Raw genomic sequence first — 115343 nt, 5'->3', positions numbered from 1 at the left:
TACCTGATAACCCGGAACGAATGAATTCAATAGTGTCCTCATTTTCTTCATTGGCCTTTGCGTGATCCTTTAGAAAAAGTAATTGATCGATAGGATCAAAAACCACGAACTTAGTACCATGAGCTGTTTTGGAACATAGCGGTTCGATTACTTCAGATAGAAAATAGGCTGGTATCTTAATGCTACTAAGATCATTTAGTATTTCAGCCTTTAAATTAGGCTGTTCTACCCACTTTTCCTGCCTTGGATCCTCATCTTTTGACGGGAAGTTATTCTTGTAGTCCTTCAGTAGTTCTTTCCATGCAGAATCAAATTCGGAAGCATCATTGATGGGAAGTATGGGTATTTCGATGTCATCGATGTAGAGGTGATAGTTTTCAAGGACACGCCAATCAAAAAACAATGCCTGTAGTGGTTCATTGATTTTCTTGGTCAACATTAGCATCTGATTTCCCAAATATGCAACGGATAGCCTCCCTATCCCTTTCTCCCCCGTTGGCATTCGCGGGGTCTTGTTGAGCGTAGCTGAGGATGGCTTTTCGGGAATAGTCTTCCTTGTTTTGGAATCTGTTCCTAAAACAATCCATTTCTCCAAAATATCCTTGTTAGACATACCAATGCCATCATCGCTCAAAACAAAAAAAGGAGAGACTGTATCTTTATAACCTGAGAAAAACAATTGGGCGTTAAGATTATCACCATAGGCATCGTACCCATTCTTCCAAAGCTCAGTGATAGCAGTAGGAAGATCTGCAATTTGCCCCTTTCCTAAAAGTTCTACAGCTCGCGCCTTTGCTCTGAATTTTGCCATTTAATTTTGAATTATGCTTAGAGCTATTCTTCTTGCCATCTCTGGTGGAACGGCATTTCCAATTTGCTTAGCAATACTTACAAGACCACCAACAAACTTATAATCCGTTGGAAACGTTTGTAAGGCTGCTCCCTCTCTTAATGACAATCCTCTATTTTCGTCAGGATGTCCAAACCTACCACAAGAGGTAGCAATAAAGCGAGTGGTAATTGTTGTTGATGGTCTATCCCACCATAATCTTCCATACACACTTCTGTAGTAATGATCTTTTCCTCTATAAGCTTCTATTTGTAGAGACTCGTCATCTTTCCAAGACATCCTATCTCCTCCATTATGGGGTGTAACTTCCAACCTTTTTAAATTTTTTGGACTTAATGATGCTGTTGTATTCATAAAATCTTCCGGGTCTGAGTAACCAGCAGGCAAAACAGGAAACCCTCTTTCCTTGCCTATAAACTTTTTTACAGTCAAATCCTCTCGTAATTCAGGGGAAGGGAATTGGATGTTTGTGGAGACCCTCGATGCAATTAAAACAAATCGATTCCTTTTTTGAGGAACCCCAAAGTGGTCAGTCCTTACTACTTTATATTCATAAGAATAACCATTAAATTTTAAAAAATCCAAAAAATCAAGTAACACATGATTATTTTTGCTTTTAATGATTCCAGGCACATTTTCAACAACAACATAGCCTGGCACAAAAAATTTAATAAACCTCTGGAAATCAGCGATTAAGTTATTTGAAAAAGAAGATTTATGTCGAACATTATTAATTTTACTCCAATACTGGCATGGACTACAGCCAATAAATATTAATTGATCATCAAACTTATTCAGATTAAGCTCTTCTTGTAATTCTTGGGGTTGGTACCTAACGATGTCCCTGTTTATAAATTTTGCTCCTTTGTGATTTGCTAAATAGGTTTCTTTAAATTGTTTCTCAAGATCAATCCCAGCCAAAATCTCAACACCAGCCTGGGAGAACCCACATGACATTCCCCCTGCACCACAAAAAAAGTCTACAGCTTTGAGTTTTTTGTCCATTAAATAAGTCATTCTGGAAGTCAAATATAAAATTAATAAACTATCCTTCAAACCTTTTCAAAAATTCAATCTCCGACTTCTCAAAAGAAATTGAAAGAATATTCGATTAAAAATCTCAGAGTCTTCAACAATCCGAAAAAAATCATTTCCCTACTTTGGGAAACCTAGACCTAGCTATAACAAATTTTTACTTTCAGTAAAATGTATTAGACCCCTGCACCACAATCCCACCAAATCGGTATTCCTCGGCCCGACAGCGAATGCCCTGTACGTAGCAGGTATCTCCATCGAAGGGTTCGCCGGTATCCGGGTACTCGCCCTGACAGCCCTGTCCAAATAGGGTGGTATTGTAGAATGCTACCGGTCTGCCCTCGGCGTCCGTAGTCTGATCACTGCACATTTTACAGAGGTACTTGGGGTAGCGGGAGGAAAAAGATACCTCCTCCTTACAAATCGGACAAAACTGCTGCGCTTCCATGGGATGTTGTTTTTGCGTTCATCTCCAAGTTCGGAAAAAGATCCAGTCTATAAAACCCCAAGCCCCAAAAAAACAACCCCCAAGCCGATTTCCATCCGACTTGGGGGTTGTGTATTTACTAAAAGTTGTTCTTATTAGCGTCGGCTTACCACCACGGGATTTGCGATGCCGTTGAGATCATACACAATGCGACCATCACGGATGGTCATCTGACACTCAAAACGCTTGTCGCCTTCGATTTTATAACCGTTTCGGTCCCAGAAGCCGAAGTCGCCTTCCCGAAGTTGCAGGATGGCTACATCCGCAATGCCGCCCTCACTCAGGTGGCCAAGCATTTCGCGCTTGATTACCTGGGCAGGGGCCCAAGTACTCATTTCGATCACCTTGTCCAGATCCACACCCATGGCAAGGAACTTGGACATAATGTTCAGGATATCTTTCATGGCGGCATTCATGCTGCCCTTGTGCAGGTCGGTACTGATGGTGTTGGGCAGAAAACCGGCTTTCAACGCGGGAATCGCCTGACGGAAGTCAAAGCTGGCCCCTCCATACCCCACGTCGAAGATAATACCTCGATCTTGTGCTTCCTTTACAAACGGTTTAAACTGACGGGTCTCGTATTCTACAATAGGCTCCCTAGCACCACCCAACTCGGCAAAGGTGTGGGTATAGATATCTCCCGGACGCAGGCGCTCAAAGAAAAGTTCCCGTAGCCTCAGGGGTGCAAAGGCCAAGGATCCGCCAAAGTCAATGATCACGGGCATGTCGGCAATGTTCCCAGCCTGCACCGCCCGGTCTATGGGAATCCAGTCCCTACGGGCGTAGTGGGCCACTTTGAAGCCTACCACATGTTCTTTGTACTTCAGTGCCGCCTGTGCGGTAATTTCGGCATCCATATCCGTGGTATCCTGTTCCCAGGCACCGCCACGCATGCCCTCACCCACGATGTTCATAAAGGCAAGCACGCGGGTTTTCGACGGATCGATGATATTTTGCTTAAAGATATCGATGTTCTTCCATCCCGGACCACCACAGTCCACGATGGTAGTCACTCCCACGCGGAAGGTATAGCCGTCTGGATCCACGGCGGTAAGGCCATCGCTCAGGTAGCTGTTTTCACGGGTTCCGGCAAAGTTGTGACCGTGAATGTCGATTAGGCCTGGCACTACCAGCATTCCCTTGGCATTGACGACCTGTTTGGCGCCGTCGCCAGGGATGGATGCTGCAATTCGGGCCACCTTGCCATCTTTGATGGCCACGTCACGTAGTCCATCGGTACCGCTTTTGGCGTCTATTACGTGGCCGCCTTTGATCACGATGTCGTAATCTTGGGCCTGCAAGACTCCTAAGGCAAAAAATGCCATCAAAGCCGCTATAAGTCTGATTTTCTTCATCATTGTGTTTTTGTGTGGGTTTGGGTTATTTATACGCGGGCTGCAGTCAGTTCCTCGGAAATGCGCTTGGCCACAATCTTCTCTTCTCCGGGACGCAACATAAACACGGTAAGGCTGATCGCATGCTCCTTGCCGCCAATCACTTCGATGGAGGGGTTGCCTCCACGCAGTTTTTCCTGAAGCTGGGGTCTGGTGATGCGGATGTAGTTCGGATCCCAAGCTATCTCCAAGAAGGGCGTATGGTTGGCGATAGGGGGTACACTGATATCGGTACTGACGTTACCGACCTTTTTCACAGTTTCAGAAATCATAAAGACTTTGTCCTCCCAAGCCTTCCATTCTTTCGCGTGGTCGGTATTGATGTATTTTTCCAATGCCACATACATACCCAGAATTTCTTCCTTGTTTACCTTCATGCCCCTTCCGATGGTACCGCCTCTAGGAGGTGCGCTAAGGCGGGCAGCTGCAATCAGGTCCTTGCGACCCATGAGGATTCCGGCACTCTGAGGTCCTTTCATAGCCTTGCCACCGGATACGCAGACCAGGTCAAAACCCATGTCGTTGTATTTCCAGAGGTTTTCTACCGGTGGAACGTCAGCCGCCATGTCGATCATGGTCGGGATGCCGTGTTTTTTGCCCAATGCTACGAACTCTTCGTGCTGAATCTTGCCGTCCGGAGCCTGATAGTTCAGAAACCACATCATGGCGGTACGGTCGTTGATGGCCGCCTCCAGTTCCTCCACCGTTTCTACGGGAACGATGGTCACGCCGGTATTGGTCAGTGCGTGCACATAGCCCACGTTATGGCTTTTCTGTACAATCACTTGGTTTTTCATTCCTTCCAGATTGGGAAGTTGGGAAACCTTTTTGCGATCGGTACCTGTGAGCACTCCGGCAAGGCCCAGCACCATGGCTGACCAGCATCCGGCGGTAACGGTTGCCGCTTCGGCATGACATAGCTCTGCGATCTTGGCACCTACCTTGTCTTGCACCTCATCCAGCATGGCAAACTGCGTACTCGTGGTTTGGATGGTCTCTATCACCTCTTTGGGCATGAGAGAGGCCGTCATTGCGGTGTAAGTTCCCGCGGCGTTCACGAAGGTGCGTATGCCCAGTTCTTTCATTACATCCCTTTTGGGGGCTTCCTCCAAGGTCTCGCCCACCGCTGCGTGCAGGGGTAAGCCTGTCCCGATCATTCCACCCACGAGTGGGAGGGCGGACAGCCTTTTCAATAACTTTCTTCTTGATAACATATTTGGGGAATTTAAAGCCCGGCGGGTACCGGGCGGTAAAGGAGGTGGGAGGCTGAATCAGTCTTCCACTTCCACAATCATTTCAATTTCTACAGCCATACCTCCGGGCAGGGAGACCATCCCCACCGCAGAGCGGGCGTGTTTTCCTCGTTCCGGACCAAACACCTCCACCATGAGATCCGTAAATCCATGAATTACCGCGGGAGTCTGCGCAAAGTCTGGGGTACAATTTACCATCCCCAATACCTTCACAATACGCTTGACCTTTTTTAAGTCACCGACCTCGTACTTGAGTGCATTAAGGAGCTGGATACCGGTGAGTCGTGCGGCCTCTCTTCCTTGTTCTACGCTCAGGTTATCTCCCAGCTTGCCGATCACATTGGTACCATTGGCCTGCATGGGTCCGTGTCCGGAGAGAAATACCAAATTGCCGGTACGTACTGCTGGCAGGATGTTTCCGGAACCCGGACCTTTGGGTACCAAGGTTATGCCCATTTCAGCGAGTTTTTTTTCCGGATCGTAGGTACCCTGTGCGTAAAGCATGGTGGTGGTGCCCAAAAATAAGAAGGCGATAGTGGTCAGTGCGGATAATTTCATCTTGTTTAAGTTTTATAAATTTATGGTTGCTATTCGAAGATCAAGGTACCAAAATACTGGGGTAGATGAAAATCCGGACGGGGATTATCTACCAGATTCCAGGTAAAATAATGGGGATTGCCGGTACGACTGCCCGTTTTGTAGAAGTTGGCCTTCCACTTTACACCGGGTGCTGGTGTAGTCACTGTGCCGTGCTGCGCAAGCATGGACAGAGGCACCTTGTATTCAATGGTCCAAAGGGTGTCTTTCACGATCTCCGGATCCACCACCTGGGGCATGGAGTGGGCGATTTCTATCTTGCGGATCTGCTCGGCTTCCAGCACCTGATAGGTTTTCCTCGGCTGGGTGACGTAGTGCAGCAGAGGCACACCGCCGGCGTTTATTTCCAAGTTGAAGTAGGTCAGCGGACTGTCGGTATCTGGCGAAAAGAAAAACTCGACGCAAGAATCCGTGGAAACGGCGCCGTTTATCTCTGTCACCTTACTCTGCACATGGCGATCCTGTACGCGAAAGATGCCGTAGATGTATTTTGAATCATACATCAGCTTGGCATGGGTGACGGGGCTGTAAAGGGGTTTTTCACCCATGTAGTGGGTAAGCTCGACCGCTTCTACGTCTTTCCAAGCAGCCTTATCCCAGTTTGCATCAATGGTGATGGAGCCGGAGAGTGGCCTCACACGGTAGGTGTTTTCCAATTTTGAGTAGTCAGTCATGGTCGGTTGGGTCGTGATGAATAGCATCGCCAAAGCGGTGATCCACCCTGAAAGTACATTATAAGTTATCAGCATCACGTGTTGGATTTTGGATCATTGGGTTTCTTGGTTAGCTGCCAGTTCTTCCCGCACCCGCTGCACCTCAAGGGGGGATATACTGTTGGCATTGTTGCCAAAGCTTTTGCGGATATAGGTCAGTACCGAGGCCATCTGATCATTGCTTAGAAAGTTGTGAGCAGGCATAATCTGATTGTAATTTACGCCATTGACGGTGATTGGGCCCTCCAGGCCGTTCAGGACAATTTCGATAAGCCTTCGTTTACTGCCTGTCACCCAATCGGTTTCTGCCAGGGGAGGAAATCGTGTACCATCGCCCTTACCGTCACGCTGATGGCAGGTAGCGCAGTACTGATTGTAGGCAACAGCTCCTGCCTCTAATAAGCCCACCTCCAAATTGTCCTTTTCCGCATCCGGATTTTTGATATTGGTCCGGGCATTTTTTCGTTCCTCCAACTTGGCGAGGGCCTCTTGGCCAAAATCGCCCTTATCTCCCCTATACATCACCCGCCATACTTTTCCCTTTACACTTTCTGTAATGTATAGGGAACCGTCAGGACCCATGGAAAGCCCCATGGGACGGGCGGCTGCATCGCCGGTATTGACGATGGTGTCGAGCTGGGCAAATCCATCGGCAAATACTTCCCAAGGTCCGGAGGGTTTCCCGTCCTTAAAGGGAACAAAGCCGACAAAGTAACCAGCTTGCGGGTAAGGCCCCCGAATGGTGGAGCCGTGAAAGGCTACAAAGGCACCGTCTTTATACCTATCCGGAAACTGGTTTCCCTGATAAAAGTGTAGATCGTTCGGCGCATAATGTCCGGGAAAACCCAGCAAAGGATAAGTGATCTTGGCAGGATCCGCTTCGATTTTTTTATCTCCTCCGTACTCGGGGTTTAGCAGTTTTTTACCCTGCATATGATCGTAGTAGTAATACGGCCACCCGCCGTCTGTGCCCTCTTCTACGCGGAAAAACTCCTCCGATGGCAAAAGTGCACTCTCCCAGGGAGAATACATCTCCGGCCAGGTACGGTTCATATTGTCCCGTCCGTGCTGCACCACGTAGAGCGCATTTTCCTTTTGGTTCCATTCCATGGCCACCACACTGCGGATTCCGGTAGCGTAGCGGTAGCCATGCTCTTGCTGTGTCTGATTCAGCGTGTTAGCGTCAAAGCGCCAAATACCCCCGTGCCATTCGAGCTGCGGACAGGGATCCATACCAGGTGCGCCCGGCCTTCGATTAAATTCCTGGCAAACGTCGCCGGGCGAACCGAAAGGCACGTACAAATGCCCCTCGTTATCAAAGGCGATTGGCTTGGCGATATGCTCGTAGCCGTGCTCGGCATTCTTATAGTCGTCCTTAACGATTAACTCCGCCTCTCCCGTTGGAATCAAGGAGTCCATATCCATCTTCATGCGGTAAACCTCACCGGCAGTACTAAAATACAAGTAGTCATTGTATATCCGCATGGCTGTGCCGTAATTTCCGGTATCGGGATAGTCTCCGAAATACGTGACTACGTCGGCCTTGCCGTCATTATTGGAATCCCGAAGTGCTACCAGCCCTTGACCTTCGCTATTGGGGACCCGAAGCTTCATATAAATGTCGCCTTTATGGTCTACCGTCAAGTGCCTTGCACGGCCTACGCTATCCACGACGACCACCGCTTCAAAACCATCTGGAAGAAAAAGCCCTCCATTGTCGGGATCACCCGGCGGCAAAGGACTGTCGGTAGAACAGGACACTTGAATCAATAATCCAAGCAACAATACCCATACTTGAGAGCTTACACGGCTCCTACATTTTCGTAAAGTGTACTTAAACATAGATGTAATCTGTTAAGGGAAATACAAGCTGGAAAGGGTGATAGTGACCGACGTAAACGTAACCGGTCTTTAAAGATAACAAAGAAGCCCTACACTTTGCTTAGAAATAGTGACTAGAAATCGAAAAAAGCTTTTGAGCGGAAAATTATCAGGTACCACTACCCAAAATTGGTACCTGGCAAATGCCCATGCACACAAAATTGGCCTAAAAAACGAAGGGCTGAAGCCTCTTTGTTCAGAGGACTAAGAAGCCACGTGTATCTGTGTTGCCAAGTATTCCTTGATGTCTTTGAGGTAATGGAGGACCCGTACGTTATCTGGAAAATTTAGGTCCTGCCCCAGTATCTGATATCCGGATATCAAAATGGTGCTTTCGTTGAAACGAGAGGAAAGGGAGAAGATGTAGTCCTGCAGGTCTTCTGCTGCCGGAGAAGTAGTCACTACGGTAAGCAAATAGTCTGGCTTATGTACCTGGTACACAGCGTTCAGATCCACATCCGGTGTGTTTTGGCCTAGGTAGATGACCTTGTGGCCGTTTGCCTTCAAGATATAGCAAGAAAAAAGCAAGGATATCTCGTGCAGTTCCCCTGCTGGAAGAAACAAAAGGAATTTTTTACCCCCTTCCTGTTGCACCTGACCATCTATGGCAACGATCAGCTTTTGACGGATCAGGTTGCTTATAAAATGTTCCTGTCCCGGATGTATGGAGCCTGTCTGCCAAAGTACGCCGATTTTGGACAGAAATGGATAAATGATGTGTACCATGGTCATTTCAAACCCTATCTTAAGGATATTGGTCGAAATGATCTTGTCAAAGCGTGCCTCGTCCATTTCCACCATGCAAATGGTAAGTGCATGGATCTGATCCTCGTAGGTAAAGGAACGCTCGGTAAGGCGTAGTACTTCCTGTGCTATCTGATCGGCAGACATTTTGGCGATTTTACTGATCTTATAGCCATGCTCGTTTAAGAGGGCCACGTTTAGGATCAGACGAAGATCCGCATCATCGTAATAGCGGATGTTGGTGTCAGTGCGCTTCGGTGATAACAGGCTGTAACGCTGTTCCCAGATTCTCAAAGTGTGGGCCTTGATACCAGAAAGTTGTTCCAAATCCTTGATCGAGTAGTTTCTCACCATTATTCGCTCCGTTTAAAATATCGTTTAGGCACTACAAATAATCCAAATGACACCGAGCCGTCCCTCTTATTGGTCGCATGATGTGCTTGGTGGGCTTTGAAAATCCCCGCCAAGTATCCTTTCTTAGGCCGTTTAAACCACTTCACCCGTCGGTGAATGAGCATGTCATGCAAGAAGAAGTAGCTCATCCCATAGAGACTGATGCCAATCCCCAGCCAAAATCGGTAATCAAATTCAGCCACACCGAGAAAAATCAGTAGGACTGCCACACTGCCAAAAAGTAATGAGAATAGGTCATTCCACTCAAAAGGCCCTTCGGTATGCTGATGATGCGTCTTGTGAATGCCCCAAAGAGGCCCATGCATAAGGTACTTGTGAATAAACCAACCGGCAAATTCCATCAAGGCAAAACCTACCAATGTAAACCCTATTGCGCTCATCATCATATCCTAAACTTTGAACGGTTCTTTTTGTTCCAATAATTTACAAAAGGAACATCAATCCCAAGAAAAACAAGAACAAATTTAGCAAAAGAAACGTTGAAACCGGATTTTGCTTTACAAACGACAATTTTTGATAAAACAGCTGTATCACTAAAGCCACTGCAAACCACCCAAAGTAATTTTCTGCCGGGATGGTGCCTCCCTCCCAAGTCCAAAAATCCAATTTAGTGGCGACTGGCTCAATTACAAAGTCCAAGACGACCATCATTGCAGAAGCCATTACCGCTCCAGCCCAGGCAGAACGGGTCAACCGCGTAGATAGCTGTCCGGCCGCATAGGCAAGGATAAACCAATTGACGCCAATGATCAGTGGTACCCCTGCGAGTTTGAGTCCCAACACTGGCCCGTAGACATAATCGCCAAACAGCAAGCCAGTCTGCACACCGATGATCTCTGCCAGCATTCCTATCCCAAAGGCCGCCAACAGAAATCCCCAAAATGGCTTTTGCCAATCCGTGTGGAAATACAGCAGTATGCCGGCGCACATCAATAGATGAAAAGGGGTGAGGGCTTGAAAATAGGGACGGCTAATATCGAAGTATAAGCCCAATAGGCCTACCAGATGGAAGATGCCTATCCATAGCTTGAAGACCAGTGTCTTTTCAATCGAAAATGACCCGAAAGAGACCGTGGAAGGGGAATGTTGGTGCATAGATATATTCTAGTTGCCTTTTCAATCGAAAAAGGACTGCTTTTGTTTCGCAGGGAAATGAATTAACTTTGTGGCCGATAAATGCCAAAATTAAGAAAATAAAGCCAAAGCGGATGATTGTATACAACATTACCATCAGTGTGGATGCCAAAAGGGAGGATGAATTCATTCAATGGATGAAGGAAACCTATATCCCGCTCGTGCTGAATACCGGCCATTTTTACGAACACCGCTTTTTACGGCTATTGCACCAAGGTGAGGAGGGGGAAGGAACTAACTTTGCCACACAGTTTTTTGCAAAAGATATGGAGGGAATGATGGCATTTGAAAAGGGACATTCCCAGCAGATACAGGAAGTTTTGGATGGGGCGTTTTCTGGTGATTTTGTGTTTTTCCGATCGTTGCTTGAATCCGTGGATTAAGCCAGCTTAAGCAATAGATCGCCCTTTCGCTTCACAATTTTAAGTTGAAAATACTCGTTTATGAACGATTTGCACCGGTTCTCGGCAAAGGTGGCCCTGCTTTCTCCATCATATAGCAAAGTCATCCGAAGCATGGTCTTCACATAGGATTCGTGCATGCCTAGTTCCCGGGTCCACGCCCGAAGCTGATCCAACCAATCTTCCCGGTACTTATCTAAATGAGAGCGGCCGTCAAACAAAATTTCCAACTGATTGGATCCATTTCGATATCGATATATTCCGCAAAGCTGCTGGTAGATTACACGCACACCGTCCAGAGGGTACCCGGTGTAGTTTAGGATCTGCAAATAAGTATCGTCTCGCAGACGTAATGGGTTGTATAGGAGTGTATAAGCAGATTGCAGCTCCGCTATCATCATGGCTATACCCTCCTCTTGGGCGGCGGTCTGGGCCTGCCTGAGGATGTAATTTTTGTCTAAAGGGAATAGTTTTTGAATCATAGGGCAATCGAAACTATGGCAAAAGTAACATTTGTTTGAAATTTAAAAAAATAAAAAAGTCGATAACACCGCATTTAGCAAATAAAAATCCCAGTCCTACACCCTTTTGAATAGAAAAATTTGTGTTTGGGCACTTATTTTTTTCCAATTTGCAAATCTTCAAAAAATACAAGCCCACGATGAAAGCAACCATTCGCTTTCATCGTGGGAAAACCCTGCCCTGCCGATGCCTATCGGCCGGAAGCGGCGTCGATTGTATGTCCAAAAAAGACGGCATTCAGGAACAGCTTGTTGGTACCAAACCAAAATGCCCGGAAATTGGGATCATCCACCATACCGATAATGGAACCACTTCCCAATGTAGCCACCTGAATAACCCCGGTATTTTTCAACTTCTCTAAATTGGAGAGATGAATATATCCGCTGGCCAACGGGCTGTCGGTATATATCAAGGGGTTGGCATAGGGGTTTTTGGATGGATTCAGAAATTGGTTGCCGGTTTTAAATACGTAAAGATCCGGATTGGAGTAGCCGTAACCCAACGGATGGGTGATATCCAAGGTTGCCTTGAAGATCGCTCCACCGGTGACTTTGGCACCACGCTCAGCAGCCAAATCCTCGTAAGCACGCTGCGTAACCGCGCTAGGGGCAGGTTCTGCTGTTAGAAAGGAAAAGGATGCCAATTCCTGCGTATTTAGCCAATTCATCGCAGAACCCCTTGCGATTAGGGTGCCGCCTTTTTGTACCCAAGCCTTAAGCTTATCAGCACCGGATTTACCAAGTACCCCATAGGATCCCGTTGGTAAGATAATGACTGTATACCGGTCCAAATCCGCACCCACAAATCGCTCGGTAGGCATCAGTGTGACAGGTATCTCCATCCGCTGATCAAATAGGTGCCACATTTCCCCTGCATCCGAGGCGGAAACACCCCGGTCAACCAACAGGGCAATCTCCGGTTTTTTCAGCACAGCCATGCTCGGAGAGCCCAGATTGATCCCCGCTGTATAACCGGATGAAAGGGAGTGGATGGTCAGGCCCGAATGTTGTGCCACCTGCTGCAGCTCATTGAAAAATTGCTGATCACTTGCTTCGGCGTTTCCTTTACCCACTAGGATGCTTCCGCGGGCAAAATCCTCCCCTTTTTGACTTCGGAAGGGCTTGTGGGAAACGCGCAGTTGATACCCTTTTTCCATCAATGCATAAGCCGCTTTGGGGGCATAGTATTCGTTCCACTCAAAAGCGTACGCATAGGCACCCGGCGCCCCGACCACACTGCCCTGCGGCAAGGAAATTTCTCCTACTACTTCCTCTACATTGGCCAAGTTGACGATACGGCTGCTCAATGTCTGATGGTTTAGCTGGAAAGCCATCGGCAAATTCCAGGAAGACACATCATAGAAAAGGCTGTCCTGAAATGATGTGCGTACCTCAAACATGGACTTTACCAGCCTGTATTGGGGTTGCTCCAAGGGTACGATAAATGATTTTCCGGCCTCAAACGCCATTCCATTAACCACAATGTCTTCTTCTAGACTGAACAGACGGATATCGTGATGAAGCAGAATATCTGCCAAATGATGGGAGCGCGCCACGTCATCATTTACTCCAAAAATGTAGGCTTTGTCACTGTCACTTATCGATTCCTCTTTGGCTTGCCGATAAAAATCCACCATGTACTGATTCATTTCCACACGCAGTTCCTTCGCTGCCTCAAAAGATGAAAGGGTCGTACGAACTTGGTTGCGGATGGTAAAGGGGAAGCTGATTTTGCCGAACTGATTTTCCTGTAAGTGTCCTCGGGATGAAGCCTGCTCAAAGAGGATGCCCACAGCCCCCTGCACGTCCGGGTAAGTTGATCCCTTTCCATAATAATAATCGTCAAAGCTCTCTTTACTGTAATACAACGATCCGATTTCATCCAAAAAGCGTGCATGATAGCTGGCTATCTTTTCGGTTAGCTCAATATTTTTCCGAGGCGTGAGCGGATTGTTGCGGCTGGGGATTCCGGGCTGAAAAAAGAAGGTATTGTCAGAACCCATTTCGTGGAAATCCAGCACCAGATTGGGCAACCATGCCTGTATTTGGCGAATCCTGCCGCGGGACTCGGGATGCTGTACGGGCAACCAATCCCGGTTCAGGTCAAACCAATAATGATTGGTGCGCCCACCTGGCCAAGCTTCATTTAGCTCCCTATTGTTGCGGTCCCCGTTGAGGTGGTAGCTCTTATGGGAATTTACCCAGGAGGCAAAGCGGTTTACCCCATCAGGATTGATGGCGGGATCAATGAGCAGGACCATATTTTCCAAGTCAGCTTCTACTTCCTCCGCAGACGCAAAATGGTAAGCGCTTACGATGGAGGCTTGAATAGCAGAGGCCTCGTTGCCATGTACCGAGTGCCCTAGGTACATTACAAAGGGAGTATTCTCAGGGTTGGCTTCTTCAGGACGGTGCCTCAACTCCCGTCGCTGCTCTTTGATCTCATCGAGGCGGAGAAGGTTTTTGGGCGATGTCACCACCAACATGACCAACGGGCGCTTTTCGTAGGTTCGCCCGTACTCCACTAAGCTTACCCTTTCAGATGTCTGCGCCAATACACGAAAATAATTTACTACCTGATCGTGGCTAACGTGCCATTCGCCCACTTCAAACCCAAATATGGACTTGGGAGAGGGAATATTGGGATCGTAGGTAAAGCCGCTGGGAAGATAATAATCCATCCCTTCTTCCTGCGGGATTCCCTCCACGGCCAAAAACATGCAGGCTATTAGAAACCCATAAAAGTACTTCATGCTGTATCTGATTTAAGTTTTCATTTTCCGTAAATGGCCTTCAACGCGTCGGTTAACTCACCAAACGTGTAGGAAAATCCGGTTGCTTCGATTTTGGCGCTGCTCACCTTGTTTCCGCCTAAGACCATTTGTGCCATTTCACCCAGCACCAGCTTTAGGGCAAATCCGGGCACGCCTATCGGAACGAAGGGTTTACCTGCGGCCTTCGCAGCGGCCCGCGTGAGCTCGGAATTGGATGCCGGATGAGGTCCTACCGCGTTATACACTCCCTCCATACTGGTGTTCGCCAGGGCATACGAAAACATGCGCGCCAAATCCCCGATGTGTATCCAGCTAAGATACTGCTTACCATCTCCCAACGGAGCCGCAACGGGTGGCTTTAACATCTCTGCTAAGGCACCTCCCTCCTTTGCCAACACAATGCCAATGCGCAAGACCGCCGTACGGATACCTAAGGTAGCTATTTTTTCGGTTTCCGCTTCCCATTTTTTCACCACCGAAGCCAAAAAATCCACGCCCGGAAGACTATCCTCCCGCTGCAGCGCTTCGCCGGTATCAAACCCATAATAGCCGACGGCGCTTGCCGAAACAAAAGCCTGTGGCTTGGCTGCAAGCCTCTCAAGGTTATCATATAATAGCAGCGTAGACAGGATCCGACTTTGTAGAATCTGACGCTTACGTGCGGCCGTCCAGCGTTTCTCGGCCACTCCTTCGCCCGCAAGGTGAATAATGCCCTCGCACCAGGTCAGTGCTTCCTTATCCATCTCCTGCTTTTCGATGTCCCAAAAGAAGGATTTCTGGCGGGTATTTTTCGGACTGCGGCTCAGCCAGGCAACTTCTTTACCTTCCTGTTCGAGCAGGCGGGTGATTTCCCTACCCACGAGGCCGGAACCGCCTGTTATCAATATCCTCTTCATATACTCCTTTATACATCCTTAGTGTAGGTAATGTTCAAAAAGCATTCCACGAAATCCAAAACCTGCCTATTGACAGGCTTTAGTACAGATCTATGGGTTCAAAAATAGGTCAGTTTGCGACTAAACCCTACAAAATTACAGCCCATTTACTATCTTTGGATGCATGGGTGATGGGGTGCCATCCAAAAATCGGTCTAGATTTTGTAGAAAGGCCTGATTCTTTGAACCGCTTCTCACGGAAGCTGATGACTCCTACTTCAACGATCGGAACGTCGGTTCCGGACAAACCATTGGAAAAACTTCGTCAAATCCCATGTTGAAGAGGAACCGAACATTATTTGCGCTCCGCAAATTTCTTGCAAAGGAATTTCAGCCAACCTTAGTTTTCACGCTGAAATGGCTACTCGTAGCCATCGCTGTAGGCCTCTTGGCTGGATCTGCCTCGGCGGCTTTTCTTCTTTCCCTTACTTGGGCCACAGACTACCGGGAAGCAAACTTGTGGATCATTGCGCTGCTGCCCTTGGGCGGATTGCTCATTGGTTGGGTATACCACCGCTACGGCGAATCAGTCGTAAAAGGCAACAATCAATTGCTGGAGGAATTTTACAACCCCCTCAAGGTGATTCCGCTTCGCATGGCCCCATTGGTGTTGTTTGGCACGGTGGTCACGCATTTATTTGGTGGTTCGGCGGGAAGAGAAGGGACAGCCGTACAAATGGGAGGTGCAATCGCTGACCGGTTTACCAAATGGTTTCGACTGGCGAACGAGGATCGGCGCATTGTAATTACCATGGGTGTTGCTGCCGGGTTCGCTTCGGTATTCGGCACCCCGTTGGCTGGAGCGGTATTTGCTTTGGAGTGGCTGATCATAGGAAGGATCCGTTACGAATCCATTCTTCCCGCTTTTTTGGCGGCATACGTCGCCGATTATGCCTGCGCCTCCCTTTGGATGGTACCGCATACCCATTATGAGATTCCAATAGTACCCGACCTTTCCCTGCCATTGCTGCTTTGGATAATTCCGGCGGGCATTTGTTTTGGGTTGGCTGGTAGACTGTTTGCCAAGGCCACCCGTTTTTGGAGTGGATTATTTAGGAAATATCTGCCCTATCCGCCCCTGCGTCCCGTGGTAGGAGGTGTGGTCATTGCGCTGTTTGTCTACCTAACGGGAAGCACCAAATATATTGGACTAGGAGTACCTACCATCGTAGATGCATTTTCGGAAGACCTCCCTTGGTACGATTTCCTGGCCAAGATCGGTACCACATCCCTGACTTTGGGTGCCGGGTTTAAAGGTGGTGAGGTGACTCCGCTTTTTTTCACCGGTGCTACGCTTGGCAATGCGCTTTCCGGCATCATTCCGCTTCCGGTAGCCTTGCTTGCCGCAATGGGTTTTGTGGGAGTTTTTTCAGGGGCTACCAATACGCCGTTGGCATGTACCCTGATGGGCATCGAGTTGTTTGGTGCTGAAAGTGGGGTATATGTAGGACTAGCCTGCGTTCTGGCATACCTTTTCAGTGGGCATGCCGGTATTTACCATTCACAGATCATTGGTTCGCCCAAGCATAGTCCCACCAAGCGGCATAAAGGAAAAAAGTTGGGAAACGTATCCTAAAAACCCGAATTTATTCTAGTAAGCTTCCGCAGGACTTGCAATACTTCGCATCTGCTTCGTGGTCCTGCACCTGACACTGATGACAAATCCGCCTAGATGGCGTATCAAGGCTTCGCTGCTTTGCTGCAGTTAGCTCAGAAGACACAATACCGGTAGGCACCGCAATGATCGCATAGCCGATAAGCATGATCAGGGAGGCAATAAACTGTCCCAAGTCGGTTTCCGGTGCAATGTCCCCATAACCAACCGTAGTCAAGGTGACAATGGCCCAGTACATGGATCTGGGAATGGAGGTAAATCCATGATCAGGCCCCTCCACGATGTACATCAAGGAGCCCATTACCAGTACGATCGTCAATACCGAACCCACAAAAATCTGGATTTTAAGCCGGCTTTGGCGAAGGGCATTTTTGAGAATGGTCGCTTCCTTTACATATTCAGTTAACTTCAAGACCCGAAGGACGCGTAAGAATCGAAGTGCTCGGATAACGGTGAGGTATTGACTGGTAAAGAAAAAGATGCTTAGGTAAGTTGGTAAGATGGCCAGCAAGTCCACCAAACCATAAAATCCAAAAATATAACCTGCCTTTCGGGCGCTGAGCCAAACCCGTAGTCCGTATTCAACGGTAAAGATTAGCGTGAAAAGCCATTCTGCGGCGTACAGAAAGGTTCCGTATCGCGCGCGAATTTCCGACACTGAATCCAAAATCACTACCAGTACGCTAAGCAGGATAAATACCAACAGTAGGAGATCGAAGCCTTTGGAAGCCCGGTCGTCCGACTCAAAAACGATGTGTGCTAGGCGCTTTTTTGAAGGCAGCATGGGAAGATATTTAGGCTAAAATACGACGCTATGATTAACTTATCCAAATAAGAAGGTATCTGACGGATTCGTATGAGAGCAAGCGGGTTAGGGATTGCATACCTACCCCAAAAAAGCCATGGCATGTTGACATGGCTTTCTCAGGAGGTATCCCCAATCTATTGGTTACCAGTAGATTTCAGCCATCACCGGAAAATGATCCGAGGGGTAGCGGTTGTGGTATGTATCTGTGAGAATACCATAGCGCTTCACCTTGATCTTATCGTTTACAAAGATGTGATCTATACGTTTATCAGAGCTGCTGCTATTGTCAAAGCTATTGAAGCTTCCGTTGTTGACATACTTGATCCGGGCCAAATCCAGCGCATCTGCAAATCCCGGTGCATCCCGCATCACTTTGTAGGGATCGGAGTCCTGGTCCACGTTGAAGTCGCCGGTCACAAAGACCGGATTAGAGGGGTCAGAGAGCTCTGCCACCTTTTTAAGAATCAGTTGCGCACTCTGTACACGGGCTTCCCACCCCCGGTGGTCGAAGTGGGTGTTAAAGTGAAAGAATACATCGCCGGTGGTTTTGTCCTTAAATTTGGCCCAGGTCACGATGCGGGGCAGGGCCGCATCCCACCCTTTATTGGGCTTGGCGGTATCTTCTGCCAGCCAAAAGGTGCCGCTGTCCAACACATCGAACTTGCCGGTATGGTAAAATATACAGGAGTATTCTCCCTTCTCGGCACCGTCGTCTCTACCCACCCCTACGTAAGCAAAGCCCGGGAGCATCCGTTCCAGGTCTTTTACCTGAGAATGCAGCCCTTCCTGGATCCCGAAGATATCAAATTCGTGGAAGCGTATCAGATCCGCGGCGGCCTGACGCCGGTTTTCCCAGGTATCTGGAGCATCACCGGGATTGGCATAGCGGATATTGAAGGTAGCGACTTTGAGGCTCACCGATTGGGCATGGGTCCCAAAGGCCAACGCAAACAGCGCCAAAAAAAGCCAAGTGGTTGTTTTTATAAAGTTCATCTGAGTGTTGATTTGTTTGGATTCCAAAGATAAAAGATTCCCTGTAAGAACAAACCCCGTAGCCTTTGGATAAGACTCCGGGAGAATCCCTTTTCAGCCACCTAACTTACAGACAAACAACCGGAATGAAGGCATCTACTTCCTTTTTATAGTTGGTTAAAAAAGGTTTTTTGGAGTCTGACGTAGGCGATTGCAGGATCGATCCTATCGGCCAGCTTGGAGTTCCACCATGCAGGCCATCAGGTAATTCAAATCCTCGTCGGTATGGCCCGCTGACAACACGATGCGGTTTACGGGCGCATCCTGAGGACCGGGGTAGGGAAAGGAGGATACCACCAGCGCCCTGGACGCGAGTGCTTCCACCCAAGCCGGGCTAGCAAAGGAAATAACCGGATACCCGTCTGCAGTATAAAAAGCCGGCAGCTCTGCAATTCCGGCTGCCAACGCCGACACTTTTTTTGCCAGGAGCTCTTTCTGGCGCAGGTAAAGTGCCTGTCCCTGCATAAAGGCCTGCAAAAATGCCGGCGCAGGGGGTGAAGAAGACCGGTAAATAGCGTGCTGCCGAATCATGTCAATCCAATCGGCATTTCCTACCACGATGCCAGCCGGCAGGCAAAGAGCCTTGCCCAATGAACCGCATATACAAAGATTCACAGGTAGTTGGGACCATTGCCGATAGGTTCCAAACAGGGATTCACCGACTACGCCAAAGGCATGGCTATCGTCGATTAGCAGGTAGTATTGGTTGACGGGGGGCAGGTCCCGCACCCATTCAAAATCGTGAATTTTGGGAATCAACGGGTTTACGGCATTGGCCAAAATCCCTATTCGGTGACCCATCAATGAGCTCGCTTTTTGCTTGCAGGCCTCCACCCAGGTCTCATAGCTTTGAGCAGGATCTCCTGCTTTTCCCTCTGGCAATATGGCAGGATGCGCATCGGGCGCAATCCAAAGCAGATCCACTTTTGGTTTCAACGATTGAATGGCAAGGTGTCCGGCCAAAAATCCACTACTTAGCAAACAGGCGTCTTCTGCCCCTGCGCCCGCAGCAAAGAAAGCTTCAAACACATCGAAAACACCCAACTGCACATTGCTGTTCCGGCTGGAGCCGTGATTGGCCCCGTGCCGATTTAGACCCTCATGGATCAAACGCTCAAACTCCGGCAGATTGCCCATACCCAAATAGGATGTTCCCGCAAACTGCAAGTAGCGTTTGCCATCCTGATAAATTACGGGCTGAGCCCGGTCGGTTAATAGGCGAATCTGCATCTCGGATTAAATTAGAAGGGCACCCGTACCCGGTCTGTCGGGAAATTGAACCCCTTCCCGTGAAATTTTCACCCCGGTAGCGATATCCTGTGCCAATAGCATAGCCCCATCCATGTCCACGTAGTCGAGCTGCGGTGCGATATGGGCGATGGCCGATATGCCTACGCTGGATTCCGTCATGCAGCCCACCATGGTCTTCATACCTAATCCTTTCGCATCGTGAATCATCCGAAGTCCGGGCGTAATGCCCCCGGCCTTGGTCAGCTTTACATTGATACCGTGAAAGAGGCCTGCGCATTTCTTCACATCCGCCTCCACGATGCAGCTTTCATCCGCTATCACCGGCAGGGCACTGTGTGCGTACACCTCCTTCATGCCTTCCAAATCATCTTTGGCCAGCGGCTGCTCCATAAATTCCACGTTGAGCTGCTTTAGTTCATGGGAGTAGCGAATGGCCTGCTCCGCCGTCCAGGCGCAGTTGGCATCGATGCGGAAGGTAGCATCGGTGTGCTTTCGCAACTCCCGGACGATGTCCATGTCGTGATCGGTGCCCAGCTTAATTTTGTAGAGGGGCCAGTCAAACTCACGCATCTTTTCCACCATTTTTTCCACCGAAGCAATGCCAATGGTAAAGTTGGTCAGGGGAATGGTGGCGGGTTGGAGGCCTAAGTGTTCGTAAAGCTTTTCACCGCGCTTTTTGGTATACAGATCCCAGGCAGCCATGTCCAGGGCACATTGGGCAAAGGGGTTATTGGCAAAAATCGATTTGGTCTTCTCCCAAAGTAGGGGGGGATGCTGAATGGGCTCGTTTTCCAGGAGCTTTTGAGCCTCCTCCAGGCAGGCCGTCATATTGTCCACGGTGATCCCATAGAATGGATTGGTCGTGGACTCCCCAAGTCCGTAGGTGTCTCCGTCCCAGAGGCGGACGATCAGGGTGGTCTGCACATCGCGGCTTTGGTGGGCGATGGTAAAGGTATGCCTGAGTGGCAACTGCCTGATTAAAATTTCGATCTTCATAAGACAACAAATAACAGATGGGACCATTCCTGCCCAATAGCAGCAGGGGGTTGCGGATATAAAGGTAATTCAGAATCCGCTTTAAAGGAATAAACGGCCGGTATTTGATTGTATGAGGGACACTGCAACCAAAAATGATCCATTCGGGTTATCTTTGCTACTGCCAATTAGACAATTGTTCAATCCCTGAGCTTACAATAAATTGTTGTCCATGGTAATTCAAAAATTAAAGACGTTTCTAAACCTATGAAAAAGCTATTTATCGCATCCGCGGTAGCCGCCTCCCTTTCGGTGGCGTGCAGTCCGGAAAACGAAAAAAAATCAGCCATGAATCCCTTCTTTGAAACATACGATACCCCGTTTGGGGTGCCCCCTTTTGACCGAATAGAACCTGCCCATTTTGCACCCGCCCTGCGGGAAGGCATCAAGCAGCAGGAAGCCGAAGTTGCCGCCATTGTCAACAATGCCGAGGCACCTACCTTTGCCAATACCATCGAGGCCCTGGAATATTCAGGAGAGCTCTTGACCAAGGTGTCGCGGGTTTTTTACAATATCAACTCCGCCAACACCAACGACGAAATTCAAGGTATAGCTACGGAGATGGCACCGGAACTGTCCAAACACAGCGACAACATCAGCCTCAATCAGGCCTTGTTTCAGCGTGTGCAGACCGTGTGGGATGCTAGGGAAAAACTGGAGCTAAGCCCAGAGCAACAAAAGCTGCTCGAAAAAACCTACAAAAGCTTCGTACGAAGCGGTGCCAACGTAGCCGAAGAAAACAAGGACCGGCTCCGTGAGATCAACAGTCGACTTTCTACGCTCACCCTTCAGTTTGGCCAAAACCTGCTCGCAGAAACCAACGCCTTTCAGTTGGTCATCGAGAATGAAGCGGACCTGGCCGGACTGCCCAATGAGCTGATTGCTTCGGCAGCAGACGATGCCAAAGCCGCAGGCAAGGAAGGCAAATGGGTCTTTACCCTGCATAACCCCAGCATCATGCCTTTCCTGCAATATGCCGACAACCGCAACCTGCGCAAGCAAATCTGGGAAGCTTACAAGAACCGCTCCGATCAGGGCAATGAAAACGACAACAAGGCCATTCTGGTAGAAATGGCCAACCTCCGCTTGGAAAAAGCCCGCATGCTCGGATACGAAACCCATGCCGACTATGCCCTGGAAGAGACCATGGCCAAAAATCCGGATAACGTATACAAACTGCTGAATCAGCTTTGGACTCCCGCCCTGGCCAAGGCCAAGGTAGAGCGGGACGAGATGCAGGCCATGATACAAGCTGATGGCAATGACTTTTCTGTACAGCCTTGGGACTGGCGCTACTACGAGGAGAAGCTACGGAAGCAAAAATTTGACTTGGATGAGCAGGAGGTAAAGCCTTATTTCGCCTTGGACAAGGTGCAGGAGGGCGTGTTCCTGGTGGTGAACAAGCTCTTTGGGCTTACCTTTGAATACCGGCCCGAAGTACCGGTGTACCATCCCGATGCCAAGTCCTATGAGGTGAAGGAGGCGGACGGTACCCATGTGGGCATCCTTTACATGGATTTCCATCCCAGGGCCTCCAAGCGGGGCGGAGCCTGGATGACTTCCTACCGATCACAAAAGACCGTGGACGGAAAACGTATGCCGCCGGTAATTTCCATCGTCTGCAACTTCTCCCGGCCCGCTGGCGATGCACCGGCGCTTTTGACCTTTGACGAGGTGACCACTTTCTTCCACGAGTTTGGGCACGCCCTGCATGGTCTGCTCTCCAACGTGCAATACAGCAGCCTCGCAGGAACTTCTGTTCCCAGGGACTTTGTAGAGCTTCCTTCGCAGGTGATGGAAAACTGGGCCACCGAACCGGAGGTGATGAGGCAGTATGCCTTTCACTATCAAACAGGTGAGGTAATACCCGATGCGCTTATTGAAAAACTGACCAGCAGCGGCACCTTTGGGCAGGGATTCGGCACCACGGAATACCTGGCAGCGTCCTTGCTGGACTTGGATTACCATACACGTAAGGAGCCTATCAAAGAGGATGCAACCACCTTTGAGGAGCAGTCGGTAGCCAGAATGGGGCTGATATCCGAGATCATTCCCAGGTACCGAAGCAGTTACTTCCAGCACATTTTTAGCGGAGGGTATTCGGCCGGCTACTACAGCTATATCTGGTCCGGCGTATTGGATACGGATGCTTTCCATGCATTTAAGGAGACGGAACTGTTTAATCCAGACAAAGCACTGGCTTTCCGCAAAGAAATCCTGGAGCGCGGCGGTACCGATGATCCCATGGAGATGTACGTGCGTTTCCGAGGCGCCGAGCCAAAGATCGATGCCTTGCTGAAGAAGCGCGGTTTGGATGAAGCCAGCTTGGCTGTGACCAAGTAGGCCATGCTATTCACCTGAACCAACAAACCCCCAATCTGCTAAGTCCGGTTGGGGGTTTGTTCTATTTACGGGGTAGGTGGAAGCTAAATCAGGTTTCTTTTGCTTTATTCCTGTTTTGCCCGAAGGTCCCACACCAAGGATATCGCTGTAAACAGCAGGGCTACCGTAATCAGGACCACCATGCCGAGGCTTGCCCAGCCATACAGGTAGCCCACCCAGCCTGCAAGCACGAGAAGCAGGATAAAGAGTAGAAGCGATTTTCTAGCAGTCGACAAATCATTCATAGGAAAACGGGTTTTTAGACGATTGTACTACATACATGAGGGTTAATCAACCATCCGGCAAGGAGCCTTCGACAAGCCAACGGATGATGCTGCATGCAGGAAAACAACTCTTTTTTTTATCCGGTGTTGAACTTAACAGATTGAAGGCCAATCCCTAAATGCGGAAGGTAACTCAAATTTAATCGGTCTGACTGAAAAAAAATTTCAGTGGCTCTTCCATTTCTTCTCTCAGCCTACGGACTAATTTGAAAAGGGTTTGCCTTCTCGCATAGTCTGGATAAGGTGGCCATTGTGACTTTTCATACCGACAACACCTTTAGGCATCTGTTATCTTTGGGATTGTTTAACTAACTTATACCAATGGAATTGGATATTCAGGTAGTGATTGTATTGGCCATATTGGTGGCTACAATCGTCATGATGGTTTTTGAGATATTTCGCATCGATGTGGTTGCGATCATCACCATGCTTGCTTTGGGCTGGTCGGGTGTATTGACCCCGGACGAAATGCTCAAGGGCTTTTCTTCCAACGCCGTGATTTCTATGCTGGCGGTGATGATTTTGGGGTATGGGGTTACGACCACCGGGGTGATGGAACGCTTTTCGGAGGCCGTGCTCAAGAAGGTCGGTGCCGATAAAAACAAGATTATCGGATTCCTCGGGCTGTCAGTAGGCACCCTTTCTGCGTTTATGCAAAATATTGGCGCCGCAGCTTTGTTCTTACCAGGTACGCTGGACATTTCCCGAAAAACCAAGATCCCGGCCACCCAATTGATCATGCCGCTGGGTTTTGCCGCGATATTGGGCGGTTCGCTGACCATGGTTGGTTCAGGACATCTGATCTTGATCAATGATCTGCTGAAAAATGCTTCCTTGGAGCCCTATGCCTTATTTGCGGTCACACCGGTCGGTGCTGTTTTGCTGATTGCAGGTATCGTGTACTTTTTTCTATTGGGTAATTATGTACTGCCCAAGGAAGGAAAAGGAGCAAAGAAGAAATCTGCCCAAGAGAAACTTATCGAGACCTTGCGCCTGCCCAACAACCTGTGGTATTTTTCGATACAGGAGGGCAGCAGCCTAATCGGCAAGACCACGGAATCTTCTGGAATCTGGAAAGATTTTCGGCTTAACCTGATCGCCTTGGCCGAAGGAGAGGCTGTTGTATACGCCCCTTGGCGAGAGACCGTGTTTGCGCAAGGGCAGATAATCGCTTTGTTAGGCTCAGAAAACGAAGCCAAAAAACTTGCGGAAATATATGGCCTACAGGAAATCATACAACCCGGAATCTTTAACCGTCTCACCAAACCCGATGAATCTGGATTTGCGGAAGTCATCGTTGGAACGGGGTCGGAACTGATCGGACAGACCCTACGGGACTTTGCCTTTCGGCGAAAATTTGCCCTAGAGCCCCTCATTTTATTCAACAATGGCGAAGAAATCAAAGGTGATTTTTCCGATCATCGGTTTAAGAAGGGCGATACCCTGATTGTGTATGGGTTGTGGGATAATATAAGAAGTCTTAAAAGCCACACGGACTTCGTTCTGGCGACCCCCATAGAAGCCGAACCGAAAAATCAGTCCAAAGCGATTCCTGCATTGGCCAGTTTTGCATTCGGGATTCTGCTGACGTTCTTGGGAGTACCTATTGCTTTGGCCTTTCTGACCGGTGCCATGACCATGATCCTGTCGAGGGTAATCACGATTCAGCAAGCCTACGATGCCATTGACTGGAAAGTGGTATTTCTGTTGGCAGGGTTGATTCCCTTGGGAATTGCCATGCAAAAATCCGGGGCCGCGTATTTCCTTGCCCAATACGTCATGCAGCTAATTGAAGGGCAGTCGGTGTTGGTGCTATTAATTGCCATTACTGTGTTGAGCACGGTGTTCTCGCTCTTTATGTCCAATGTGGGGGCTGTGGTCGTGTTGGCGCCTTTGGTGATCGGGATGGCCGAGATCGCCGGTTTGGATCCCAGACCTTTGGTGCTTTTGGCAGCTGTAGGGGTGTCCAATTCCTTCCTCCTTCCCACCCATCAGGTAAATGCCCTGATGATATCGGCAGGAGGCTATCAAAATAAGGACTATATCAAGGCGGGAAGCGGGCTAACCTTGATTTTTGTGGTGCTTACCGTGGCGGTGTTTTACCTATTCTATATTTGACTTCTTTTTGAGTAGGAAAAAAGGCTAACGCCAAAATAGAGGCCTTATTTCTGTACTCTTTGGGAAGGAATCAAGAAATTCATTTTGCCTAGGGGTACCTGAATACCCCTAGGCTTGAAAATTTAGCCGGTTTCCTTTTTTCGGGAAGGCAAGTACCGGATCAGGCCGATCAGAAAGCTGATGGAGGTGGCAACGAAGGAAGAAAACACCATAAAATCCGGTGATTCGGAGGTGATGTGGTATCCATTTCCCCGCCACAGGATAAACAGGATGGACAGACAAAATCCCAACATCACGCTGTAGAATGCCAACCACCTTTGTCTATTTTGCATCTTTTTAGGGTATTAATTTTTTAAAAAGCGGGTGTACTCCGCAAGATGTTTCCAGTTACAAATCAAAGCGGACTCACTGAAATTTCATTTCAGTCTGGGATTTTTTTTCTGACGTGTGGTCCGGCAAAATTGGGCGCATTAGGTGATGATGGAATTGAAAATGAAATAGGCCGATTTCCCCATCCTAGAGGCAGGGCATTTCTATCACCTCTTCGGGGTTTTGTGGACGTGTATCGCTCGTTTTCTTTAATACTGCCATCCCTTCGGGATTGGGGCAGAGTATGTATCCTAATCCTTTCAAACATTCCGCATCTATCAATTTCCTAAGGCAAATCGAATCGAGATTCCTATCCGGTTCTTAATCCCGAAGGGATGATATGATTATAGCAAAGAGGCATCGGAATTACGGCAAACCCCGAAGGGGTGACAATATTAACGCGTCATTTTTCCAGATACATTTTTTGCTTTGGCTTCCGGATTAGTTTGATAAACTAAAAGGCGATGCTAATCTCTCGAGCTAAATGGCTCTCCTATTATTGTCGGTATCCGGTACGATTATGCCACCCCTTCGGGGTTTTGTGGACGTATTTCGCTCGTTTTCTATAAAACTGCCATCCCTTCGGGATTGGGGTACAGGAGGAATCCTAAAAACATCCAAACCAATCGGTTTTTGTGATACCAGAAACGGGATTGCATCGCGATGCCAAATCCCGAAGGGATGATAAGATTATAGCAAAGAGTCCTAGAAATTTCTCCAAACCCCGAAGGGGTGATGTGATTGGTCCTCCTATTCGGACGGATCCACGCCGAAATCATACCTCGTATGTATACCCACCTGTCGCACACTATACGTTAACGCCCAGCCATTCTTCCAATAGCCACCTACAATTCAAAACCTTCTCCTGTAGATCTGTCGGTACATAAAAATAATGGTTGGTGGCTTCAAAGCCTATCCGGGAATCTTGCTGCTGCAAGGTGAATAAGCGGTTTGCCAATTGGATCTCACTGAGCAGGAGCTCCTGAAGCCGGATTTTGGCCTTTGGGTCTTTTTCCCTCTCCCATTGCTCGCGATGCCGGATAAAATCCGCTTGGTTTGCCACCGAACGATAGAGAATTCCCACAGCCTCGGCAATACGCATCTCTCCTGCCAGTGCTAAACGCGCTTCGTCACCCAAAGCAAGATTCCGAACCCTTTCCTCCAACCGCTCCAGCGATTGTTCAAATCCCTCGGCCACACGATAGAGTTGGCGGATAAAAACGTCTGCGGGGTAAATGTCCCGCCACTTGCTCAGATCATCGTATCCTAGGCCAACCATGGTGGCCGAATAGCCGGTTGGTCTTGCCCACAACAAATTGGCAGGTCCGGAATGTACGGGCGCATTATACACGACGCCAATATGATAGGGAAACTCCCGGAATGCCTCGCTAAAGCCATACCAAGCCGCTACCATGGCCTCTGCGGCTGCTCCATACCGTTTATCGGCAACCTTAACCATGGCCCCCCGAACCGAGATGCCTGGATCACTGCCCACCACCGATACCACCTCCAAATTAGGCGAACCGGGGTAGCCTCCCAAGGTCCAACCCGTCATCAGCCCCTTGATACCCGCATCCCGTAGGTTTACGGCATGTTGGGCCACGTTCTCCAAGGCAGGGACATAGGGCAGGCCTCCACATTCCCAGGTAGTACCCGCCTGTATCTTGGCAAAGGTCTCCAATCCGGGCTGCTGTGCGATCTCCCAATGGCGCTTTGCCCGGGGGCCCGGACCAACGGCTGAGATGGAATACTCTCCCACGCTGGCCTTTACCCCTCCCCGCTCTATGGGCAGGTCCCACTCGCTCACGCTCATCAATGCCGTCTGCTTGGGCAACCGGGGCACAATGCCCGCTGCCCAGCCATCGCGCCAGCCCCAATCCCAGGCGATAAGCCGTGGGCCGGAACCCTCGAAACCTGGGTTAATGTTTTTGCGATGCGCCTCCAAGCCACGCTGTATGCCGGTCGCATAGAGGGTGTTCAGCTCGGCAATGACCGCCTCCGGTCCTCGGGGCCCACAGCGGGGGCATTCCATGCCCTGAAAATGCGACCAACAATGGGTGGGGTTTTCGGAAGCAGTGATGGAAAAAAAGCCGGCTAAACCGGGCACCCGCTCCACCAAGCGGGCAATGGAATCCACCAAATAGGCCTGCACCTCAGGTGCACTGGTACAAAGCGCGGCGCTTTGCCCACGCGTAACGCCTTTAAGGGAAGGATGTTTTTTGTAAAAGGAAAGGGGTTGATACCTGGGCTCGTTTAAGTATAAGTACATACCTATCCCATGCTGCCTGCACTTTTCCACCAGTCGGGCCAGGTTTTCCAATCGTTGCTCCCAGCCTTTGCTCAGCGAGGGATCCCAAGTAAAGGGCGTAACCTTGCTCAGGACAATATGAAGCCAGGTGCCGTCCAGTCCTGCGGCTCCCATACGCTGCAGGTAGCCCTCCGGAAAGGGATCCACTGCCCCATCGGCCAGGGGATCTCCAAAAAGTGTAAAGTAACCATACCCGTAACGGGGCGAAAATCCCGAGGCAAGCGGCTGAGTCTGCAATGCGGGCTTGGCAGAAAGCTGCCTTACAAAATCAAAAAGGGGCTCACCCGGACTGCTATCGGCTACGGCAAAAGCTTCCCCGGAAATGCTCCGGATTTTTTCCAGTTTCTTGGCTACCTCCACATCCATCCCTTTCCAACGAAGGGGCGGGCAATCGGGCTTAATGCTGCCCAATTTGATGTAGAGGAAGTCATCCTCCTGAAGGGTAAATTCCAGGTGCTCGGCTGTCCACCCCAGCAACTCGGTCAACTGATCCTTGGGAAGTAGGTGCCAGTTTCTGCGTATGATGGTGATGTAGCTCCGGTTCCACTGCTCGTCCGAGATGGGGAGAGGTTTGGGAAGGCCCATTGCCTTTGCGCAGTCACGCAAGTCCTGTTCCTTTGCCCCCAGCACCTGTGCCAAGCGTTGCAGAGGCACCAGGTTCCAGTTGCGCCAAATAAAGGCAAACGAAGGATCGGGAAAATGGGGAAAGGGAACGGGTGGGTGGGCAACAGCGGACGGTGCCGATAGGGAAAAGGCCCATGTAGGCATCATCGCTCCAGTCGTCAGCAGCGTGGCAGACCCCAAAAAGGCCCGTCGGGAAAAGGAAAAAGTGGAATCGGAAATCATATCATCTCGGGTTTATCGGCGGTTGAATGGAATATAGCCATGATTAATCCTAGGCAAATAACTTGGCGTACATCTCGTCCAGCTTGGTCAGGGGGACTATTTCTATGTCGTATTTGGCGTTGCTCAAGCCTTTGATGCCGTATTTGGATACCATTATCTTTTTGAAACCCAGCTTGGCTGCTTCGGCGATGCGGCTTTCCACCCGGTTGACCGCCCGGATCTCACCGCCCAGGCCAACTTCCCCGGCAAAGCAAATCGATGGATCCACCGGGGTATCCTCGTAGGAGGAAATGAGCGACGCACATACCGCCAGGTCCAAGCCCGGGTCGTCTACGCGTAGGCCGCCGGCGATGTTTAGGAATACGTCCTGCTGGCCCAGGCGCATGCCTCCCCGTTTTTCCAATACGGCCAGCAGCATGTTGAGCCGTTTGGCATCGTGGCCTGTGGAGCTACGCTGCGGCGTACCATAGGTGGCAGGGCTCACCAAGGACTGGATTTCGATGAGCAAAGGGCGGTTTCCTTCCAACATGGCCCCAATGGCCACGCCGTTTGACTGCTCCTCCCGCTGGGTCATCAGGATCTCCGAGGGATTGGTCACGGTGCGCAGGCCATCGGCATGCATCTCGTAGATTCCCAGCTCGTTGGTAGACCCAAAGCGGTTTTTGGAGGTGCGCAGGATGCGGTAGCTTAGGTGCCGGTCCCCTTCAAACTGCAACACGGTATCCACCATGTGTTCCAATACTTTGGGTCCAGCGATGGTGCCGTCCTTGGTGATATGGCCGATCAGAAATACAGGGGTTCCGGTTTCTTTTGCAAATTTCATGATCTCGGCGGTGCATTCCCGCACCTGACTTACCGAGCCGGCGGCAGATTCCACGTGCTGACTATGGAGGGTTTGAATGGAATCGATGATCAGCAGGTCGGGGTTTAGCGCCTCTACCTGCTGGAAGATCTGCTGTGTATTGGTTTCCGCCAAGAGATAACAAGTGTCCGAATGGGCTTCCATGCGTTCTGCCCGCATTTTAATCTGTGTCTCGCTTTCCTCGCCCGACACATACAGCACCTTAATTTGGTTTAGCATGAGGGCAATCTGAAGCAGGAGCGTGGACTTGCCAATACCCGGCTCCCCGCCGATCAAAATCAGGGAACCCGGCACAATGCCCGATCCCAGCACCCGATCCAGCTCCGTATCCCCGGTCACCAGGCGGGGCTGTTCCTCAAATCGAATATCCTGTAGCTTACGGGGTACCGCGGCCTTTTTGGTAGCAGCCTGCCCCGTCTTCCACGTGCCCCGACCGGTTTCTTCTTTTTGGACGATTTCCTCCACGTAGGTATTCCATTGACCACAGGAAGTGCATTTTCCCAGCCATTTGGGACTTTGCGCACCACAATTTTGACAGAAAAAAGTCGTTTTTACTTTTGCCATAGATTTTGTTGGTTGGAGGTAGCCGGCTCAATCTCAGTGTGCTGGCAAAAATGAAGTTGAAGATAGGTTTAAAGATACAAGGAAAGATTAATATATTGGGTCGAAATTACGCGAAGTGTGGCACTAAGGGGGTAGTGGAAGCTGAACCATGCAAAACGGCTATTTTAAAATGTGACTGAAATGGAATCCATGTTCAAAGACCTATTTGGTTACACGCACAAAGCCAATCAGCTCGTGTTAACCGCCATGTTGGAGCATCGGGAGGCACTTCCGGACAAGGCATTTGGGCTGTTTAATCATATTGTAAACCACTCCACCTACCACCGGGGACAAATCGCCACCCTCTTTCGGGAAAGTGGCCTGCAGCCGGTGGTGACTGATTACATCATGCTAAAAAGAGGCAACTAGAACCATGCAAATAGTAAGCGTTTTATCGACTATTTTCTTTCTCCTAGTACTTGCTGTACCCGCGCAGACACAGACAGTGTGCACACCCGAAAGTCGGGAGCGGCTGGAAACGTTTCTGGAACGCTTGTCCGGGGAAAATGTGCAGGAAAAAAACATAAATGGCCTACTGATGGAGATTGGCAGCTGGTTTTTGGGTACTCCCTATGTGGAAAAGACCCTGGAACTGCCCGGCCCGGAACGCTTGGTAGTCAACCTGACGGGATTGGACTGTACAACCTATTTGGAGACGGTACTGGCCTTAGCCCGAGTGGCGAAGCAGGGCAACTTGCGTATGGAGGCCTATGAAAAAGAACTGGAACGTATCCGCTATCAGCAGGGAAAACTGGGAGAATACCCCTCGCGCCTGCATTACTTTACCGATTGGATCTACCAAAACGAGCAGAAGGGCTTGGTAAGGGATATCACCCAGTTGATCGGGGGTCAACCCTACGAAAACAAACCCACATTTATGTCTTCCAATCCGAAGTACTATGCTCAGTTAAACCGGACGGACTACGTGGAGGCCCTGACCGAAGCAGAAAAAGCCATCGCCAAGCGCAGTTATTTTTACATACCCAAAGCAGAGATACACCGGCACGAGAGACAGATCCAATCCGGCGACCTGATTGCCATCACGACTACCCTACCCAATCTGGACGTGGTACACGTAGGGTTTGCCGTGGAGCAGGGAGGAAGAATCCATCTGATGCATGCCAGTCTAACTTCCAAAGAGGTGGAGATCTCCGCAAAAACGCTGCAGGATTACCTTATGGGCAATAAATCCCAGTCCGGAATTGTGGTTAGTAGAGCTGTTGATTTGGATTAAAAAAAGGCGGGACCTTCAGTTGCCCTCTCCAACAGCGTCGCGAGCGATTCTTCCGCAGTACATAAAGCTTAGCTCGGCATTTTGCCGCGTCGGGCTTTAATCCCCTGATGCACCATAAAGGTACAGGCGAGAAAAGGTAAGCAGCTTAGGAGTAAGCGGAGGTCCTGCCAAACAATGCCGAGGAATAGCGCTACCACAGCCATAACGCCAAAGGCTATTCTCAAAAGATGAAGCGTTTTCATATCGAATACCTACGGTTTGGAACAAAGATATTGGAGCCCATCGGGCAATAAAAATCTTTGAAACTTTTCCCCCCACTGAAATTTTTTTTCAGTGAGGACCGATAATTTTGCTTTGTTAGGTCTCATTGATTTCGTTTTCGTTCCTTTCTTCGGCAGATCACTATGAAAGCTTATCGAATCTTCACCGTCTCCTACTACCTATTGATTAGCTGTGTAGCCTTGTTAACCCTAAACCTACTGCTGGGCCTGCTTGCTGTACCCTCGGCGTTGTTTCCCTCGCTACTTGTTTTGCTTACGATTATGTTTGTAGCGGACGCCTATTTTCAGGGCAAGTTCCGAAAAGGCATGTTCTAGGTGTCTCGCACTTCCCTACCGTTTTTGACTAGACAGCTAATCGACGACCTATCCGCTTCTAAAAAACCCAGGAAGAGTTCTTCAGAATTGGAATTTCTCAGAATGAATAAACCAAAACCCTAAAAAAATAAAAGCCGCCCCAAGGTGACTGAGGCAGCTTTTCAATATATGATTAACCCGGACGACCACCTAAAGGGAAACTCCTTTGGCGGCCGCTGGGGACCGAAATGGAATGGGCAGCAGCTTACAGGATCTGAATCTGTTTTACCTGCTTGTCTTGCTGCAGCCGCTTGGGCAGTACGACATGTAGGATACCATCCTTGTACTGCGCACGGATACCTTCCACGTCAATCATCTCCTCGGGAAGGTAAAAAGATCGTTTGAAAGCCTGATAGCTAAATTCTCTTCGGGTAACCTTTTCTTCGCTCACCGACTCCTCTTTTTTCTCGGAGGATATGGTGAGTTGCTCGTGGTCGTAGTTAATCTTGAAGTCCTCCTTAGAGAAACCTGGTGCGGCTACTTCCAGCTGGAACGATTTTTCATCCTCCTTGATATTTACCGCTGGTAGCGTACTTTTAAAGCCACCAACTCTTCCTGCGCGGTCTATGCTCGCAGGAAAATCGAACAGTTGGTCAAACCAAGTGTCGAAGGTGGGAAATTGGTTCTTCTTTGCGTCGTTTGAAATCTTCATCAGTGTCATGGCTATACGTGAGTTTTAGGTTTTTGAATCGTTTCGTACTATTCCCATCTACCCAAAACCTATGCCAAGCAGCATAAATGGCTATCCAGTTTGTAATCAGGACAATACGTCATATTGTAGGTTGCGATCAGTGTCATTTTGACCTATAAAAAAGTAGAATTATGCCAAAATGGCTATGTGTGACTCAATCGTACAACAGGCCAGGCAGCCATAGAGAGATCCCGGGCACATAGGTAATCAGCGCCAACACCAGCAGGCTTACCAATAAAAACGGCAGACCTGCCCGAGCAATTTTCTCAAGCGATATCTGCCCGATGCTTGAAGCAACAAACAGGCAGACACCTACAGGTGGGGTGGTCAGCCCAATGACCAGGTTGAACACCATAATTATGGCAAACTGAATCGGATCCACGCCCACTTGCACAGCCACCCCCAGTAAAACCGGAAAAAGAATCAACAGTGCGGCAATGGTTTCCATAAAAGCTCCCACGAAGATGAGAAGCAGATTGATCAGAAGGAGTAGAATAAACTTATTTTCCGTAAGGTTAAGCAGAGAATCGGCAATAAGTTGGGGGAGTTCTTCCACCGTCATAATCCAACCGAAAAGGTTGGCAAATCCAACCAACACCATCAAAGAGGCCGTAGTCTTAGCCGAGTCTAGGATAATTTTCGGAATCGCTTTGAGTTTAAGCTCTCGGTAAACGAACAGTCCTACTGCCATCGCATAAATCACCGCTACAATGGAGGCCTCCGTGGGGGTAAAAACGCCTCCAATAATTCCAAATAGGATCACCAAAGTCATCATAATCGCCCAAAAGGCCTGAAAAAAAGACTTGAGCATAAGTAAAATGGGCGTCTTCGGGCTCTTTGGGTATTTTCGTTTTACTGAGATCAGGTAAGTGACCACCATAAAACCCAAACCCAACAATATACCTGGGACGATGCCAGCCACAAAAAGCTTCCCCACGGAAAGGCCGGTCAGTGTAGCGGCGATAATCATGGGAAGACTGGGTGGAATTACCGGGCCAATGGTGGAGGAGGAAGCCGTCACTGCGCAGGAAAATGCCGTATCATAGCCCTCCTTCTTCATGGCAGGTATCATCACTGCACCTATGCTAGCGGTATCGGCGATGGCAGTACCGGAAATCCCGCCAAACAACATGGAAGCACCTACGTTTGCTAGGCCCAATCCACCACGAATATGACCCAGCAATGCATTGCAAAAACGTATGATACGGTCGGTAATCCCACTGGCATTCATCAGGTTACCGGCAAGAATAAATCCAGGGATAGACAGCAGCACAAAAACGTCTATGCCTGCATACATTTTCTGGGGTATCACCATCAGCGGTAAATCACTTAAGAGGATATACGCAAAGGCCGAAAGACCCAAGGCAAAGGCAATGGGCACGCCCAATATCAGCAATACCAAGAATACCACAAATAGCAGGATAGTCATGGGCGCTGTTTTATCCGTTCGACAAGTTGAAAACTACCGTAAAGGCCCACAAAAAAGCCCATAAGGGTCATCGCCGCATACATCCAAGACATGTTAAGCTGCATGGCAGGGGATCGCTGTAAGCTAACGATTTGTACTAAGGGAAGGCTGACAATTGCCATGGTCAACATGAATACCACGATTAATGCCAGAATGCCTATTTCCAATCCTTTGCGTGTAGTGGGCGTCAACTTATCAAGCAGAAAATCCACGCTAACATACAGCCTTTCTTTAATGGCCAGTCCGGCCCCTAGACTTACGAGGTAGATAAAACAAAACCGAGCCATTTCCTCCGTCCACTCGGGAGACCAGGGCAGGGCATAGCGGGCCAGTATTTGCAAGACGACCACCCCGATCATCAGCAGGAAGCTGATGATTACTAAAAAGGACAGAACCCTGTCAAGAAATGTAACTGGGGAACTATTTTTCATTTGACGGCCTGAATTCTACGTAGAAGATCGTTTTGCTGTTCATTGAAATTTTCCATTACCGCATTTGTAGCAGCCTCCCGGAACGCTTCCTTATCTACTTCGATAAATTCCATACCTTGTGCCTTCAGGTGTTCGTAATCTAATTTTTCCTGTTTGAGAAACAATTCATGCTCATACTCCTGCATGACGGCGGCGGACTCATCGATAACCTGCTGCAGCTCCTTTGGTAGGCTTTCGTATTTTTTGTTGTTCATCACCACATAAGACCATCCCTTCACATGTTCGGTCAGCATACAGTACTTTTGGACTTCGTAGAGGCCTGCATCTTTGATGAGCGCAAAGGGGTTTTCCTGACCGTGGATGGTAGACTGTTGCAGCGCTGTAAAAACCTCCGAAAAGGCCATAGGCGTGGGTTTAGCGCCCAAAGCACTCCAGGTTTTTACGTACAGGGATACTGCCGGTACCCGCAATATCATGCCATTCAGCTCGTCGGGGTGACGGATGATCCGATTGGCCGTCAGGTTTCGTGCTCCGCGTTCAAACCAAGCAATGGGTTTAAATCCAGCCCCGTCGATGATATGTTGTTCAATTTCTTTTCCGATGGGTCCACCGGCAATTTTTTTCAAGTGTTCGCTATCCCGGATAGCAAAAGGAGTGGCACATAGGATGGCATTTGGTAGGCTCCAGCTTTGAAGCGATTCGCCGGTGATCATGATATCTGCACTGCCCACTAAAATTCCCGTCAGCACGTCCATTTCCTTTCCCAATTGCTCGCTGGGAAATACCTTGACCTGCATACGTCCATTCGATCTCCGATATACTTCCTCGGCAAAGCGCTCGGCAGCCTGATGCCAGCCATGTTGTCGATTGGCCAAGTGACCAAAACGCAGCAGGTACTCTGGCTTTTGCCTAGAATTAACGGAGCAAGCGGCGAGGAAACCTAGCAGTAGGAATAAAAGGGCTAATCCGGGAATTTTATTTGTCATTTTGGGTCCAATGCGGATTTAATTGGCTTTAGGCACAATCCCGAAAATACAAAAAATCCCTTGACATTGGTAAGAGGCACTAAAATTTAGTCCCTACCACCACGGTTTTCTTGAGCTGATTCACTGTACCATCCGGATGGAACAATTCCACCCAAACCACGTAATAGCCAGACTTCACCCTTGCTCCCCGCTCGTCGGTGCCATCCCAAATATAGAACCCGGACTCGCCCCAAAGCTGATTTTGGCAAAGTTCGCGCACCAACCTGCCGTCCGTGGCGTAAATGCGAAGTGTGGCCACAAACCCAGCCTGATCCAGCCTGTAGGATATGGTCGTGAAAGGGGTCTCGCCCACGCCGTCCGGTACAAAGACCTTGGGCGATATCTGTATTCCCTGCTCCAATGGATTAGGCGATACCACTTGGGAGTTGCGGAAACCCGGCGTGGCATAACCCTCCGTGGCGGAGGCTGATTGCCAGTTTTCGGGATCATCCACTTCACCATTCATACTGAGGCGCTCCAAGCTTACGCCCCGAACCTCCCTCAACAGCGGATGATGATGACGTTCGTGATAACTATATCGTTCTTGGATGGTCTCGTCCGGATTCAACAAGATGACCGTGCCACTACCTATGGGGTAGGACGGCAAACTCATCTCGTGAAACGTATCGACTAGACCTCGGGGATAATGTTGGTGGAGGAGGCCTGCGTCCGTGGTAAATACGCGAAACATACCCGGAAGCAAGATGTCCGTATGGCCGGAAATCACCCTTCTGTTCGCAACTTCCCCATTTGCGACATTTGCTAGTTTCCAATTTTTCAGATCGATGTACTTTTCCGAGGCATTGTAAATTTCGACAAACTTGGGCCCTCCGGTTCGTGGGTTAAAGAGGATTTCATTCAAAACAATATCACCAGGCAAAGCTTCCGTAGGAATCTTAAAGACCAACCGGGAGGCTTGTGGATCCAGTGCATTGCCTGCACAATCGGTCCAGTCTGCGATCGCTACTTCGTAGCGTTGATTGCTTTCAAATGGTGATGCGAAGGTCACATACAGAGCATAGGGATCCTCGGGATCCAAGGCAATGTCCGAGAGAGCTAACTGAGGCTCCAAGAAGAACTGGGCCGATAGATTGCTTTCGGTTACCGGCTTGGAAAACCCAAGTCGAAGTTTGTCCGGACCTAGGGGATCAGCCTGTACCAGACGTGGTGGAATCCGATCTGGTGTTTGGTCAAACACGGAATTTTGCTGACCGGGAGTCCCCCTCTGCGGAGATTGCGATGGGCGAATGTTGGTGGGAGACTCACAAGGGTAGTAGGGGTTTACCAGCTCCAGGCTATATCCGCCTTGGGCGATTGTGCTATTTCCAAAGCTGGAATTATCGTATGCAAATCGGTCTAACACGGAACCTTCAGCCGTTCCGATCCAAACCTCATCCCCGGCATTCAACAAGGTAGGCCAAGGAGAAACGCCCATCACTTCTCCAAAGGCCGTGAATTGACCAACCTGAGACACTGGGCAAAGGATCAGATATTGCCCCGGATCTAAAACGTACCGGGAAAGCGTCGTAAAAGTTCGGTTATTGCCAAAACGCATCCCTCCCAGCTGCACCGGGCGTTGCGAGGCGTTGAACAGCTCCACGTATTCGGCATTGGGCAGCGATCCTCCCTCTCTAGGTGCTGGCATCACCTCGTTGATCAGTATATCACGATACGCCGCCGCCATCGGGGGCTCGTAGGTAAAGGTAAATTGCTGCCGATCAACCGAATTGCCTTGAGGATCTTCAATACCTGTAATAACCAGGGTAAGCAAACCGCTTTCACTAGCGGGTGGCTGATCAAAATACAGCAGCACTTGGTGGGTCTCCGGACCATGCTGTACCTCCAAAGGATGTGTTCCATCAACTTCATAAAAAGAAGTTACCAGCGCAAACACCGGATCCAGCGACTCATCAAAGTGCAACATCCACTCCGTATCCCTAATCACCTCTACATGCTGTAGGGTCGGGGGACGTGTGTCCCATCGTATTTCCCGGTAACTCCCGGACAGCCAGTTTCCCTGTGCGTCTATCCTCGGTGGGAGCCGCAATCTATAAGACCGGTCAGCCTGTAGAGGCTTTGAAAATACCAACTGAATCTGCCTGGGTTGAGACCGATTGACCCATGCATCTACTTCTATATCCTCATCTTCCATTTCAAATCGCCCCTGCAAGGCACTTTCCAAGGGTAGCACTGTTTCATGCACCAGCACCGCGGTTTGGGCATGTGAAACCCAACTATCTACGATACCATCGGAGTAGCTGCCGGATTGCATGACCTGGCTAAGTGCTTTCCCACTTAGGCTTTGCAGGGGACCCAATACCAGTTCCCAGCTGGAACCCAGCTTCAACGGCTCCTTCCAAGTCAACCAAACCAAAAAACCTTCCTGCTCCATCTCCACCTCATCCACCGGTCTCCCATTGATTAGATACCGATCCGGTAAAAGTGCCATCGCTGGATCCAAAAAATCGGTGAAAGCAAGCCGCATCTTTTGTTCATCCACCAACCGTACTTCTTGCAACCGGAGCTTCGTATTGCCCAATAAGTAGTTAATGGGGGCTTCCTCAGGGAGTGTTAGAGTTAGCAGCAGCTCCTCTGAATCGAGTGCGAAATCAACGTCAAGTTCGTACATTCCCGGCGCTAGCTCTCGCTGCGTGCTGACAGGTCTATCCTGGACCAAAAAGGTAAATGGGGCCTGCAGCGCACGGTCTGTTTGAACCTTGAGTTGAAAAGGGGAAGTCACATAAGCCGTATCTATTCGGGGCCGGGCAGCTGATAGGCTAAAGGTGCCGGAGATTTCCCTAGGCATTTCATTTCCAAACAAATCTCGCAGCGAGCGTACCCTAATTTGATACGCCATGTCTTGCTGCCACTCCCCTTCGAAGGCCAAACGCACTGCTTGCCCGTCCATGATTTCGACGACCTGCGGATTTCCAGCCTCAGGTAATACCGTATAATTTTCCCGAATCAAGGCGGTCTTCGGGTCCAGCGCCTTGTTAAATTGAAGTGTCAGCATATTTGGGTGCATAGGCGTGACTGTGCCAAGCGAAATAGCCCGCGTATCCCAGGTGAAGGATCTTCGAAAAGCGATGATCGGATTACCCTCCTTATCCAGCACCCCATCTACCTCCACGGTGATCGCTTGATTGGTGGGAAAGTCACGGTCAAAAATCAACACGACAGTTGTTGGTTCCTCCGCATCCTCTACCACGGCCACCGGGTGACCCAATCCACGGTCCAGCCAATAATTCTCTCTATGGAGCGTAGAAGAACGATCGGTTTCTACCTTAAAACGCACACTTGCGGCATTGGGGCCGGAAAAGAAAACGGTGTCGATCTGATCTATCCAGAAAAAATGCCGTTGGGTAGGTTCCATGCTATTTCCAAAGAGATCGGTTAGGCCGCTAATCTCCAACGCGTACTCCTGCCCCTCTGGGAGATTGGATTGTAGCATCAGGTGCACCCGATTCGGCGCTGCCAATTGCACTTGACTGACCGCTCCCTGAAACGGCGAAAGCTTTACTTCCGAGGCGCTAGGAAGAAAACCGGCATCTATCGGTTCATCCAAGTAAATTACCACCTCATCGGCCGCCCTGCCACCTACCACAGTAATTTTCGGCGGATCCGTATCGTAAATAAATGAAACGTTTTCCTCCTCCAGCAACTGACCAAAGCAGTCGTGGATGCCCTGAAAAGAAAGGGCATAGGTTTCGCCGGAGCTTAATGCAAATGGCAAGCGCAGCCAAAGGACCGCGCCGGCCAAGCTGTCTATTCTCAGGGTTTCACCATGGAGTAGGATCTTGCCCTCGGGGTGTCGATCTGGAAAAAGGGGCTTTGAAAAGTGTACGCGAAGCATATCGTTGGTTAGCGGAATGATATGCTCTACGCTAAATGAGCGGGAATCGGGTTGATCGGTATAGACCGAATTCCGCGCACCAGGAGTACCTCCCATCGGGCTTTCAGATGCAGCCCAGTTGTGCACGTCGCTGCATGCCACATAGGGGTTTTTCCGCTCTAGAGACCAGCCTCCTTGGGACTTTTGCGGATCTCCATACCAAGAGGGATCGTACGTAAGGCTATCGACCACATTCCCCCATCCGTCCCGAAGACGTATCTGTCCAGAACCATTGGGCAGTGCCCGAAATCCGGTTACACCCGCTACAGGTTCCCAAGCCGTAAAATTAGCCTTGCGGGGCATAGGAACCAACAGCAAGTACGCCCCTGGCATAATCACGGCTTCCTCCACCGGACTTTCGTTGTAAGTAAAGCCTCTCAGCCGAATGGGTTTGTCCATGCGGTTATACAGTTCGATGTATTCGTCATTCGCAGCTGTGGGAAGCCGTAGGTTGGAAGGAAGCAAGCCCTTGGGATTGGGATCTGCCATGAATTCATGGATAATGATCGCCCCGGGCGGAGTCGGAGTTTGCAGTTCGAAGGCTACTTGATGCTCCATGTCCTCCGGATCTCCAACAAGGGCAAGAATGAGTTCGTAGGTGTTTGGGTAGAGGCAATCTGAGAAACGCAGGGTAAGCCGATTTTCCGAGACATCCCATTCCTCTGGAGCCCCGTAGCCGGCGGAAAGCAAGGGCGTTTGCATGGAGGTGGGAAGTAGCCTGTCAAAAGTCAGCTCAAGGGTATGCCCATCCAAGGCTTCGGCCTGTAGCAGCGATGGAAATCCTGGCGGATCAATGGCTGGGTCTTCCGGATCCGGGTCATTGGGAGCGGGTTCAGGTTCAGATTGGTCAGAAAGCCTTATGCCAAAATCATCCATGTACCACCTGGCGGCCGTTCCGGTACCTGGACCGTATTGTACGGTTAAGGTTACTGTGACCTCCTCCCGGTTCCACCAGGGCTCCGGAATGGGGATTTCCCAGAGGCGATAATCCGTATCGGCATTCGGAAAACTCTCCAGTGTCCCTAGCGGCTCTTGGTGGGATTGCTGCCCTGCTTCTGAGAAAGTATAGGTCACAATTACTGGCCGGTTGCCGCTGCCGTTTCGTTCAGTGCGCGCAAAAAAGGAAAATATATTGCCTTTCAGCCCAATCGTGCTCGTTTTTATGTAAATTTGCGCGTCAAAACTACCTATGGTCTGAACGCCTAGGGCTATGGAACCGTTAGTACCCTTTGCTGGAGCTTGGAAGACCCTGGAAGTGCCACTCCGCACTTCGTTGGCCGCCCAACCCGGCAAAAATTCTTCAGGATAGTCGACGATTCTAAAATTGCTTTCAAAATCCTGAAGCACAAAGGTTTCGGTTTCGGATGAAAGGGAAAAACCTAGTATGGAAAAAGCAACAAAACCCCATACAAAGTATACAGCTTTCATGTATGAAATTTAAGAATAAAAACGAATAAACCGTAATTCCAATTTATAAAACACTTGGTGTTCCGAATAATCCTCAGAAAAAGCTAAGTAACTGTCTGAAAAAAACAACTGTAATCCTATGAAACTAGCCGTAGTGGGAGCCACCGGATTGGTAGGCTCCGAAATCCTAGAGGTGCTCGACGAGCATCAATTTCCCTTTGATGAACTGCTTTTGGTAGCGAGCGAGCGATCTGCCGGAAAGAAGCTCTCATTTAAGGGCAAGGAGTATACGGTAATTGGGCTCAGTCAGGCTGTGTCTGAGAAGCCGGACATTGCCATTTTTTCGGCCGGTGGCAGTACCTCCTTAGAGTGGGCTCCGAAATTTGCCGAAGTGGGTACCATCGTCATCGACAACTCCTCGGCATGGAGAATGGATCCCAGCAAAAAGCTGGTGGTTCCGGAGATAAACGGGAAAGCCCTCCGCATAGATGACCGGATCATCGCCAACCCCAACTGCTCCACCATCCAAATGGTGCTAGCCTTGGCCCCACTTCGTGAAAAATACGGCATCAAGCGTATAGTCGTGTCTACCTACCAATCGGTAACCGGTACAGGCAAAGCTGCCGTGGACCAAATGATGGCCGAGCGCAAAGGCGAAAAGGCCGACATGGTGTACCCCTATAAAATAGACCTGAACGTGCTGCCCCACATAGACGTGTTTCAGCCCAACGGCTACACCAAGGAGGAGATGAAGATGATCAACGAAACGAAGAAGATCTTCGACGATCCTAGTATTCAGGTTACCGCTACGACCGTACGGATTCCCGTGATGGGCGGACACTCCGAGTCGGTGAATGTGGAGTTCAAGAAAGATTTTGATCTCGACGAGGTTCGCGAATTGTTAGCGAATACACCCGGCGTAGTGGTGCAGGATGATCCTGCCAATAATGTTTATCCCATGCCTCTAAACGCCCATAAGCGGGACGAGGTATTTGTGGGAAGACTCCGGCGCGATGAGAGCCAGCCAAATACGCTCAACATGTGGATCGTGGCGGATAACCTCCGCAAAGGTGCAGCCACCAATGCCGTACAAATCGCGTCCTACCTGGTGGAACACAGCATGGTGTAACGTTGGATCTTTCCGGCTACGATAACGAATCGCTACGACAATTTGTGCAGGATAACCTAGATGGGGATCCTGCACATTTGCTTTTAACCCATCGGGGCAAAACTTCCTTTGACCTGAAGTTGGCCATACAGCAGATACAGGCCCGTCAGCGTCTTCGGAATAAGGTTCCCTCGTGGGCACAGCATGCGGATCTGATCTTTCCGGCCAGCCTCTCCCTAGAGCAGGCCTCCTCAGAAGTGACTGCCCGCTATAAAGCCTCCTTGGTGCGAGGTAATACCCTAATTGATCTTACCGGAGGCTTGGGCGTCGATGCATTTTTCCTTTCCCAATCCTTTGCTAAGACCGATTACGTAGAAAGGCAGCCAGAACTGGCAGAGCTTGCCGCCCATAATTTTTCCCAGCTCGCTCCAGACACTATCCGTGTCCATACCGGTGATGGGTTGGCGCTTTTAGCCAATTCTTCAGAAAAATACGACCTCATCTACCTTGACCCGGCCCGCAGAGGAGGGCATAATCAAAAAATGGTGCGTCTAGAAGATTGCGAGCCTAATCTGATAGCGCATTGGAGCCTACTCACCCAAAAAGGGCATGCGGTACTCGCAAAGGTTTCCCCCATGCTGGATATAAAAGGTGCCTTGGCCTCCCTACCCGATATACAGCAGGTATGGATTGTGGCGCATAAAAACGAGGTCAAGGAACTGTTGTTGTTTTGGGAGGCTGGGAAAAGCGTAAGCAACCCATACATCCACTGTGTAGATATTCGTCCCATGGAGACCCGTACCTTTTCATTCACCTACCCAGAAGAGGAGGAAGCACAAGTCGAATATGGAGATGCCGGAGAGTTTCTGATCGAACCCCAGGCGGCGATCCTAAAAGCGGGGGCCTTTAGGAGTTTTGCGAAGCGTTTCGGTCTTAGGAAGCTCCATCCCAACAGCCATTTGTACTCCGGAACCTCGGTGATCGAAGATTTACCTGGGAGGGTTTTCCGCATCTTGCAGGAGATGCGACAGCCCAAGCGGGAGCTAAGGGAACTGTTTCCTTCGGGCGTGGTGAACGTGATCACCCGCAACTATGCCCTCCATGCCGAAGACCTAAAGAAAAAGTACCGCCTCCAGGACGGTGGCAATCTATTTCTGATCGGCACGCGCAGTGAGGCGGGGTATAGGCTGTTTGTGTGTGAGTTGGTCGCATCTGGAGAGCTTCACCAAGGCGGGTGATGACTTGGTTACTTGCGGATTGAATAGGGTTTGTGTAAAAAAATGGAGTGGATAAACGAATTGACCCAAAGTTCTATTGGCCAAACGCTTGAAACTAAGGCATGATTTCTTTGGACACATTCCTTGGTTTTTTCTCATGGCATCCAAGGTTGTTCAGTGATTTTTTTGCGGTATGAAAAACAAGATACCATTCATATTAAAAAAAATATTATTAAATCGCTGGAAACCTATTATCGAAATTCGGACCATCTTTTTATAACGATCACAAAGGATAAGGTAAGCGTCAGAAAGATCTGACGTGCGACAGGTTATTAACTCCATTTTTTAGGTACGAATCGGCCTTTTCCTTGAGAAATGTTAACTTTAATTCCCCTAGGGTCACCAAATCAATCCCTTTCCAACCCATGCGAAAACTCTGCCTGTTTATTGCCTGCAGCCCGGATGGCTATATTGCCGCGCCGGGTGAAAACCTGGACTTCCTGAAAATCGTGGAGAAAGAAGGCGAGGACTATGGATACCAAGCCTTTACTTCCTCGGTAGAAACAATTATCATCGGCAGAAAGACCTACGATTGGGGACGGCATCTGGTTCTTAAAAGACGGCCGACCTCAGCAGCGATTAGAACTCATCAAAACCAAGGGTTTTGATACCGGATTGGTTCAGGTACATTACAAAAGGGAATAAATATATCCCATTACCTCTGTTTGTTAATAAACAGCAAGTCGGTACTCTGCCTTTTCACTATTTTACAGGAAAACTTTGCGAATAAAGGTACTTTTTTTAATTTCGAAAACGAAAAAAATGAAGGTACCATGTTAAGCGTACAAGAGGCTGCAAATATTCTTCAAGTTACCCCGCAACAAGTTCGGAATTTGTGCCGGGATGGGAAGATAAGATCTGAGAGAGTGGGAAAGTCATGGATTATAGATAGGATTGATTTGGAAGAATATTGTTCGTCTACCAGTGCTGGCGTTGCGGAAGATCGCCTTTTCTATGGATTAGGGATTCCCAAACGAACCAACAAACCAATTGCTCTAAGTTTTTTTAGTGGAGCTATGGGTATGGATATTGGCCTTGAGCAAGCCGGATTTCAAACCTTATTTGCGAGTGAAATCGACAATGCTTGTCGAAAGACAATTGTCAAGAATAGACCTGAAATCGCCCTAGTAGGCGATATACGTGAATTCTGTCCTCAATCAGTTAGAGAGATTTCAGGCCTTAGTTTAACAGACGAAATAGATCTTGTTGTTGGAGGGCCTCCTTGTCAAGCTTTTAGTACTGCTGGAAATAGAAAAGGATTTGAAGATGACCGAGGAAATGTTTTTCTTTCATTTATCGACATGATTATTGGCCTAAGACCAAGATATGCGGTAATAGAGAATGTCCGTGGATTATTGTCAGCTCCGCTAAAACATCGTCCACACAACCAAAGAGGAAAGGATTTTCCAGATCTTACAGTAGACGAACTCCCGGGAGGTGCTCTTCATGCGATACTAAATAAGTTGGAAGTTGCAGGTTATGCCGTAAGTTTTAATCTCTACAACACAGCTAACTTTGGGACTCCTCAACAGAGAGAGCGTGTCGTGTTAATCTGCTCAAGAGATGGCAAAAAGCCTCCTTATTTAGAACCAACTAACTCAGCAGACGGCAGTTTCGGATTACCAATATGGACAACTTTTAAGCAAGCGGTAGACGGCTTAGTCTCTGATAATTCAGAATATATTTCATTTCCCGAGAAAAGGTTGAAATACTACCGACTTTTAAAATCTGGGGAGAATTGGCGAAACCTTCCAGACCAGCTACAAAGAGAAGCAATGGGCAAATCATATTTTTCCGGGGGGGGGAAAACGGGCTTTTTAAGACGGCTTCATTGGAATAGGCCTAGCCCGACTTTAGTTACCCATCCTGCAATGCCCGCCACTGACTTGGCGCATCCTGAAGAAGATAGGCCTTTGAGTGTCCAAGAATATAAGAGAATTCAAGAATTCCCAGATGATTGGGATATACAGGGTAGCATTTTAGATAAATATAAACAAATCGGAAATGCTGTTCCCGTTGGACTTGGTTTTGCAATTGGAAGACTCATAATAAAGCTACTAGAAGGGAAGAAGGTTCAAACTTTTGATGGATTTCCCTATTCTCGTTACAGAAATACGTCTGATACAGAGTGGAAAATGGAGTTTCAAGCAACAATAGAAAGGTTTGAAAAACAAAATATTCTACTATAATATAGCTAAATGTGAATTAAATTGTTCCTTTAGAATTAAATTCTAATAATTTATTCCAATCTATTTCGCCTGTATCAGTGAAAAATTCTTCGGTTAGTTGTTTCGTGAAGATGTTTATTTTCTTTGCATAAGCTATCTCGTAATCATCATTCTTTTTATGAGCAAGATATCCTAAAGGTTCAACAATTTCTTTATATAGCTCGTTATTTCCGGAAATAAATTCCCAAAAGACTTGGCCGCAATACTTAAAGTAATCTCCCTTTTTTTTGTAGTTATTACGTGGAGTTGTTTTTCCGTAGCAACACCCGTTGACTGCTGTAACGTTGACTTTTGAACCTGATGTCTTAAAAACAGCCCGGGCTGAATTAAAATGGTCAACCATTTTCTTTACTTGGCTATCATTTCCCCAATCCGGCCCAGATTTAATCGAAACGATAAATAAATCGTTGCCTTTCATAAACTCTAGATCAATACCTGGAATTCCAGATTTCCTTCCTCCATAAACTAAACTATTGACGTGAATAGCTAATCCTTCTAACCAATTTCCAAAAATTCCTTCTTCGCTTGAAGAAATAAATGCATCCACAATCGCCCGAATTAAATCTTGGGCCGTTAAAATATTCTTTGCTTTAAACAAATAGGGATTCTTTCGCTTGAGAACGTCTTTTAATTTAAGTTCTCCCAATTTATCTACTCTTCTAGAATGAAAGTCTCCAATATTCGCTTCCACATATTTGGTTACATCTGCGATATCTAATTGATTCATAAAATTTACTTTTTGTCCACCCTGCTTCAAAGGTACTCACCTGTTAGAAACTTTTGGCACATCTCCGGTATTGATTCCTATTACCTACAAGATCACTGCTTCCCTTCCCTCGCATATCTTTTGGATTATCTCTCTCAGTAATTCGTTCTGTTCCCGCAGAAGTGTCAGGAATGTGGTTTTTTACCAACGGCGGGCGGTCATCCTGTCGATATTCCTTGCTTCCGTGGATTGATTTGGGTGAATCTTATTCCTACATAAGATCTAGATAATGAAATCTTTAGTAACTTCAAAGCCGTTGAGAAATCAGTCCTTTCGGAAACTTCATGGGATCAATTAAACCCCTCCTCGTCCTCGTCGTCTTCCACGTCACCTCCTGCACCCATGTCAAACATGCTGCTGAACAGGTCTTTGAACTGCATGCCGGTATCCACCAGCTTTTTGCTTAGTTGGCTGTACTCGGCTAAGCCGTGAAGCGCAAATTCCATAAAAAACTCCTTCTCCCGCTCCGGCAGATGCTCTACAAAGTCCGTAACGACTTTTTCCAGTCCAGGAACCCCTTGAAGGGCTGTTTTATACTCTTTGTCAGAATCTGTGGTCAACAGATCTAGCGTGTTTCCTTCCCCAAACCAGGACAGGGGAAGTACATAGGGGTTTCCTTCCTTCGATTTCTTCTTCTGCTCCGGAGACGGAAAATAGGATACGAAAAGGGTACGGATGGCTTTGCCAATAAGGTTATAAGCGACCAGCCCAGCTCCTTCTTGCTCTCCTTCGTATACCAGTTCTACCTTGCCTGTAATGGCAGGAATCACGCCAATCAAATCCACGATGCGTACCACGGTATCTGTTTCCCCGTTTCGGTAGAGCCTTCTTTCAGCTGTGGAAATCAAATTTTCGTAGGCCGATATGGTCAGTCGTGCAGAAACGCCGCTTTTCTCGTCCACATATTCACTGCTGCGTGCCTCTACCGCTATCTGCTCGATAAGGTCTTTCATCAACTCGGGCACATGGATGCGGTCCATCGGCCGCTGTGCCAATCTCGCTTCTTGTTCTGTGATTTTTCTGCCTATCGAGATGGATTTGGGGTAGTGGGTAATAATCTGACTTTCGATCCTATCTTTAAGGGGCGTCACGATACTGCCTCGGTTGGTATAATCCTCAGGGTTCGCCGTAAACACAAACTGGATATCCAATGGCAGCCGGAGCTTAAAACCGCGGATTTGAATGTCCCCTTCCTGGAGGATATTGAAAAGGGCCACCTGAATTCGGGCCTGCAAGTCGGGCAATTCATTGATGACAAAAATGCTGCGGTGGGACCTGGGCACGAGCCCAAAATGAATCACGCGTTCATCATTATAGGAAAGTTTCATGGTAGCGGCCTTGATGGGATCTACGTCACCAATGAGGTCAGCCACCGAAACGTCGGGGGTGGCGAGTTTTTCCGTATACCGATCGCTTCTGTGCCACCAAATAATGGGCGTGTCTTCTCCTTTCTCGCGGATTAGTTGCTTGGCCTGCGTAGAAAGGGGATGAAGGGGGTCGTCGTTTAACTCTGATCCGGCTACCACCGGTACGTACTCATCCAAAAGATGCGTCATCATGCGGGCAATTCGTGTCTTGGCTTGCCCACGAAGCCCCAATAGGTTGATGTTGTGCTTGGATAGAATCGCGCGTTCAATGTCCGGGATTACCGTATCCTCGTATCCCCAAATACCTTCAAACACATTTTCCTTCCTCTTTATTTTCGCTATTAGGTTGTCCCGAAGTTCATCTTTGACACTTTTTGGGGTATATCCGGCAGCTTTTAGCTGGCCTAAATTCTTAATGTGTAACAATTCTTTGCTGGACAATTGGCTGTATTCCATGCTATTTAAAAACGTTTGGTTCTATTTCTACGGTAATCTTCGAAAATCAAGTGGCCCAAACCTTTCAGGCTACTGTAATACGCGTTGCCGTTGTTTACGGCGGTAAATTCTTTTACAAACTCCTTGAGATAGGGGTCAGAGGCAATCATAAAGGTGGTGACGGGTATTCTCAAACGGCGACACTGTGCCGCCAGTTTTAGGGTTTCTTTGAGGATTTTGCTATCTATACCAAAGGCATTCTTATAATACTTGATTCCCACCTTCAGGCAAGTCGGTTTGCCATCTGTGATCATAAATATTTGCTTGTTGGGATTCTTTCTTCGCCGAAGCAGATCCATAGCCAGTTCTAGACCGGCCACCGTATTGGTATGATAGGGCCCCACTTGTAGGTAGGGGAGATCTTTGATTTCAATTTGCCAAGCATCGTTGCCGAAGACAATCACATCCAAGGTATCCTTTGGATAGCGGGTTTTGATAAGCTCTGCAAGGGCCATCGCCACCTTCTTGGCTGGTGTGATCCGGTCCTCTCCATACAGGATCATGGAGTGGGAAATGTCGATCATCAGGACCGTGGAGGTCTGGGTCTTTACCTCCTTGTCCACCACTTCCAGATCATCCTCCGTAAGGAGAAAGTCGCTAGTGAAGCCGTGATTAACCTGTGCGTTTCGGAGGGAATCGGTTAGGGCGATTTGATCCAAGTTGTCCCCAAATTGAAATGGGCGCCGGTCTGAACCCGCTTCTTCCCCCGGCCCGGTATGGGTTGTCTTGTGGTTTCCAGATCTGCCTTTTTTTAGCTTGCCAAAGATTTCCTCCAAGGCACTGCGACGGATCGTCTGCTCAGATTTTCCGGTGATTTTGAATTCTCCCTTGCCGCTTTTTTCCTCCAGGTATCCCTTACTCTTCAGGTCTTCGATAAAATCACCTATGCCATACCCCGGTCGGGTGAGGCCATACCGATTGTCCAAGTTGGTCAGCCAACTCAGCGCTTCGGCCACATCTCCCCCTGTCATGGTAACCAACTGCAAAAAAACATCCAAGAGTTGATCGAAGGTGTTTTTCTCGGGATCCTTTTCAGGTACGTATTTGGTAAATCTAAATCCCTTCATATGCTCTATAACAAGTTTCGCTGCAATTGGGTTTAGCGGATGGCAAAAGGATTTATTTCTTGCCCAACCTCTCTTTTATATCTGCTGCCTGCAAATGGCAGTTGATCCATCCCTCGTCAAATTCACTGTCGTATTTCTTATAGAAATTGATCGCAGGTTCGTTCCAATCCAGTACTTGCCACATCATGCCTGTGCAATTATCGTCGAGGCACTGCTGCATGACCCCTTCAAAAAGTAATTTTCCGGCACCTTTGCCCCGTTCTAATTCGGTTACAATATAATCCTCTAAGTAAAGGCGCCTTCCCTTCCAGGTACTATACCGGTAATAATAGATCGCGGTTCCGATGATCTGACCGGTGTCGGCCTTTTCGGCCACAAAAAAGCCATAAACCGGATGTTTGCCAAAGCCATCCTCCTCCATCATGGCTACCGTATTGGTGACCTGTTCCGGTGCTTTTTCGTAAATCGCCAGCTCTTTGATCAATTCAAATACCGCTGGAATATCCTTTTTTTCTCCTTTTCTGATTGTATACATAGCGTCAAATTAGTAAAAAAGCCCAAATTACGGGAACACTTTTTTATCTTTGAGTCAAATCCCCATCCATATGTTTCTTTCCATTGATGCAGGAAATTCCAATATTGTCATCAGCTTTTATGATGCGACCTCCCAGTTATGGACTCGGGAATTCCGCATGGATACCAAAGCAAGCCTAACCGAACTGGAGTTGGATCAGCGATTTGGGCTGTACTTACTGGAGAACGACCTACAAGCAGAATCAATTGCCCAAGTGGGGATTAGTTCGGTCGTACCGGAGATCAACCGAACCTTGGATGGCTTCAGCAGAAATTTTCTTCGGCGGGACGCTTACTTAATTTCGGGAAGGAGTTACGACCGCCTTCCTGTGCGTACTGAAAAGCCGGATGAAATAGGGGCCGACCTGATGTGTAACGTAATGGCCGCCTATACCCGTTACCGGTCTGCCTGTGTGGTAGTGGATTTTGGAACTGCGCTGACGTTCACTGTAGTGGGTGATCAGGGTGAAGTTCAAGGTGTAAGCATCGTGCCGGGGATCAAAACAGCGGTTAAATCGCTGTTTAACAACACCGCTAAGCTACCCGAGGTGAAGCTCGATGTACCAAAATCAGCGATCGGAAAAGACACCATCCATTCCATTCAGGCGGGAGTTATCTATGGCTATGTAGGATTGGTGAATGGCATGCTCGATGCGATATTCGAAGAGCTAGGCACCGCAATTCCGGTTATAGCTACCGGCGGCCTGTCACACCTATTACCAAAACTTGAACACCGATTTGACCATATCGACCGCCACCTGACCGTGGAGGGAATCCGGCTTATTACCGAGGCAAATGTACCTAAATGACCACCTTTTTAGCCTACTCATCTTCTTCCTCTCCTTTGTCGAGCAAGATCTCGAAAAAGGACTCCCTGAAATCAGCGTCATTGGCAACAATACCCAATACGGCTACCGCTTCCAATGAACACGCAGCCATCAATTCAAGGGCCAACTCTCTCGGCAGATTGTCTTCCAGACCGGTAACAATAAGTTCCTGGTAATAGGCAAATGCCAGCGCGGACTCTCTCACATGCAGGTGATAATTAATCATGACGGTAAAGAACTTCGTTACCTCGCTTTGGTGAAACTCCTTCCGGTTTGGAAATATAGCGGATAGATTCCTAGCTTCTCCGAAAAAATCGGCAAGGTTCGGCGTTTCCCCTGCTTCAATCATTGAATCTATCAGATCTAGTTTGGCAAAAAAATAATCGGGAAACCGCTCTAGGGTGGACTCCACCTCTTTTCGAAATTTACCAAGACCATCAATAAGCCTAGTAGCATGATAGCGAAGATTATATAGGTTTGGAATATGCGGGTATTCCCTGATCAATAGAGACAACCGATCCCGAACTTTAAGCGCCTCTTTTTTGGTAGGATCACCCTTCAAGATAAACGATTGTTCTGCAATTTCATCCTCCAATTCCGGTGGATAAATGACTCCATATTCTGTTTCTATGACTTCATCCGTCCATTCGACCGGGGTACCTATGATTTCAGCTATATCGAGTTCACTTGCTTTTACGGGAAAGTTATATTCGCTGTAAACAAAAAATAATGCTGCTTGCATGCGTCGCTTATCACCAATGTCATCCAGATCCAGGGTTTCCATACTATCTATCCAGCGCTCCCAGTCCTCGCGTTCCCAAAGTTCCACCTCATTGACCTCGGCAAGCAGGTCCTCTTCTTCATCGACTTCTTCGTCAAAATACTCCTCATCGTAATAGTCGTCGTGACGCATCACCCGAAAATTACCCTCGCCTAGGTGAGTCCTTAGTTGCCGAAGGTAGTAGGCCTCCTTGGGATCATCTCCATCAAGGAGCAGAAGCGGCATGCCGAATTCACCAAATGGAATATCATCTATCAGGGGAACATCATCCGAATCAGGACCTATGATCAAGGCTGCCCAGCGGAAGTCTTCGTGGGGACGGATCCCATTATCAGACCCAAATTCCAGCGCCCCGTAAACAATATTATGGGCCAAGTCCCGCGAAACCTCGCTCATCTCATCTTCGATACCTTCCTCCAAGTCTTCTAAAAAACGCTCGAATTCGAACATCGGCATATTCACCCGGTAAATCACGTCCTTGATGCCCGTGCATAGCAGGTCAACCAAAATTCCCGCTAGCGTAATATTCCCGTTGACGTGTTGCCGCGCAAACACCAAATAAAACTTTTGGATCTCTCTCCAGCTTTCGGGAACATAACATTTATATATCGGCAATTTAAGCGCCATTCCGGATTTCAGGTAGGCGTGGGGGGTAAGGGGTTGCTGTTTTTTACTCATAAGTATTTTTTAAAAAACATTACGATTCATTCTCTTGGACGTGATAAAGGTAGAGATAAAAAAAGAAAGTATACTGACTAAAAAGGACAAGGTGTGTTCATATGAATCTCTTTTTGCAGGATTATTGTCAAACCGGGATCCGCATGTTTGGCCCCAAGAATGAATGAAGCAACCATCATCGCTTCGGTGTCGCCTCGGATCGAAATTATAGAAACCGGGTATATTCCACCATTTAACAATAGTCATCTGGCACAAACCTTGCCTTTAGAATAAACATAATAAAGGAAACAGTAAATTACTCCTTTTTTATCATATAAGACATTTTATCTGCCTACCCATCGTCACCATCCGGCCAATGCGCAAGATCCCGTGCGCTTTAAAAATATGATCAAAGAAGCTGAAACGTCCCTGTTAAAACGGTATTCCCAAGATCAGGTGGCTTCCCTTTTAGCTCCGCTGGAAGAAATGCAAGAGAACTACAGGCTCTGGAATTATACACTTGACGGATTAGCGGTATTCCGATCAGGAAACACTTTTGAAGTAGCAAAGCTGCCCGTGGATTTCACCGAACTGACCGTGGTGGCGGACAGTTTTCACACAAAGCCTCTGCGCAAATATTTACAATCTGTGGACAGATTTCACCTATTGGGTCTGAGTCTACACAAAATCGAACTCTACGAAGGAAACCGACACGGACTCAAAGAAATTGACATGGAAGGGGACATTCCCACTACTATCAAAGATGCACTGCGCGAGGAGCTCGCAGATGGACACGTGACGGCATCCTACGGTGCAGTGAGAGAAGGAAAAACCATGTCCCATGGGAACGGCAGCAAAAAAGAGGAAGTTGATGTAGACGCAGCGCGCTTCTTTAGGACGGTTTCTAAATATATTGAGGATCATTACTCAAAGCCTTTCAATATGCCACTGATTCTAGCGGCACTTCCCGAACATCATAAATTGTTTATGGAAGTAAACAAAAATCCCCGTCTGCTGGAGGAGGGAATAAAAATAGATCCATTCTCTTCCAACCCTTTCGATCTCTCCAGAGGTCTGGTGTTTTTTTTGTAGGCACGGCACATAGTAAAAAAATATTTCCCATACTGAAATGAAATTTCAGTGAGCCGTACTTTACTTGCGCCTTAACCATCAAATCATTGACTCGTGTGATCCGCTTCAACGTATTTCCCAATCCCGCCAAGGCCTTAGCTTCCATGATTCCCCTAGCTCTCATGGTCGCTTGGTCAGTATATTCCTTTATACGCTACAAACCACTCCTAGGCACAGCTTAGGCATGGCGGTTTCACTATTCTTTCGCTTCATTTTTACTTTTTTCAGCTGCCCTATTTATAGTGGGCATGGGCTAGATCGGATATTTTTGGTGGAAAAAGAAAGAAAGTCGAATTTCCGGTAATTCTTGATATATCACGAACCGGAAGGTTTTCATTAGGGTAGGGGCTATTTCTCCATCCGCAGCCACCTGGCACCGTGCGCCGCTAAACGCACCGGCTTATCCATTGGTAGTTCCTCCCCACTGACGGCATCCCTCATAGAGGTATATTGGATACCGTTGATCTCCAAATTGGCGGAAATGTCCTGCGAATGCTGATTGAGAAGAAAATAATGATCACTAACGGGACCGGCAAGCCTATACACAATGGCCTGATCGCTTTTTACCAGCGGTTGCCATCCTTCCGGAATGACCTGCTGCAACAAGCGTCGCTCTGCTGCCTCCTGCCCTCTGCGAAAAGAGGCCCGAGCAGATTCATAGCCGATGAGGATCGCTTCGCCATTACCTCGCTTATGGCGGGTTACGGCAACTTTTCCGTTATCAAATCGCTGCAAAACTTCCGCTGTCAGGGGCTGAATATCTCCAATGGAGCCGCGTAAGTATTCCCCTTCCAGAAGCCAATCCCGATTGATTCCAGCGTATTGGTATTCACGCAGCACCACACCAAATAGCTGTGCAAAAGCACTTTCCTTTCCCCTGGGAAACAAGGAGGAATAGGTATCCATCCAGGCACCGGGCATATCCATCACCAGTCTCCCACCTTGGGTTACGTACTGATCGAGTAGGGGCACCAGGTTGGTATCCAATGCCAGGGTAGCCGGCAAATAAATTACCGGGTACCGGGGAGCCAACCCGGCTTCGAGATCTGCCTTTGTGACAAACTCAAAGGGTATATCCGCATTGATCAATGCCCTTGTAAGTCCCACACGGGCCTCCATAGGCCGGAACCTCAAACTGTCCTGTCCCTTTAGAGACAGTGCTGTCCACATGGCTTCGTTGTCCCAGTCAAAAAACACCCCTACGATAGGCTCTTTGTGAAGAGACCAGATTTCCTCCCGATAGGTCTGCATGGCCTTGGCGATGCGCCCCACGGCAATGGCTCGGTCCGTCACCTCATTTTGATGGTCCAGCAAGGCATACTCACCCACCTCAGCACCCGCGGTCCGAACGGACCAGCTCCACAAACCCCAGCCTTTAAACCCAGCGGCAAGCATGCTCAGTGTAAACTGCTCCATCTCGGGCGCATCAACGGTGAAGCCCTTGTTGTTTTGCCCAAACTTCTCCCCGCCAAATTGCTGTGGACCGCCGGTAGTCTCCCATCCTCCTGACCACCCGCCCTTAAACATGTCCTGTATATAACTGGCCTGCATATAGACAGTCGGGCCCAATTCGTCTCTGACCTGGTCAAAGTGCCAGGTGAAGTGGATAGAAGGGTAAAAGGATCCAGCGTCCTTCATGGCCTCTGCAATCCCCGGAAAATTAACCCCAAAATAGGCATGTGGCCGAAACAACCCCAGCTCCCCGCCCGCCCGATAAGGCGGTATAGCGTCTACCGAATGAAATGCGCTTACCCGCTCCTTTAATGCCGCCACGCCATAATCGGCCTTGAATCGAAGGATATCCCGGATAATCCGCAGTTCTCGGTGGTTGTGATTTTGCCATCGCTTTTCAAAGTCCTCCCAAGAGCTGTATGGCCTTCCTTCGGTGGCTAACCCGTGATGGTGTTGATTGTGTGCGTGGTTGAGCCGCTCTATGCTACCATAAGTCTCCTTTGCCCAATCCACAAACAGCCTTTTTCCCTCTTCACTGAGATGCATGCCCCGTTCCCCTACGATTGGGTCGTATGCCGAACTTGATCCCCGAATCCGTTCCCTGTGGCGGGAGATCTCCACTTCCCGGGCATAGGTCTTAACCCTTTCCTTCAGCACCTCTTGTTGATATTCAAGCATGGCGGGATGAAGCCTTACTTCTGTGAGTGGCAAATCCTCCGATATCCCTAGCTTCTTCAAAAGCTCTTTGGTGATAGGTTCCCATCCTCCTTCTCCATACCACCATGGGATAATACCTTCCTCCAAAGCTATTAATTGAATTTGCTCCTCCTTCCAGTCCGGAAGGGTCATGATTTGCTTGAGGTTGGTAAATCCCAGCGCTTTCATCAGCCGAAAATGCCCGCGAATCTCTTCCTCTCCTTCTCCCGGACGTTGAATGTACACCACACCAGCAGGTACAGGTGCCAATTCCCGAAACTTTCGCTGCGTGGGCGATTCATGCCTGCCATCGTATAGATCATGTAAGAAATCGTGGTTATACTGGGCCTCAACGGTGGTCGCAAAGATCAGACTGCAAGCCAATAGGCAATAAGTTGAACGTAGGATGCTCATACAATACTAATTTTCAAGTTTCAGTTTAAGTCCTCCCACCCGTATTCCGTTTGTTTCTGGTATTCGCTCTATGGATGGCAAGGCCTCATTTGGACCCGTTAGGACTAATAAAACGGTTAGATTTTGCTTCATGGCAAAGTCGATCACTTTGCCATGCGTGTATCTTTCATTGTTCCAGATAATGCCGGGGTTAACCCGTGATAAACTTCCACCGTAGGGAACCAACTCTTGGGAAACCGCAGATTCCACCGCTCCGTCTAGGGCAAAAACATGAAGTGCATACCCAGTGGGGGCAAGGATGGTATATCCGGAATCATGCACCTTTATCTGATTAAACTCCGGGGTAGCCAAGCGCCACACCTGACCGTTTTCCGATTGATCCTCTACCAAAAAAACGGCTACCGCACCGGATCGGGGATCGTAATTGGCGGTGAACTTTCGGCGATGTCCTACTACACCGGTACTGCTTCCAACTCCAACTGCATAGCCCGACCCCCCCTGGAAAAAGCCGTACTTTTCCAGTCTGCCGGGATCTGGACTTCCAGCACCCGCTGATGCAGGCTTTTCAGTAAAAAGATTCGTTTGACCAGCTATTTTGTTGGTTCTTCCGCCTCCTATCACCAAAGGGGCTCCGCCTCCTATAATTCGAAAGGTATTTACGTCGGGGCCTTTGTGGCCGGCTATGCGCTTAGAGGATGTATTAAATGCCGCCACCACGTCCCGCGAGTCGGCAAATTTGTTTCGAAATACCACTACCCCCTGCGTGGTGTCCACCTGGCTTAGCCAGTTACTTTCGGTTGGATTCTCTGCGACCAGATCCTCCGGGTAGTACAATACACTGTAAAGCGAACTATCTCCCAGATAGTCGTGCATCCACTTGATAGTCGCTTGCTGCTCTTGGGGATATAGTCGGAAGGCCATCCCGAAAAGACCGGTTCCTAGGTTTAGGTTGTCATCTGACAGGTCCGGCTTCATACCGATCAAGCCCGCTCTTGCAGGAATGGACACCATTGCAGCCCCCATGGCTTTTAGGGAACCCAATGCATGCGGAGCCAAGAGTTTCAACCCATCTGACAAATGGCTGCGTCGGTTTTGAAAAGCAATCAGGGCCGGCCCGATGAAGGACCAGTTATAGATATGATACCCTATGCTCTCTGCATTCCAGCCCTGCGGGTAAATGTTGACCTGGGTATGATCAGCCAGCCGCTTGGTGGCGTCCCAAACCAATGGGTCTATCGGGGAGGGTTGCTCGGAATCGGGGTTGTCCCAGACCATTCCGCCTAGGAGAACAGCCCCCCAACGCACTCCCATCCAGTTGCTTACCAAGCTGTAATTGGCCTCTCGACCCATATTCGCTTGGGTATTAAAAATCAGCTTCAATAGCTCCGCATTGACCTGATTTCTCCAAGGCTGCGTCCACCCGGTAAAGCAAAAATCATAGGCGATGGCCACAGAACGTAATACCGCTGCACGGGTCAGTCCCCTTGAAAACGGATCTTTGACAATTATTTCGTCTTCAAAAAGTAGCTCCAATTGGTGAAAGGCCCTTTCTGCAAACCGTTCGTTCCCGGTGAATAGGTACAGCACGGCCAGCTTTTCTGCTGACAGCGCCAATGGCTCGGCAGCGACTATGCTGGCTGAATCCAGCGTAAAAAGTAGCTGATTCACCTCCCTTTCGAGGGCTTCCGCCACACCGGCATAACGGCCACTGCTCAGCCTTTTACGAAGTGTAGGTACTTCCTCCGCCAAAATTAATCCTCTAGGATGTTTTCCCACCACATCGGCATTTCTCCTCACCAGGACTTCTTCCTGCAACGCTGACTGTCCCGCAAGAGCGGAATAAACCCCAACTACGATAGCCCAAAGCATGAAAATCACAATCCTGAAAAACTTCATAGTATATCTATTTTCGAGTAACTCCATCACGATCATCGTATTGGATATGTTGTATTTCTCCATCCAATTCTAGCTCCAACAAGCCATTCCCAACCTTCAATAGATCGGAGGTATACACTCCGGCGGGACTCCAATTCTGAAAATCCAGTTTCATCCCGTCCACGGATCCCTCGGCGCGCAGCCCATTGTGCTGGTATTCCATTTCCAGCGTACACCCCTTTGTATTGTGATAAACTATTTTCGATGAATCCGAATCGACTTGGATTGAGGTTTCTGTTTGCACCCTGTTCACCAGATCGGCAAAGCTGGAAAAATCGTCCCGCTCGTATACTTCCAGCGCATATCCGGGCAATGATCCGGTGACAACCAATACATCGTATTTTTCAAACACCTGTAATTTGCCACTTAGACGAGTGGAATCCGATGCAGTAATCCAATAATAGGTCGGACTGAAAGGTGTAATACTTAGGTAGGTCTCATCGGAATGAAGGAAAATTCTGCCTCGGATTTCATGGATTGTGCCACTTCCTTTCGGAACAAATAACCAACAAGCTTGGTGAAATCGGGAGTTGTTCATCCATGCCTCAAACGACGGATTCTCTGGCAGCGGGGGTAGTTCCAATTGTCGCAGCGCCTCCTTTCCGAGTACCAACCGTCGTTGGTAGGATTCCTCCGATTCCCCGGATCCTACCGGTCGGGTGTCACCTGCCGCGACGAGGATCGTTTGCCCATGCTGCATGGTTTGTGTGTATGGGCTATGCCCCCCAGGACTACCGTGATAGGGCTGTCCTCCACCGAGGGTTGCCGGGCCCTTTTGGGTACGATATACGAGTGACCACTGCACCTGCTGATTGGGATTGTCCAACCGGTTGAGGTAGACACTGCCCAATCCGAAGTTTTTGCTTCCATAAAAATACTCTTGGGCGTCGTTTGCCTGATCCATGTGGTAGGTGGGGCGGGCGATCTTCAGCTCGAAAGGTGTCTTAATATTTTTGTGGTAGAGATTCCAGATCAATCCATTAGGGCGATAGCTACTGGTAATTTGATGAAGGGAAGGGTGGTCTCCATCCAGTAAAGCGCTGCCAAACCAATAATGAAGGAAGGTATTCAACTCTCCACCCTGATTCATCAGGTTGGGCCCCCGCTTTTGTGCACCGGACAAGGCTCCATCGTAAGATTTAATGGAAAGGGTTATCAAATAATAGTCTAAAATAGCCTGAGCCAATTCCTTTGCCTCGTCGGTGCGGCAAAAGTCATAGATATTCAGCAGCCCTGCGATGCTGTGCGGATAGTAGATTTCGGAGTCGTATTCGCCATTGCCCGTGGTCAGAAGTCCCTTTAAAAACCCTCTGAAATACTTTTTTGATAAGGAATCCACCTCGTGTATAGGCCAGCGAGAGATACGGCTTCCTTCCGGAAAATAGTGGGAATACACCCAAGCGGAGGACCGCCACATGACCTTGTGATTTTCGGTGCCGCCATCTTTTTTGTTTCCGCCAAGCAGCTCACCGGGCTCACCGACCAGATTGTGTGGCGTAGACAGCGGATCATATACCCGGTATCCATCCGAAGGTCTAGTTGATTCGGTGTATGCGGCCACCGCCCGCTGAAATTCGTTCTCCCAGGTTTGGGACATCTGATCGCTTAACAGTGGATAAAACCGTGCCCAGTTTTTGGCTGCAAAGTGATATTGCTGATTCATATTTCCGGGAATTCCCAGAAAGGCTTTTACAAACGGCTCTTCAACGCCCAGAAGTAGTCTAGCGGTTGCCGGAGCCAGCTCTTTTTTCAGTGCATCGCCACCAAACCGGGTGATGCGGCCATCTTCTCCACGTTCTTTGGCACCAAAATAGCCCGTAGAACCCTGAATTATTGCACTTCCAGTAAATGGAGAATACACCTGCTCACCTTCTAAAGCGAGCGTTTTGAAGGGCTTTCCGGTGTCCGGACAAACGGCATTTCCGAAAAATCGCCTACCAACGGGCTGTTCCGCGATCAGGGCCAATTTTCCGGATATTCGCTGTTGAAATCCAGCTTCATCGGGATAGTCGAGGGATAGGCTATTCTCTTGCGCAAAAACACAAGTGGAGGCTAGCCAGCAGATCGCGGAGAAAAAAATTCGGAAAAGCCCTCGTCGGGGCTTTTCCGAAAGCATTGACTTCCCAATCATTTACCGCTGAATATTGGGATTTAAATCCAATTCTGTCTGCGGGATAGGCTGCCAAGTGCGTGCAGTCCAAGCGATGCTGCCTGGTCCACGGTCTCCGTTTGGAATAGGCTTTTCCATGGCTTGCAAGTAGTACAGCCTGTCATCTTCAAATACCAGTTCCCGCATACGCTCTGCCTCTATCACGTCTTCGCTGAGTGCACCGGTGAAACTTTCCAGTCCGGCGCGATTCCGAACTACATTCAAGTCTGCCCTTGCGCCAGCTTCGTCACCCCGCATAAAACGCAGGATGGATCGGGTGAGATAGGCTTCCGCGGATCGCATCAACGGAAGGCTGGATACCCGGTTGGACGCTTCGGCCTCGCCGGCACGGTACCATTTGTGTCCCCAAACTTCTCTGGAGGTGAGGCCCTGATAGGCAGGTCGGGGATCTTCGTTGGGCCCGAAGGAAATAAACAATTGCTGGTATCGCTTGTCATTCATAGCCTCTTCGTGGTTATCCCAACCGGTGATAGACTTAAAATGCTCGCTAAGCGACATGATTTGGTTGTTGTTGAACCGATTTGTCAAATTCCAACGGCCGTTGGGATCGGAATACCCCAACCATCGAGAGACCACGGGTGGTTTCCAATTGGTTTGCGGACCGGATGTGACGTACTGAAACACCACTTCATTTCCTTTGTCTCCGAATTGATCCTTGTTCCAAGCTTCGATTGGGTCTTGGTCGAGCGGATAGCGTCCGGAGTTCAGAATGACATCTGCATGTGCTTCGGCCTGTGCCCAATTACGCATTTGAAAATTCACCCGCATAGCCAGAAAGTGGGCCGCCATTCGGTCCTGCCGGTCTACGTATGCCGGAGGATCACGGTCGGGATTATACTGTTCTGGCAGTAACTCAATGGCTTGGTCCAAATCAGCCAAGATTTGGTCGTACACCTCCTGCACGGTACTTGGTGCAGGGTTATCAAAGGCTGAATTGGGCATCCTATTTTTTATAATTATCGCCGGAGCACTGTTGTCAGCGCCATATGGGGGGGCAAAAATCCGAACCATAGCAAAGTTCACCCAAGCACGAAGCCAATAGGCCTCACCGAGAATCCTCGGGGTCCAGTGGCTTTCCGCATCGTCAAATGCACCATTTCGATCTATCCAGTCAATGACCGCATTCGATGCAAGCAAAACGGCGTATCCCGCATTCCAATTTCGGGTGGGTTGGGAGTGCGCGTTATTGGAAAAATCCCGGTTATACCAGTCGATGGCATCTTGCCCTACTACGCCAAGGCCATCCATCAGTTTCCCCACGTCCGAAATGGTGGCTGAATACAATGCCTGATTTCCGTGTATCCCTTGGAATCCACCGCTACCCCCGGCTACCCAAAGTGCCCCATTAACCAATTGTTCTAGGTCTTGCGTATTTCGGGGTTCTGCAAAACCGTTTGAAACGGAACCAACGTCTTCGAGCCATTGATCTTCGCAAGAACTGAGCGATCCAACCAAAAGCGCTGTTACAAATGCAGCTACGATATGGAATGATATTTTCTTTTTCATCTTCTTTTCAGTTTAGGGGTTAAAAAGTAAATGAAACGCCACCTGTCACGGTTCTTAATTGAGGGAAGGGAGTGCCACCGACAAAACCCTGCGTGAGGTTTCTATTTTGCCTGTTAGAGTCAAAGTTGGCCACCTCCGGATCAAAGCCGTCATACTTGGTGAACGTCAGTAGATTCGTCGCATTTACATAAACACGTGCGTTCTGAATTTTAGCTTTAGATATCCAATTTTGGGGAAGATTGTAGCTTAGCTGAACGTTGCGCAGCCGGATAAAATCTCCATCCTGAAGATAGAGTGACGTAGAACCCGGACGTGCAATCGGTTCGTTTTCCAGCGTCCGTTTCAAGTAGCTTTGCCGTGGTAACTCGGCATTGGGGTTTTCGGGTGTCCACATGCGGTCTTCGATATCCGCACGGAATTGTGATCCACCGACTACCTCCACTCGGTTTCCATCATACAGGTAGTTGCCGCCTTGGAAGGAGAAAAACACGACTAGCTCCAGCCCTTTGTAACTAAAGGTGTTTTGAAACCCTCCAAAATAGGTGGGTAGTCCACTTTTGCCCTCGAGCTCCACCCGGTTTTGTTGGGCATTTGCGGGAGTAGCCAGCAGCGTCTCACCGGTTTTTTCGATGATTCCAGTTTCTGCAAACAGATCGCGGTCAATCTCATAGATGTACTCATAGCCAGTTGCTGGATCAATAAAGGCATGTTCGGCCATGAAATAGGTACCCAAGCGGCCACCAGCCCGGGTTATCGTGGACCCCTGCACAATTCCCAGGTTATTTTCATCCAAGCGAGGGACTAGTCGCATGACCCGGTCTCTGATCAGCGTGAGGTTAAAGTCCGTCCTCCACCTAAATCCACTCGGAGAGTCCACATTCACCGTATTTAGGGAAAACTCCATCCCCCTATTGCGCAGGTCACCGATGTTGGTCCAAATAGCTGAGGTCCCTAGAAGGATCCCTTGGGATGGGGGGATCGGATTCAAAAGAAGCATGTTCTTTACATCTTGTTGATAAAAACCGATGGATCCGCTTATTCTCGAGTCATAGGCTTCAAAATCCAATGATGCATCTACCGTATTGATCTCTTCCCACTGAATATCCGGAACGCCAATCACACTCTGTACGATACCCGAACCGAAGGAATAGGCCGGCCAGGTTACGTATTGATTTTCCAATACATTCGGAATGTCCGCATTTCCGGTACGGCCAAAGCTGGCACGCAGCTTAAGAAACTCCAATGGTCCCAGATTACTGGCGAAGTCCTCTTCACTGATGATCCATCCACCAGAAAGGGCGGGAAACTGGCCATATCGATTGTCTCTGCCAAAGACCGATGCCCCATCCCGGCGGAAACTCGCCATCGCATAGTACTTATCCTTATAATTGTAATTTAACCTGCCAAAATAACTTTGGATCCTAAACTCAGGAAAGGTACCCGTTACCAAAGAGATCACATTATTTCCGGCAGTTTCACCAATATTGATATCGGAAGAAACTAGATTTTCTGCCCGGGCATCGGTTCGGAAAAAGTTACGCCGTTGCCGCTCTGCCCCGGCGACTAAATTAAAATTGTGGTCTCCAATGGATTTGTTATACGTCGCATAGGCGTTTAGATTAAGGTTATTCCGAAGGGTATTGCCTACCTCTCCATACCGTGAAATCCGGACTACATTGCTTGTATGGTAGGTGGACTTTGTATACCAGGTATCTATGGCCACTTCCCCACGTAGACTCAAGCCTTCTATAGGCGTGTACTCGGCAAAGAGGTTGCTGATATTTCGATAATTCTCAGCCCTGTCAAAATAATTGTTTGGGAGGTTGGCGACTATGGGATTCCGGCCTCCTCTGGGATCAAAGTAGCTGCCATCCTGCATAAAAATTGGCAGAACGGGTACTGCTCCCCCCAATGCGGCACCGTAACCACCTCGGTTTCCTCTGTCGGGCCGTCCGCCGTTTGGATTAGCTTCGTTGCTCCCTCCCAATTGACCTTGCTGGTTTTCGAAGTAGTTGAAATTTGTCCGTAGTCCCGTTTTTAGATTGTCCAATATCGAGAAGTCCAAGTTTGCCCGCAGCCCATAAGTGCGTAGGCGTTGCGCATTCATCAGTCCTTTGTGGTCTTGGTAGCGCAGTGAAATAAAGTAGGATGATCGAGCATTTCCACGCGTGGCGGAGAGGTTTACATCCTCGATAGAGCCCTGTCTCCAGATAGGCGATAACCAATCGGTCCCACCTGATGCAGCGACTTGCTCGACCATTTGACGGGTAAGGTATTCGTTAGGTGCATCAATGAAGGCGCTTACGAGTCCCCCATCTACAACCGGATCCCAAGGACGGTCAAAGCCATCGTTTGCGAATGACTGATCCACCATTCGGAGCCATTGGGATCCACCGGCCATTTCCACCATATTTACCGGTTGCTGCACACCATAGCTATAGTTAAAGTTAACGCTGCTTTTCCCATCTTTGCCCGATTTGGTGGTAACCAAGATTACGCCGTTTGCACCCCTTGATCCGTAAATGGCCGTGGCCGCGGCATCCTTTAAAATCTGGATATCTTCGATGTCGGCTGGATTGATAGACATAAAGGAGTTGATTCCACCCTGTCCTGTTAGCTCCTGCGTAAGTGGAAACCCATCCACCACGATAAGCGGTTCTGAACCTGCCGAGATGGAGGAGGTACCGCGTATCAGTATCCTTGAAGGCGCACCGGGCACCCCGCTGCCTTGATTCACCTGCACCCCGGCAGCTCGTCCCTGAAGGGCCGCATCAAAGGAAGGCACCTGCACCCGTGCGAGGTCATCGCCTTTGACGGAAGAGATGCTTCCTGTTACTTCGCGCTTAAGCTGACTTCCGTAGCCCGTCACCACCACTTCCTGTAGCGTCGTATTGTCAGGCTGAAGGGTTATGTCAAAGGAACTGGCAGTAGCTAGGTTAACCCGTTCTCTTCTAAATCCAATAAATGAAAAGATAAGAAATCCCTCTTCAGGGGCTTCTAGCGAGAACCTACCATCGAGATCTGTCACGGTACCCGAAGTGGCACCTTCAACAAAGACAGTAACCCCTGGAAGTGGTTCGCCGTCGTTATCCCTAACAATCCCGGTCACGGTTTTAAAAACCAACTCCTGGGCCTCTACCTCCTCCGCTTCCCTACGGTTTACCGAGATGGTGTTGTTAATCTGCTTAAATTTTAGGTTTGAGTGGGCAGTAACTTCGGCCAATACATCCGAAACCCACTTAGCCTTGCCCGAAAGGTTGATCTCTTGGTTTAGGTCAAGGTTTTTGTCAAAATAAAAAAATCGCAAATCCGTCGTTTTTTCGATATAGGCAAATAGCTGCTTTACGCGAATGGATTGGTCTTTTAGGTCAATACTGATTTCATCGATGCTTTTTACCTGACCGTTGGCCGTGTGGGCCACCACAGAGGTCATCGTCATCAACAAACAAGCATATCCATACAGTACAAATTTGACTGACATAAGTAGTATGCGTAATAAATTTTTCATAATTTAGAACGTTAGATTAAACTTGGTTTTCACTTAGTTGAGGTACCTTACAGTTCCCGCTGTGCCACCTCAACGGCATTTGGTTTGATCTGATCTTCCGGTGAGGTATTCCCGTACCTTGCCGGATTTTTTTTCATAGGCAATCAATTTTAGAATTGAACAGAAACTTTTTTATCATAGGTTTGATAGTGAAAAGGCCTTGCGAATTGCATGGCTTCAAGCACATTGACTAGGGTTTCCTGCTGCTTAAATGTGCCGTTAAAGCCTCTTCCTTGGGGCATGTTGCCCTTAACTTCAATCTCTACCCCGTACCATCGTTCGAGAATCCGCACAAGTTCCGAAAATGAGACTCCTTCAAAGTGGAGTATCCCTTCCCTCCAATATTGCACCGCTTCTACATCCGCTGTAAATTTTCGGAAGTTCAGCGGGGTGGCCTTTGAAACGGATAGTCCCTCTCCTGGACGGAGCGTTTCAGATTTTGACAAACCGGGTACGCTGGTTTCCACCACCCCACTGGTCAGTACGACCGAGGATACTTGCTCCTCAGGATAGGCACGCACATTAAACGAGGTGCCGATTACGTGGGTGGTTAGGTTCTCTGCCTGCACCGTAAAAGGGTGTAGGCTGTCTTTTTCTACTTCAAAAAAGGCTTCTCCGGACAATTTTACTTCCCGCAAATCACCAAAATCCTTCCGATAGGAAAGCTTGCTTTCGGAGTTTAGGTAAACCTTGGAACCATCTGGAAGGTGTATCAGGGTCTTTTTGCCTGCAGGGTTTTCTTTTTCTATCCATTCGACTACCGCTATCTGTTCAACAACCCCAAGTTGGGGCTGATTCAGCTCTTTATAATACCACCCAAACCCTATCAACAGCGTCAAAGATGCAGCAATGCCCCAGCGGAAGCGACGGGCGACCTCACGTCTATGGGAATCTTCTGCATTTAGCGTCCGAATCCGCTGCACGACCGACCGTTTCAGCTTTGCCTGCTCATCTGCCGAAAGAGTTTCCCCATCGTCAGCTCCCATCTCTTCAATCAGTTGATCGTACTTTTCATTAAAAAAACTATCGGAGGCAGGGCTCTTTAACCATTTGGCCAATTCCTTACTTTCTTTTCTGGAAAGTCTTCCCTGATGTAATTTGTTGAGTAACTTCTTGATCATATAAACACGCGCATTTCTACCCATTAATAGCCTGTAGAATGCACTTATGCTTAAAAAAAAATGATTTTTATGCCGTATCTAATATAAGGCGATTTTTTTTGCCAAAAATCTAATAAAATAAGTCATTTCATAAGAATACGGTAAGCCCCGTTCCGGCAAGCAGGAGTAGTTTATCCGTTGCGACCTTTGAACGAAGCGTTTTGTTTGCCTGATAGATCCTGTTTTCGGCTTTTCGCTTGGAGATGTTCAGCCGCTCTGCGATTTCGTCCATCGATAGATGTTCCTTGTTGCGAAGCTCAAACACCTCTCTTTGTCCTTTGGGCAGTGATTTTGCCCATCGAAAGACCAAGGAAAGCAAGTCATTGATCAAAAGACTCCGCTCGGGGTCATCTACCTGCACACCGTTCGTGTCCAAATTGTCTAAGTGAGTAAACACTTTTTCGAGCAGAAGTGATTTTTTCTTCTTTATGATGTACGATTTGGCCACCTTATATAAGTAAGCATTTACACCCCGATCGGGATCTAGATCACATCGCTTTTGCCAGATCTTAATAAATACATCTTGGATAATTCCCTCCGAATCCTCGTGGCTTAGCCCAAACCTCCTGCTGTATCGGTATATTTGCCCTGCATATTGATCAAAAAGTACTGCAAAGGCTTTTTCACTGCCCGTGCGCAGCTCAAAAATGAATTCTTTGCTTAAAAACTCCTTTTGCCCGTCAGCCATTTTGGGTTACTTTTGGGAAATGAACGTTCAAAACTACAAGGTTTAGTTGCAAAAACAAACCAAGAATCAATTAGCAAACGAAAATCAGCGTACCAATTGTTTCGAATTTTGTGAAGATATTTTAGTTTAATCCCAGCGCATCGTCTAGAGCCCCTATACTATATGCTAATACGGACGTTCACGTATGCGGTTGGAAATGGCGCTGGAATCCGACACGCCTACAGCAGACAAAGGAATGCTTTTAGGCAGTTGCATCGAAAAAATACCGATAAAGACAGACTGGGGCCAGTTTTTTGGTTGGCGATCCTGTTCCGGTCAGGCGAAGGGGTTTGATTAAACCTCATTTTTTGGTAGGGGCGGCCAGCTTTATACTCGGCAAAGGCGGTATTTCCATCCCATCCCCGAAGAAATAGTCGGTATGGGGCGGTTGATTGTAGGCAACGTTCTGCCAAGCAATGGAAACCCGGTACTGGGGATTGTGCATCAACGTGTATAGCCGGTATTCGGTAGGGATAGCGGTAGAAAATATCCGCAACTCTTGATTGTCAGCCGTCCGGGCTATCAGCTCCTCCCGCCAATCTCCCAATATATCGGCAGAAAGACTGGGGTTGGACTTGGTTCCATTGTTCTTTACCAAATTATTTTCCTCACCCGAAAAAAACCGATCCGTGGTACCATCCTCGTAGTTCCATTTGTCTATGTTCACGCCGTCCAACAGCTCTCTAAGCAAGTCTCCGTCCCACCAAATGGCCATATTGCTTGAACTAGGCCTGGTGTCGGAGATAACTTCACCGCGTACATTCCACAGCCCACTCAGTCCTTCCCCAAAGGCCCAACTTTCATAGCCCCGATGTCGGGGGTCAATATCAATGGCCAGCCCCCGTCCCACATCCGTGGAGGGAAAGGACCAAATTACCTCTCCGGAGCGTGCATCCCGAAGGTTGGCGGCGTAGGGATGCTCAGGGCGCTCATGGATACCAAACACCTCCAATCCCGGCCGATCCGGGTCGATATCGGATACGTGCATAGCATCCCCATGTCCCAGCCCGCTACTGTATAGACCCGCGCCATCGTCATCGATCACCATGGCACCAAAGACGATCTCATCTTTTCCATCCCCATCGACATCCGCTATGGAAAGGCTATGATATCCTTGGCCCGCATAGGCTAGGTTTTCCGGATCGCCGTCATGGCTATCAAAGGTCCATACCAAATCCAGTGCTTCGTCCCTCCAATTCCAAGCGGCAATCACAGTACGTGTATAATACCCTCGGCTCATGATCAAGCTAGGTCGCTCACCGTCCAAATAGGCAATCCCCGCCAAAAACCGATCTACCCGATTGCCATACCCGTCTCCCCAAAGTTCCTTCAGTTGTTCTTCCGAAGGAGTAAGTGTGTCGGGATGCCGGGGAGGAAAATAAGGTGTAGTAGCAAGAGCGGCTCCTGTGCGCCCATCGAAGATGGTGAGGTATTCGGGACCAGCAATAACGTATCCATCTTTGTTTCGCCAATCGGCATCTTTGTCCCCGATCACATTGCCTTGTCCATCTCGGGTACCATCAGCGGTCTTGCAGGCAACTTCCGCTATGCCGTCTCCATCCAGGTCATAGACCATAAATTGGGTATAGTGAGCCCCTTCACGGATGTTTTTGCCAAGGTTTATTTCCCAGAGAAACTCTCCGTCGAGACTATAGGCATGTAAGATGGGTTCGTCAGTCAGGCCTTTATGTGAATTGTCCTTACCGACCCCGGTCATGTGAACAACTATTTCGTATCTCCCGTCTCCGTTGAGGTCACCCACGGAAGCGTCATTTGGCGTATAGCCTTCCGGTGTCCGTAGTGGTATGGATAAATAAGGTTTGTCCCACGGGGCAATCACCTCGGACTCATCCAGTAACTTCCCATTTTCGAAGGCCTTAACCTGATACGCCACACGCTGTCCTGGTTTCACGTCTATATCCAAAAAATTGGTACCCTTATCGAGTGGCTGGGTATTGAGTTGTTTCGGTGGCTGTCCGGCTTCGGAGCGAAAGAGACTAAAGGTTACCTCCTCGGGGTCTGTGCCTAATAGACGCCAGCTCACCAATACTCCTTCGGATGAGGGCACAGCGACAAGTCCCCGGTCGAGGTATTCCATTTGCCTTTGCGCACAGAGGCTAAATGATATCGAAATCAAAAGAAAAAGTATTAGGGCGATTTTTTGGTTTTGATGCATGGTTCTTGGGGGGATTTAAAAGACGGATGCAGTCCGTCAACAATATAAATCAACGGACTTCTCCGTCTAGAAAATGTCTTATCGCAAGCGCTTTATTTTTACCGATGCCTTCAACTTTTTGGAGGTTGTTCCTATCCGCCATCAGTGCATTGTTTAGGCTTCCAAAATGGTCTAGTATCCGTTCTGCCAACACCGGTCCGACTTGGGGTAATCCCTGTAAAAATCGGGCTTTCTGTCGGTTGATCCGCCTTGATTTTACCCCCGAGTTTGGTAAGTAAGGTTTGGAAGACAATTGCTGATTTCCAATAACCAGAAGACTATGGGCGGTATCTTGAGTGTTTTTTGTTTGGATAATCGGAATGTGCCATGCTGTACTTACAGATAGGATGGCGCCATGTACAGCTTCTAAAGAGATTTGACTTCCTGTAGTAAATGGGTCCCCTTCCAATAAGATCAGCGGTCTGAGTTTAGACTTAACCAATAAGCTGCACTGATGGAAGAGGCGCTTCGAGATTAAGGATTGCACGAAATCGATTGCGCTTTTTCGCTCGATTACCAGCTGTCGGTTTATTACATAATCTCCCGCATCCAAGCGACGGAAATCCACCATACATCCCTGTAGGCTTAGCAATTTCGGCACACCGGAAGGCTTCTCGCGATAATCGCAGGTAATTTTTACAGCGCGTTCCATATCGAAAAATACCTATTTTAGTGTAAAAATCGGCTAGTTTAAGCGATAAAGTATTTCCAAAAATACCATTAAGCAAATCATTGGATATCGATGTCCCAAGCCCGGCAGGCCTGATGTCGGCCACCAGCGGGAAGGATTTATTATTCCACTGAAATTTTCTTTAGCGAAAATGCAATATTTTTATCGCTGATTAGTCTAATACCCTAACCAAGCCCTCTAAAAAAGCCATACTACCTTCGAATTGGCTTCACGGTTAGGGATCCGTAACACCTTCTGATCTGATAACGAAGGGCATCTGGCTGGCATGTATGGGATTCCTTTTTAAATCAGAACATTAGATTTTCGGAAAAAAATGGAAGCGCCTTTGTCTGAATTCGTTCTGCAATCCGATTCAGGTGATCTCCTTGGTAGCTTTCGTAAAAATGGGGAATTTGGTACGAATCCAAAAGCTCGTGCAGCTTCTTGCTCGCTTCGCTGATGCCCCGATCCTGAATTCCCGCATCCAAGGCAATGGCCTTCAGTTTTTTGAGGTTGTGGATGTATTGATCCACATGGTTCAGCGTGCGGTTGGCTATGATCTTGTTGATCACATCTTGTCGTAGTTCTCCACCCTTTGCAGGCAGGTCTAGGTACAAAGGCGGGTTTTGGGGATTGGGGGCAAAAGCAGCAGAGGTGGCAAAGGCGGCAATTTCGAAGAAGTTAGCGTCCTCCAGTTGCTCTGGGGTAAAGGCTTCTAACTTGGCCATTTGTTCCGTATTGGTATTGGCCCCACCCTCCATGCAGCACGGACTGAGGGCGTAGATGGCTGCATAGACGTCGGGGTTTTTCATGCCCAGGCGTAAGGTGCCATATCCGCCCATGGAATGCCCCGCCAATCCCCGGCTGTTCCTATTGGCCAGAGTGCGGTAGTTGGTGTCAATATGGGCGACCAGTTCTTTGGTCACGAAGGTTTCCCAATCGCCTATGGTGGGCGAGTTGGCGTACATGCTTCCCTTGAAGCGGTTGTAGGCGTTAGGCATTACCACGATCATCTCTTTGGAAAGGCCTTCGGAGAGGGATTTTTCTATGACAGTTTGCAGGTTTATCCAGTGCGTTTCCCAACCAAACCATTGGGAGTCGGTGTCGGTAAAGCCATGAAGCACATATAGCACGGGATAGCGGCGATCCGGATTGCTTTTATAAGAAGGGGGCAGGTAGACGGTCACGTCCCGCTCAGCCGGGTCTCCGATCAGGTTGCCTTCGAGTGCTTGGCTGTATACCTTGATGCGTTCTTTGCCGCCCTCTTGGGCGGTCGCCGGAAGGCAATTTAGACAAATCAGCAGGATAAAGAGGTAGATGGTTTTCATCTGTTTATAATTTGTTTTTTAGCGGTCAGATGGAATCTCGCACGTATTACAATCGTCCCTTCGTGTGTCGCTTGCGTCGTGCTCGATTTCATGTGTCTATAATTGATTTTTCAAAGGTCACATGGAATCCCTGCCTACCGGCAGGCAGGTCGCATGTTTGCCCCGATAGCTATCAGGGCATCCAAGTGTGTGACGGATACGTTTTGCTCGATTTCATAGGTTTATGGTTATCGGTCGTTTGGGGAGGGTTTTACAGTTGGTGAAATTAGGAAAGAGCTCGGTCAAATCCTAGTTTGGTTTTGATTGGCGTGCTGTAGGTATCGAATCCATTTTTTGAACTCATGCTCGGTGTTTTGGCACAAAAAAAAGGCATGGTACACCGTTTTTAGCACCAAGTACACCTTCGAAGAGCGGATTAATGACATGATTCAGTCCAAAGAGGACTTGGCAGAGATGACGCTGTCTAAAGGCGAAAAATGGATCGGAAACTGCTGTAATACGAAGTGGACAGTTTTGTTCTACATAAAGAAGTAGTCTACTCAGACGATGGTTTCAATATTTACTCTAGCCTCCGCTCAAATTTCTTATATTTGTATTTGCGCAGTATCAAGCAGCTATGAGAGAAGATTATTTGCGAGGAGATGACGAACACCTAAGCTCATCGGACAGGGAAATTGAAAAGGCCCTGCGTCCGTTGAGCTTTGACGATTTCACCGGTCAGAAAAAGATCGTGGAAAATATCAAGATTTACGTGCTTGCCGCCAGAAAGCGCAGCGAGTCCCTAGATCACGTGCTCCTACATGGTCCTCCGGGCCTGGGCAAAACCACCCTGAGCCATATCATCGCCAACGAGCTGGGTTCTAGTCTGAAGATCACCTCCGGCCCGGTACTGGATAAACCCTCCGACCTAGCGGGGCTGCTCACTAACCTGGATGAGGGCGATGTACTTTTTATCGACGAAATCCATCGGTTAAACCCCATTGTGGAGGAGTACCTGTATTCGGCCATGGAGGATTTCCGTATAGACATCATGCTGGATTCGGGCCCCAATGCTCGGTCGGTACAGATTTCCCTGCACCCCTTTACCCTGATCGGTGCCACTACCCGGTCCGGCTTGTTGACCTCTCCACTTCGTGCCCGCTTTGGCATCAATGCCCGTCTGGAATACTACGATGCCAAGTTACTCACGGATATCGTCATGCGATCTGCAGGTATTCTGGGCACGCCCATACACGAGCCTGCAGCCTTCGAGATTGCAAGGCGGAGCCGAGGTACCCCCCGTATTGCTAATATGCTTCTACGAAGGACCCGGGATTTTGCCGAAATAAAGGGCAATGGAACCATCGACTTGGGCATTGCCAAGGTAGCGCTTGCTGCCTTGGATGTCGATGAAAACGGCTTGGATGAAATGGACAACCGTATCCTGTCCACCATCATTCATAAGTTTAAGGGAGGGCCAGTAGGCATTACGACCATTGCTACCGCCTGCGGGGAAGAGGCTGAAACGATCGAAGAGGTCTACGAGCCGTTTTTGATTCAGGAAGGCTACCTCAAGCGGACCGCACGTGGCCGAGAAGCGACCCCTCTGGCCTACAAGCACCTGAATCTAAACCCCGACGCCGGCGCAAGTACTGGCAGCCTCTTTGGCTGATACCTGTCAAAATACCCAAACCTTATTACATGACCCTTCCGGAACAACATGCAGCAATCGTCAAACAAACTGCCAAAAGGCTGGGCTTTGAATTTTGCGGGATTGCAACGGCCTGTTTTCTGGAGGAAGAAGCGCCCAAGTTAGAGGCATGGCTTGCCCGCAATTACCATGGTCAAATGGCTTATCTGGCCAATCACTTTGACAAGCGGCTGGATCCCACCAAGCTCGTGGATGACGCTAAGTCAGTCGTCAGCCTGATTTTCAATTATTTTCCCGAGGAGAAACTTCCAGAGGGCGATGAGGATTACAAGCTCGCCAAATACGCCTATGGGAAGGATTATCACTGGGTGGTAAGGGATAAGTTGAAAGCTTTTCTGGAGTTACTGCGGGAGGATATCGGGGAAATCAACGGTCGGGCTTTTGTGGACAGTGCACCTGTGATGGAGCGGCAATGGGCGCAGCGTAGCGGATTGGGATGGCTGGGCAAAAACAGTCTGTTGCTCAATCGGCAAATGGGGAGCTTTTTCTTTTTGGCAGAGCTGATTATCGACTTGCCCTTAGCACCGGACGATCCGTTTATCGGGGATTATTGCGGTACCTGTACCCGCTGCGTAGATGCCTGCCCCACCGACGCAATTGTAGGGTCAGGAGTAGTGGATGGGTCCCGTTGCATTTCCTACTTTACCATTGAGCTCAAGGATGCATTGCCTACCCAAGTGCACGGCAAGTTTGAGAATTGGGTCTTTGGCTGCGATATCTGCCAAGACGTATGTCCTTGGAACCGTTTTGCTAGCCCTCACCGCGAGGAGGCTTTCTTGCCGCACCCGTTGTTAAAGGAATTTGGAAAAAAAGACTGGGAGGAAATGACACGAGAGACCTTTGGGAAGGTTTTTCAAAAGTCTGCCGTAAAGCGCACCAAGTGGGAGGGTCTGATGCGAAATGTACAATTTGTGAAAAAGAAAAGCCCCTGACCGAAGTAAGGGGCTACAGGTAATTTTATCCAGAGAGTTTGACAAAATATTTATTCAAAACCGGTTCATAGACTTTTGCAAATGTTCGATAACACCATTCCCTAAATTCCTCCAACTCGGAGGGAACCAACAGATTAAGTCCCTTGCGCAACTCCTTCTCGAAAAGCTTTCTGTCAAAACTCACCTTGAGTAAAATGGTTTTAACGTATTCTACCATAATCTTATCGTTTAGTTGGGTCTATTAAAAGGTTAAATAATTTTAAGAGTTTTTACGTTAGCTAAATAACATTTGTTACGTTTAAAATATCCTTGTTTATTTGTAACTCCGACTCTGAACGTGTTTCACATGCCTATAACGAAATTCAGCTTCCTTTTCATATTTCTTTTCCCGATAATTTGTTTGTCGGTCAATGCGCAGGAGGTAAGGATCGAGCTGGGACCGGATGAAGTGGCCCTGAATGAAACCTTCAACATCAAAATAACGGTTACCGAAGAAAAGATCCGATCCTATGATCCTCTGCCTGAAATCCCCGGATTCCAAAAACAGGGGGTCTCTCAGAGTTCGTCCATGAATATCATCAACGGACAGATGAGCAGCTCCACCAGCGTGATCCAATATTACAAACCGCTTCGAAAAGGGCAGTTTACACTCAATGGATTCAGTATTTCTGTAAATGGGCGCAGCGTTTCCTCTGGGGGAAAAACCATCACTGTGGTGGATCCTCGGGCCACTGCAGGAGGAAGAAGCCGCGCCATAGATCCATTTGATGATTTCTTTGGTGGAAGCAGGGAAGAGACTGAGTATGTAGAGGTGGATGATGATGCATTTTTTTCACTGACCGTTGACAAAAACGAGGTCTATACCGGGGAAGGTGTAAACGTAACCCTAGCCTTTTTCTTTTCAGAGGAAAATCAGGCCCTGTTTAACTTCCATGATGCCGGCAAGCAATTGGAAAAGATTATCAATCAGATCAAGCCAGCCAACGCCTGGGAGGAAAATTTCAATATTACGAGTATTCAACCTGATAAAGTTGAAATCAACGGCAAAGCTTGGACACGGTTTAAAATCTATCAGGCTACGTTTTTCCCCTTTAATCCGGGTAAAATAGAATTTCCTTCAGTGGGTTGGGAGATGATCAAGTACCGGGTGGCCCGAAATCCAAGCTTTTTTGGCAACAATCGGTTGCAGGATTTTAAGACCTTTTATTCCCAGCCAAAGCAGGTGGTCGTGAAACCACTTCCTCCGCATCCACTCAGAAATGAGGTAAGTGTGGGAAACTACCAGCTACGTGAAAGCGCAAGCCAGGATCAGGTAGCTACGGGAGAGGGATTTACGTACAATTTTGGTGTCACAGGGGAGGGGAATATTAGCTCCATTCGTTCACCGAGGAGAATGAATGCGCAAAAACTCAATTCCTTTGACCCGAACGAACGGATACAGGTAAACAAAAATCGCGGTAGGGTGACTGGCATGAAGGAGTTTAGTTACTTTATCACGTTAAACGAAGCCGAGGAGGTAGCGATGCGAGACCATTTTGAGTGGATCTATTTTAATCCGGCTTTGGATAAATACGATACGCTCCGCCCGTCTTTGACGGTCAACGTAACCGGAGAAAGTAAAATTAATCAAGCCATATCGTCCTCCCGCTTGGGAGGAATCTATGATTTGATTGATGTGGAGGATAATAAGCTTTTAAACCAAAAATATAAGTACTATTTTTCGGTCCTGATCAACCTGCTGCTGTTTGGTGCAGTGGGATTATTGGGATTTCTGATCATTAAGAAAAAATAATTCATGCGAAATACATTTGGCAGGGCCTTTACCATCACCACCTTTGGCGAATCACACGGCAAGGGGTTGGGAGTGATTATAGACGGCTGTCCGGCGGGCGTAGAAATAGACGAAGCATTCATCCGTTCGGAGATGCAGCGGCGCAAGCCCGGCCAATCCAAGATCACTACGCAACGGAAAGAGGAAGACGAGTTTCAGATCCTCTCTGGGGTATTCGAAGGAAAAAGCACCGGCACCCCCATCTCCATCATAGTACTGAACACCGATCAAAAGAGCAAAGATTATTCCCATATTGCAGACAAGTTCCGTCCTTCGCATGCAGACTATACCTACCACCAGAAATATGGGGTGCGGGATTACCGGGGTGGGGGACGTAGCAGCGCACGGGAGACTGCGGCCCGAGTAGCGGCCGGCGCAGTGGCTAAGCTGATGCTCAAAAGTTTTGGCGTGCACGTTAGTGCGTACGTGAGTCAGGCAGGCCACATCAGCCTAGATAAGCCGTACTCCCAGCTTGATCTGACCCGTACAGAAGAAAATATTGTTCGCTGCCCGGATCCCGTGGTAGCAGAGCAGATGATAGCTTATATCGATGAGATCCGAAAAGATCGCGACACGGTAGGGGGCGTGGTTTCCTGCGTGGCCACCGGCGTGCCGCCCGGTCTTGGAGAGCCGGTTTTTGACAGGCTTCATGCGGCGTTGGGGCATGCCATGCTTAGCATCAATGCGGTGAAGGGGTTCGAATACGGAAGTGGATTTGAAGGTGTGCAGATGCGGGGCTCCCAACATAACGATGCGTTTTACAGAGAAGGGGATCGAGTCCGTACTCGTACCAACCACTCAGGAGGTATCCAAGGCGGGATCTCCAACGGCGAAGATATCTATTTCCGGGTTGCCTTTAAACCTGTGGCCACCATCATGCAGGATCAAGAAAGCGTCAACGAGGCCGGCGAAGCGACGATTGTGTCAGGTAAGGGCAGGCACGACCCCTGTGTAGTCCCCAGGGCCGTACCCATTGTGGAGGCCATGTGCGCGTTGGTACTCGCCGACTTTCTCCTGCTCAACCGGCTCAGCAAACTTTAGACTATACCACCACTAACCACTGATTTATGAAAAAAAGGATACCCCTGCACACCCAGATCATTATTGGGTTGGTCTTAGGCCTCGTTCTCGGGCTGATTATCGTCAAGTTCGGCATTTCTCCCGATTTTGTCATCAATTATATCAAGCCCGTAGGGACGGTTTTCATCAATGCGCTGAAGATGATTGCGGTGCCGTTGGTCTTGGCCTCGCTGATCGTAGGAGTTTCCAATTTAGGCGATGTTACGAAGCTGGGGAGGATCGGCGGTAAGACCATATCGGCCTATATGATAACCACGGTGTTATCCGTGTCGCTTGGGCTGTTGTTGGTGAATGTGTTTAAGCCGGGCAAGAGTCTGCCCGTGGATACTAGGGATAACCTGATGGCCCTCTACGACGAAAGTGTGGGTTCTAAAACAAGTGCCGCCGAGTCATTAAAGCAACAAAGTCCCTTGCAGCCCTTTGTGGACATGGTTCCAGAGAATGTGTTTCTGGCAACAACCAATAATGGGAGCATGTTGCAGGTGGTGTTTTTTGCCATCATTGTAGGAATAGCGCTATTAAAAATCCCCAAAAGCAAAGCCAAGCCGGTGATTGCCTTTTTTGATGGAATGAACGACGTGATCATTCAAATCGTCGGATTTATCATGATCATCGCTCCTTATGGGGTATTCGCGTTGATGGCCTCGTTGATTGTGGAAATCACCGGTGACAATCCAGATTCTGCGGTTTCCTTGTTGCTGGCGTTGCTAAAATACACCTTGGTAGTAGTAGGCGGACTTTTGGTGATGATTATGTTGACTTATCCACTGATCCTGATGGCATTTACCAAGGTGAAGTACATGGATTTTTTCAAGGCGTTGAGACCCGCCCAGTTATTGGCCTTTTCTACCAGCTCCAGCTCGGCTACGCTGCCCGTCACCATGCGGCAGGTAGAGAAGGAACTGGGAGTTTCCGAGGAGGTAAGCAGCTTTGTGCTGCCCTTGGGTGCTACGATCAATATGGATGGGACCAGTCTTTATCAGGGTGTTGCCTCTGTGTTTATTGCGCAGGCTCTCGGAATGGACCTTACACTCACGCAGCAACTTATGATTGTGCTGACGGCTACCCTAGCCTCTATTGGCACGGCGGGCGTCCCAGGGGCGGGGCTTATCATGCTGATCATTGTGCTGGAGTCTATCAACGTTCCGGCGGCAGGGATCGCCTTGATCTTGGCCCCAGACCGTATCATCGATATGTTTCGGACAGTCGTGAATGTCACGGGGGATGCCATGGTTTGTACGGTGGTGGCCTCTACAGAGGGAGAGTTACCTGATGGGATGATTCGGGCAGCCAATCCGTTGACCGCAGACGAAGGGTTATAGGAAGCTTTCCGGGAGGGTGCGTTAGCGTTAATTTCTCGTTTATTCTCCCAGTTGGTTGAGATATTTATGGAGGTATTCAGCGGGGGTGGTGTGCCACTCAGCATATCGGCTCACTCCAGTCTTCATCGCATGATACGTCAGATCGTAAAGCATCTCGCTTATTTTGGCGGGAAGTCCTGCGTGGCCTAGTTCTTCCTTAGACAGTGAGTTCCACTTGGAGCGTTCTGTCCGGGCTAGCTCCAGCTTAGCAAAAAGGATCGGAAGCTGGGCCGATTTTACACGTTCCATCCGTTCAGGATCGTTTTTTGTCGCGTAGAGTGCTTTATCAAAGAGCGCATCATAGGCTTTGATCAGTTCCGGGGTGAGGAAGCTGTCGGTTTGCTGACTGGGAGAGCCGAAGATGGAGAGTTTAGGGGTTTCTGCACCTTTATTGTGGTCATGCATCAGATGGATGTATTGCTTGATGTGTCCCGCCGCCTGTCCATAGTAGGCAAGTAAAAAGCCGTCCATTTCTGACTGCATATCCACATCGGGATTTTTGAGCAGTTTCGAGAGCAGGTAGGCACGGAGTTCCGCAAATTCCCCTCCCTGCTGTATGTTTCCTTGTGCAAACACCGCGCTTACCCGATTGTCTCGGAGAAACCGTATGTTTGGCTGGAGCGTACGCAAGTTTGGGAAGGGTGCCAGCAGGTGGGAAAACTGGATGTTGTAATCCCAAACCAAGATATTGTCGGTGATTTTACCCCAACCGATCAGGTCACTGGCAAAGTCTGGGTCGCCGCTCTCCAAGGGTTCGTTGCGGGTGCTTTCAATGCTGCAAAGCATGATATTGACATTTTTTCGAGGTACAATGTCCTTTGGCGGCACGCGCGTATACTGGTAAGCGAGCGTGGAAATAATTTTGTCAGGAAACCGATCGGCTACTTGATTCACGAACCACAGCATGGAACCCATGCCCAACGCCGGATATTTGCTTCCATGCGTGGTGTACATTTTTTCCTCCGGCTCATAGGCGGCGTATTGTTGATCCAATGCAGCGCAGTGTTCGCACTGGCAATACCGCACATTATCGTTTTGACTGACTGACCAATACCGGGCTTCTGGTTTTTCCTCCATGGCTTTTGCGAGGTTTTCGCATACGATTTCCAATACCTCTGGATTGCTGAGACAAAGCTGTGATTCGGGCTGTACGCTGGAGCCATCCCAAGAGGGGATGAGGCCCGGATGGCGTTCGCCGTCATAGAAGCTAAAATATTCCGGATGGGTTTCCCCGTACTCCGCAGGATCCAGTAAGTTGTGAAAGGTATGAACCCAATAGCCCCATTCGGTAGGAGATGAGCCTTTACCTCCGAAGGAATGAAGCCCGTGCCAATCCATAAACTCGGGATCATATACATCTTGGTAATACACGTCCCGAAATGAGAACACTGGGATGGTAACAAGGTCGAGCTTGCCCAGTGCGATACGCTTCATGCTGGGCAGATGGGTCACCTGAGAGGTGTATTTTTTGCATCCCAATTCCTCTTCCAAAAAGTGGTAGACTGCACTTAGTACGCCTTTCTTTGGGCCTCCCGCAAGGAGAAGCTTCTGGGCCTCGGTACGGATGAGTAGTCCCTCGTCTTCCAGGGTTGCAAAGTCAATGGATCTGGATTCGGGTCGGTTGGTGCGTCCTATCAGGATTTCCTTTTCGGTGGAGGGGAGGTTGTCGTGACCCAAAGGAAGCAGTGCACCCGAAATTCGGAAGAGGTAGTCCTGTAAGATTTTGGCGGCGTGGATTTCCTGTTGTTCCGGTTCATGTGGCAATACGATGCGGTAATCTGACCGGCCATTTTGAACCAATAAGAGATCCTGGCCCATAGATTCTAACGACAGAAGTAACAGAAGAAGAATCGCCACAGGCAGGATCCCAAGGGTCTGTATGCCTGGTTTGATAGCGTGTTCACTGCCAAATGTGTTGGGTATATCGGATTTCATAGCTATTTAGGGTTTCGGTAGAGATCATTCAAGCTTAAAAATTACAACGCTTTCTGTGAGTACACAAGGATCAGGTCGGCTAAGTCACAGAATAGTAATGTTTTCGTGGAATTATCAGGAAGGCCAGAAGGGTTAACCTGTTTTTGGATTATGGTTATATGGATAGCTCAACTCGGTGTAAAAGCATTCTATAGACTTTTCATATTATAATCAAAGGTTTGTCATGCAGAACCATTTGCTTAGGCAATGCGGATAAGTAGTCTCACGCAGCCTATGGTAAAGGGGACAAGAACAGGAATGTTTACCGATCTGGGAACAATGGATGGTTATTCCGAAAAGTCGAATGGTAATGCTATTGAGTTCAGCGTGCCAAATACGCCGAATCCACCGTTTACATTTGACATGATGCTTACTGGTTCTTGAAATAGCTGATTAGCGTTACTATTATCATAAATAGATCTGCTATAATTCATTAGGGAACTTGAGATGTGGGACACCTGGATGGACTGTACGTATACTGTTTTTACCGTTTCGTTTGGAAAAGCTACCTCAAAGTCTTCAAAGTAGTCTGTAGTCAATAACAAGGTGATTTCCGGGCTGTCGCCGAAAGCTTCATTACTGAAATAAAGCGCTTTCATGTTGCCTGTATCGCCATAGCAGTTTTCCAGACAGGTATAATCTTTCAGGAGTGGGTTGGCAGAGGCCAGTCTATACCAATTGATGATTTCCTCTCTCTGTATTTCACCTTTTTTGTAATGAATGACCCGGATATCTAAGCTAATTTTATAAAATACGGTCATACCAGGATTATTTTCAATGACGAGGGTATGCTCAACCGAAGGATTCTGACTGTTGCCTAACGGACCCTTTTTGTTATAGCTATAGTCGTTGACTTTCGGCGGGGAGGGTAGAACTTCAACATCGGTGGTCACTTCTGGCAGTCCTTGGGCTTTTACCGATATACGGTAGTGGTGATTTTCTTCGGGATATTGATCTAACATATATACCCCGGACCCTTCGTGGGTCATGGTTCCCAGAAGTACGTCGTCCACAAACACGTTCACTTCAGCATTATCAATATGGTAGAAGGAGCGATTGTAATTCACTTGGTTAGGAATAGGAATAGATCTTAGCAGGTCTAGGGTCATTGGCTTTTCTTTTTCGAAGTAGGCATGTAATACTATCTTGGGTTGCTCCCGGATGATATCGATGCTGATGTCATCCTCGCAGGATAACAGCAAAAAGCCGCACAGAGTGATGTATGATATTTTTTTCATATTAGAAACTGCGTTTGTAAGAAATGCTTGGAATTAATTGAAATAGGCTGTATTGGACGAATCCTGCATCTACTCCTGGTATATACTCCAGAAAAACAGGGTTTCTTCGGGCATAAATATTGTAGATTCCAAAAACCCATCGACGCTCGCCCTTTTTCTTCTCTTTGATAAGGGAAGCGCTAAAGTCCATGCGGTGATAAGTAGGCATCCGATAGGCGCCTCTTTCACTAAATACCACAATGAGCTGATTATTCGGATTGAAGTACTGGACTTCCGGTAGGGTAACTGCCTGCCCGGTACCAAATACCCACACCCCTGAGTATACCATTCTTGTGCTTTTATTGAAGTTTATGGCGAGGCTCAAGTCGTGACGACGATCAAATCGGTAAAAGTATTCTTTTCCCAAGTTCAGGTCCGGAGAATTTCGGAAAGTCCAAGCTAGGGTATAACCCATGAACCCGTCAAATTTTCCTGCCTTTTTTTGGGCCAGAAGTTCTACTCCGTAACTCCGGCCTTCAGCAGAAGTTACCGTTTCCTGCCAGTCGGTATTGATAGCTGCGTAGTTGACTCCCTCTTTGTATTCCAGCAGATTATCCATTTTCTTATAGTAGCCTTCTAAAGAAAATTCCAAATTTGGAGCAGGAATGTAAGCCACACCTGCTGTTACCTGATAAGCGTCCTGTGGAGGGATTTTTTCGGTTGTCGGTACCCAGAGATCGGAAGGCAGTCCGATGGTACTTGTCGTTAACAGCTGCAAAAATTGGGTCATTTTTGCATATGCCAATTTGGTAGACAGCTTGTCGCCCAGCCGGTAGTTCATAGAAACTCTGGGTTGTATCGAAGTATAGGTTTTTGCCGGCAGCGAAAATGACGATAAATGTGCTCCTATGTTGATATCGAATCTGCTGCCCAGTTTGAAATCATCCTCTAAATAGCTTGCGGTTTCCACTGCAGAAATGGGTTCGGTGAATAGGCTTATTGCGGTGTTAAAATTGTTGGTTGACAGTGCTTTAGGGGTAAATGTATGGTAGGTTAGCAAGCTTCCAAATTTGATGGTGTGTTTTGGAACCGGGAAAAAATCGAAATCGGCCTTGATTGTGACATCCTCAATCCCTGAGTTCAGCGAATTACTGTAAATTTCCGGTTCAGGTGTGTTTCCTGCTACGGCTTTAAATGTGCGTATGTATGAGTTATGGATGTCGTAATTAAACCGGCTGTAAGTAATGCCGACATTACTAAAAAGCTTGGAATTATAGGTGTGATTCCACCGGAATGCAGAGATGAAATTGCCCCATTTGAGGTTGTTTCGCTCCTCGTTGGTGACTATCTGGCTACTATTTTCTGTTAAGTCGTCGTTCATTAAGGTTAGCTTGTCGTTACCTAGGTAAATGCTGAAATATATTTTGTCAGTATCTGACAATGTATGGTTAATTTTGGCATATAGGTCATAGAAATGGTAACCGATATCTTGGTTCATGGACTCCAGAATGGGCCGTGCAAGAACATCCCAATAGGTACGACGACCGGAAACCATGAAGGAAGATTGTTCATTAATAGGCCCTTCCAGCGTGATTGCGGAGGCAAGCAGCCCCACGGTAGCATCTCCCCGGAATTCCTGACGATTTCCTTCTTTCATCTGAATGTCCAAGACCGAAGACAATCTGCCGCCGTAGCGGGCAGGAAACCCACCCTTGTAGAGATCCACATTGTTGAGGGCGTCGTTGTTAAACGTGGATAGAAAGCCAAATAGATGCTGGGTATTATACAAGGGGACACCGTCGAGTAAAATCAGGTTTTGGTCGGGTCCGCCTCCTCGCACATAAAAGTTGCTGAAGCCCTCCAGTCCTCCACTTACCCCCGGGAGCAGTTGGATGCTCTTCATTAGGTCTGTTTCACCTAGCAATACAGGCAGGTTGCTCATCTGCCGGACCGGTATTTTTAGGCTGCTGATCTGCGACGTCTCGACTAAGGACTGGCCCGCATATACATCTACTTCTGCTAAGGTGCTCGCCCTTTGTATCAATGCGATATCAAGTTTTATTTCCTCACTTAGATTTAGGCTTTGCTCATATCGGGCATATCCTAAGTAGCCTACGTTGATGGTATAGCTGCCGGGCGGAAGGCTGGCCGAGAAATACCCGTAAGCGTTGGTTACTACCCCAGAATTTAGCTCTGGAAAGTAAATATGGGCACCAATGAGTGATTCACTAGAAGTGCTGTCTGTCACATAACCGCTCACGGTAAACCTTTGGTTGCCCACATGATTTACATCTTTTTTCCTTTTGACAAGGATTTTCCCGTCTCTGATCTGGTACTCATGGGTCTGAGAGGGAAAAACGACGCTTAGAAGTGCTCTCAGTTCATACCTTTCTTCCGGCGTGGTCACTATCCTCTCTGTTTGTATATCAGAGGACTGGTAGATAAATGAATGCTGTGCCTGATCGCTAATGAGCTTCAAAAGATCACTGATCCTATATTCCTGCTGGGGGAGCTGAATGATGATATTGTCTTGTCCGTTGACATCAATTGCCAACACCAGAAAAAGAAATGTACCTATTAGTTTCATCTGTTTTTAATTTGTTCTTAAGCGATCAGATGGAATCTCGCACGAATTACAGTCGTCCCTCTGTGTGTCGCTTGCGTCGTGCTCGATTTCATGTGTCTATAATTGTTATTCAGCGGTCACATGGAATCTCGCATATAGCATAGTCATCCCAGTGTGTGACGGCTACGTCATGCTCGATTTTATGTGTCTATAATTGATTTTTCAAAGGGGACATCTTGTCCGGTTTTATCGGGATGCCGGCCCGTCCGGTAGGCAGGCTTGATTTCTTTTAAGTAGTTAGCTTGAAAGGTGAATGATGCCGGATTCCCAAAATCCTTCGGCATTATTCTAGGCATTCTATTTTATCAATGATTACCAGGTGCGCGTTTTTGCGGTAGTTGATTCCCAGGATAAACTCCAAGTGTCGCATAGTTTCTTCGAGTGTACTGCCATCCAGATTTCCGCTAATTCTGCAGGAAGGCCAGGCCTCCTCCAAGACAAAATCCACGAGATACGTTTCGCTCAATGCATTGAACACGTCCTCTACCGGGGTATTTTGAAAATTCAAGGACTTGAGATTCTCCTGAAAATTTTCTTCAATCAGCTTATCCCCTGTTAGAATACCCCTTTCGCCAGGTAGTAGCGTTACAGAGTCACCACGAATGCTGGTAAACAAAACCCTTCCTTCGTAAAGAGACAAGCGGGTAAAATTTGCTGTTTTATCGGAATTGAGGGTAAACGAGGTGCCTAGTACAGTCGTTTGGCTGTTAAACGTATTGATGATAAAGTGCGCGCTGTTTTCCTTTTTATGGACCGAGAAGTAGGCTTTTCCTACTAGATATACCTTCCGTTCCGAATGCTGAAAGCTTTCAGGCATGTAGGAAATCGATGAGTTGGGCTGAAGGTAAACAAAGCTGCCGTCGGGAAGATAGTGCGATACTGACTGTTCATGGGCAGCTATAGTAACCGTTAGTTGCCCGATCCAAAATTTATACCCCATCCATGCACCACTAACGGTAAAGAAAATTACCGCAGCTACCTTCCACCAGCTAGTGTGAAATGATAGACTCTTGCCTTTACCCCATTCAGAGTGGGTTTGAAACTTTTTCCAGTTTTTGTCAAGATCTATTTTCCGGTAAATTTCAGAATCCATCGATTTTTCCCATATTTTATGCATTTGCGCTAAATACCGGCGATTTATTTCGCTTGCTTGTCTCCAATCTTCCAGCGTTTGAAGTTCTTCCTCGGTCGCTTTGCCACTGAGTTTTTTGACGATGAGCGAATCTATGTTTTCACGGGTTTTCATAATTTGTCATGATTTAAAGTTATCAGCTCTCTAAGTCTCCTAGGTGTTCATTTTTTTAGAATAGGAGCAGGAAGGCATGGACCCTGTAAACCTTTTCCCGGAGTATTTTTAAGGCTTTGCTAATTTGTGTTTCTACGGTTCTGATGGAGATATTTAGCTGTTTGGAGATTTCTTTATTGCTGAGGCCATCATTTCTGCTCATGGTGAAAACATTTCTACAACCCTTTGGCAGCGAGTCCAAAGCCTTTTGGATTTCATGTATGAACTCTGCCTCTTCTACGAGGTCTCGGAATTCTTCTTGGACCATTACATTTGCCTGTACGTCGGAGATTTTTTTCGATTCTCTTTTTAATGCATCCATGGTCTGATTATACACCGCCCGGTACAAGTAGGATTTCAGTGAACTATGTACATGAAGGTGGTTTCGGCTGTCATAAAGGGAGAGAAAAACGTTCTGAACCACGTCTTCAGCCAACTCCAAATCGTGGGTGTATTTGCATGAAAACACCGTCAGAGGTTTAAAAAACCGCAGGTACATTATTTTGAACTCTTTATCGTAATCATTCATCGTAAAGTAGCCGGTGGCATTATTTGGTGGAGGGGAGCTTCGGGAATTTAAGTTAAAAGGGTTTGAAACAGAAGGATTATAGGTGATTTATTCTATTTATCGCAAAAGATAGGGAAACGCTGAAAGCGGCGTTATTCAGTACGGGGTTTGCACTATTCAGCCCATTGGAAATAACGTTGGTGAGTCCCTTGCTGAATAGAAAGCTGAGTTTTCCAGTATCAGATAGTTGATAGGCGAGGCCTGCCATCAAGCCAAAATCGCTTCGCCGAAACCCGAAGGGAATCAGAAGATCGTCTTCCGTTGCAGCTATATCACTGAAAATAAGTGATTGCTCATTCACCAATTTCTGGGAAATGCCCGACTCCAAGTACTCAAAGACTGTGGTACTTCTGCCGTTGATAGCGAAAGCAGCGTAAGTACCCAGTTGTGCTTGGAATTTGTTTATTTTGCAATACGCCATTATCGGAAGTTCAAGGTAATTTAGTGCAAACTTTGCCTCACCCTCACCTACTCCATCTTTCAACTGCTCAAAGTTTAATTTGAATCCTTTTCCAGAATAAAGGAGTCCGGTATACAGCCCCCACCGATCTCGTAAATCCTGTTCCAACGTCAGGCCGACTCTGGGGGCAAAGTGAGCAACTGTACGGCCTCCGAAGTAGGGCGCGGAAAATGTAGAAGTACCGGAGGAAAGGTTTATACCTCCAATCATATTTACCTCAGTCTGGGCTGTGGCCGCATAAAAAGCGAAAACGCAGAAGATTTGCATCATGAGATTTTTCATATCTGTGTAATTTTTCTCTATGTCTTTAAAACCGCGTGAAACACGTACGCGAAAAAATCTTTTTTTAGCATGCGATTGGGTTAGCGATAAGCCTTCTATACCTGGTATTCATTGGGCAGTAAATTTTGGCTGGTTAGGAACTAATTGGCGTCATAGCTGTTAAAAGTGGATAAAGAACTATTCGAATCCATGTTGCAAGCACAGAAAAGGCCCGTACACCTGTACATGGAGGCCAATCCAAATCCTAATTCGTTGAAATTTGTGGCAAATTTTATGCTCGCTGATGAAGGCGTGAGCTACGATTATCCCAACCTGGAGAGTACATCGAACTCCCCCCTGGCCAAAGAGCTATTTAATTTTGCGGCTGTAGAGCGGGTATTTATCGCGTCAAACTTCGTCACGGTCACTAAAACGGAGTCTGTGGAATGGCCCGAGATTCAAGATTTTATCCGAAACCATATCAAGGCCTATCTGGAAGATGGAAAGGCACCGGTTAACGTGGTTCTTGAAAAAGATCCCTTGTTTGACGAGGCGGACAGCGAGAGCGTGAAGAAGATCAAGGGTATACTGGATGAATACATCCGACCGGCAGTAGAGCAGGATGGCGGTGCCATTGTTTTTCACAGTTTTCAGGACGGAGTGGTGAAGGTGTTGCTACAAGGGTCCTGTTCGGGGTGTCCTTCCAGTACCATTACTCTCAAAGCTGGCATCGAAAACCTCCTTACCCGCATGCTTCCGGAAGTGAAACGCGTAGAGGCAGAGGGTGTTTGATGGTGCTGGTTTAGTCAACAGGAGACTCTCTTTAGGTGTATGGTCAAAGGAAACTGGGCATGGAGTTTTTTGGGGTTATTCGCATTGATAATTCGTTTTTTGGCCGTTAGGTTTCCTGAGCAGACCGAAGAGCTTTATTCGCGCACCATTTTCCCGGTGATCAGAAATAGTGTAGATGCTTCCCTATCCAGGTTACCTTTTCCGACAGTATATTTATTTTTGGCTTCCGGTTTAGGAGTACTGGGATATTTTGTGTTCAGGATTTGCTATCGGAGCTTCGGATGGAAAGATCGACTCTTGTACAGCTTTCGATCGCTCTGTAATGGTGCTGGCCTATTGGTCTTTTTCTTTTTGGTGTTGTGGGGTTATAATTATCAGCGCATCCCGATTTTTGAACAGCTTAATCTTAGGCCTTCCTCTCTAGATGAGGAGCTGTTGCTAGAGGAAATGCAACTTACCCGTAACCTGCTTACACAGGCACGTCCCTATATTCGGAGAGACACTTCAGCCATCGAAGAATCCATGGATTATGCCGAATTGGAAGCACTGGTGAGGGCTGAGGTAGGGGAAAATCTGTACCTGTTAGGGTTGAATTATTCGGGTAAGCCTCGGACCCGGGAGTTTTATCCGGCGGGTTTTATGCGGCATATGGGCATATATGGTATCTACTTTCCCTTTACGGGGGAAAGCTACATAGATCCAAGCCTACATGCCTTGGAAAAGCCCTTTACCGTAGCCCACGAGATGGCCCATAGCTATGGCGTTACCGACGAAGGGGAGGCAAATTTTATTGCGTGGGTCATCTGCACCAACAGCGAATCTTTTCTACTGAAGTATGCAGGGCATTTAAAGTTGCTAAGGTATCAACTGAACGATTTATATCGGATCAGCCCAGATAAATATAGGGAGTTTACCACCACACTCCCTCAGGGAATCATAAATGACTTGGCTTCAATCCGTAGAAATATCCTGTCCATTACACCGATGTTTTCTGAGGTAAGTCGAATGTCAAACGACCTCTATTTGAAAACCCAAGGTGTAAAGGCGGGCGTTCAAAGTTATGCGCAACTCCCCATGTTGGTATATGCCTGGCGGAACCAGCTGAAAGGAGCCTAACCTACCGGCTGATCGTTGTGTATTTTTCTGGCTTTAAAATATAAGTAGCCGAAGACCAAAGTGGTCAAAAACAAAAGAAAGGCCGCCCATTCGTTGGTTAAGCCATCCGCTTTGGCTTTTTCTACTTCCAACTCTTTTTCCGCAAGGGCTCGTTTTAAGATCCCGATATCGTTTTGCTGCTTTTGGGCAATAAACTTGTAATCCTCTTTTTCGTGGCTAATCGTGGTGGTTTCGATATCCTTAAGCATTTCCAATTCCGCCATGATTTGATTGTCTTTTTGGATGATCCGTGACATCCATTCCTGGGTGGCGATCAGATCCCTTTTGGTACGATTTCCGAAAATCCCGGTTTTTTGACTTTCCGATTCCTGCCACTCTCGGTGTAGTATTTCCCTTTCCTCGACCAGTTTCTTGAGTTTTTCCTGCGCATTGGCAGCATTGAATAGAAAAATCCCTGCAAGAAATACCCCCCAAATCGCCCAATGTTTCCATCTCGGTTCCTGTATTACCACCTTTTCCCCTTTTTGATTCATTTTTCTGGCTGTTTTCATTCGGTATGCTATCCTATACCGCAAGTTTAACACGTTATTCAAAAGCCATGCCTTTTTGGGGTTCGGCTACCCTATAATTTCAGCCTTTTGGCCTTTCTGCGTTTATAGGCACCTCGTCTACGTTTGTTGCCGGTGTAAAAATTATATAGGAAGTTAACGGCTACCACTGTGACGGTAAGTGGCACAAAAAGGGTGGGCATCATGGTTTTGATTCCTAGTAAAATGCACAACCCTGCAATAATACCGATCTTGAAGGAGGTGTGGTTTTCGGGGTATGTTTTGGAGACCATGATCAGGCTGACCACCTCTATTGCGATCAATGCGACGATTAGGATCGTCAGGACATACGGAAAAGTAACCGATGAGGCAACAAAATGCCAAAGGATAAGGGCCACCATCAGCACGAAACTGACCGTGTGAAGGGTGGTGTTGATACGTTCGTTCATCTTAGATTGGGTTTAGCGCTCGATCAATTTAGCGAATTACGCCAAAAAAACAAAGCCTCCCGAAAACGGCCGTTTTCGGGAGGATTAAGGGCACTATATGGGGGTTTCTTATAGCTTTCGCTTGATAAAATCTGTCATCATGTTATACAAATGCCAAGTGGTATTCCCTCCTCCAATCCCATGGTTGCGATTGGGGTAGTAGAAGGTTTCAAATTGTTTATCAGCTGCCACGAGTGCATTGAGTAGATCCACGCTGTTTTGGAAGTGAACATTGTCATCACCGGTGCCATGAATCAGCAGATAGTTCCCCTTAAGCTTATCTACATGGGTAATGGGGCTGTAATCGTCGTAGCCTTTGGCATTCAGTTGGGGTGTTTGTAAATATCGCTCGGTGTAGATGGTGTCGTAATACCTCCATGTGGTTACAGGTGCTACTGCTATGGCTGTCTTGAATACATCGTGGCCCAGCATCAGTGATAGGGAGGACATATATCCCCCGTAGGACCAACCCCAGATTCCGATACGATCTGAATCCACAAAGGAAAGTCCTCCTAGGTGTTTTGCTGCGGCGATCTGATCTTCGGTTTCCAGTTTCCCTAAATTGGCATAGGTTACATGCTTAAAGTCTCTTCCGCGTCCACCTGTGCCGCGATTGTCCACACACGCGATCAGGTAACCTTGCGCAGCCAGGTGATGGTGCCAAAAATCTCTGGTTCCTCCCCAGGCGTTTCGTACATTTTGCGAACCCGGACCACCATACACATACATTAGTACGGGGTATCTTTTTGTTTCGTCAAAATTGGCGGGTTTGATCAAGTAGCCATTGAGGGAAGTGCCATCCACGGTGTTGAAATTGAAAAATTCCTTTTCCCCTAAAGCAAACTCTTTCATGCGTTTTTGCAAGTCTTCGTTGGTTTCTAAGACCTTAATGGTCTTCCCCGAAGCATCGTGAAGGCTTACCTGTAAGGGTGTAGATGCGGTGCTGTGGCTGCTGATATAATACTTGAAGTCTGGACTCATATTGGTGCTGTAGGATCCGGACGCCATGTTGAGCCGTTTTTTTCCGGTACCGTTTAGGTTGATCACATACAGGTGCCTTTCCAAGGGGGACACTTCTGTGGATTCGAAATAGATTTTCTTGTTTTTCTCGTCTACTCCCACAAGGTTGGTTACTTCCCAGTCACCGCTCGTTACCTGACGGATCAGTTTACCATCCATATCATAATGGTAGATGTGCTTGTAACCGCTTTTCTCTGAGGTGGTAATAAAACTCTTGTTGTCGCTGAGGTATTGCAGGTTGTCGTTGTAGTCTAGGTCCACGTAGGTTGTGGATTCCTCATGAAGTATTAGCCGACTAGTTCCGGTGGAAGCATCCGCATGCAGGAGGTCCAGCTGATTTTGCAGGCGGTTTAGCCGGATAAAGGCCAAGGTATTGTTGTCGCCGGTCCAATAGATACGCGGGAGGTAGATATCTTCTTCTTCCCCAGCATTCATTTTTTGGGTTTTTCCCATGTTCAAGTGGTATACGTGTATCCCCACTTGGGCGTTTTTTTCACCGGCTTTTGGGTATTTGAAAAGGTAGTCTGAGGGGTATAGGTCTCCCCAGATCTGCATGTTAAAAACGGGCACTTCGGTCTCATCAAACCGAATGAAGGCAATTTTATCTCCTTGAGGTGACCAGGCAAATGCCTGTGCCATCGAAAATTCCTCTTCATACACCCAATCGGCTGCACCGTTGATGATTTCGTTGGTTTTGCCGTCGTGGGTAACTTGGGTAATGCTGCCTGTCTTCAAGTCCTTGTAGAAAAGATTGTTATCCTTTACATAAGCCACCTTGGTATTGTCGGGTGATAGGGTGGCATAGGAGACTTTTTCTCCTTCCAGCAAGGGCTGAATAGTGCCGGAAGTCATATCCAATACGTGGTATACGGCCTTGGAGGATCGGCGGTAGACGCGTTCTACATCGGAACTAAGCAACGCAAAGGTTTCGTCGGAGTTAAATGAATAGTCAGAAAAGCGAATGCCAAGTTTTTCTCCGTCCACCAACACAGCTTCTTCCTCACCGGTTGCCAAGTTTACCTTTACCACCCTGGCGGCGTTTTCTCCGGATAAGGTACTGTAGTATTTGCCGTCTTTCATCCAATTGATACCATAGACCCCCTTTTGACTGAATGTGGAAGTCTTGAATACATCTTCCAGCGTTACATTTTTCTTTTGCTGGGCATGAAGGGCAAGGGAGGCAACCATAAACCAACACAGCAGGATAGGTAGTTTTTGCGACATAGCGATTGATTTTGAAACCAAATATAGCCATTTGTTGCCTTGCGGAAAAAGATTCATTGGATGAAAGGTTAGGATCTTTGAGCTAGGTTTTATACGTTGCTCCCTTTTTCTGCTTCTCTGTATAATTTATAGACCAGCCGCCGTATTTTTAACTGAAAATTCGGAAATTCGCCAGTGATTGCCATGTACAAGTTTTGATTTCTTCCATTCATGTGCGATAGAATGCTGTTTTTCCAGTTACGAACAGGGTAGATAAATGAAAAAGAAAATTGCGTTGGTCACCGGTGGGTTTACCGGTGAGTCAGTGGTATCGTTAAAGAGTGCCGCAGTAGTGGAAAAACACCTCGATAAGCGTCTTTATGATGTATATAAGGTTTTTATCTACCCGGAGGAATGGTATTACCTCACGGAAGATGGTGAACGAATACCGGTAGACCGAAACGATTTTTCCCTTTTCCTGGACGGGAAAAAGATTACCTTCGACGGGGTATTCAATATCATTCATGGTTCACCCGGTGAAGATGGAAAGCTAGCTGGGTACCTGGATATGCTGGACATTCCCTATACGACTTGCGATCCGGCTACTTCCGCGATCACCATGAACAAGGGATATACAAAGGCCATTGTGGAGGAAATCGAAGAGCTGCATGTGGCCCGTTCCCTGCAGTTGTTTGGCAACCAATCGGGACACGTTGCCCGTGTAATTTCCACGCTAGGTTTTCCGGTGTTTGTCAAGCCCAATAACGGTGGTAGCAGCATCGGTATGAGCAAGGTGGTAAGTGGCGATGACCTGGGAGAGGCGCTGGAAAAAGCCTTTAGGGAAGATACGCAGGTGTTGGTAGAGGAGTTTATTTCCGGGCGTGAGTTTTCCGTAGGAATGTATAAAGCGGCAGGAGAGATTAGGGTATTGCCGGCAACGGAGATTATCAGCTCAAAGGAGTTTTTCGATTTTGAAGCAAAATATACACCGGGAGTATCTGAAGAAATTACGCCCGGGCGCATGACTTCGGAGGAGGTTCTTCGGGTGGAGCGTATCGCCAAGTCGGTCTACGAACGCCTAAACTGCCGGGGTGCGGTGCGTATGGACTATTTTTTGGAAAGGGATTCCGGGAGGTTTTTCTTTATCGAGCTGAATACCGTGCCAGGTCAAACGGAGACCAGTCTGATTTCCCAGCAGGTACGGGCAGTGGGGAATACCATCCAGGAATTTTATACCGAGCTTATCGAGGGGATGTGGGGCGCTTAAAAAAGAGGCCCGCTTCGTAGATGAAACGGGCCCTTATCGGGGAAGCCTTAGGAAAGGCTAAACGCTTTTTTGATCTTATCTACATGGTCTAATTTTTCCCAAGTAAAGAGCTCCACGCTTAGCGTCAGCGAGGCATTATCGGGAGAATAGAATGTTTTGGTGACTACCTCGTTTTCTCGGCCCATGTGGCCATAAGCGGCCGTTTCTTCGTAGATAGGAAATCGCAGTTTTAGACGCTGCTCGATTGCATACGGCCGCATATCAAACAAGTTTTCTATCACTTTGGCGATTTCACCGTCGTTCATGTCCACCTTGGCGGTTCCGTAAGTATTTACATAGATGGCCATGGGGGCGGCTACTCCGATGGCGTAGGAAACCTGGACCAGCACTTCATCGGCTAGGCCCGCAGCAACCATATTTTTGGCTATATGGCGGGTGGCATAGGCGGCGGAGCGGTCTACTTTAGAGGGGTCTTTTCCGGAGAATGCTCCACCTCCGTGCGCTCCTTTGCCTCCATAAGTGTCTACGATGATTTTGCGGCCTGTGAGGCCGGTATCTCCATGGGGCCCTCCAATAACAAACTTTCCGGTGGGATTGATGTGGTAGATGATGTCTGAGGTGAACAGGCGCTGCAGTGACTCCGGCAGCTGGGATTTAACCCGAGGAATAAGGATATTCAACACATCCTTTTTAATCTTTTCGAGCATTTCAGGCTCGGTGCCGAACTCATCGTGCTGGGTAGAAACCACGATGGTGTGTATTTTTTCAGGGACATTGTTGTCGCTGTAGACTATCGTAACCTGCGCTTTGGAATCGGGCCGTAGGTAGGTGATTTCATTGTTTTCCCTCCGAAGCACGGCCAATTCTTTGAGCAGCCTGTGTGAAAGATCCAAGGCAAGGGGAATGTAGTTTTCCGTTTCATTGGTGGCGTATCCAAACATCATGCCTTGATCGCCGGCGCCTTGTTCCTCCGGATGGTCGCGTTCTACCCCTTGGTTGATATCGGGTGATTGCTCATGTATGGCTGAAAGCACTCCGCAGGAATTGCCGTCGAACATGTACTCGCTTTTGGTGTAACCGATCCGGTTGATGACATCCCGGGCTATCTTCTGTACATCCAAGTAGGTGGAGGATTTGACTTCACCCGCTAGGATCACCTGACCGGTGGTAACCATGGTCTCGCAAGCTACCTTGGCATTTGGGTCAAAGGCTAAAAAGTGATCGATGATAGAATCTGATATTTGATCTGATATTTTATCCGGGTGCCCCTCAGACACGGATTCTGAGGTGAATAAATAGGCCATAAAATGTGATTTTGAAATTTGTGCGTAAAGTTACATTTAATGGCCAAATTTAAAAACTTATTGGTTTCCCTTGGAGAGGTTTCCGTGTAGTCCAGAGATCCCACTCATACAATGATTCAGCTGGTTCTTTTCCCCTGAAGGTAGTCGGGGATATAGAAGGCTACACCAAAAACAAGAAACATCAGCCCCGCAAAAAACTGGACAAAAATCTGAATATAGCCTAGATCATATAGATTCTTAGGGAAGAATAGGCTGGAGAAAAAGTAGAAAATGAAGCTCTCTCCGAATGAAAACAATACAAAAGTGGCAATCCAGAAATAAGGCAAGGATAGCAGGTTATGTTCTTTGTATTTGCTTTGCCGTATAATGTCCTTGAAGAAAATCAGTGAAAAGAAAAGGATTAGGCCATTTCCAAACATCTGACTGTAGCTTTGGATCATTTCGTCAAGTGGTTGGAAAAAGAGGCTGTTAAGTAGGCCGGAAACCAAAAAGACAACCAACGTAAGTAAAATCTTGTCCTGAATTTGGCAGCTGAACGGTAGAAAATAAAAGAATGCCAGCATCATCCCCACTCTCAAGTAGACAAACAACAAGTTGTATAGAAGGAAGCTATCCAGGTTGGTCTCGATGGCTATTTTCCAAAGCACCTCCGCCAAAAAGGTCAGCATCAAAACGGAAAATACCACCTTGTGAGTTCGCTTGTATTCCTCTTTTGGCCTGCCGAAGAGAAAGTATACGGACGAAAGGAGCAATCCAATAAAGAGGCAAAAGTGAAATAGATTTCCTTGCATAATGGTACATCGCTTGAATAATGCAAGTTAAACAGGGAAATCCAATCACGAAATACCCTGATCGGGGTATTTTTTATTTGAAAAAGGCTAGTTTTTCATTGAAAATGGAAAATATGATCGTGAAAGGCTCAAACACAAAAAAAGCCGGTACATTTTTGCACCGGCTTTTTCTATATAAGGGACATCTATGCTAATGCCAAATCAACTAGCTTAAGCCGGTTTTTTTGCCAATTCTTTGTTTTCGTTTTCAAGTTCACGCTTCATTAGGTCCACCACTACCGGGGTAGCAATATAGATGGACGAATAGGTACCTACCAGTACGCCAATCAGAAGCGCAAAGGAAAATCCTCGTAATACTTCACCGCCGAACAGCAATAGTACGACTACCACAATTAGGGTGGTGGCGGAAGTGATCAATGTACGGGCCATGGTTTGGTTTATGGCATCATTGAAGAGAGATACCAATCGGTTGGTGCCTTTGTTGTTGATGTTCTCCCGTATGCGGTCAAATACGATCACGGTATCATTGATCGAATAACCGATCACCGTCAAGACGGCGGCAATAAATACCTGATCGATCTCAAAGGTAGCTCCGAAGGCACTTGCGATCGCAAAGGCTGCAATCACGAAGAATGTATCGTGTATCAATGCAATGATGGAAGCCAAGGAGAATTGCCATTTTCTAAAACGCAGCAATATATAAAGGAAGATCGCTACCAATGCAAAGAACATGGCTTCTATGGACGATGCTTTGATGTCGTCGGCTACTGTTGCGCCGACCTTATTGGAACCGGTGATGGCAAAGTCCCCACCATTGAGTTTAGTGGCATCGGGGATATAGGTGTACCCGGTGACGGTGGCAATGCCTTCTCTAACCCGTGTTTCTACTTCGCTGTTTGCTTCGTCCGAATCTTCATTGATCAGGTAGGAAGTAGTCACCTTCAGGACGTTATTGGCACCGTAGGTTTTTACTTCCACCGCTCCGTCAAATTCATTATCCAGTCCAACCTTCAGGTCTGAGGCAGGTACGGCTTCGCTAAACTCCACGATGTAATAGCGGCCTCCGGTAAAGTCTACACCAAACTTCAGCCCGTTGACCACTGCGATCAAAAGTCCCAAGACAATGACTCCTGTAGAGATTATGTAGGCAAACTTTCGTTTACTCAAGAAATCGATATTGAGTCCGCTGAGGAGGTTTCCGGCAAACGGCGTCGCAAAGGATACTTTGCTCTGATCCCCTTTTTTGCTCATCCAGTGCACGATTACCCGGGTAATAAATACGGCTGAGAAGAAGGAGGAGGCAATACCTATCATCAGCACAATGGCGAAACCTTTTACGGGACCTTGGCCCAGTGCATACAGGATAGCACCCGTTAGAAACGTGGTGACGTTTGAGTCAAGGATGGCGCTGAATGCTTTGTCATAACCTGCGCTTATAGCTTGTAGCAAGCCGGCTCCGTTTTTCAGTTCTTCTTTGATACGTTCAAAGATCAATACATTGGCATCAATGGACATACCAATGGTAAGTACGATACCAGCAATACCCGGCAGGGTAAGTGCACTTCCAAGCTGGGCCAATATACCCAAGATAAAGAAGATGTTAAACAAGAGTGCGGCGATGGCCACAAAACCGCCTTTTGCATAGTAGGCCACCATAAAAAGGACCACAAGTACCAGTCCGGCGATCATGGAGTTTACGCCCTGTGCCGACGCTTCTTTGCCTAGGGTTGGGCCTACAATCGCTTCTTCCACAATTCTGGTAGGAGCAGGCAACGCACCGGATTTTAAGATATTGGCCAAGTCTTTGGCCTCTTCGATGGTGAAATTACCGGTAATTTCCGATTGACCAGAGGGGATTTCTCCCTGCACGGTAGGCGCTGTGTAAACATAATCATCCAACACCACAGCAATTCTCCGTCCGATATTATCAGCAGTAAGTTTTCGCCATCTTCTGGCACCGTCGGCATTCATTTGCATACTTACGGCAGGGCGAGATGCCTGATCGTAGGATTGGCGGGCATCGGTGATTACGTCCCCTTCCAAAGGTGCTTGCTCCGAACCTCTGGGAGCTTTGATGGCATGCAGCTCCAGCAATTCCATGTTATCTGCCCGCTGTGGCTTCACAGACCACAACAAACGAATATCTCGGGGGAGGATGGACCTCACGTCTTCCCGACTGAGGATCCGGTTGATCGCAAGGGTGTCTCTGACTTCGTATACCAGGCCGTAGTTTGCCTTTAGCAGGGAAAAGAGCGGAGATACATCCTGACCCAGTTGGTCTTCAGTTTCGCTTCCCTCAGCCAACTGACGGGCTAGGTCACTCTCCAGATCCGTGGTATCCGCTAGCGCAGGGGTGCTTTCGTCGGCAGGCTTATTGGCTCTTGCCTCTGCTACCAAGATGGCGTTTACTTGCTGAAGGGCGTCACCAAATTCGTTGATCTCGGCTACCTCCCAGAACTGAAGCTTGGCCACTCCCTGAAGGAGGTTTCGCACGCGCTCTTGGTTATCCACGCCAGGAAGTTCGATTTGGATTCTTCCCGAGCCTTGGATCCGCTGTATGTTCGGTTGAGAAGTTCCGAACCTGTCAATCCGTGTACGGAGTATGTTAAAGGAGCGCTCAATGGCATTTTCTACTTCCGTATCAATGACAGATAGAATCTCGGCATCGGAGGTTTCCAGCGAGATACGGCCCCTATTCGCAGCAGTAGCAAAAATGGTATTGAGGGCTTTTCCCCCAGATACTTCGCTCCAAGCCTGGGCAAATAGGCTCACATAAGAGTCGTTTGTAGTTTTTGCACGTTCGGAGGCCAATTCAATGGCTTGGTTGAACTGGGCATCTTTGCTGTTACCAGCTAGTCCCCGTACAATTTCCACGGGAGATACTTCCAGGGTCACGTGCATCCCGCCTTGAAGGTCAAGACCAAGTCCAAGCTCGGTTTCTTTGACTTCTTGGTAGGTAAACGGGAATCCGAGGAAATTATATACGGGCTCCCTCCAAACGGAATCCATGTAACTCTGCCGTTTGGCAAAGTCTATATTTCCGGATTCATCCGTAGCATATTCGGTGGCCCGATTTTGGACCCCGTTTGATACTAGGGTAAACGATAGATAATACAGACATAGGGCTGTGATTATTACCGTAAAAAACACAATTACGCCTTTATTTTGCATGGGTGTAGGTAATAGTTATAACTGTTGATTAAATGAAATACTGATCTGTAACCATAGAGACAAGAAGGCAATCAACGCCTTCGCTCTTCTGATGCTTGAATGGGTAATTTAGAAAGTAGGATAGTTCACTTAGGGTGCGTTGGCCGACACAATGTGTTCAAAAAGTACTTCTAGAAAATTATTGGGAAGTTGGATAAAGTCAGTGCTAAAAAATGTCTGTGGCTTCCGGGGAGTAGCAATTTCGTATATGAAATGCAGCACGTGATCCACGGCCACCATCACAAAGGGGACTACCGCATCTACCGCATTGTGTACAAAGGTGGCATGCTTGTCATCCCTGTCAGTATCACCCGCATCTGCAGCAGTCTGATGCGTGTTGACTTCGTCAACTTGCGCATGGTGTACCAAATAATCTGCACCTGATACCAGTGCACAAAAGACCACCACCATCAAGATGGCGAATCGTTCTTTCCAAAGCCGGTAGGTGTCTTGCGAAATCATCGGGTGCAAATATATAAAAAATTATCAAGATCAAAGCAGGAATTGAAGGAATGTTAATCTTTTTGTACGCTATAAATCAACTAGTTAGTAATGTAGGGAAGAGGGTGATTCGGGTATACAGCCAGCTATACTTTCATTTTTAGGAAGGATTTGATCACCTCAAGGGCCTTTTCGAAGCCTCGGTTGTTTGGCACAATCAGGTCTGCATCGTGTTTGAATGGTTCTATGTATTTTTCATAAGTAGGCATGACGTGCATTTCGTAGCGATACAGTACATCATCCAGGTCATAACCTCGTTCTACCTTATCGCGAACAATCCGGCGCTTGAGTTTAATGTAGTCTTTCGCGTCGATAAATACCTTAAGATCCAATAACTGGGCAAGTTCCGGGTAATACAACACAAAGATGCCTTCTACCACCACTACCGGTGCTGGTTTGAATTCCAGCGTTTTTGGGGTTTTATTTGGGTTGTTAAAGGTGTATTCTTGGCGGTGCACGGTTTCTCCATGTTGAATCCTGCGGATGTCTTCCGCATATTGCTCAAAGTCGATGGAGTGGGGAGTATCGAAATTATGGATCCCTTTCGAGTCCACGGGCTGAAGGTGTCGGGGCTTATAATAGTTATCCTGAGAGATCAGACAGACCTGATTCGGCTCAAATGCATTCAGCAGTTTATCCAAAAATAACGTCTTTCCCGAGGCACTGCCGCCCGTAATTCCGACAATAAAAGGTTTTTTCATGGGAGTCAAATATAAAAATATTTTTCTAACCTCCTGATCGGCTTTCATCAAGCAGAAAAGCTGCTAACTGCGCGACGGCCCTGCCCCGATGGCTGATGGTATTTTTTTCTTCCAAGCTAAGCTCGGCAAAAGTACGTTCATAGCCCTCGGGCACAAACACGGGGTCATAGCCAAATCCATTGCTTCCTGACCTTTCGTCCGTGATACTTCCTGCAGCTTTTCCTTCAAACTGGTATTCCTTGCCCTTAAGGATCAAGGCGATCACAGTACGAAAGGCCGCGCTGCGGTCTTTTATACCTTCCATTTTTTGTAGCAAAAGGTCTACGTTTCGTTCGTCGCTGCGGGGCGGTCCCGCAAATCTCCCCGAATAAACCCCCGGAGCACCATTTAGGGCAGTAACCTCCAACCCGGTATCGTCTGCAAAACAGTCCACATGGTAATGATCATGCAGGTAACGGGCCTTTTGAAAAGCATTGTGCTCTAATGTGTCCCCGGTCTCTGGAAGCTCTTCCGAGCAGCCTATGTCTTTTAAAGATAGAATTTCAATGGTGTTTCCCAACGCAGCCCGGATTTCCTCAAGCTTTTTCACGTTGTTACTGGCAAAGCAGATCTTTCGCATCGTTTTAGAAAGGTAAATTGTAATTGAAGGTCTATTGAACGTGTGTAATACAGTAAGTCTCTCGATCAAAGGCAATACTTGCCGATAATTTCCTGTGTTAGGTTTTCAAGGTAATGACGGTCAATGGAGTCAAATGCTGCTAATTTCTCCGAATCTACATCCAATACCATGGTGACGGAACCGTTATGTACTACCGGTACGACGATTTCAGACCTGGATGCGCTACTGCAGGCGATGTGTCCCGGAAACGCTTCCACATCCGGTACCAGAATCGTTTTCGCCTCTTTCCAAGCGGTACCGCAAACCCCTTTGCCAAAAGCAATTCGGGTACAAGCTACGGGCCCCTGAAATGGTCCCAATATCAGTTCATTTTCCTCGACAAGGTAAAATCCGACCCACAGGAAATCAAATGCGGATTTTAGAGCCGCGGCGATGTTGGCCAAGTTGGCGATTTGGTTGCTTTCGGATTTCACCAAGGCCTCTATCTGAGGCAAAAGGGACGCATAGAGATCGCCTTTGGAGGTGGTGTTGGGAATGAATAGGTCTTCTGCCATAAAGGTAGCCCAGAGAGCGTTACGGAGTTACAGAGTTGGTTTGGCAACGCATACATCGTTTATGTATAGATCCAGTCGGTCGTCCTGTATGCTTCGGGTTTCCCATGGAACTTTGGTAATTTGCGGCGCAGGGATCCCATCTCCAAATACGGTATTCCCCGTAAACACCCTCGCTTCGTCCCAAAGTTCCCTTGAAATAAATTGCTGAAGCAGGTGGCTACCGCCTTCTACTATCAGGCTTTGGATTTTACGCTTTTGCAGGTCGGACAGCAGTTCTTCCAGTGAAAAACCCGGTTTCATTTGCACTAAATCGAGGTTTTTCGATTGTTCGGATTTTAGTAGGTTATAGCAGATGGTTGGCTGGCTCTGATCAAAGAGAAAGCTGTTTGGGACAAGGGTAAGGTGATTGTCTATTACAATGCGCACGGGATCCCTACCGGTCCAATCCCGGACATTCAGCCTAGGGTTATCATAGTGGGCAGTTTTGGTTCCTACCAAAACGGCATCCTCCTCTGCCCTCCACCGGTGGACTAGCTGACGACTTAGCGGGTTACTGATCCACTTACTGTCGTAGTTGGCCCTCGCCAAGTAGCCATCGCGGGTTTGCGCCCATTTGAGAATCACATACGGGCGTCCTTTTTCCATAGCGGTGAAGAAGCGCCGGTTTTGCCAGCGCACCTCCCGCTCCAGTATGCCTGTGACCACTGAAATTCCCGCTGCTTGCAGGATGCCTATTCCCTTACCTCCCACCAAGGGGTTGCTGTCCTTTGCGGCAATGACGACCTCATGTACTTTTTTGCTTACCAACAGGTCGGCACAAGGAGGAGTTTTGCCGAAGTGGGCGCAGGGTTCCAAGGTCACATATACGGAGGCCCCGACCAAAAGTGAAGAATCAGCTACCGCAGCCACCGCATTGGGTTCGGCATGTGGCCCACCGAATGCTTCGTGGTACCCCTCTCCGATTATATGTCCGTCTCGCACGATCACACAGCCAACTAATGGATTGGGGCTGACAGAACCGGTGCCCCATTCGGCAAGCTCCAGGGCTCGCTTCATGTATTTCTCGTGGTGTTCCAAGATCTTATGGCGTTGGTATGGGGCTAGGAGAGAGGCGGAAATTGCCGAGGGTGTATACAGAGTCTGGGGCAACTAGGATTGAGAAGAGAGTATCTAAATGGGTGGCCTGTGGTTGAATATGAATGCGGTATGTGCCGGAAGTCAGTCCCCGGAGCCGAAATTCACCATTTTTAGCACTCAGGGTAGCGATGGTGTCGGTTTCGGTGAAGGCAAATATGTGGGGCGTTGCCTCCGCTGGCTGTATCGTTCCCCGGAGCTCACTCCGGTTTTCCATTGAAAATGCCCGAAGGGAGGGTGCCAGGGTAAAGCCCCCCGAAGTATTCTGTTGGATGGATTTTGCCAAGTTGATATCCAAGTAAATATCCCAAGCAAAACCGGCGCTTGCTTGAAGATCCATTTCGACTGTCAGCCGCTCATCGGCGTTGGGAGCAGGTTGTAACATGATTTGCTGTCCATCCTTAATCAGGTAGTGCGTATCTCCCAATAGCAGCCGAATGCGGCTTACCTGTCCGGCCCTAATTTCTTGTCTACCTAGCAGGAGCCGTTGGCTGCCCACTAGATCAGAAACCTTCACCATTTTATTGGAAGGAGTGTAGGGGATGTAAGACCACTCCGCATTATCCAGTCCCCGGGTTCCGGCAGGAAGAATTTCAACCCCTAATATCTCAAGCCATACCTCATCAAAGTCACCTGGAGCGTCAATAAGCAATACATTAATCAGTGCCTTTTCGTCAGCAGCCATATTTTCGCAGGCAGTGGGAAATAGCATCACCAAGCATGTGAAAAGCAGGGATGCATTCCGGAGGCCAACTGAAAGAAAGGGGATTGATTGCCGCATGGTGGGTTGGGGTAACCTATTAGAGATTCAACGCAAAAATAGTGGTTTCGTTGAAAACCGTCTGTTACTTCTTCCATTAAGTTGGCTTTACTGTTTCCATATTCGTCCATCTTCGACGATATACCATCTTTTACCGGCTTCTTCCAGAGAGGGCAGGGAGATTTTGAATCGGGTCTTGGTTACCTCAAATTCGGCATCTGCCGCCGGTTTGGTCATCTGAAGCTCATTTGGCTGCACTGCATATCGTAGGTTTTTTCTAAAGAATGCTTTTTGGGCGTCGTAGTAGTCCCTCAGTTGGGTTTTCACTTTTTCATCCGGCCGATGCTCAAACGCGACATTGGCGGAGCCAACTTCCAATTCGCTGAACTGCACATAGCCCCAGCGATCCGGGACATGCATATTGATGACACCTTGGGGCGACCACACCCAGTTGTCTTCCGGGTAGGATTTCTCTGTTGCAGGGTTGATGACTTTTTTATACGTGTTGTTTTCAACTTCGAGTCGCCATTGGACGCGGGAAAAATTGATCCTCCATTGATTGCCATCTTTGGGTCTTGGATAGGACAGCGATGACCAGGGAATGGCCATCTCTACCGACCAATAGTCGTCTTCATCTCGGGGATCGTTGAGCGTGCCCTCCAAATAAACGGCGTATTCAAAGTCGTTGATGTTCCAGCCATTGAGTGGTTTGCCCCCATCTTTGTAAGGCTTGGTGAGCAGGAGATCCCACAATGTTCCGAGTGCGTTAATTTCCCATTCGTAATAATTATGCGTGTCGCCATCCGGATCCAAAAATACTTCTATGTCGTTTTCGTGGAAAATCACCGATTCCCTCTCAGTGTAGGTAGCCCACAGGTGGGGTTCGTCCAACTTGACACCTATATAGAAGTAATGTTCGTCCCACATCATTTTCATGCGGGTAAGGTGGGCGGGTTTTAGCCGAGTATCGCCTTGTATGTCCACAAAGGCCTCCGACCATTGTGCGGATTCCCAGTGTTTGTCATTTAGTTTTCCGTCAATTAGCGGTTTTTCAGGTGTTTGATAAGCCACATAACCGAGGGGAACGGATTCCGTTTGTGCCCATGCCATAGGGCTGATCCAAGTAGCAAACAACAAATAAACAAGAGCAGGTTTTACTTGCATGTAACAAATGTTAATAGTTTAGACGGGATAGATTCGACCGATTTGTGCAGCCGGTTATTGGGTTTATTTGGTGTTTTTGGTTTTTTATTCAACGACCTTTTGCCTTTCCAAGTAAGATGTGCATAGTCACAAATGAGCCGTTTATAAAATTACGTTCCGCTTGTTTCATTTAGTTAAATAAATTTAGGCATTCTTAACTAGCGACATGCGAAGCGATGTATGCGCCAAAATAAGGTAAAAGCAGCTGGAATGCTGCAAGGAGTTTTACTTGTTTTTGGGATTGAATGATAAACGGTATGGTTACAAGAAGAATATATACAAGATGGTGTTTGTATTTGGTTTGCCTCCAAGTCGGTGTTTCCTGCAGTGATCCTTCGGGACAAAAGCAAAAACAGGGTCAAGTGCTGCGTGAGGTTCCGGTAATCGAAGTAGTGGCAAAAGATACCGTGCTTCACCGACAGTTTGTGGCCGATGTGATGGCAGTGGAGCATGTGGAGCTGAGGGCCCGTGTGCCTGGATTTCTAGAAAAAATCTATGTCGATGAGGGCAAGGAGGTGAAAAAAGGGCAGCTTCTATTTAAAACCAACGATCATGAATTTATGGCGGAGCTCGCAAAGGCAAAAGCCAACCTTCAAAGTGCTTTGGCAGAAGCGAAGGTCATGGAATTTGAGATCGAACGGCTAAAAGTGATGGTAGACAAGAACGTTATCTCTGAGTCGGAGCTTGATATGACCAAGGCCAAGTATGAGGCGGTTCTCGCAAAGATAGAAGAAGCTAAGTCAGCTGAACAGAATGCAGCAGTACAGGTGTCCTACACAGAAATCCGGGCACCGTTTGATGGGATAATCGACCGGCTGCCGCAGCGCACCGGGAGCTTGATTGATCCAGGGACCTTGTTGACAACGGTGTCGGATGTGAGTGCCGTAAACGTCTACTTCAATGTATCGGAGCGGGAGTACTTGGAATACATCAAATCCAACGCGGAAGAAAGGCTCAAGCATAATATGGTGAAGTTGATTTTGGCGGATGGGTCTAACTACCCGTACGATGGGTTGATTGAAACGATGGAAGGGGAATTTAATGTAAATACCGGATCTATTGCGTTTCGGGCAAGGTTTCCAAATCCCGATTACATACTCAAGCATCGTGCAACTGGCAAGATTATCCTTTCCAATTCCGTCCGAAATGCGATTATCATTCCCCAAAAGGCGGTTTTCGAAATTCAAGACCGTAGTTTTGTTTACGTAGTAGGAGAAGACAATCAGGTGGAAATGCGCAGCTTCGTTCCCAAGGCACGTTTTTCACATTATTACATTGTGGAGTCTGGATTGCAGCCAGGAGAGCGTTTGGTTTACGAGGGTGTCCAAAGTCTCAAAGATGGGATGTCGATTATACCCAAAGCGCTGGCAATAGATCATGGCGAGCGTAACCTTTTGGATGAAGGGATTTCCATGGTCAATCCATATATGCCATAATCAGAAGAATATATTGCCATGTTTGATATTTTCATAAAAAGGCCGGTACTCTCGATCGTAATTTCCCTGTTTTTTGTACTACTGGGTATGCTTTCTCTTTTTAGTCTTCCGGTAGAACTATTTCCTGATATTGCTCCTCCATCTATTGCGATTCGTGCAAAGTACAGAGGTGCCAATGCAGAGGTATGTGCAAAGACCGTTGCTACTCCGCTGGAAAAGGTGATTAATGGGGTGCCCGGTATGACCTACATGACTTCCGTTTCTAGCAATCGGGGTACCAGTATCATCAAAGTGTATTTTGAAGCAGGTACGAATCCCGATTTGGCTGCGGTAGAAATCCAAAACCGGATTTCCACGGTGGTAAATGAGTTGCCCGAAGAGGTAGTAAAGGCCGGAGTAACGGTAGAAAAGCAGGTGGAAGGACTGCTGATGTACTTGAATGTGTTTAGTGAGGATACTTCGCTGGATGAGGGCTTTATATATAATTTCACCGATCTGAATGTGCTCCAGGAACTTCGTAGGGTAGACGGAGTGGGTCTAGCAGAAATCATGAGTACGAAGGATTACTCGATGCGAATTTGGTTAAAGCCGGACCGGATGACTGCCTACCGCGTTGCTACCGACGAGGTGGTGGATGCCATAAGAGCACAAAATATCGAAGCGGCACCCGGTCAGATTGGCATCAGTTCGGGTAAAGAGTCCCAAATGCTTCAATACGTGCTCCGTTATACCGGTAAGTTCTTTGAGCCGAAGCAATACGAAAACCTGGTTATCAGAGCCAACCCGGATGGGTCTATTTTGCGGCTCAGCGATGTAGCTGAGGTAGAATTCGGCTCTCTCAACTATGGGAGAATTTCCAAAACTGACGGCCGCCCCGCGGCTTCCATCATGATTATTCAGCGCCCGGGATCCAATGCCTCAGAAGTTATCGCAAATGTAAAAAAGCGGATCGCCGAAATTAAGGACGACACCTTTCCTACTGGAATGGATTATAAAATTTCATACGATGTATCCCGGTTTTTGGATGCTTCCATGCAGGAAGTCCTCAAGACCTTGGTGGAGGCATTTATTTTGGTTTTTATTGTGGTATTCATCTTTTTGCAGGATTTTCGATCCACGCTCATTCCCACGCTGGCGGTTCCCGTTGCACTCGTCGGGACGCTGTTTTTTATACAGATGATGGGTTTTTCCATTAACCTCCTCACCCTGTTTGCCCTCGTTTTGGCAATCGGTATAGTTGTCGATAACGCCATCGTAGTCGTAGAGGCGGTGCATGCCAAGATGCAGCAAACCGGATTGGGCCCCATGCCTGCGACATTTGCAGCGATGAAGGAAATTTCAGGAGCCATCATTGCGATCACCATGGTGATGTCCGCGGTATTCATCCCTGTGGCTTTTATGTCAGGCCCTGTCGGGATTTTCTACCGGCAATTTTCAATTACACTTGCCATCGCCATTGTGATTTCAGGGATCAATGCGGTCACCCTCACGCCGGCACTGTGTGCCATCATGCTTAAAAACCACTATGGAGAAAATCACGTCAAGTCTACGGGACTGTTGCAGCGCTTCTTTGATTGGTTTAACCGGGTGTACGGATATTTTGAGAAGAAGTACTTTGGTTATGTGGCCTACTTGGCACCCAAAAAGGGACTGACTACCTTGATGCTCCTTTTTTTCTTTGTGGGAACCTACGGGGTTAGCAAAATACTCCCTACTGGTTTTATACCCACTGAAGATCAGAGCATGATCTACGTAAATGTAACTACCCCTGTAGGTGCGACCGTGGAACGGACCGAGCGTGTGCTGGATGAGATGCAGCGGATGATCGAGGAGGTGGATGCCGTACAGTCGGTTTCTAGTTTGGCAGGGTACTCCTTGTCCAATGGCTTGTCCGGCGCATCGTTTGGCATGGCGATGATAAACCTAAAGTCCTGGAACGAGCGGGAGGGTACCATTCAGGAAACCATGAATGAACTAAGGGAGCGAACCAAAACGATTTCCGACGCCAAGATTGATTTCTTCCTCCCTCCGACGGTTTCCGGATTTGGAAATTCCAGTGGTTTTCAGCTGCGGGTACTGGATCAGACCGGTACCGGTAACTTGGAGAAATTGGGTGCGGTCACCGACGAACTCATTGCTGCCTTAGAAGCAGCTCCAGAAATCAATAATGCTTTTTCGGACTTTGATCCAAATTTTCCCCAGTTTATGGTGCATATCGATCAAGATATGGCAGCCAAAAAGGGAGTCACGATCCAAAAAGCCATGGGTACGCTGCAAATACTGCTGGGAGGTATGTTTGTCACAGATTTTGTACGCTTTGAGCAGATGTATGATGTCATGGTGCAGGCCGCTCCTGAGTACCGGTCTAAGCCGGAAGATGTGATGAATTTACATGTCAAAAACAATCTCGGCGAGATGGTACCGATCTCCAGCTTTCTGACCATGGAAAAGGCCTATGGGCCAGAGCAGCTCACCCGGCACAATATGTATAATTCGGCCACGGTAAAAGGAAGTCCTGCGCCTGGTTATAGCAGCGGAGATGCAATTGCCGCGATCGAACGTGTGGCAAATGAGGTTTTACCTCAGGGCTATAACTTTGATTGGTACGGGATGTCGCGGGAGGAGGTTCAGTCGGGAAATCAAGCTATTGTCATCTTTATCATTTGCCTTCTCTTTGTATATTTGCTTTTGGCTGCGCAGTACGAAAGTTTCCTGCTACCCCTTCCCGTTATTCTTTCCTTGCCCACAGGAGTGTTTGGTGCCTTTTTCATACTTTATTTGGTCGGGTTACAAAACAACATATATGCCCAGGTAGCGCTGATCATGCTTATTGGCTTGCTTGGCAAAAATGCCATCTTGATTGTAGAGTTTGCCATTCAGAAGCGCGGTGCAGGACATTCGGTCATAGATGCTGCCGTGGAGGGGGCTGTTACCCGTCTTCGTCCTATCCTGATGACTTCTTTCGCGTTTATCGCCGGTCTGATTCCCTTGGCCGTCGCCACCGGTGCCGGTGCATTAGGCAACCGTTCGATTGGTACGGCTGCCGCAGGGGGCATGCTGATTGGAACCATCTTTGGCCTTATCATCATCCCCGGGCTGTATGTCATTTTTGCCCAGCTATTTGTGAAGTCTAAGGCAGCTGATTCAAAAAAAGAGATGGAGTGGAAAGAGGAACTAACGGCATAGGGTTCCAATGATACGATCAAATAGCATATTTATGTTGAAAGAGAAATTTCGATACCTGTTCCTTTTTTTTGTGGGGCTATTGATAGCCGCTGCGTGCAAAACCATCGAGCCTCACACGCTACCGTCCATGGATCCGATTCCTGCGGTATTTCTTCAGCAGTCCGATAGCAGTAGCCTGGCGGATATTTCATGGCGGGAGTTTTTTAATGATCCAAACCTCATTGAACTGATTGAATATGGCTTGGAAAACAATCTGGATCTCCTAGCGGCGTTGGAGCGGATAGATATTGCCAATGCCCGTTTTCGAGTGAGAAATGGCTTGCGGTATCCTACGATGGATGCGATCGTTCGTTACCGCTCGGGAGATATCAGGCCGAATTTACTGAATGGTACCGTAAACGGCGATCGGAATGTTATCAACCGGGTGGAGAATAATTTTGTGGGTTTTCAAAGCACATGGGAGATCGATTTGTGGGGTAAGCTAAGGGACCAAAAGGAGGCGGCTTTTCAACAGGTGTTAGCGACGGAAAAGGGAAAGCAATTGGTCGTAACAAATCTTGTCGCTGACATAGCCACGCTATATTACGACCTATTAGGGATGGATATTGAGCTGGCTACTATCAGCCGCAACATTGAGTTTCAGGAAATGGCCTTGGAACTGATACGTATTCAAAAGGCGGCCGGAAGGGCTACTGAATTGGCGGTACAGCAATTTGCCGCCCAACTGCTGTCTACCCGTAGTTTATTGTACGAGAAGCAGCAAGAAATAGTGGAAACGGAAAACCACCTCAATTACCTGCTTGGCCGATTTCCTACTGAAATCCCACGGGCTGAATCATTGATGCAGATCAAGCTTCCCTTTGTCGCTGAGGTAGGGGTACCTTCTGATATGCTGTTACGTAGACCCGATATTCAGATTGCCGAGCACGAGCTACGCGCCGCTGAATACAACGTGGAAGCGGCAAGGAAGGCGTTTTTGCCCTCCTTTTCATTGACACCTTACATTGGTTTAAATGACCGTAGTATTCCCGCAGCCTTTCAATTTCCCGGAGCAATATCCGTTGGACTGCTGGGGGGCATTACGCAGCCATTATTTGCCCAAAACCGTATCCGCGCTGGGTATCAGGAAGCGAGTGCAGGTAGCCGAATAGCTGTTTTTGCCTATCAAGAAGCGATTTTGAATGGGTACAGGGAAGTGATGAACAAGCTGCAACGAATCGAAAACCTACGGAACGTGTACAGTCTACGAGACGAAGAAACAGCAGTTTTGCTAAATGCGGTATCTACCGCAAACGAACTCTATCGCGGAGGATATGCTACCTATTTGGAGGTAATTACTGCCCAATCCCGCGTGCTAGAGGCGGAACTGGGTATGACTAATACGCGGAGGCAAATGTTTTTTACCGTGGTGGATTTGTACCGTGCGCTGGGTGGAGGCTGGGAATAGGTATCTTGTCAAGGCGTATATTTCTCCGTTTTCTGATCAAGTCCAGCGTATCTTAAAAGGGGTTTATCAGGATGATTGATGTGGTTTTTGACATCTATTATACTACTAATTATGGGCTCATACATAAAAAAAGCTATGAAACAACGTCTCATAGCTTTAGTCAATTAACAATAAACCCAAAATAACCTGCTGTAGGAGAAGGAGTCGAACCTCCACGGGGCAGTTAGGCAAAACACGAGCTCCATGTTTGCTTTGTCCTTAGCTCCCCACCCCCGAGACCGGAGGGCATGTCTGCCAGTTTCATCACCCTACATTGTCAACAAACATCTCCAACACTTTTTGTTGTTGTTTGATGTTTCAAAGGTAATGCGGGTTTATAAGTATTGCAAATTAATTAACAAAAATAATTAAAAAATATAGATATGGTAATTTTATATCCTTTTTGTTGATTAATCGATATTTCTGATCGATAATATTCCCGACTTTTGAAAATCTGCTAATTATGTCCCGGCAATGGGTATTTTTTCTAACTTGGCAGTTTAAATGCCCGCTTTTATGCACTTGCCGCCTGCAAAATTTCCGCTAATGGGAGATTATTTGGACTCGTCCAATGCCTTCGTAATCGATTTGAGCAAAGACAATTCGAGTCTTTCCGAATTGGATTATGTAGCCTGTGATCATTTTGAGCACTACCTACAGGGTTTGATGGAAAGAGAGGGACGGAATCTTGCTTGGGGAGGTTATTTGGAAAATCGGGTCATTTATACCAGAAGTGAGGTGTTTGCCTCCCAGCAAAATGAATACCGCAACATCCACTTGGGGGTAGATATCTGGACAAAGGCCGGTCGTCCGGTTTATTGTCCACTTGCGGGTTCGGTGCACAGTTTTCAGGATAATCAAGGTTTTGGGAATTACGGCCCTACCCTGATTTTGGAACACCAATTGCAGGATGAAAAGCTGTATAGTCTTTATGGGCATCTCTGCCGGGGGGACTTGGCCTCGATCCGTGTAGGCCAACGCTTTCGTCCGGGTGATTGTGTGGGACATCTGGGTATTCCGGCAGAAAACGGAAATTGGCCACCGCACCTTCATTTTCAGCTGATCAAGCGCTTGGATGGAAATTGGGGCGATTATCCGGGTGTATGTAGGGAAGAAGACCTTCCCTATTATCAGGAGAACTGTCCTAACCCCATTCCTTGGATCAGCCCTCAGGTTCTTTCCGGGTAGTGCCGGATGATTATAAAGTTGAATGACCATGAATAGACAAACCATACAGTCAGTTACTTCGCTTCGACGTGAATTGCACAGGTATCCGGAGTTATCCCATCAGGAGGCGGGTACTGCTGAACGGCTGGTGGAATTTTTCGCTACGCATCTACCGGATCGCATCATCCAAGGTCTAGGAGGTCATGGACTGGCCGTCGTTTTTGGCGGAAGGAACGACGGGCCAACTACACTCTTTAGGGCCGAATTGGATGCCTTGCCTATTTTTGAAACCGGTGAAAGACCTTATGCCAGTACTCAGCAGGGTCGCTCCCACAGTTGTGGCCATGATGGGCACATGGCGATCTTAGCCGGGCTGGGCACAGAACTGTCACAAGTTAGGCCTAGAAGGGGACGAGTGGTCCTGCTTTTTCAACCAGCAGAGGAAACGGGAGAAGGAGCCGATCGGGTACTGAAATCCCCGGGATTTAAGGAGCTAAGGCCGGATATGGCTTTTGCCCTGCATAATTTGCCTGGATATGCGCTGCACGAGATTGTGTTGAAGAAGGGAACCTTCACGGCCGCCTCTAAAGGAATGACTGTGCGGTTAAACGGAGAAACCAGCCATGCAGCACACCCCGAGGATGGCACTCCACCTACCGAGGCGCTGGCCAAGCTCATGGTCGGATTGGAACGCCTATCTGAGAGCATGGGAGATTTCTCGCTTGTTACCGTCGTTCACGTCAGTATGGGTGAGCGTTCCTTTGGAATAAGCCCGGGATCAGCTACGCTAATGGCGACTCTTCGCACGTTTGACAATGGTATAATGGATCGTTTGACGATCTACGCAGAGCGACTTGTTGCAGATATCGCCAAATCTTACAAGCTGGAAGCTTCATTTTCCTATTCAGAGTCCTTTGACGCGGTGGAAAATGACGCAAAGGCCTGGGAGCATGTCAACGAATCCGTAAAAAAGCTAAAATTGAAAACCAAGCATATTCGGTTGCCCTTTCGCTGGTCGGAGGATTTTGGGCGTTTTTCTGCATACTGTCCGACGTTTCTTTTTGGCATTGGTGCGGGGATTAAGCAGCCTCAACTACACGAGAGCTCCTACGATTTTCCTGACGAGCTTATCCCAACCGCTACCGGGTTGTTTTGGGAGGTCATTCAACGGATACATTCATAGATCAACACATGCTTCACACATCCTATATTGAAATCAGTAAATCTGCCTATCGGCAAAATTTGAAGTTTATACGCAGTCAGCTAGGTGATCAGGTAATGATATCTTCGGTGGTAAAAGGAAACGCTTACGGGCACGGCATTGAAAATATCGTCTACCTGGCAGAAAGTAACGGTATTCGGCACTTCAGCACCTTCAGCGCAGACGAGGCCAAGCGGGTGTATGAGGCGTCCCAAAGAAACAGTCAAATTATGATCATGGGAATGGTGTCTGACGACGTGCTTCCTTGGGTCATTGAAAAAGGAATTGGTTTCTATGTGTTTGAATTTGAACGGCTTTATCAGGCTGTACGCATAGCTCGAAAGCAGGGGAAGGAGGCACGGATTCATGTAGAGGTGGAGACCGGCTTTCACCGCACTGGTTTTGAGTGGCAGGAACGTGATGCTTTGTTGAGGGTGTTAAAAGAAAACGAGGCGTATTTAGACTTTAGGGGACTCTGTACCCACTATGCGGGCGCTGAGAGTGTTGCAAATTATGTACGGGTTAAGGATCAGATCAAAAAATATGCTGAATACAAAGCCTGGTTTCTTTCTCATGGGATTCGTTTTAAAACTTATCACACTGCTTGTTCGGCGGCTTCGCTCAGTTATCCAGAAACCATCATGGATATGGTTCGTATCGGGATTGCACAGTACGGTTTTTGGCCAAGTCAGGAGACCTATATGTTTAAGTTCAAGCACCTGGCGGATAATATGAAGAACCCGTTGAAGAGGCTCATAAGTTGGAAAAGTCAGATCATGAGTGTTAAAAAAGTGAAGATGGGGGATTTTATCGGGTATGGAAATAGCTACATGGCTTCCCGTGACATGATCATCGCCCTAGTACCTGTGGGGTATTGCCATGGATTTAGCCGAAACCTCAGCAACCTAGGTAAAGTGTTGATTCATGGGAAGATTTTGTCGGTTGTGGGAACGGTCACCATGAATGCCATCTCGGTGGACATCACCGACCTGGACAATCCGCAAAAAGGAGATGAGGTGGTGATCATCGGGCGTCAAAAGCGAAACGAGATCACCGTCGCTTCCTTTGGAGAGTCAACACAGCAGGTTAACTATGAGTTGCTAACCCGCCTTCCCCAGGATATTCCGAGGCGGTTTAGGTCATAGGGGGATGTCTTCCCTGATTTTTTTTCAAAGGAGGCACTTTAGAACGGTATTTGTTTGGTATGTAGTACATAGTTGAGTAGGAGGGCTTATGGCAAGCCCCGGCTCTTTTTTTAACCAAAACATCTTACTTACCATGAAACGCTTCCTTTCGATCATCACACTTACCTGTTTGAGTCTTATATTGATGCAATCTTGCGGGTCTGAGCCTATTGAGCTTTCGGACCACGATTGGCGGGTTACGCAATTGGCTGGGACGGGTGCCTCCAAAGCAAAGCTGGAAAGCCTGACGCTGGAATTTAAGGAAGATCAGGCAGTGGGTGGATTCACCGGTTGTGGGCAATTCCGGGGAGGAGCGGTCTACAATCAACAGCAGATAAAATTTTCTACCCTGTACACCGAAAATCGTTCCTGCGAGGACGCAGCGCTCGAACGGGTGTATTTAAAAAATCTGGAGAATAGTGCACAATACATGTATAACGCAAACAAGCTAATTATTCAGGATGAATCCGGCAATATCTTGGTAGAAATGGAAAAACTACAATAGCAGCTAGTGATTGCGTCCGCTATTGGAAAAAGCCACGCCCCGAGGACTTTTATATAGGTCCTCGGGGCGTGGCTGTATTTCTAGGCCAGATGTTTAACTATGTTTCGGAAGCTGCATGCTTCACCAAGCTTGTGATGAAGCTCGGATATCGGTAACCGCTCCTGTTCAGTGGTATCTCGGTGGCGGATCGTGACCGTATTGTCTTCGAGTGTTTGGTGATCCACGGCGATGCAGAATGGTGTTCCGATGAGGTCCTGTCGCGTATAGCGTTTGCCAATAGAAGCGGCATCTTCGTAGATGATATTGAAATCATATTTCAATTCTTCTACGATTTCCCGGGCCTTTTCAGGCAGTCCGTCCTTTTTGGTAAGCGGTAGAATGGCGGCTTTGACAGGTGCTAAGGCGGGATGAAACTTCAGATACGTCCGCTGCTTTCCTTCCACCTCTTCTTCCACATAGGCGTTGCAGAGCGTCATCAAAAACAGCCTATCGGCCCCTATGGATGTTTCAATCACATAGGGGATGTAATTTTGATTGATTTCCGGATCGAAGTATTGTTGTTTCTTCCTGGAGTATTCCTGATGACTTTTTAGATCAAAATCTGTCCGTGAATGGATGCCCTCCACTTCCTTATAGCCAAACGGAAACTCGTATTCAATATCCAATGCTGCATTGGCGTAGTGGGCGAGTTTTTCGTGGTCGTGTCGGCGTAGCTTCTCTACGGGTATGCCCAGTGCTTCGTGCCATTTCATACGGATGGATGCCCAAGCCTTGTACCATTCCAGTTCGGAACCGGGACGTACAAAGTACTGCATTTCCATCTGTTCAAATTCCCGCATGCGGAAGATAAACTGCCGAGCTACGATCTCATTGCGGAATGCTTTACCGATTTGGGCTATTCCAAAGGGGATCTTCATCCGGGCGGTTTTTTGCACGTTTAGGAAGTTTACAAATATCCCTTGTGCGGTTTCGGGGCGTAGGTAGATGGTACTGGACTCGTCTGCTACCGAACCTACCTGAGTAGAAAACATCAGGTTGAACTGCCGGATTTCCGTCCAGTTTGTGGTGCCGCTGATTGGGCAGCTGATTTCCTCATTGATGAGTAACTCCCGTAGCGCGGCGAAGTCCTCTGCTTCCATGAGTTTTCCCATGGCCG

94 protein-coding genes and 1 riboswitch (2 of these 95 cut by a window edge) are annotated in these 115343 nt (G+C 48.0%); of the genes, 29 read left to right on the top strand and 65 right to left on the bottom strand.

What is annotated here, in order from left to right; translation table 11 throughout:
• From IAQ59_RS13800 to IAQ59_RS13750, 11 genes are all read right to left on the bottom strand, one after another.
• Positions 1-811 carry the 5' end (the start) of an ATP-binding protein gene (locus tag IAQ59_RS13800; protein ID WP_209331408.1) on the bottom strand. 2093 nt of this gene lie to the left of the window's left edge, so the window shows 811 of its 2904 coding nt (coding positions 1-811); it begins with the start codon at positions 809-811; the stop codon falls past the left edge of the window.
• Positions 812-1855 (bottom strand): DNA cytosine methyltransferase, encoded by a 1044-nt coding sequence (locus tag IAQ59_RS13795; protein WP_209331407.1) that lies wholly within the window; start codon positions 1853-1855, stop codon positions 812-814.
• Positions 1856-2048: 193 nt separating this feature from the next.
• Positions 2049-2333 (bottom strand): hypothetical protein, encoded by a 285-nt coding sequence (locus IAQ59_RS13790; protein ID WP_209331406.1) that lies wholly within the window; start codon positions 2331-2333, stop codon positions 2049-2051.
• Positions 2334-2467: 134 nt separating this feature from the next.
• The gene (locus IAQ59_RS13785) at positions 2468-3730 is read right to left on the bottom strand and encodes an amidohydrolase/deacetylase family metallohydrolase (RefSeq protein ID WP_209331405.1); all 1263 of its coding nucleotides are present in this window, start codon (positions 3728-3730) and stop codon (positions 2468-2470) included.
• Positions 3731-3756: 26 nt separating this feature from the next.
• The gene (locus IAQ59_RS13780) at positions 3757-4980 is read right to left on the bottom strand and encodes an aminotransferase class V-fold PLP-dependent enzyme (protein ID WP_209331404.1); all 1224 of its coding nucleotides are present in this window, start codon (positions 4978-4980) and stop codon (positions 3757-3759) included.
• Between the two features lie 57 nt (positions 4981-5037).
• Positions 5038-5577: a RidA family protein gene (locus IAQ59_RS13775; RefSeq protein WP_209331403.1), complete on the bottom strand. Its 540-nt coding sequence runs from the start codon at positions 5575-5577 to the stop codon at positions 5038-5040.
• Between the two features lie 29 nt (positions 5578-5606).
• Positions 5607-6365: a carbohydrate-binding family 9-like protein gene (locus IAQ59_RS13770; RefSeq protein ID WP_209331402.1), complete on the bottom strand. Its 759-nt coding sequence runs from the start codon at positions 6363-6365 to the stop codon at positions 5607-5609.
• An 18-nt stretch (positions 6366-6383) separates the two neighbouring features.
• Positions 6384-8171, bottom strand: a complete 1788-nt coding sequence (locus tag IAQ59_RS13765; RefSeq protein WP_209331401.1) for a PQQ-dependent sugar dehydrogenase — start codon at positions 8169-8171, stop codon at positions 6384-6386.
• 243 nt (positions 8172-8414) lie between these two features.
• Positions 8415-9305 (bottom strand): MerR family transcriptional regulator, encoded by an 891-nt coding sequence (locus IAQ59_RS13760; RefSeq protein ID WP_209331451.1) that lies wholly within the window; start codon positions 9303-9305, stop codon positions 8415-8417.
• Between the two features lie 2 nt (positions 9306-9307).
• Positions 9308-9751: a sterol desaturase family protein gene (locus tag IAQ59_RS13755; protein WP_209331450.1), complete on the bottom strand. Its 444-nt coding sequence runs from the start codon at positions 9749-9751 to the stop codon at positions 9308-9310.
• A gap of 40 nt (positions 9752-9791) precedes the next feature.
• Positions 9792-10463 (bottom strand): carotenoid biosynthesis protein, encoded by a 672-nt coding sequence (locus IAQ59_RS13750; protein WP_209331400.1) that lies wholly within the window; start codon positions 10461-10463, stop codon positions 9792-9794.
• Positions 10464-10576: 113 nt separating this feature from the next.
• Between IAQ59_RS13750 and IAQ59_RS13745 the strand changes: the two genes are divergently transcribed.
• On the top strand, positions 10577-10885 hold the full coding sequence (locus tag IAQ59_RS13745; protein ID WP_209331399.1) for a DUF4286 family protein: 309 nt from the start codon (positions 10577-10579) through the stop codon (positions 10883-10885).
• Here IAQ59_RS13745 and IAQ59_RS13740 read toward each other — a convergent pair.
• The 3 genes from IAQ59_RS13740 to IAQ59_RS13730 all read right to left on the bottom strand — a co-directional run bounded on the left by IAQ59_RS13740 (position 10882) and on the right by IAQ59_RS13730 (position 15094).
• Positions 10882-11385, bottom strand: coding sequence for a hypothetical protein (locus IAQ59_RS13740; protein WP_209331398.1), 504 nt, complete (start codon positions 11383-11385; stop codon positions 10882-10884). The two genes, IAQ59_RS13745 and IAQ59_RS13740, sit on opposite strands and share 4 nt — an antisense overlap.
• A 230-nt stretch (positions 11386-11615) precedes the next feature.
• Positions 11616-14177 carry a M14 family metallopeptidase gene (locus IAQ59_RS13735; protein ID WP_209331397.1) on the bottom strand — a complete coding sequence of 854 codons (2562 nt, stop codon included), beginning with the start codon at positions 14175-14177 and terminating at the stop codon, positions 11616-11618.
• Between the two features lie 20 nt (positions 14178-14197).
• Positions 14198-15094: a TIGR01777 family oxidoreductase gene (locus tag IAQ59_RS13730; protein WP_209331396.1), complete on the bottom strand. Its 897-nt coding sequence runs from the start codon at positions 15092-15094 to the stop codon at positions 14198-14200.
• A 157-nt stretch (positions 15095-15251) separates the two neighbouring features.
• A riboswitch (Fluoride riboswitch) is annotated at positions 15252-15356 on the top strand.
• 51 nt (positions 15357-15407) lie between these two features.
• Here IAQ59_RS13730 and IAQ59_RS13725 point away from each other — a divergent pair.
• Positions 15408-16709 carry a voltage-gated chloride channel family protein gene (locus tag IAQ59_RS13725; protein WP_209331395.1) on the top strand — a complete coding sequence of 434 codons (1302 nt, stop codon included), beginning with the start codon at positions 15408-15410 and terminating at the stop codon, positions 16707-16709.
• Positions 16710-16719: 10 nt separating this feature from the next.
• Here IAQ59_RS13725 and IAQ59_RS13720 read toward each other — a convergent pair whose 3' ends face one another.
• The 4 genes from IAQ59_RS13720 to IAQ59_RS13705 form a co-directional block, all read right to left on the bottom strand.
• Positions 16720-17532, bottom strand: a complete 813-nt coding sequence (locus tag IAQ59_RS13720; protein ID WP_209331394.1) for an ion transporter — start codon at positions 17530-17532, stop codon at positions 16720-16722.
• 165 nt (positions 17533-17697) lie between these two features.
• Positions 17698-18549, bottom strand: coding sequence for an endonuclease/exonuclease/phosphatase family protein (locus tag IAQ59_RS13715; RefSeq protein WP_209331393.1), 852 nt, complete (start codon positions 18547-18549; stop codon positions 17698-17700).
• Between the two features lie 204 nt (positions 18550-18753).
• On the bottom strand, positions 18754-19818 hold the full coding sequence (locus tag IAQ59_RS13710; protein WP_209331392.1) for an aminotransferase class I/II-fold pyridoxal phosphate-dependent enzyme: 1065 nt from the start codon (positions 19816-19818) through the stop codon (positions 18754-18756).
• A gap of 6 nt (positions 19819-19824) precedes the next feature.
• Positions 19825-20835 carry a dipeptide epimerase gene (locus IAQ59_RS13705; protein ID WP_209331391.1) on the bottom strand — a complete coding sequence of 337 codons (1011 nt, stop codon included), beginning with the start codon at positions 20833-20835 and terminating at the stop codon, positions 19825-19827.
• 246 nt (positions 20836-21081) lie between these two features.
• Here IAQ59_RS13705 and IAQ59_RS13700 point away from each other — a divergent pair, with 246 nt between their 5' ends.
• On the top strand, positions 21082-23217 hold the full coding sequence (locus tag IAQ59_RS13700; protein ID WP_209331390.1) for a M3 family metallopeptidase: 2136 nt from the start codon (positions 21082-21084) through the stop codon (positions 23215-23217).
• Positions 23218-23321: 104 nt separating this feature from the next.
• Here the strand turns inward: IAQ59_RS13700 and IAQ59_RS13695 are convergent, their stop codons facing one another.
• Positions 23322-23501, bottom strand: a complete 180-nt coding sequence (locus IAQ59_RS13695) for a hypothetical protein (RefSeq protein WP_209331389.1) — start codon at positions 23499-23501, stop codon at positions 23322-23324.
• Between the two features lie 360 nt (positions 23502-23861).
• Here IAQ59_RS13695 and IAQ59_RS13690 point away from each other — a divergent pair, with 360 nt between their 5' ends.
• Positions 23862-25658, top strand: a complete 1797-nt coding sequence (locus IAQ59_RS13690; RefSeq protein WP_209331388.1) for an SLC13 family permease — start codon at positions 23862-23864, stop codon at positions 25656-25658.
• Positions 25659-25780: 122 nt separating this feature from the next.
• Here the strand turns inward: IAQ59_RS13690 and IAQ59_RS13685 are convergent, their stop codons facing one another.
• From IAQ59_RS13685 to radA, 3 genes are all read right to left on the bottom strand, one after another.
• Entirely contained in the window at positions 25781-25990 is a 210-nt protein-coding gene (locus IAQ59_RS13685) for a hypothetical protein (RefSeq protein ID WP_209331387.1), read from the bottom strand.
• An 845-nt stretch (positions 25991-26835) separates the two neighbouring features.
• Positions 26836-29181 carry a hypothetical protein gene (locus IAQ59_RS13680; RefSeq protein ID WP_245189596.1) on the bottom strand — a complete coding sequence of 782 codons (2346 nt, stop codon included), beginning with the start codon at positions 29179-29181 and terminating at the stop codon, positions 26836-26838.
• Between the two features lie 49 nt (positions 29182-29230).
• Positions 29231-30607, bottom strand: coding sequence for a DNA repair protein RadA (radA, locus tag IAQ59_RS13675; RefSeq protein WP_209331386.1), 1377 nt, complete (start codon positions 30605-30607; stop codon positions 29231-29233).
• A 180-nt stretch (positions 30608-30787) separates the two neighbouring features.
• On the opposite strand from radA, the gene IAQ59_RS13670 reads away from it, so the two are divergent.
• Positions 30788-31015 (top strand): DinB family protein, encoded by a 228-nt coding sequence (locus IAQ59_RS13670; RefSeq protein ID WP_209331385.1) that lies wholly within the window; start codon positions 30788-30790, stop codon positions 31013-31015.
• Between the two features lie 4 nt (positions 31016-31019).
• Entirely contained in the window at positions 31020-31880 is an 861-nt protein-coding gene (locus IAQ59_RS13665; protein WP_209331384.1) for an N-acetylmuramoyl-L-alanine amidase-like domain-containing protein, read from the top strand.
• A gap of 68 nt (positions 31881-31948) precedes the next feature.
• On the opposite strand, the gene IAQ59_RS13660 is transcribed toward IAQ59_RS13665, so the two are convergent.
• Positions 31949-32122 carry a hypothetical protein gene (locus IAQ59_RS13660; RefSeq protein ID WP_209331383.1) on the bottom strand — a complete coding sequence of 58 codons (174 nt, stop codon included), beginning with the start codon at positions 32120-32122 and terminating at the stop codon, positions 31949-31951.
• Between the two features lie 162 nt (positions 32123-32284).
• Between IAQ59_RS13660 and IAQ59_RS13655 the strand changes: the two genes are divergently transcribed.
• A complete protein-coding gene (locus tag IAQ59_RS13655) occupies positions 32285-32476 on the top strand; it encodes a hypothetical protein (RefSeq protein WP_209331382.1) in 192 nt (63 codons plus the stop codon).
• A gap of 244 nt (positions 32477-32720) precedes the next feature.
• Here IAQ59_RS13655 and IAQ59_RS13650 read toward each other — a convergent pair whose 3' ends face one another.
• The 5 genes from IAQ59_RS13650 to IAQ59_RS13630 form a co-directional block, all read right to left on the bottom strand.
• Positions 32721-33176 carry an Hsp20/alpha crystallin family protein gene (locus tag IAQ59_RS13650; protein ID WP_209331381.1) on the bottom strand — a complete coding sequence of 152 codons (456 nt, stop codon included), beginning with the start codon at positions 33174-33176 and terminating at the stop codon, positions 32721-32723.
• A gap of 184 nt (positions 33177-33360) precedes the next feature.
• Positions 33361-34635 carry a TRAP transporter large permease gene (locus IAQ59_RS13645; protein WP_209331380.1) on the bottom strand — a complete coding sequence of 425 codons (1275 nt, stop codon included), beginning with the start codon at positions 34633-34635 and terminating at the stop codon, positions 33361-33363.
• Entirely contained in the window at positions 34632-35105 is a 474-nt protein-coding gene (locus IAQ59_RS13640; protein WP_209331379.1) for a TRAP transporter small permease, read from the bottom strand. Before IAQ59_RS13640 ends, IAQ59_RS13645 begins: the two co-directional genes overlap by 4 nt.
• Positions 35102-36091 (bottom strand): TRAP transporter substrate-binding protein, encoded by a 990-nt coding sequence (locus IAQ59_RS13635; protein WP_209331378.1) that lies wholly within the window; start codon positions 36089-36091, stop codon positions 35102-35104. The genes IAQ59_RS13640 and IAQ59_RS13635 overlap by 4 nt, the downstream gene beginning before the upstream one ends.
• 79 nt (positions 36092-36170) lie before the next feature.
• Positions 36171-41450, bottom strand: coding sequence for a lamin tail domain-containing protein (locus IAQ59_RS13630; protein WP_209331377.1), 5280 nt, complete (start codon positions 41448-41450; stop codon positions 36171-36173).
• A 118-nt stretch (positions 41451-41568) separates the two neighbouring features.
• Here IAQ59_RS13630 and IAQ59_RS13625 point away from each other — a divergent pair, with 118 nt between their 5' ends.
• The 4 genes from IAQ59_RS13625 to IAQ59_RS13610 all read left to right on the top strand — a co-directional run bounded on the left by IAQ59_RS13625 (position 41569) and on the right by IAQ59_RS13610 (position 46003).
• A complete protein-coding gene (locus IAQ59_RS13625; protein WP_209331376.1) occupies positions 41569-42558 on the top strand; it encodes an aspartate-semialdehyde dehydrogenase in 990 nt (329 codons plus the stop codon).
• 2 nt (positions 42559-42560) lie between these two features.
• Positions 42561-43775 (top strand): class I SAM-dependent methyltransferase, encoded by a 1215-nt coding sequence (locus IAQ59_RS13620; protein WP_209331375.1) that lies wholly within the window; start codon positions 42561-42563, stop codon positions 43773-43775.
• A 404-nt stretch (positions 43776-44179) separates the two neighbouring features.
• Positions 44180-44422 carry a dihydrofolate reductase family protein gene (locus tag IAQ59_RS13615; RefSeq protein WP_342450704.1) on the top strand — a complete coding sequence of 81 codons (243 nt, stop codon included), beginning with the start codon at positions 44180-44182 and terminating at the stop codon, positions 44420-44422.
• A gap of 57 nt (positions 44423-44479) precedes the next feature.
• The gene (locus tag IAQ59_RS13610) at positions 44480-46003 is read left to right on the top strand and encodes a DNA cytosine methyltransferase (RefSeq protein ID WP_245189595.1); all 1524 of its coding nucleotides are present in this window, start codon (positions 44480-44482) and stop codon (positions 46001-46003) included.
• Positions 46004-46019: 16 nt separating this feature from the next.
• On the opposite strand, the gene IAQ59_RS13605 is transcribed toward IAQ59_RS13610, so the two are convergent.
• From IAQ59_RS13605 to IAQ59_RS13590, 4 genes are all read right to left on the bottom strand, one after another.
• Complete coding sequence (locus IAQ59_RS13605) at positions 46020-46769, bottom strand: PmeII family type II restriction endonuclease (protein WP_209331374.1); 750 nt, start codon at positions 46767-46769, stop codon at positions 46020-46022.
• A 329-nt stretch (positions 46770-47098) separates the two neighbouring features.
• On the bottom strand, positions 47099-48631 hold the full coding sequence (locus tag IAQ59_RS13600) for a P-loop NTPase family protein (RefSeq protein WP_209331373.1): 1533 nt from the start codon (positions 48629-48631) through the stop codon (positions 47099-47101).
• Between the two features lie 5 nt (positions 48632-48636).
• A complete protein-coding gene (locus tag IAQ59_RS13595; RefSeq protein ID WP_209331372.1) occupies positions 48637-49737 on the bottom strand; it encodes a vWA domain-containing protein in 1101 nt (366 codons plus the stop codon).
• 52 nt (positions 49738-49789) lie between these two features.
• Entirely contained in the window at positions 49790-50272 is a 483-nt protein-coding gene (locus IAQ59_RS13590; protein WP_209331371.1) for a GNAT family N-acetyltransferase, read from the bottom strand.
• 70 nt (positions 50273-50342) lie between these two features.
• On the opposite strand from IAQ59_RS13590, the gene IAQ59_RS13585 reads away from it, so the two are divergent.
• The gene (locus IAQ59_RS13585) at positions 50343-51119 is read left to right on the top strand and encodes a type III pantothenate kinase (RefSeq protein ID WP_209331370.1); all 777 of its coding nucleotides are present in this window, start codon (positions 50343-50345) and stop codon (positions 51117-51119) included.
• A 13-nt stretch (positions 51120-51132) separates the two neighbouring features.
• Here the strand turns inward: IAQ59_RS13585 and IAQ59_RS13580 are convergent, their stop codons facing one another.
• Entirely contained in the window at positions 51133-52596 is a 1464-nt protein-coding gene (locus IAQ59_RS13580; RefSeq protein WP_209331369.1) for a hypothetical protein, read from the bottom strand.
• Positions 52597-52980: 384 nt separating this feature from the next.
• On the opposite strand from IAQ59_RS13580, the gene IAQ59_RS13575 reads away from it, so the two are divergent.
• Positions 52981-53667 carry a baeRF6 domain-containing protein gene (locus IAQ59_RS13575; RefSeq protein WP_209331368.1) on the top strand — a complete coding sequence of 229 codons (687 nt, stop codon included), beginning with the start codon at positions 52981-52983 and terminating at the stop codon, positions 53665-53667.
• 387 nt (positions 53668-54054) lie between these two features.
• On the opposite strand, the gene IAQ59_RS13570 is transcribed toward IAQ59_RS13575, so the two are convergent.
• The 7 genes from IAQ59_RS13570 to IAQ59_RS13540 form a co-directional block, all read right to left on the bottom strand.
• Positions 54055-56268, bottom strand: coding sequence for a beta-galactosidase trimerization domain-containing protein (locus IAQ59_RS13570; protein WP_209331367.1), 2214 nt, complete (start codon positions 56266-56268; stop codon positions 54055-54057).
• A gap of 6 nt (positions 56269-56274) precedes the next feature.
• Complete coding sequence (locus IAQ59_RS13565) at positions 56275-58164, bottom strand: hypothetical protein (RefSeq protein ID WP_209331366.1); 1890 nt, start codon at positions 58162-58164, stop codon at positions 56275-56277.
• Between the two features lie 7 nt (positions 58165-58171).
• The gene (locus IAQ59_RS13560; protein WP_209331365.1) at positions 58172-60334 is read right to left on the bottom strand and encodes a hypothetical protein; all 2163 of its coding nucleotides are present in this window, start codon (positions 60332-60334) and stop codon (positions 58172-58174) included.
• Positions 60335-61879, bottom strand: coding sequence for a RagB/SusD family nutrient uptake outer membrane protein (locus tag IAQ59_RS13555; protein ID WP_209331364.1), 1545 nt, complete (start codon positions 61877-61879; stop codon positions 60335-60337).
• 19 nt (positions 61880-61898) lie between these two features.
• The gene (locus tag IAQ59_RS13550) at positions 61899-65387 is read right to left on the bottom strand and encodes a SusC/RagA family TonB-linked outer membrane protein (RefSeq protein ID WP_209331363.1); all 3489 of its coding nucleotides are present in this window, start codon (positions 65385-65387) and stop codon (positions 61899-61901) included.
• Between the two features lie 149 nt (positions 65388-65536).
• A complete protein-coding gene (locus IAQ59_RS13545) occupies positions 65537-66547 on the bottom strand; it encodes a FecR family protein (RefSeq protein WP_209331362.1) in 1011 nt (336 codons plus the stop codon).
• A gap of 127 nt (positions 66548-66674) precedes the next feature.
• Positions 66675-67274, bottom strand: a complete 600-nt coding sequence (locus IAQ59_RS13540; RefSeq protein ID WP_209331361.1) for an RNA polymerase sigma factor — start codon at positions 67272-67274, stop codon at positions 66675-66677.
• A 184-nt stretch (positions 67275-67458) separates the two neighbouring features.
• Between IAQ59_RS13540 and IAQ59_RS13535 the strand changes: the two genes are divergently transcribed.
• Positions 67459-67611, top strand: coding sequence for a hypothetical protein (locus IAQ59_RS13535; protein WP_209331360.1), 153 nt, complete (start codon positions 67459-67461; stop codon positions 67609-67611).
• A gap of 3 nt (positions 67612-67614) precedes the next feature.
• Here the strand turns inward: IAQ59_RS13535 and IAQ59_RS13530 are convergent, their stop codons facing one another.
• The 3 genes from IAQ59_RS13530 to IAQ59_RS13520 all read right to left on the bottom strand — a co-directional run bounded on the left by IAQ59_RS13530 (position 67615) and on the right by IAQ59_RS13520 (position 71526).
• A complete protein-coding gene (locus IAQ59_RS13530) occupies positions 67615-69489 on the bottom strand; it encodes a rhamnogalacturonan lyase (protein ID WP_209331359.1) in 1875 nt (624 codons plus the stop codon).
• A gap of 49 nt (positions 69490-69538) precedes the next feature.
• Positions 69539-70180 carry an ERCC4 domain-containing protein gene (locus tag IAQ59_RS13525; RefSeq protein ID WP_209331358.1) on the bottom strand — a complete coding sequence of 214 codons (642 nt, stop codon included), beginning with the start codon at positions 70178-70180 and terminating at the stop codon, positions 69539-69541.
• Between the two features lie 326 nt (positions 70181-70506).
• Complete coding sequence (locus tag IAQ59_RS13520; protein ID WP_209331357.1) at positions 70507-71526, bottom strand: alpha/beta hydrolase; 1020 nt, start codon at positions 71524-71526, stop codon at positions 70507-70509.
• Positions 71527-72142: 616 nt separating this feature from the next.
• On the opposite strand from IAQ59_RS13520, the gene ruvB reads away from it, so the two are divergent.
• A complete protein-coding gene (gene ruvB, locus IAQ59_RS13515) occupies positions 72143-73177 on the top strand; it encodes a Holliday junction branch migration DNA helicase RuvB (RefSeq protein WP_209331356.1) in 1035 nt (344 codons plus the stop codon).
• 29 nt (positions 73178-73206) lie between these two features.
• The gene (gene queG, locus IAQ59_RS13510; protein WP_209331355.1) at positions 73207-74148 is read left to right on the top strand and encodes a tRNA epoxyqueuosine(34) reductase QueG; all 942 of its coding nucleotides are present in this window, start codon (positions 73207-73209) and stop codon (positions 74146-74148) included.
• A 25-nt stretch (positions 74149-74173) separates the two neighbouring features.
• Here the strand turns inward: queG and IAQ59_RS13505 are convergent, their stop codons facing one another.
• Positions 74174-74365, bottom strand: coding sequence for a hypothetical protein (locus IAQ59_RS13505; RefSeq protein WP_209331354.1), 192 nt, complete (start codon positions 74363-74365; stop codon positions 74174-74176).
• A gap of 129 nt (positions 74366-74494) precedes the next feature.
• Here IAQ59_RS13505 and IAQ59_RS13500 point away from each other — a divergent pair, with 129 nt between their 5' ends.
• From IAQ59_RS13500 to IAQ59_RS13490, 3 genes are read left to right on the top strand one after another with little or no spacing between them, the layout of a single operon-like run.
• The gene (locus IAQ59_RS13500; protein WP_209331353.1) at positions 74495-75940 is read left to right on the top strand and encodes a BatD family protein; all 1446 of its coding nucleotides are present in this window, start codon (positions 74495-74497) and stop codon (positions 75938-75940) included.
• Between the two features lie 3 nt (positions 75941-75943).
• Entirely contained in the window at positions 75944-77020 is a 1077-nt protein-coding gene (gene aroC, locus IAQ59_RS13495) for a chorismate synthase (protein ID WP_209331352.1), read from the top strand.
• 26 nt (positions 77021-77046) lie between these two features.
• Positions 77047-78381, top strand: a complete 1335-nt coding sequence (locus IAQ59_RS13490; protein WP_209331351.1) for a dicarboxylate/amino acid:cation symporter — start codon at positions 77047-77049, stop codon at positions 78379-78381.
• A 39-nt stretch (positions 78382-78420) separates the two neighbouring features.
• Here the strand turns inward: IAQ59_RS13490 and IAQ59_RS13485 are convergent, their stop codons facing one another.
• The 7 genes from IAQ59_RS13485 to IAQ59_RS13455 all read right to left on the bottom strand — a co-directional run bounded on the left by IAQ59_RS13485 (position 78421) and on the right by IAQ59_RS13455 (position 86832).
• Entirely contained in the window at positions 78421-80355 is a 1935-nt protein-coding gene (locus IAQ59_RS13485) for a DUF4838 domain-containing protein (RefSeq protein ID WP_209331350.1), read from the bottom strand.
• A gap of 326 nt (positions 80356-80681) precedes the next feature.
• A complete protein-coding gene (locus IAQ59_RS13480; RefSeq protein ID WP_209331349.1) occupies positions 80682-81632 on the bottom strand; it encodes a DUF4249 family protein in 951 nt (316 codons plus the stop codon).
• Position 81633: 1 nt separating this feature from the next.
• Positions 81634-84198 carry a TonB-dependent receptor gene (locus IAQ59_RS13475; protein ID WP_209331348.1) on the bottom strand — a complete coding sequence of 855 codons (2565 nt, stop codon included), beginning with the start codon at positions 84196-84198 and terminating at the stop codon, positions 81634-81636.
• A 179-nt stretch (positions 84199-84377) separates the two neighbouring features.
• Positions 84378-84533, bottom strand: a complete 156-nt coding sequence (locus tag IAQ59_RS13470) for a hypothetical protein (RefSeq protein WP_209331347.1) — start codon at positions 84531-84533, stop codon at positions 84378-84380.
• Complete coding sequence (locus tag IAQ59_RS13465; protein ID WP_209331346.1) at positions 84521-85483, bottom strand: FecR family protein; 963 nt, start codon at positions 85481-85483, stop codon at positions 84521-84523. The genes IAQ59_RS13470 and IAQ59_RS13465 overlap by 13 nt, the downstream gene beginning before the upstream one ends.
• Before the next feature lie 55 nt (positions 85484-85538).
• Positions 85539-86051, bottom strand: coding sequence for an RNA polymerase sigma-70 factor (locus tag IAQ59_RS13460; protein WP_209331345.1), 513 nt, complete (start codon positions 86049-86051; stop codon positions 85539-85541).
• A gap of 76 nt (positions 86052-86127) precedes the next feature.
• The gene (locus IAQ59_RS13455; protein WP_209331344.1) at positions 86128-86832 is read right to left on the bottom strand and encodes a porin family protein; all 705 of its coding nucleotides are present in this window, start codon (positions 86830-86832) and stop codon (positions 86128-86130) included.
• A 189-nt stretch (positions 86833-87021) separates the two neighbouring features.
• Between IAQ59_RS13455 and IAQ59_RS13450 the strand changes: the two genes are divergently transcribed.
• Together IAQ59_RS13450 and IAQ59_RS13445 are read left to right on the top strand one after the other, a co-directional pair.
• A complete protein-coding gene (locus IAQ59_RS13450) occupies positions 87022-87603 on the top strand; it encodes a NifU family protein (RefSeq protein ID WP_209331447.1) in 582 nt (193 codons plus the stop codon).
• 39 nt (positions 87604-87642) lie between these two features.
• The gene (locus tag IAQ59_RS13445) at positions 87643-88719 is read left to right on the top strand and encodes a DUF3810 domain-containing protein (protein ID WP_209331343.1); all 1077 of its coding nucleotides are present in this window, start codon (positions 87643-87645) and stop codon (positions 88717-88719) included.
• Here IAQ59_RS13445 and IAQ59_RS13440 read toward each other — a convergent pair.
• The 3 genes from IAQ59_RS13440 to IAQ59_RS13430 all read right to left on the bottom strand — a co-directional run bounded on the left by IAQ59_RS13440 (position 88716) and on the right by IAQ59_RS13430 (position 91999).
• Positions 88716-89252: a Clp protease ClpB gene (locus IAQ59_RS13440; protein ID WP_245189594.1), complete on the bottom strand. Its 537-nt coding sequence runs from the start codon at positions 89250-89252 to the stop codon at positions 88716-88718. The two genes, IAQ59_RS13445 and IAQ59_RS13440, sit on opposite strands and share 4 nt — an antisense overlap.
• An 89-nt stretch (positions 89253-89341) precedes the next feature.
• On the bottom strand, positions 89342-89716 hold the full coding sequence (locus tag IAQ59_RS13435) for a hypothetical protein (protein ID WP_209331342.1): 375 nt from the start codon (positions 89714-89716) through the stop codon (positions 89342-89344).
• A gap of 108 nt (positions 89717-89824) precedes the next feature.
• Positions 89825-91999 (bottom strand): S9 family peptidase, encoded by a 2175-nt coding sequence (locus IAQ59_RS13430; RefSeq protein ID WP_209331341.1) that lies wholly within the window; start codon positions 91997-91999, stop codon positions 89825-89827.
• 256 nt (positions 92000-92255) lie between these two features.
• Between IAQ59_RS13430 and IAQ59_RS13425 the strand changes: the two genes are divergently transcribed.
• On the top strand, positions 92256-93245 hold the full coding sequence (locus IAQ59_RS13425) for a D-alanine--D-alanine ligase (RefSeq protein ID WP_209331340.1): 990 nt from the start codon (positions 92256-92258) through the stop codon (positions 93243-93245).
• A gap of 47 nt (positions 93246-93292) precedes the next feature.
• On the opposite strand, the gene metK is transcribed toward IAQ59_RS13425, so the two are convergent.
• The 10 genes from metK to IAQ59_RS13375 all read right to left on the bottom strand — a co-directional run bounded on the left by metK (position 93293) and on the right by IAQ59_RS13375 (position 103983).
• Positions 93293-94549 (bottom strand): methionine adenosyltransferase, encoded by a 1257-nt coding sequence (gene metK / locus IAQ59_RS13420; RefSeq protein WP_209331339.1) that lies wholly within the window; start codon positions 94547-94549, stop codon positions 93293-93295.
• Between the two features lie 116 nt (positions 94550-94665).
• Positions 94666-95340, bottom strand: coding sequence for a hypothetical protein (locus IAQ59_RS13415; protein WP_209331338.1), 675 nt, complete (start codon positions 95338-95340; stop codon positions 94666-94668).
• 210 nt (positions 95341-95550) lie between these two features.
• The gene (secDF, locus tag IAQ59_RS13410) at positions 95551-98511 is read right to left on the bottom strand and encodes a protein translocase subunit SecDF (RefSeq protein WP_209331337.1); all 2961 of its coding nucleotides are present in this window, start codon (positions 98509-98511) and stop codon (positions 95551-95553) included.
• A gap of 129 nt (positions 98512-98640) precedes the next feature.
• Positions 98641-99012, bottom strand: coding sequence for a hypothetical protein (locus IAQ59_RS13405; RefSeq protein ID WP_209331336.1), 372 nt, complete (start codon positions 99010-99012; stop codon positions 98641-98643).
• A 125-nt stretch (positions 99013-99137) separates the two neighbouring features.
• A complete protein-coding gene (udk, locus tag IAQ59_RS13400; RefSeq protein ID WP_209331335.1) occupies positions 99138-99752 on the bottom strand; it encodes a uridine kinase in 615 nt (204 codons plus the stop codon).
• A gap of 25 nt (positions 99753-99777) precedes the next feature.
• Complete coding sequence (locus tag IAQ59_RS13395) at positions 99778-100371, bottom strand: non-canonical purine NTP diphosphatase (RefSeq protein WP_209331334.1); 594 nt, start codon at positions 100369-100371, stop codon at positions 99778-99780.
• Positions 100372-100436: 65 nt separating this feature from the next.
• Positions 100437-100925: a GAF domain-containing protein gene (locus IAQ59_RS13390; protein ID WP_209331333.1), complete on the bottom strand. Its 489-nt coding sequence runs from the start codon at positions 100923-100925 to the stop codon at positions 100437-100439.
• Positions 100926-100952: 27 nt separating this feature from the next.
• Positions 100953-101981 carry a bifunctional diaminohydroxyphosphoribosylaminopyrimidine deaminase/5-amino-6-(5-phosphoribosylamino)uracil reductase RibD gene (gene ribD, locus IAQ59_RS13385; protein WP_245189593.1) on the bottom strand — a complete coding sequence of 343 codons (1029 nt, stop codon included), beginning with the start codon at positions 101979-101981 and terminating at the stop codon, positions 100953-100955.
• 25 nt (positions 101982-102006) lie between these two features.
• A complete protein-coding gene (locus IAQ59_RS13380; RefSeq protein ID WP_209331331.1) occupies positions 102007-102840 on the bottom strand; it encodes a DUF4382 domain-containing protein in 834 nt (277 codons plus the stop codon).
• Between the two features lie 87 nt (positions 102841-102927).
• Positions 102928-103983: a carbohydrate-binding family 9-like protein gene (locus tag IAQ59_RS13375; RefSeq protein WP_245189592.1), complete on the bottom strand. Its 1056-nt coding sequence runs from the start codon at positions 103981-103983 to the stop codon at positions 102928-102930.
• A gap of 296 nt (positions 103984-104279) precedes the next feature.
• On the opposite strand from IAQ59_RS13375, the gene IAQ59_RS13370 reads away from it, so the two are divergent.
• The 7 genes from IAQ59_RS13370 (at position 104280) to IAQ59_RS13340 (ending at position 114187) form a co-directional block, all read left to right on the top strand.
• Positions 104280-105458 (top strand): efflux RND transporter periplasmic adaptor subunit, encoded by a 1179-nt coding sequence (locus IAQ59_RS13370; RefSeq protein ID WP_209331330.1) that lies wholly within the window; start codon positions 104280-104282, stop codon positions 105456-105458.
• Positions 105459-105476: 18 nt separating this feature from the next.
• The gene (locus IAQ59_RS13365) at positions 105477-108644 is read left to right on the top strand and encodes an efflux RND transporter permease subunit (RefSeq protein ID WP_209331329.1); all 3168 of its coding nucleotides are present in this window, start codon (positions 105477-105479) and stop codon (positions 108642-108644) included.
• 31 nt (positions 108645-108675) lie between these two features.
• Entirely contained in the window at positions 108676-110091 is a 1416-nt protein-coding gene (locus tag IAQ59_RS13360) for a TolC family protein (protein WP_209331328.1), read from the top strand.
• 585 nt (positions 110092-110676) lie between these two features.
• Complete coding sequence (locus IAQ59_RS13355; protein WP_245189591.1) at positions 110677-111318, top strand: peptidoglycan DD-metalloendopeptidase family protein; 642 nt, start codon at positions 110677-110679, stop codon at positions 111316-111318.
• 28 nt (positions 111319-111346) lie between these two features.
• Positions 111347-112480, top strand: coding sequence for an amidohydrolase (locus tag IAQ59_RS13350; protein WP_209331326.1), 1134 nt, complete (start codon positions 111347-111349; stop codon positions 112478-112480).
• Between the two features lie 8 nt (positions 112481-112488).
• Positions 112489-113643, top strand: a complete 1155-nt coding sequence (gene alr, locus IAQ59_RS13345) for an alanine racemase (RefSeq protein ID WP_209331325.1) — start codon at positions 112489-112491, stop codon at positions 113641-113643.
• 133 nt (positions 113644-113776) lie between these two features.
• Positions 113777-114187: an META domain-containing protein gene (locus IAQ59_RS13340; RefSeq protein ID WP_209331324.1), complete on the top strand. Its 411-nt coding sequence runs from the start codon at positions 113777-113779 to the stop codon at positions 114185-114187.
• Between the two features lie 80 nt (positions 114188-114267).
• On the opposite strand, the gene IAQ59_RS13335 is transcribed toward IAQ59_RS13340, so the two are convergent.
• Positions 114268-115343, bottom strand: partial view of a glycine--tRNA ligase gene (locus IAQ59_RS13335; protein WP_209331323.1) — the 3' portion only. 394 nt of this gene lie beyond the right edge of the window; only the last 1076 of its 1470 coding nucleotides appear in the window; its start codon lies beyond the right edge, outside the window; its stop codon occupies positions 114268-114270.

Source organism: Lunatimonas salinarum (assembly GCF_017811155.1).
Lineage (GTDB): Bacteria > Bacteroidota > Bacteroidia > Cytophagales > Cyclobacteriaceae > Lunatimonas > Lunatimonas salinarum.
This window is presented reverse-complemented; position numbering and strand designations above follow the sequence as displayed.

Bases quoted from the DNA above. Each gene is read 5' to 3' on its own strand.
- IAQ59_RS13795 (WP_209331407.1), bottom strand. From the start codon at position 1,855: ATGGACAAAAAACTCAAAGCTGTAGACTTTTTTTGTGGTGCAGGGGGA.
- IAQ59_RS13790 (WP_209331406.1), bottom strand. From the start codon at position 2,333: ATGGAAGCGCAGCAGTTTTGTCCGATTTGTAAGGAGGAGGTATCTTTT.
- IAQ59_RS13785 (WP_209331405.1), bottom strand. From the start codon at position 3,730: ATGATGAAGAAAATCAGACTTATAGCGGCTTTGATGGCATTTTTTGCC.
- IAQ59_RS13780 (WP_209331404.1), bottom strand. From the start codon at position 4,980: ATGTTATCAAGAAGAAAGTTATTGAAAAGGCTGTCCGCCCTCCCACTC.
- IAQ59_RS13775 (WP_209331403.1), bottom strand. From the start codon at position 5,577: ATGAAATTATCCGCACTGACCACTATCGCCTTCTTATTTTTGGGCACC.
- IAQ59_RS13770 (WP_209331402.1), bottom strand. From the start codon at position 6,365: ATGCTGATAACTTATAATGTACTTTCAGGGTGGATCACCGCTTTGGCG.
- IAQ59_RS13765 (WP_209331401.1), bottom strand. From the start codon at position 8,171: ATGTTTAAGTACACTTTACGAAAATGTAGGAGCCGTGTAAGCTCTCAA.
- IAQ59_RS13755 (WP_209331450.1), bottom strand. From the start codon at position 9,751: ATGATGAGCGCAATAGGGTTTACATTGGTAGGTTTTGCCTTGATGGAA.
- IAQ59_RS13750 (WP_209331400.1), bottom strand. From the start codon at position 10,463: ATGCACCAACATTCCCCTTCCACGGTCTCTTTCGGGTCATTTTCGATT.
- IAQ59_RS13745 (WP_209331399.1), top strand. From the start codon at position 10,577: ATGATTGTATACAACATTACCATCAGTGTGGATGCCAAAAGGGAGGAT.
- IAQ59_RS13740 (WP_209331398.1), bottom strand. From the start codon at position 11,385: ATGATTCAAAAACTATTCCCTTTAGACAAAAATTACATCCTCAGGCAG.
- IAQ59_RS13735 (WP_209331397.1), bottom strand. From the start codon at position 14,177: ATGAAGTACTTTTATGGGTTTCTAATAGCCTGCATGTTTTTGGCCGTG.
- IAQ59_RS13730 (WP_209331396.1), bottom strand. From the start codon at position 15,094: ATGAAGAGGATATTGATAACAGGCGGTTCCGGCCTCGTGGGTAGGGAA.
- IAQ59_RS13725 (WP_209331395.1), top strand. From the start codon at position 15,408: ATGTTGAAGAGGAACCGAACATTATTTGCGCTCCGCAAATTTCTTGCA.
- IAQ59_RS13720 (WP_209331394.1), bottom strand. From the start codon at position 17,532: ATGCTGCCTTCAAAAAAGCGCCTAGCACACATCGTTTTTGAGTCGGAC.
- IAQ59_RS13715 (WP_209331393.1), bottom strand. From the start codon at position 18,549: ATGAACTTTATAAAAACAACCACTTGGCTTTTTTTGGCGCTGTTTGCG.
- IAQ59_RS13710 (WP_209331392.1), bottom strand. From the start codon at position 19,818: ATGCAGATTCGCCTATTAACCGACCGGGCTCAGCCCGTAATTTATCAG.
- IAQ59_RS13705 (WP_209331391.1), bottom strand. From the start codon at position 20,835: ATGAAGATCGAAATTTTAATCAGGCAGTTGCCACTCAGGCATACCTTT.
- IAQ59_RS13700 (WP_209331390.1), top strand. From the start codon at position 21,082: ATGAAAAAGCTATTTATCGCATCCGCGGTAGCCGCCTCCCTTTCGGTG.
- IAQ59_RS13695 (WP_209331389.1), bottom strand. From the start codon at position 23,501: ATGAATGATTTGTCGACTGCTAGAAAATCGCTTCTACTCTTTATCCTG.
- IAQ59_RS13690 (WP_209331388.1), top strand. From the start codon at position 23,862: ATGGAATTGGATATTCAGGTAGTGATTGTATTGGCCATATTGGTGGCT.
- IAQ59_RS13685 (WP_209331387.1), bottom strand. From the start codon at position 25,990: ATGCAAAATAGACAAAGGTGGTTGGCATTCTACAGCGTGATGTTGGGA.
- IAQ59_RS13680 (WP_245189596.1), bottom strand. From the start codon at position 29,181: ATGATTTCCGATTCCACTTTTTCCTTTTCCCGACGGGCCTTTTTGGGG.
- radA (WP_209331386.1), bottom strand. From the start codon at position 30,607: ATGGCAAAAGTAAAAACGACTTTTTTCTGTCAAAATTGTGGTGCGCAA.
- IAQ59_RS13670 (WP_209331385.1), top strand. From the start codon at position 30,788: ATGGAATCCATGTTCAAAGACCTATTTGGTTACACGCACAAAGCCAAT.
- IAQ59_RS13665 (WP_209331384.1), top strand. From the start codon at position 31,020: ATGCAAATAGTAAGCGTTTTATCGACTATTTTCTTTCTCCTAGTACTT.
- IAQ59_RS13660 (WP_209331383.1), bottom strand. From the start codon at position 32,122: ATGAAAACGCTTCATCTTTTGAGAATAGCCTTTGGCGTTATGGCTGTG.
- IAQ59_RS13655 (WP_209331382.1), top strand. From the start codon at position 32,285: ATGAAAGCTTATCGAATCTTCACCGTCTCCTACTACCTATTGATTAGC.
- IAQ59_RS13650 (WP_209331381.1), bottom strand. From the start codon at position 33,176: ATGACACTGATGAAGATTTCAAACGACGCAAAGAAGAACCAATTTCCC.
- IAQ59_RS13645 (WP_209331380.1), bottom strand. From the start codon at position 34,635: ATGACTATCCTGCTATTTGTGGTATTCTTGGTATTGCTGATATTGGGC.
- IAQ59_RS13640 (WP_209331379.1), bottom strand. From the start codon at position 35,105: ATGAAAAATAGTTCCCCAGTTACATTTCTTGACAGGGTTCTGTCCTTT.
- IAQ59_RS13635 (WP_209331378.1), bottom strand. From the start codon at position 36,091: ATGACAAATAAAATTCCCGGATTAGCCCTTTTATTCCTACTGCTAGGT.
- IAQ59_RS13630 (WP_209331377.1), bottom strand. From the start codon at position 41,450: ATGAAAGCTGTATACTTTGTATGGGGTTTTGTTGCTTTTTCCATACTA.
- IAQ59_RS13625 (WP_209331376.1), top strand. From the start codon at position 41,569: ATGAAACTAGCCGTAGTGGGAGCCACCGGATTGGTAGGCTCCGAAATC.
- IAQ59_RS13615 (WP_342450704.1), top strand. From the start codon at position 44,180: ATGCGAAAACTCTGCCTGTTTATTGCCTGCAGCCCGGATGGCTATATT.
- IAQ59_RS13605 (WP_209331374.1), bottom strand. From the start codon at position 46,769: ATGAATCAATTAGATATCGCAGATGTAACCAAATATGTGGAAGCGAAT.
- IAQ59_RS13600 (WP_209331373.1), bottom strand. From the start codon at position 48,631: ATGGAATACAGCCAATTGTCCAGCAAAGAATTGTTACACATTAAGAAT.
- IAQ59_RS13595 (WP_209331372.1), bottom strand. From the start codon at position 49,737: ATGAAGGGATTTAGATTTACCAAATACGTACCTGAAAAGGATCCCGAG.
- IAQ59_RS13590 (WP_209331371.1), bottom strand. From the start codon at position 50,272: ATGTATACAATCAGAAAAGGAGAAAAAAAGGATATTCCAGCGGTATTT.
- IAQ59_RS13585 (WP_209331370.1), top strand. From the start codon at position 50,343: ATGTTTCTTTCCATTGATGCAGGAAATTCCAATATTGTCATCAGCTTT.
- IAQ59_RS13580 (WP_209331369.1), bottom strand. From the start codon at position 52,596: ATGAGTAAAAAACAGCAACCCCTTACCCCCCACGCCTACCTGAAATCC.
- IAQ59_RS13575 (WP_209331368.1), top strand. From the start codon at position 52,981: ATGATCAAAGAAGCTGAAACGTCCCTGTTAAAACGGTATTCCCAAGAT.
- IAQ59_RS13570 (WP_209331367.1), bottom strand. From the start codon at position 56,268: ATGAGCATCCTACGTTCAACTTATTGCCTATTGGCTTGCAGTCTGATC.
- IAQ59_RS13565 (WP_209331366.1), bottom strand. From the start codon at position 58,164: ATGAAGTTTTTCAGGATTGTGATTTTCATGCTTTGGGCTATCGTAGTT.
- IAQ59_RS13560 (WP_209331365.1), bottom strand. From the start codon at position 60,334: ATGATTGGGAAGTCAATGCTTTCGGAAAAGCCCCGACGAGGGCTTTTC.
- IAQ59_RS13555 (WP_209331364.1), bottom strand. From the start codon at position 61,879: ATGAAAAAGAAAATATCATTCCATATCGTAGCTGCATTTGTAACAGCG.
- IAQ59_RS13550 (WP_209331363.1), bottom strand. From the start codon at position 65,387: ATGAAAAATTTATTACGCATACTACTTATGTCAGTCAAATTTGTACTG.
- IAQ59_RS13545 (WP_209331362.1), bottom strand. From the start codon at position 66,547: ATGATCAAGAAGTTACTCAACAAATTACATCAGGGAAGACTTTCCAGA.
- IAQ59_RS13540 (WP_209331361.1), bottom strand. From the start codon at position 67,274: ATGGCTGACGGGCAAAAGGAGTTTTTAAGCAAAGAATTCATTTTTGAG.
- IAQ59_RS13535 (WP_209331360.1), top strand. From the start codon at position 67,459: ATGCGGTTGGAAATGGCGCTGGAATCCGACACGCCTACAGCAGACAAA.
- IAQ59_RS13530 (WP_209331359.1), bottom strand. From the start codon at position 69,489: ATGCATCAAAACCAAAAAATCGCCCTAATACTTTTTCTTTTGATTTCG.
- IAQ59_RS13525 (WP_209331358.1), bottom strand. From the start codon at position 70,180: ATGGAACGCGCTGTAAAAATTACCTGCGATTATCGCGAGAAGCCTTCC.
- IAQ59_RS13520 (WP_209331357.1), bottom strand. From the start codon at position 71,526: ATGAAAACCATCTACCTCTTTATCCTGCTGATTTGTCTAAATTGCCTT.
- ruvB (WP_209331356.1), top strand. From the start codon at position 72,143: ATGAGAGAAGATTATTTGCGAGGAGATGACGAACACCTAAGCTCATCG.
- queG (WP_209331355.1), top strand. From the start codon at position 73,207: ATGACCCTTCCGGAACAACATGCAGCAATCGTCAAACAAACTGCCAAA.
- IAQ59_RS13505 (WP_209331354.1), bottom strand. From the start codon at position 74,365: ATGGTAGAATACGTTAAAACCATTTTACTCAAGGTGAGTTTTGACAGA.
- IAQ59_RS13500 (WP_209331353.1), top strand. From the start codon at position 74,495: ATGCCTATAACGAAATTCAGCTTCCTTTTCATATTTCTTTTCCCGATA.
- aroC (WP_209331352.1), top strand. From the start codon at position 75,944: ATGCGAAATACATTTGGCAGGGCCTTTACCATCACCACCTTTGGCGAA.
- IAQ59_RS13490 (WP_209331351.1), top strand. From the start codon at position 77,047: ATGAAAAAAAGGATACCCCTGCACACCCAGATCATTATTGGGTTGGTC.
- IAQ59_RS13485 (WP_209331350.1), bottom strand. From the start codon at position 80,355: ATGAAATCCGATATACCCAACACATTTGGCAGTGAACACGCTATCAAA.
- IAQ59_RS13480 (WP_209331349.1), bottom strand. From the start codon at position 81,632: ATGAAAAAAATATCATACATCACTCTGTGCGGCTTTTTGCTGTTATCC.
- IAQ59_RS13475 (WP_209331348.1), bottom strand. From the start codon at position 84,198: ATGAAACTAATAGGTACATTTCTTTTTCTGGTGTTGGCAATTGATGTC.
- IAQ59_RS13470 (WP_209331347.1), bottom strand. From the start codon at position 84,533: ATGCCTAGAATAATGCCGAAGGATTTTGGGAATCCGGCATCATTCACC.
- IAQ59_RS13465 (WP_209331346.1), bottom strand. From the start codon at position 85,483: ATGAAAACCCGTGAAAACATAGATTCGCTCATCGTCAAAAAACTCAGT.
- IAQ59_RS13460 (WP_209331345.1), bottom strand. From the start codon at position 86,051: ATGAATGATTACGATAAAGAGTTCAAAATAATGTACCTGCGGTTTTTT.
- IAQ59_RS13455 (WP_209331344.1), bottom strand. From the start codon at position 86,832: ATGAAAAATCTCATGATGCAAATCTTCTGCGTTTTCGCTTTTTATGCG.
- IAQ59_RS13450 (WP_209331447.1), top strand. From the start codon at position 87,022: ATGTTGCAAGCACAGAAAAGGCCCGTACACCTGTACATGGAGGCCAAT.
- IAQ59_RS13445 (WP_209331343.1), top strand. From the start codon at position 87,643: ATGGTCAAAGGAAACTGGGCATGGAGTTTTTTGGGGTTATTCGCATTG.
- IAQ59_RS13440 (WP_245189594.1), bottom strand. From the start codon at position 89,252: ATGAATCAAAAAGGGGAAAAGGTGGTAATACAGGAACCGAGATGGAAA.
- IAQ59_RS13435 (WP_209331342.1), bottom strand. From the start codon at position 89,716: ATGAACGAACGTATCAACACCACCCTTCACACGGTCAGTTTCGTGCTG.
- IAQ59_RS13430 (WP_209331341.1), bottom strand. From the start codon at position 91,999: ATGTCGCAAAAACTACCTATCCTGCTGTGTTGGTTTATGGTTGCCTCC.
- IAQ59_RS13425 (WP_209331340.1), top strand. From the start codon at position 92,256: ATGAAAAAGAAAATTGCGTTGGTCACCGGTGGGTTTACCGGTGAGTCA.
- metK (WP_209331339.1), bottom strand. From the start codon at position 94,549: ATGGCCTATTTATTCACCTCAGAATCCGTGTCTGAGGGGCACCCGGAT.
- IAQ59_RS13415 (WP_209331338.1), bottom strand. From the start codon at position 95,340: ATGCAAGGAAATCTATTTCACTTTTGCCTCTTTATTGGATTGCTCCTT.
- secDF (WP_209331337.1), bottom strand. From the start codon at position 98,511: ATGCAAAATAAAGGCGTAATTGTGTTTTTTACGGTAATAATCACAGCC.
- IAQ59_RS13405 (WP_209331336.1), bottom strand. From the start codon at position 99,012: ATGATTTCGCAAGACACCTACCGGCTTTGGAAAGAACGATTCGCCATC.
- udk (WP_209331335.1), bottom strand. From the start codon at position 99,752: ATGAAAAAACCTTTTATTGTCGGAATTACGGGCGGCAGTGCCTCGGGA.
- IAQ59_RS13395 (WP_209331334.1), bottom strand. From the start codon at position 100,371: ATGCGAAAGATCTGCTTTGCCAGTAACAACGTGAAAAAGCTTGAGGAA.
- IAQ59_RS13390 (WP_209331333.1), bottom strand. From the start codon at position 100,925: ATGGCAGAAGACCTATTCATTCCCAACACCACCTCCAAAGGCGATCTC.
- ribD (WP_245189593.1), bottom strand. From the start codon at position 101,981: ATGAAGCGAGCCCTGGAGCTTGCCGAATGGGGCACCGGTTCTGTCAGC.
- IAQ59_RS13380 (WP_209331331.1), bottom strand. From the start codon at position 102,840: ATGCGGCAATCAATCCCCTTTCTTTCAGTTGGCCTCCGGAATGCATCC.
- IAQ59_RS13375 (WP_245189592.1), bottom strand. From the start codon at position 103,983: ATGCAAGTAAAACCTGCTCTTGTTTATTTGTTGTTTGCTACTTGGATC.
- IAQ59_RS13370 (WP_209331330.1), top strand. From the start codon at position 104,280: ATGGTTACAAGAAGAATATATACAAGATGGTGTTTGTATTTGGTTTGC.
- IAQ59_RS13365 (WP_209331329.1), top strand. From the start codon at position 105,477: ATGTTTGATATTTTCATAAAAAGGCCGGTACTCTCGATCGTAATTTCC.
- IAQ59_RS13360 (WP_209331328.1), top strand. From the start codon at position 108,676: ATGTTGAAAGAGAAATTTCGATACCTGTTCCTTTTTTTTGTGGGGCTA.
- IAQ59_RS13355 (WP_245189591.1), top strand. From the start codon at position 110,677: ATGGGAGATTATTTGGACTCGTCCAATGCCTTCGTAATCGATTTGAGC.
- IAQ59_RS13350 (WP_209331326.1), top strand. From the start codon at position 111,347: ATGAATAGACAAACCATACAGTCAGTTACTTCGCTTCGACGTGAATTG.
- alr (WP_209331325.1), top strand. From the start codon at position 112,489: ATGCTTCACACATCCTATATTGAAATCAGTAAATCTGCCTATCGGCAA.
- IAQ59_RS13340 (WP_209331324.1), top strand. From the start codon at position 113,777: ATGAAACGCTTCCTTTCGATCATCACACTTACCTGTTTGAGTCTTATA.